Raw genomic sequence first — 91,998 nt, 5'->3', positions numbered from 1 at the left:
TCGACAAAAAAAGCCGCTCGCGACGACCGGAGCATTTTTGTGTCTGGAGCTGAGCTTAGTAGCCGGGGTTCTGAATGAGCACCGGATTATTAGGGTCGTTCAGGTCGGTTTCACGCTTGGGAATGGGCAGCACCAGGCGGTCAAGCGTAATCGGAATTACGGTGCCGTTGGCAGTAACGAGGTTGGTGCCGGTCCGCTTCAGGTCGTGGATGCGGAAGCCTTCGAAGGCCAACTCCAACTGGCGCTCACGCAGGATGGTAGCCAACCCGTTGGCTGGTGTCAAATTGGTCAGGGTAAGCGGAGTGGCACCAGAGCGGGTGCGGATGCGGTTGAGGTCAGCCAGAGCCGTGGGCAGGTCGCCGGCGCGGAAGGCAGCTTCGGCCCGAATCAAGTACATCTCGGCCAGGCGAATGACCGGAATGTTCTGACCAAACGTGGTGTACTTACCAGTCCGCAGGGCAACGTTCGGGGCCGACACCCGGCGGGCACCCGTGCTGTTGTACAGCAGCGGGTCTTTGCCCCGGGCATCGTTCGCTCCATACTGAGCAGCAAATGCTGGCAGCACCAGCACATCGCCACGGCCTACGCCACCAAGGCTGGCATAGTGGGTAGCCAGGCCGCTGTTGCCGGTACCGGCGTTGTTCTGGTCGTTCTGCTGAATCTCCAGCAGCGTCTCGGAACCGTTGCGGCCTCTGAACACCGCTTCCAGCGTAGGAGCCAGCGATTTGCCGCTGGTTTTGATAACCTCATCGGCCTGTATGCCGGCTTTTTTATAGCTTTCCTCGGTGGCCTGTTGCAGGTACACGCGGGCCAGCATGGCCTTCGCGGTGAAACGGGTGGCCCGGTTGCCGTTGGTGGTGGGTAGCAGGGCAATGGCCTTGGTCAGGTCGTCGATAACCTGCTCATAAACCTTTGCCACCGTGGAGCGCGCAATTTTGCGGTCGGCTTCTGCTACCGTACGCACCGGTACCAGGCTGATGGGCACCCCGAGGTCGGTAGCAGCAGTTTTATCGTTGTACTGCTTGCCATATAGACGCACCAGCTCAAAGTACATGGTGCCCCGTACGAAGCGTGCCTCGCCTTCAAATCGGGTCTTCGACACAGGATTTGCTACCACTGGCAGGGCATCAATCACCAGGTTGGCTTGGTTGATGGCCTGGTAGGCTTCGCGCCAAACGGTTTCCGCCGTGCTGTTTTCGGCCCGCGTATTGCGGTTTGCGATGTCACGGAAGTTGCCGAACGTGCCCTGGAAGCGGATGTAAGTATCCACCGCGGCCAGGAGCTCGGGCACCAGAATGAGGTTGGTGCCGTACAGGTTGGAGTTGCCCAGCTGGGCATACAGGCCTACCACGGCGCTGGCCACGTTGGCCTCCGAATTGAGCGCCGTGCCAGCATCAACCGATTGTTGGGGGTCTATATCGAGCTGCTTGTCGCACGAGGTCAGGGCCAGGGCCAGGCCCAGGGTCAAGACAGTCGCCGAACGGGAAAAGATATTTTTCATCGAAGTCGTTGCTAATGCGGATAATTAAAGGCCGAGGTTGATGCCCACCAGAAAGGTTTTGGCAAGGGGCGGCGTGTAGAAGTCGTGGCCGATGAGGAAGTTAGCCTGGCCAAAAGCAGCCGTGTTTACCTCCGGGTCGTAACCATCGTACTTGGTGAAGGTGAACAGGTTCTGTGCCGAAACGTAGACCCGAGCCGACTTCAGGAAGGCCCGCTTGGCCAGGTCCGAGGACAGGTTGTAGCCGAGGGTCACATTCTTCACGCGGAAGAACGAACCGTCGGTTACCCAACGCGACGACTGCGCCGTGCCGTTGCCTCCGTAGAGGCGCAGCTGCGGAACATTGGTCACGTCGCCGGGGTTCCGCCAAGCATTCAGCTGGTCAAGGGTCTGGTTGTCAAAGTAGTCACCGCTGGCCGACTGGTAGATACCGGCGGCGTTGTAGAGGTCGTTGCCCGACACAAACTGGCCGAGCACGCTCAGGTCAACACCTTTGAAGGAGAACGTGTTGGTGATGCCGCCCGTGAAATCCGGGTTGGGGTTTCCCACCACTTGCAGCGCAGCCATAGCTACATTGGAGCTGGTGCCTCCCTCGGCGGTGGCGTAAAGGGCATCGCCATTGGCGGGGTCTACACCAGCAAACTTGCGGCCGTAGAAAATGCCGATGGGCAAGCCTTCGCGCACGCTACCCAGGTACTGGCTCTGGATGGGCGCCGCCAGAGAGGTGATTTTGTTGCGGTTGAACGAGATGTTGAAGTTGGTGCTCCACTTGAAGGCCTTGTCGAAATTGCGCGTATTGAGGCTAATTTCCAGACCGCGGTTATTCAGGGTGCCCACGTTTTCGGTCACGTTGGTGTAGCCGTTGGCGAAAGACAACGGACGGTTCAACAGCAAATCGGTGGTTTTCTTTTCATACACGTCGATTTCACCCGAAATACGGTTGTCGAAGAAGCCATACTCCAAGCCCAGGTCGGCTTGCGCGGTGCTCTCCCAGGTCAGGTCGGGGTTGCCCACCCGGTCGCTGGGCTGGATGCCGGCCTGGTCGGCGTAGGGCAGGGCGTTGAACAGGCCCCGCGACGAGAAGTTGCCGATTTCGGCGTTGCCGGTCAGGCCGTAGCTGGCGCGCAGCTTCAGGAAGTTCAGGATGCGGTTTTCTTTCAGGAAGCTTTCTTCCGTGACAACCCAGCCAATGGAACCAGCCCCGAAATTGCCGTACCGGTTGTTGGCGCCGAAGCGCGAAGAGCCGTCGCGGCGCACGCTACCCGAAACCAGGTATTTGTTGCGGAAAGAGTAGTTGACACGGGCAAACTGCGACAGGAAAGCAAAGCCGTCCTGGAAAGAACCCGCGTCCGTTTTGATGGCCGCACTATTGATTCTGGTGAACTCGGCATTGGGGAAACCCCGGCCTTCAGCCGACGTGCGCTTCGTGTCGGAACGCTGGAAAGAAAACCCGACCAGCGCGTCGAAGTTATGGTCTTCGTTGAAGGTGTAGTTGTAGTTGGCGGTGTTGTTGGTGGTGTAGTTGATTACCTGCGTTTGGTCGCTTGAGCCATAGCCGGTGTCGCCGCCGGTTTGAGTGCCCGCGGCCCGGTAAAAGTCCTCGTTCAGGTTCAGGAAGTCGGCCCCGATTTCGGTGCGTACCGTTAGGTTCTTAATGGGCTGAAACGAGAGGTAGACGTTGCTGAACGAGCGGTACGTGCCGGCGCGGTTCGAGCCCTTTTCCAAGTCAATCAGGTTGTTGTAATACAGCGTGTTGTTGTTCAACTCGCCGGTATCAGGGTCGCGCAGGGGTTGAAGGGGCGGCAGCGCGTTCAGCTGCAGGGGGTTGGTAAAAGCGTTGTCGTTGGGCGTCCGGTCATTCACTGAGCGGGTCAGCGACAGGTTCAGGCCCACTTTCACGCGGTCCGTAATCGAATGGTCGAGGTTGATGCGGCCACTGCCCCGACGGTAGCGGTTGCCCACAATCACGCCGGTCTGGTCGTTGAAAGTCGAGCTCAGGTAGAAGCGGGTTTTGGCATCGCCGCCGCTCACGTTGAAGTCATACTGCTCCACGCGGCCTCTGGTAAGGGCCTCCGAAGCCCAGTCCGTGTCGGAAGTCGAATTGAAATCGATGCCGTTGCCTTCGAATTCTTCTTCGGCATCATAACCTTCGTTCTCGGCCGCTTCGGTAAAGAGCCGCTTGTATTGTTCCGCGTTCAGGAACTTGCGCTTCCGCGTAGGGGTGCTGGTGCCCACGTAGTAGCCCACGTTCACCTTGGTCTGCCCCTGCCGGCCTTTCTTGGTGTTCACCAGAATCACGCCGTTGGAAGCGCGCGAGCCGTAGATGGCCGCCGACGAAGCATCCTTCAGAATGGTGATGGACTCGATGTCGTTCGGGTTCAAATCGGCCAGCGGGTTCAGCGGCTCGGTGTCCGTGCCCGCGTCGGTGGAAGTGGCAGGAATGCCATCAATCACGTACAGCGGCTGGTTGGAAGCCGTAACGGACGAGGAACCGCGTACCCGAATTTGCACGCCGGAGCCGAGTTTGCCCGAGCCCTGATTGATTTGCACGCCCGGCGTACGGCCCTGAATGGCCTGCTCGAAGCTCACCACTGGTACGTTTTCCACGTCCTTGGCGGTGAGTTGGGTTACGGAGCCAGTCAAATCGGCTTTCGTCTGCGTGCCGTAGCCTACTACTACGGCCTCGCTGAGCTGGGTAGCCGAAACGGCCAGTGTTACGTTGATGGTGCTCTGGTTGCCAACGGCAATGGACTGGGTAGTGTAGCCTACCGAGCTGATGACGATGGTTGCATTGGGCTGCACCGTGAGGTTAAAGGCACCGTCGGCGTTGGTGCTCACTCCGTTGGTGGTGCCACGCTCCAGGATGGTGGCGCCGGGCAGCGACCCGCCGTCGGAGCCGCTCACGCGGCCGCTAATGGCCTGCTGTGCCCAGGCGGGCACTGCAAACAGGCATATAGCCAGCAGCGAAAAAAGTTTAAGGTGGGTAAAGAATTTATGTTCCATGAGGAAGGAAAAAGGGTTAGTGAATCGTTAAAAGTGCAGAACTCTTATAGAAAAGCCCTGTTGAAAAACAATGACAACCTTAAAATAACGGAGTGGCCTCCATTTTTTAACACGATGCCAAAGCGAAGGTAATTACACAAGGCTATTTTATTCGTTTAAATTGGTGTATCAGGTTTAATTATTGCTACTAACCGATACCAAGTATCACTTTTATAGTAATATGGCTATCCACACCCGCCGCCATGCCGGCAGTCGTTATTAGCAGCGCCTGCTGTGCGTGCCTACCTTTACCGTGCTAACCTTGCCGCGACCGTAGCCGGCGCCGCTGTTTCGTCATTCGCCTCAATGCCACTCATTCAGTACCTCACTTCTGCCGACGCAATTGCCACTGCGGCTGCCCACTTTGCTACCCTGCCACGCATCGGCATCGACCTGGAGTTCGACGACATGCGCCACCGCTACGGGCGCCACTTAGCCCTGATTCAAATTTTTGATGGCAAGGAGGCGTATCTCATTGACCCGCTGCCACTCCCGGACATGGCCGCCGGCCTGGAACCGCTGTTTGCCGTGCTCCGCGACCCCGCCGTGGCCAAAGTATTTCATTCGTGTAAGTCGGATATCCTCCTCCTGGATGAAGTATTTGGGGTCAATTGCCTCAATATTGTTGACACCAGTGTACAATTTACACTACTTGCCGCAGAAGACAATAACATTTCGCTGGGCCGGCTCATTCAGGCCGAGTTGGGCTTTGAAGTAGACAAGGGCGAGCAAAAGTCGAACTGGCTGAAGCGCCCGCTCACGGAAGCCCAGAAAGAGTACGCCGCCAACGACGTGCTCTACCTCTTCGAGCTCACCGACCGCCTTACCGCCCGCTTGGCCGAGTTGGGCCGCAGCGACTGGGCCGCCCAGGAAAACCTGGCTCTGGAAGCCGTGCGCTACGGCCGCGACGACCCGCGCCCGTGGTCGCGCAACGCCGCCAAATACAAGATTTCGGCCCAGGAAATGCCCATTTTTCGGGAGCTGTACATGCTGCGCGACACCATCGCCCGCCAGCTGGACCGCCCGCCCTACCATGTGGTCAGCAACGACCGCCTGGCCGAGCTCACGCGGCAGCCCATCGAAACGCCCTTGCAGCTGCGCACCGCCAACGGCCTGCACCCCGAACTGAAACGCTCGCCCTACGCCGAGCAGCTGCTGGCCATCGGCACCACCGACCTGGAGCCCGATACGCCACTCGCGCCCGAGCAGCGCAAGTTTCCGTTCCGGCGCCGGCTCAACGGGCCGGCCGCCACGCGGGCCGAAGCGCGCGAAACCCTGTTGAACACGCTCAAGGCCCTGCTCATCACCGACCACGGCAGCACGCTGGCCAACATGGTGCTCAGCAACCGCCTCATTGCCGAAATTATTGAGCAAGGGGCCGAGTCGGCCCTGCGCCCCTGGCAGCAGCAGCTCCTGCGCGAGTCGGCCGAGCGCCACAACGAGGATTACGGACAGATTGCGGAGCCGTTCTAGTCGTCTTCCGGCAGCGCCTGATACACAAACAGAACGTCATGCTGAGCGTAGTCGAAGCATCTCGCATGCTGTAACTAACCCTTTCGATTGAGTTACTACTGCACGCGAGCTGCTTCGACTACGCTCAGCATGACGTTCTGTTTGTGAGAGAGCTTTAGAATTGCGCTTCTTCGGTGCTGCCCACCAGAGCGGCGGTGCTGGTCTGGTTGCTGGTAACTACGTTCTGAACCGCGTCGAAGTAGCCCGTGCCCACAAAAGACTGGTGCTTCACGGCCTGGTAGCCGTCCTTGGCTAGGGCAAATTCCCGCTCCTGCAGCTCCGAGTAGCCAGCCATGCCGCGCTGGCGGTAGGCTTGCGCCAGCTCAAACATGCTGGTGTTGAGGGCATGAAAACCGGCCAGGGTGATGAACTGAAACTTGTAGCCCAAAGCGGCCAGCTCCTCGCGGAAGGTTTCCATCTGCTCCACGCTGAGCTTGGACGCCCAGTTGAACGACGGCGAGCAGTTGTAGGCCAGCAGCTTGCCGGGGAATTGGGCGTGGATGGCTTCGGCAAACTTACGGGCGTCGTCCAGGTCCGGGTGCGAGGTTTCCATCCAAATCAGGTCGGCGTAGGGCGCGTAGGCCAGGCCGCGGGCAATGCCGGCCTCGATGCCGCAGCGGATGCGGTAGAAACCTTCGTTGGTGCGCTCGGCCTCCTGCAGGATGAAGGGCTGGTCGCGCGGGTCCACGTCGGCGGTAAGCAGGTCGGCCGCATCGGCATCGGTGCGGGCCACGATGAGCGTGGGCACGCTCAGCACGTCGGCCGCGAGGCGGGCCGCCACCAGCTTGTTAATAGCCTCCTGCGTGGGTACCAGCACTTTGCCACCCAAGTGGCCGCATTTTTTGGCCGAAGAAAGCTGGTCCTCAAAGTGCACGCCGGCTGCCCCGGCCTCAATCATCATCTTCATCAGCTCGAAGGCGTTAAGGTTGCCGCCGAAACCGGCCTCAGCATCGGCCACGATGGGCGCCAGCCAGTGCACCTTGCCCTCGCCGCTGAGGTGCTGAATCTGGTCGGCTCGCAGCAGCGCGTTGTTGATGCGGCGCACCACGGCGGGCACGCTGTCCACCGGGTACAGGCTTTGGTCGGGGTACATGTGGCCGGCGCCGTTGGCATCGGCCGCCACCTGCCAGCCGCTGAGGTAGATGGCCTGCAAGCCGGCCTGCACTTCCTGTACGGCTTGGTTGCCGGTGAGGGCGCCCAGGCCAGCCACGTACTCCTGCGAGTGCAGCAGCTCCCACAGCCGCTCGGCGCCCTGCCGGGCCAGCGAGTACTCGATGTGGTAAGAGCCTTGCAGCTTCACCACGTCTTCGGGCGAGTACGGGCGCTGAATGCCAATCCAACGGGGGTTGTGGGCCCAATCCAGGGCGATTTCGGCGGAGCGTTGCGTTTGGGTTTTCATGGGAGTAGGGTTGTGTAGGGTTGATGAATGAGCTTGGGTAAGGGCAAAGCGCGGCCAGACGGCCGGTTTGGCCGCTTCTTTTGAAGTCAGGAAAGGGGGATATTATGGGAAAAAGAAGAACGTCATGCCGGGCGCCGCACAGCCGCAGCATCTCTCGCGGGGTAGGTACCCCTATCGTTTAACCAAGCGAGCGGGATGCTCCGGCAAGCTCAACACGACGTTCTTTTTTCCTATGCTGTACCAAGCCGGGTGGACTACGCCAGCTGCTCGTAGGCTGGCACCGTCAGGAATTCGACAAATTCCTCACTCATTACCAGCCGGTTGAAAAGGCGGGCGGCCTCCAGGTAGTGGCCTTGTTCATACGCCTCCTCCCCTACCTGGGCTTTGATTTTTTCCAGCTGACCGGGCACCAGGGAGCGGTACAGCTCGGTGGTGACGGGGCGGCCGTCGGCTAGCGTGGTGCCGGGGGTATGCAGCCACTGCCACACCTGCGCCCGGCTGATTTCGGCCGTGGCGGCGTCTTCCATCAGGTTGTAGATGGGCACGCAGCCGTTGCCGCCCAGCCAAGAGGCCAGGTATTGCACGGCCACGTCGATGTTCAGCTTCAGGCCGTCTTCGGTGATGCTGCCGGCGGGCGCGCGCACCAGGTCGGCGGCCGACACCTGCACGTCGAGGCGCTTGTTTTCGATTTGGTTGGGGCCGGGCATGAGGCGGTTGAAAACCTCCAGCGCCACCGGCACCAGGCCGGGGTGGGCCACCCAGGTACCATCGTGGCCGTTGGTGGCTTCACGGATTTTGTCCTGACGTACCTTATCCAAGGCGGCGTCGTTGGCGGCCGGGTCGTTTTTAATGGGAATCTGGGCGGCCATGCCACCGATGGCGTGGACGCCCCGGCGGTGGCAGGTCTGGATAACCAGCTGCGAATAGGCAGCCATGAACGGCACCGTCATCGTGACCTCGGCGCGGTTGGGCAGCCGGAAATCCGGGTTCAGCCCCAGACGCTTGATGTAGCTGAAAATATAGTCCCAGCGCCCGCAGTTCAGGCCCGCGCTGTGCTCCCGCAGCTCGTACAAAATCTCATTGAGCTCGAAGGCGGCGGGCAGCGTTTCGATGAGCACCGTGGCTTTGATGAGGCATTTGGGCAGCTTCAACGACCATTGGGCAAACCCGAACACGTCGTTCCACAGGCGCGCTTCGAGGTGGCTTTCCAGCTTGGGCAGGTAGAAGTACGGGGCCGAGCCGCGGGCGCACAGCTCGTGGGCGTTGTGGAAATAGTAGAGCCCGAAATCGAGCAGCGACGCGCTGATGGGCTCGCCATCAACCAAAATGTGCTTTTCCAGCAGGTGCCAGCCGCGGGGGCGCACCATGAGCACGGCGGTTTTCTCATTGAGCCGGTACTCTTTGGTGGGCGTGCTCAGCGAGATGGTGCGGCGCACGGCATCGCGCAGGTTAATCTGGCCCTGCACCACGTTGTCCCAGGTGGGCGCGTTGGAATCCTCCAAATCGGCCATGAACACGCTGGCTCCGGAGTTCAGGGCGTTGATAATCATCTTGCGCTCCACCGGGCCGGTGATTTCCACGCGGCGGTCCTGCAGGTCTTCCGGCACGGGTGCTACCGTCCAGTCCTGCTCGCGGATGCGCTTGGTCTCGGGCAGGAAATCGGGCAGCACGCCGGCTGCGAAATCAGCCTGCCGCTCCACCCGGCGGCCCAACAACGCCCGGCGGGTCTGGTCGAAGCGCCGGTGCAGCTCGGCCACGAACGCCAGCGCGGAAGGCGTCAGGATTTCAGCGTATTCCGGGTTGAATGCGCCGATGACTCGCACCCGCTCCGGGGTGAGGTAGGTGGGCACAGGGGCAGGGGCAGTGGCGGTGAAAGGCATAATGGAAAGTATTTAAAGGTGGGATAGGTAAGCAAGGCCACCGCAGGAAAGAGCCCGATGCTTGCGGCCTACACAAACATACGAATGCGAATTTCAATTATTAGCGAATATTCGCTAAATCAATAAATTTTATTACTGCCCGTATCTTTGGACAAGCTGGTGCCCACCTGGGAAAAGGCGCTTTCGCTTACGCTGGAAGCATTTTTGCCCCTGATAAGCTCAGCCACAGCTTCTTAAAAAATATTTCTCCGGATGCTTAACCACGGCCAAGTCGTTCGCCTCATTTTTGGCCTGAAGCTGCGGGAGCTGCGCCAAGAGCGCGGCCTGAGCCCGGCCGAGCTGGCGCGGACCTGCGATGTGTCGGTGAGCTACCTCAATGAGATTGAAAAGGGCAAGAAGTACCCCAAGGCCGACAAGATTCTCAGCCTGAGCCAAGCCCTGGGCGTGCGCTACGACCAGCTGACCTCCCTGGAGCTGCCACGACGCCTGGAACCCATCGCCGAGCTGCTCAACTCCAAGCTGCTGAAGGAATTTCCGCTGGAGATGTATGGCCTGGAACCGGCCCGCCTTGTGGAGCTCATTGCCAATGCCCCGGCCAAGATGAATGCCTTTGTGAGCACCATCTTCGAAATTGCCCGCAACTACGAAATGCGCCAGGAACACCTGTTTCTGGCGGCGCTCCGCTCCTATCAGGAGATGCACGACAATTACTTTGAAGACCTGGAGCAGGACGTGCAGGCCTTTGTGGGCAGCCACCAGCTCAAAACCGCCGCGCCCTTTGACCTGGCCCAGCTGGAGCGCGTGCTCACGCAGGAATACGGCTACACGCTGGACCGCGAAACGCTGGGCCAGCACGCCGTGGCCACCCAGGCACGGTTGCGGTCGGTGTTTCAGCACAAATGCCGCCGGCTGCTCATGCGCCCGGGCCTGAGCCGGGGGCAGCAGGCCTTTGTGCTGGGCCGGGAAGTGGCCTTCAACTACCTAAAGCTGGCCGAGCGGCCCTACGTGAGCAGCAGCACGCAGGTGCGCTCCTTTGACGAAGTGCTGAACAACTTCAAGGCCTCGTACTTTGCCGGGGCCCTGCTGATGGAGGAGGAAAGCCTGTTGCGCGACTTGCGCAAAGTATTCAACGCCAAAAAGTGGCATCCCGACCTGCTGCTGGATTTGCTGACGCAGTACGACGTGAGCCCGGAGATGTTTATGCAGCGCCTGACCACGCTGCTGCCCCGCCATTTTGGGCTGCAGAGCATGTTCTTCCTGCGCTTCGACCAGGCCCAGGCCGAGGCGCCTTACGAGCTGACCAAGGAGCTGCACCTGGCGCGCCTGCACAACCCTCACGGCAACGAGCTACACGAGCACTACTGCCGCCGCTGGGTTAGCCTGCGCCTGCTGGCTGAGGCGCGGGCCCTGCCCCTGCCCGACACCGCCGAGGCGCCCGTGACTGTGGCGGGCGTCCAGAAATCCCGCTACTTTGGCACCGAGGACGAGTATTTGTGCTTCACGCTGGCCCGCGCCGGCACGCCCACCCAACCCGCCCTGAGCGTGACGGTGGGCCTGCGCTGCGACGAGGCCCTGCGCACCCAGGTACGCTTTCTGGCCGACCCGGCCCTACCCTTTCGCATTGTGAACGAAACCTGCGAGCGCTGCCCCATTGTTGACTGCGAATCGCGGGCGGCCGCGCCAGTCGAAATCGAGCGGCAAGCTGAGCGGGAAGCATTTGAGGCCGCGGTGGCCGAATTAGTCCAAGGAAGTTGAGCATGCGTCGAGGTTTTTTGATTGGGGGAATATTGATGGCGCTGGTGCTGGCGGCCGGTAGCTACGCCGCCTGGCGCCTACTGTACCGGCCCAACGTGCGGGCGCTGGCCGAAGGCCCGGCGTACCTCTACATCCGCAGCGGCACCGGCTTCGCGGCCGTGCTCGATTCGCTGCAGAAGCACGAGCTGCTGCTGGAGCCCGGCAGCTTTGCCTGGGTGGCGGAGCAGCAGAAGTACCCAGCGCAGGTAAAAGCCGGGCGGTACCGACTGGACGCCAGCCTGGGGAATCTGGACCTGGTGAAGATGCTGGCGGAAGGCCGGCAGGACACGATTCAGTTCGAGCTGAAGCCGTTTCATTACCTTGACCGGCTGCCGCGCCAGGTGGGCCGCCAGCTGGAAACGGATTCGTTTAAACTGCAGCTGCTGCTGGGCAACAACGTCGGCCTGCAGGGCCGCTACCAGCTCGATACCTGCACCATTCGCACGATGTTTATCCCCGGCCGCTACCGGCTGCTGTGGAACACGGGCGCCGAAGCTTTTCTGGATACCGTGGCCGCCACCCACCGCCGCTTCTGGACCAGCGAGCGACGCCGCCGGGCCGACTCGCTCAAGCTCACGCCCGTGCAGGTGAGCGTGCTGGCCAGCATTGTGCAGCGCGAAACCGCCCAGGCCACCGACAAGCCGCTCATTGCCGCCGTGTACCTCAACCGCCTGCGCAACGGCCAGCCCCTGCAGGCCGACCCCACGCTGCTGTGGCCCCTGCACGGCCTGGGCACCCGCAAGCGCGTGCTGAACGTGGACAAAAAAGTGGACTCGCCCTACAACACGTACCGGCACAAAGGCCTGCCCCCGGGCCCCATCACCACGCCCCTGCCCAGCTCCCTGAACGCGGTGCTGCGCCCAGCCCACAACCAGAACCTGTTTTTCTGCGCCCGGCCAGACGGCAGCGGCTTCTCGGATTTTGCCGAAACCTACGCCGAGCACAAGCGCAATGCCCGCCGCTACCAGCGCCGGCTCGACAGCCTCGGGGTGAAGCGGTAGCCGGTCCCTGGCGGGGGCCTCCAGGCGCTGGTGCTGCGGCGGCCTGGGGTATTTATTGCCTGCCGCACCATGCGGGCAGGCTGCCGCGGTGCTAGCTTTGGGCTGCGTACTTTTGTTTCCCTAATTTCCGCAAAAGCGTCCGTATGCGTCCACTTTTCCTCTTTGTAGTACCTCTCTTCTCTGGATTAACGGCTTCGGCCAGCGGATTTGAGACCGGCCCGCAGGGCGCACGCGTGTTGGGCCTGGGCGGGGCCAGCACGGCCTACATCAACAGCATTGCGGGCCTGAGCACCAACCCCGGCCTGCTGGGCCAATGGGGCGACTCGCTCACCCGCATCAGCATCGGCCACCTGAGCCAGTTTCGGCGCTCATCGTTTATCGGCCAGGACACTTACCGGCGCACCGACCAGGAGCTGACCGTGCAGCCCGGCGGCTACTTCTACGCCACGCATGGCGTGGGCAAGCGCGTGGCCGTGGGCCTGGCCGTGACCATGCCCTACGGCTACCACACCAAGTGGCCCAATAACTGGGAAGGCCGCTCGGTCATTCAGGAAAGCCAGCTTTCCACCTACTTCGTGCAGCCCACGGTGGGCTTTCGGCTGAACGACAACTTCAGCGCCGGCGTGGGCTTTGTGTACGCCTACGGCAAGTACAGCCAGCGCCGCGCGCTGGGCCAATACGACGACCCGGCCGCGCAGTCGAAGTTCAGCAGCAGCGGCCAGGGCTACGGCGTGAACGTGGGCCTGTACGGCCGCACCGGCGAGACCCTCGCCTTTGGCATCAGCTACCGCAGCGGCCTGAACCTGAAAATGAACAACGGCAAGCTGACCACCGTCGGCGTGCCCGAGCGCGACGATGCGCTGTACCCGAGCACGGCCGACTTCAAAACCCAAATCAACCTGCCGAGCACGTTGTCGGTGGGGGTTTCGGACCGCATCACCAAAAACCTGCTGCTCACCTTCGACTTCACCCTCAGCGGCTGGAGTTCCCTGGATTCGCTGAAGCTGGACGTGGCGGCCAGCGGCACGGCCCCGGCCCGCCGTATCAGCACCGCCCGCCGCTACGAAGACGCCCTGGCCTTCCGGGTAGGCGCCGAGTACCAGGCAACCCCCAAGCTCACCGTGCTGGGCGGCCTGCGCTACGCCGATACGCCCGTCCGCGACGAGTTCATCAACCCCGAATTCGTGGATGCCAACACCCTTGGCGCCTCGGCGGGCGCCGTGTACCAGCTGGGCCGCCTGGCACTGGAAGCAGGCTATGCCTTCGATTATGGCCAGCGCCGCACCGCCCGCGCCAATCCCGTTATTGACCGGGTGGCCAACGTGAGCGGCACCTACCGCACCGGCACGCACATGGCGTCGGTGGGCGTGGCAGTGGCTTTTTAACTCAACTCCCTGCTGATTTCGAATTTTGTGATGAATACTTTTTACCTCAATCAGCTGGGCCGCACCGGCTTGGTGGCCGTGGCAACTGCCGTGCTCAACGCCTGCGCCCCGGGCCAGGAAACGCCTACGCCCACTACGAGCGTGGACGTGAGCCGCTACGTGGCAGTGGGCGACAGCTACACGGCCGGGATTAGCGCCGGGGGCCTCACCCGGGCCAGCCAGGAATACTCCTTTCCCAGCCTGCTGGCCCGGCAGTTTAAAGGAGCTTCGCGCGAGGCCGCTTTCACCCAGCCGCTTTTGGAGGCAGGTACGGGCGCCGGCTTTATTGAACTGGTGGACTTCCCGGCTACGGGACTGCCTAAAACGCGCCGGGTGGCGGGGCAAGCCGTGCGGCGCACCATCATTAATCCCGGCACGTGCGCCGGGCCCGATACCGTGCGGCTCCTCACCCGCAACAATCCCAGCAGCAGCCTGCCGCAGAACCTGGGTATTCCGGGCCTGGCCCTCAGCCAGATTGAAACGGCTGGGTTGGGCAATGAGGCTTCGGCCGTGGCCGGAGCCCCGTTCAACTCCTACTTTGAGCGCCTGCTGCCCCCGGCCACCACCCGCACTTATTTGCAGGCGGTGACCGATGTGGCAGCCTCCGCTACGTTCTTCACCTACTTCCAGGGGCTGGACGACCTGCTGCCCTACGTGCGAAGCGGCGGCCAGTGCGGCGGCCGGTACGACAGCACCGCGTTCCGGAACCAGGCCCTGCTGACCATGCGCGCCAATGCCCGCAAAGTGCTGGACCGGCTGGCGGCCGGTGGCCGGCCCGGCATTATTGCCAAACTGCCGGCCCTCACCACGCTGCCCCTGCTGCGGCTGGGCAACGGCACTGCCCTGCTGGCACGCTTCAGCGCAGCGCCCGGCGTTTTCATCACCGTTGGCAACCCATTCCGACCGGCTCAGGTGCGGCCCATTACGAGCCGCGACTACGTGCTGGCGTCCGTGCTCTCCCGCGTGGGCCAGCCTACGGCGGTAGTGGTGGGCAGCACCACCCTAATGCTCCCGTATGGCCTCGATAGCCGCAACCCGCTGCGCGATGCCGATGTGCTCGACGAAACGGAGCTGACCTTTGTGTCCTTCGTGCTCAACGGCTACAACAACGAGCTGGAGACGCTGGCCCGGGACGTCTACAAAATGCCGGTTATCACCCCCGACGGCAATCAGCGGGCGCTGAACCTGGATGTGATTCTGTTCGACCAGGTGGCGGGCCTTATCTCGGTGGGCGGCGTGGTGTATTCTCCCGAGCTGGTGCGGGGCAATTTCTTCTCGCTGGATTACTACACCCTCACGCCCCGCGGAAACGGGCTGATGGCCAATGCCTTCATCACCGCTATCAACAAGGCCTACCGGGCCAATATCCCGGCCGTGGATGTAAACAGCCTGCCCACGGTAGCGCAGTAAGCAGAGCCCGCGCTATTGCAGGCGGTACAGGCGCAGGGCCAGCGTATCGGCGGTGGCGCGCCGGGCGGCGGCCAACGTGCGCTCGAAACCGAGGCCCGTGTATTCGGAGTGCTCCAGGAATAATAGCGGGCTGTGCAGCTGCGGAGCCGGCCACGCGGCCACGGGCAGTTGCCGCCGCAGGGAGTCGAACCGGTGCACGCCGGCCACCCGCCAGTAGCCATCGAGGAGGACGTACTGGTAGCCCTGGCGGCGCAGGCTGGCAAGCTCGCGCTCGTCGTACACCACAGTGAGGCGCTGATTGGCATCGAGGTAAGGCGCCAGGCCCAGGCCCACGGTGCTGGCTACTTTGGTGGCGCCGTGCGCCTGCAGCCAGGCACCTACTTTTGCGTACGGGCTGGGCAAAGGAGCTAACAGCTCACTCTGAATCAGCCTAAGGTTCAGGCCTACAGCTACCAGCACGCCACCAACCAAAGCCCAGCCGGGCACCACGCGCCGCATGCTCAACACAACCAGTGCGGCGAGCGGCGTGTAGGCAAACAGCAGCCCCCGCGGGGCTTTCACCAGCAGCGACATGCCCCCTACCAGGCACACGGCCCACACCAGCAGGTACGGCAGCAGGGCGGTGGGCAGCACCCGCCAGCTGGTGCCCGCCTGCAGGCTGCGCCACACCTGCCAGGCAGCCACCACTAGGCCCGCAAGCAACAACGGCGACTCGTAGCGGAGCAAGTAGCGGAAGTAGTAAAGAAGGTCTAGGTCGAGGGTGAGCTGCCGGCCGGCGGGGTTGGCGGCGGCCGGGACCACCACGCGCACGTAGAACGCCAGCCAGCGGTACCACGGCAGCCCGGCGGCCACGCCCAAGGCGCCCAGCGCCACAAAGGGCACCAGCAGCACCAGCAGCACCCGGCCCCAGGTACCGCGCTGCCGCCACAGGCCATCGGCTTGCCCCAATTCCAGCACCCCCAGAATGGGCACCGCAAACAGGAATTTGTAGTCGAAGCACAACCCCAGCGCCAACCAGCCCGCCACCCGCAGGATAGCCGTTGCACTGGGGCGCTGCAGGCGCTGAAAATGGCTACGCAACAAGCGCGCGAAAACAAGCAAATCCACCGCGTTCATGGTGAAATCGCGGCCAGCGAAGGTGAGCAGCAGCGATGTGCCCGCCAGCGCCGCCAGGGCCGCGGTTTCGGGACCAGCCAGCTGGCTTCGCTGGGAAACCCATCCGCAGAAAAAACCAAGCGCCACCACTCCCATCAACGCGTTGATGGTTTGAAAAACGAGAAAGTCCCGCGTGAAAAGCGCCACCGGGGCGTATAGCAGAAAGAAGCCGGGGCTGCCGTGCTGGAACAGGTTCGCAAAGTCGCCGTGGGCTACCTGCTGTACTATCTGCCAGTTGAGTACGGAGTCGAAGTCGGGTGGGCCGGCTTCGGGGAGGCGCCACAGCCGCAAGCCGGCCACGGCCAGCAGCGCTCCTAGGAGCCAGAGGGAGCGACTCGGGGCTGGCTGTTCGTTATTTGTGGCCGCAAGTGGTTGCATGCAAAAAATCGGCACTGGTTGCCGCGAAGGTCGGGCACGGCCCTGCAACATCGGCACGACCGTTCATCTTATTTCCCAAAATCACCGTTCATGCGTCTCGTTATTCAGCGCGTCAGCCAGGCCCAGGTCACCGTCGATGGCCAGGTTACGGGCCAGATTGGCCCGGGCCTGCTGGCGCTGGCCGGTTTCGCCCCCACCGATACTACCGCCGCGCTCACGTGGATGTGCCGCAAGCTGGTGCAGCTCCGCATTTTTGGGGACGAGAACGGGCAGATGAACCGCAGCGTGTCCGACACCGGCGGCGAAATCCTGGTGGTCAGTCAGTTTACGCTGCTGGCCGATGCCCGCAAGGGCAACCGCCCCAGCTACATTGGAGCCGCGCCTCCACCTGTGGCCGAACCCCTCTACGAGCAATTTGTGGCCCTGGTGGCCGCAGAGCTGGGCAAGCCCGTGCCCACCGGCATTTTCGGCGCCGACATGCAAGTCAGCCTCCTCAACGACGGCCCGGTAACTATTGTGCTGGATTCGCCAGCCTAGCTTTCACATCCCCAGACCATGACCATCGAAGAAGCCCAAAAGACCGTTGACACCTGGATTACGACCACGGGCGTCCGCTATTTCAACGAGCTGACCAACATGGCCATCCTCACCGAAGAAGTGGGCGAAGTGGCCCGGCTCATTTCCCGGCAGTACGGCGAGCAGTCCTTCAAGGAATCAGACAAAGGACGCGAATTGGGTGACGAGCTGGCCGATGTGCTGTTCGTGGTCATCTGCCTCGCCAACCAAACCGGCGTCGACCTGACCGAGGCCCTGACGCGCAACCTCGCCAAAAAGACCCAGCGCGACAGCCAGCGCCATCAAGACAACGAAAAGCTGAAATAATAACGATTAGTGATTAGCGGTTAGTAGTTAATGGTCAGTTTGAGGGTTAACCACTAACCGCTAATCACTAACCGTTATTAATCAGCCGGTCGTGCTGCCAGAGGGGCAGCACCTGGGCGTAGGCGTCGATTTGCAGGCAGAATTCAAAGTCTTTGCTGGCCTCTAGCGAGTTGAGCCGGCGCACGTGCGCTGACTGCAGCAGGTAGTTGGACAGGTCCGCCTTGCCCTGCTGCCAGAGGTGCAGCGCGGCCAGGGCAGCATCGGAGCTGCGCACGTCGAACTCCGACGCTAGCCGCGCCGCCAGGGCACCGCCAAATACCGTGTCTTCCAGACAGAACTGGCCTTTCCAGCCGGCACATACCACCAGCACTTCGCGGCCCTGCGCCCGGACAAAATCGGCCACGGCAGCCAGGTTTAGAAAGGCGCCCACTACCACGGCATCAGCGGCCAGGGAGCGGCGCAGGGCGTGGTACCGTTGGTGGTGCTAATGGCCAGGGCGCGGCCTCGAACCGGCCGCTGAGCATCTAGGAACCCAAACGGCGAGTTGCCTAGGTCGAAGCCGGCGGCGGGCAGCCCGTCGCGCTCGGCCGCCGTCAGGCAGTTGTGCTCCTGGCCATAGGCGGTGCATTCGTCCAGCGTGGCCACCGGAAAAACGTGCGTCACGCCCTCCCCCAGCGCCGTGACAATGGTGCTGGAAGCCCGCAGAATATCCACGATAACGGCCACTTTTCCCCGCAGGTCATACAGATGCAGCAGCTCCGGCGAGAAGCAGATATCTAATTGGGGCACTTTTAAGTGGTTAGTGATTAGTGGTTAGTGGTTAACGACTAGCCGTTAACCACTAACCACTAACCGTTTATACTTCCGCTCCTTTGGTCAGGGGCAGCTTGTTTACCGTAGCAGGCAGGTTTTTCCCGCGAATCTGCACGAAAATCTGGGTGCCGGGCGCGGCAAACTCGGTTTTCACGTAGCCCATGCCAATGCCCTTGCTGAGCGAAGGCGACTGGGTACCGCTGGTTACGTCGCCGATTTTCTGGCCTTCGGCGTCTACCAGCTCGTAGTGGCCCCGCGGAATGCCGGTGCCGTCCATGATGAAAGCGACGAGCTTTTTGTTGACGCCCGCTTCCTTCTGCTTTTTGAGGTTGTCGGCGTTGGTGAAGTCTTTGGTGAACTTCGTAATCCAGCCCAGGCCGGCTTCCAGCGGCGACGTGGTGTCGTCGATGTCGTTGCCGTAGAGGGCGAAGCCCATTTCCAGGCGCAGGGTGTCGCGGGCCCCGAGGCCAATCGGCTTGATGCCGTATTCCTGGCCCGCGGTCATGATTTTGTCCCACACCGCCCCGGCGCTTTCATTCGGGATGTACAGTTCAAAGCCCCCGGCGCCGGTGTAGCCCGTGGCCGAGATAATGACGTTGGGGGCCCCGGCAAACGTGCTCTGCACGAAGGAGTAGTACGGAACGTTGCTCAGGTCCACGTCGGTGAGGGCCTGCAGCGCAGCAGCGGCTTTGGGGCCCTGCACCGCAAACAAGCTGGTGCGGTCCGAAATGTCTTCCATTTCCGCGCCGTCCCGGTTGTGCTGCTGAATCCAGTTCCAGTCCTTCTCGATGTTGGAGGCGTTCACCACCAGCAGGTAGTCTTCATCGGCCAGCTTGTACACCAGCAGGTCGTCCACGATGCCGCCTTCGTGGTTGGGCAGGCAGGAATACTGGGCTTTGCCATCAGCGAGCTTGCTCGCATCGTTGCTGGTTACGCGCTGAATAAGGTCCAGGGCCTGCGGGCCGCGCACCCGAAACTCGCCCATGTGCGACACGTCGAAAATGCCCACCGCGCGCCGCACGGTATGGTGTTCGTCCAAATCGGAGGAATACCGCACGGGCATGTCGTAGCCGGCAAAAGGCACCATTTTAGCACCCAGCTTTCGGTGCGTGTCGTCGAGGGTAACGGTTTTCAGAGAAACGGTCATAAGAGTGACTGAGTGGGAATGTACTTGGTGGTGCAAAGGTGCGGCAAAAAAGAAAAGCCGCCTCAGAGTGAAGCGGCTTTTAATTATAGACTGTCATGCTGAGCTTGTCAAGCATCTCTACTACGCAAGTAATCAGTACTGACTGCTACGAAGCGGTAGAGATGCTTCGACAAGCTCAGCATGACAGTCTACTTACTCGCTACACGCGCACCATCCAGTTGTGGACGTCGGCGCCTTCGCCGGAACGAATGGCTTCTAAGGCTGCTCCCACGCGCTTCGAGAAAGCATTGGGCCCCACCTCGGGCAGCTCGTAGTCGTGGCCTTCGTAGCCGATGGTGGCAATGGGCGCAATGGTAGCGGCCGTGCCTACCCCAAAGGCTTCCTCCAGCTTGCCGGCGGCCAAGGCCTCCATTACCTCGCGGCTGCTCACCTTGCGCTCTTCCACCACAAGGCCCATGTCGCGGGCCAGCTGCAGCACGCTGCGGCGCGTCACGCCATCAAGAATGCTGGTGCTGAGCGCGGGCGTAACCACACGGCCGTCGATTACAAAAATGGCGTTCATCGTGCCCGATTCTTCCACGTACTGGTGCTCCGATGCGTCGGTCCAGATGAGCTGGTTGTAGCCTTCCTGCTGGGCCAGCTTGGTGGGGTACATGGCCGCGCCGTAGTTGCCGGCGTTTTTGGCAAAGCCCGCGCCGCCTTCGGCCGAGCGCACGTACTTCTGCTCGAAGCGCACGCGCAGGGCCTTGTTGTAGTACAGGCCCACGGGGCTCGTAAAAATCATGAAGCGGTAGGACTCCGACGGCCGCACGCCGATGAAGCCATCGGTGGCGAACATAAACGGACGGATATAGAGCGAGCTGCCCGCCGCCGTGGGCACCCAGGCGGTATCCAGGCGCAGCAACTCAATGAGGCCTTGCATAAATAGCTCTTCGGGCATGTGCGGCATGCACATGCGCTCAGCCGAGGCGTTGAGCCGAGCCCAGTTATCCAAAGGGCGAAACAGGGCCACCCCGCCGTCGGCCTGGTGGTAGGCTTTCATGCCTTCAAAAATGGCCTGGCCGTAGTGCAACGCCGAGTTAGCCGGGCTCACTACCATGTCGCCAAACGGCATAATTTGCGCTTCCTGCCATTCGCCGTTGTGGAAATCCACGACAAACATGTGGTCAGAATACACCTTACCAAACTCCAGCTTGGGGTCCAGTTCGGCCAGGCGTGAGGTTGTGGAACGTTGCGTGCGAATGGGAAGAATGTCTATCATAACGGAGCTCTTTGGGAGTACAGATGGGTGGGATTTTCCGAATACGGAGTTTGGGAGTAGTGTGGCTGAAATGGCAAAGACAAGTAGCCGGCTGGCCCCAAATCAGGATTATTTCGGCCCTGACCTGGCACTAACCAGCCCAGTCAAAGCGGAGGCAGTCGGCCTAAAGCCGGGCCTTCCAGGTCACCTCCTCCACGCCCAGCTCGTGCGCCATGTACCGGCTAAGCACAAACAGGTAGTCGGAGAGACGATTTAGATAAACGATAACGAGTTCAGCCACAAAAGATTCCTCGCTCAGGTGAATGACCATGCGCTCGGCCCGGCGGCACACGCACCGTGCTACGTGGGCGTGGCTCACGGCGGGGTGCCCACCCGGCAGAATAAACGCCCGCAGCTCCGGCAGTTCGGCGTTCATGCGGTCCATTTCTTCTTCCAGCAGGGTCACGTCACCCGCGTGCAAGTCGGGCAGTTTCATCTTCGACTTGTCCGGGTCGGCGGCCAGGGCCGACCCCATGGTGAAGAGGCGGTCCTGAATTTCCTTGAGCAGCGGCCGGCGGGTGGCGTTCACGTCCTGGTCGCGCACCAGGCCGATGTAGGAGTTCAGCTCGTCTACCGTGCCGTAGCAGTCAATGCGCAGGCTGCTCTTCGGCACGCGCGTGCCACCAATTAGGGAAGTGAGGCCGGTGTCGCCGGTTTTGGTGTAGATTTTCATGGCTGGTGGTTAGTGATGCGCTGCCGACGCCTCGCGGCGCAATTGGCGGCGGCTCGCAGAGAAATCAATGCTCCGCTACCGCGTGCGAATGAACGTTGTGGTTTATCTCATCGGATTCCACTAGGCCGTCGCGCAGGCGCACAATGCGGTGCGCGTAGCGGGCAATGTCCTCCTCGTGCGTCACCATGATAATGGTGTTGCCTTTGGCATACAGCGCCTCAAACAAATCCATGATTTCGTGGCTGGTCTTGGAATCTAAGGCGCCGGTGGGTTCGTCGGCCAGCAGCACGCTGGGGTTGTTTACCAAGGCCCGGGCAATGGCCACGCGCTGGCGCTGGCCCCCGCTGAGCTCATTGGGCCGGTGCGAGGCGCGGTCGGCCAGGCCCACGGCCCGTAGCGACTCCAGGGCCCGCTCGTTGCGTTCGCGCTTGCTGAGGCCCGCGTAAATGAGCGGCAGGGCCACGTTGTCGAGGGCACTGGCGCGGGGCAGCAGGTTGAAGCTCTGGAAAACGAAGCCGATTTCCTTGTTGCGCACCTCCGCCAGCTGGTTGTCGCTCATGCGGCTCACGTCCTGCCCGTTGAGAATGTATTGGCCCTTGCTTGGTGTGTCCAGACAGCCCACAATGTTCATCAGCGTAGACTTGCCCGAACCCGACGGCCCCATGAAGGCCACGTACTCGCCGCGCGGAATTTTGATACTTACCGAGCGCAGGGCGTGTATTACCTCCGCCCCCATCACGTAGGCTTTGGCAATGTCCGTGGTTTCAATGACGTTGGGATTCATAGCGCTAGGGTCTTATTGCAGAGGTGAGGTGGCCGGAGCCACAGAAAAAGAGTCGGCCTGGGCCGCGCGGGTTGTTTGGCGCGCGGCATATTCAGCAGCTAAATTAGCATATGCCGACGCAGGCAGCCGCTGGCGCAGCTGTGCCCGCGCATCCACTGCGTACTCGATGAGCCCGGCATCGGCGGCGGCTAGTACGTAGGCTCGCAACAGCGCCAGCGACTCAGGGTTTTCGGCCAGGCCCGCCCGTAGCGCTTCGTACGCCGCCGGGTAGTTGCGGCGGCGGGTGTAGAAGCGGCCAGCCACCAGTACGGCCCCTTCGTTGAAAGGCGCCTCACGCACAATGCGCTGGTAGTTTCTAGCAGCAGCCGCGTCATTCTGCTGCTGCTCGGCTTGTTGGGCCAGGCGCAGCCAGCTGTCTCCCACGCGGGCCGAGTTGTTCTTGGCTGAAGGTGAAAGGCCGGTGGCCAGCGCACGCAGGGCCTGCCGCCCCCACTGCCGCTGCCCCGAATCGGCCGCCGCCACGAGCCGAAGCGCGGCCATTCGCGCCGAATCGGGGCGGCCGCTCAGGGCCAGGGCATACACGCGGGCCTCGCGGGCTTGGGTAGCGCCGTTGGTAGCCGCAAATTCCAGTTGGTCGGCCGCGGTGGCATACTGCCCCTGCTGCAGCTGCCACATGCCCAGCAGCTGCTGGTAGTAGGCGGCACTGGCCGTGGTACCGCTGGCCAGCGGTAGCAGCAACTGCCGGGCCATTTGCTCCTCCCCGCGCGCATGGCGCGCCAGGGCCTGCAGAAAAAGCAGCTGCTCGTAGTAGTTCTCGTTTGCCGGCTCGTTGGCCAGCCCCGCCAGCCGCGCCAGCAATGGCACCGTAAGCCGGTCGGGGTGCGTGGTCGAATTGAGCAGCACCACGTGGTAGAGCTGCGCAAAACTGGCATCATCCAACGCCTTTAGCCCCTCGGATATGGCAGGCGTGCTTTCCGACGTGCCCGGATTGCTCAGCAGCTGTAGCAACGTGTAGTTGCTGGCCAGCGCGGGCTCATTGGCCTGGGCAGTGTTCTTGTCGCGAAGCTTTTGGGCTTCCTTCAGCAGGTTCTGATTCAGCAAAAAGCCCAGCTGGTTGGTTTTGCTGGCATAGCTGCCCGGCGCCAGCTCTTCGGTCTTGTCCAGGTAGAAAGCAACGGAATCGGTGAGGGCGGTCTGGGTGAAGAACTGCGCCAAATCGCCGGTGAGCGCCGCGCTTTGGGGTATGGCACGCAGGCCCCGCCGCAGGATGTCCAGTGCTTCAAACAGGTCGTTCGGGTCGCGGTGCAGTGCCGCCAGCCGGAGCGACACTTTCTCGTTTGGGGCTCGCTGCAGGGTGCGGTTCAGGGCATTGATTTCGTTCTGGCGCTGCTGGCGGAAGCGGTAGAGCGCGGCGCGGCCCATCTGGGCGTGCAGGTTGCCTCGGTATAGGACGTCGCCGCTCTCGGCGTAATACCGCTCGGCCAGCAGGGCCAAGCTGAGGTCGTCGGGCTGCGCTTCGCTTTGCTGGCGGGTGAGGTCGCCCAGGTTGTTGTACTGGCCCGCTCGCACTTGGTCGGGCAGAGGTAGGTTTTCGCGCGTCTGGACCATGGCAATGCCGACCACCGCCAGAATGTACACCGTGTAAAACGGCAGCCGCCGCGGCTCAAACACCACCCGGTACACCCGCAGCCGCCGCTGAATAAGCGGCATAAAATTCACGAGAACGTACACAAAAAAACCGATGCCCACCAGCAGCAGCGCCAGCCCGGTAAAGCTGCGCGCTGCGACCAGCAGCGGGGTATTGTCGGTGGCAAAGGCATAAGCCAACGCCCCGGCCGCCCCCATCACCAGGACAGGGTATAGCTGAGCCATGCCCTGAGCGTAGGGAACCCATTGGCCATAGCTCGGCGACCGCAGCCGCAGGCCTACCCCACTGGCAAGCACGGCGGGCAGCAGTAGCACCAGCGGGTCCAGGGTTAGGCCCGGCAATAGCTGTAGAACGCTGCCATTCCACACGTACAGAAACAACACGCCCAGATACAGCAGACTCGCAGCCACAAAAGGCCAGAGCCCAAACCGGCTGGCGGGCTGCTCGGCCTGCGTGTTGAACCACAGCAGGGCCCGGATATTCTCCACGCCCACCCACAGCACGAGCAGGCCAAACAGCAACGCGCCGCCCGGCGTAGCGTAGGCAGCCAGCTGCAGGGCCGTCTCAACGGCCGGCAGCTGGCTTTGCGCAAACAGGAGCCCGCTCACTGCAGCCACCAGCAGACTCATGATCAGGCCACGGCGGGCCAGCGACAGGCGCTCGGCAAAGGCGTGCAGGCCAAAAGCACCGCCGCCCACTACGCCCAGCATCAGGTAGAGAAAGTACCGTTCGCCGGTGCCGAAAATCCCCAGCGACTCCGTATTAAGAGACAGCAGGAAAAAGATAACCGGCACCATGCCCGCCACGAAAGCCGTGCGCGCAAGCGTGCTCACTACGGCAGTCCAGCCGGCCAGCACCACAGCCAGGAGCACCAGCAAGCAAGCGGCGGCGACCGGCGCCGTGAAGGGCCCCACCACATCGTGCGTGAGGGTAGCAACCAAGCCACTGGCCTGAATGGGCAGGCGCACGGGCCCGGCCGCTACGGATTCCAGCGTGAGCGGAATTTCCTGCAGGTGCGGCACCAGGCGAACCGGCAGGGTGGCATCGGCCCCGGTGAAGTAGTGAAACACCACCAGCCCCACCGCCAGCGTGGCCAGCACGGCCAGCCAGCTGGGCCGCCAGGCACGGGCAAAAAGCAGTTTCGTACTCAACTACTCCAGTACTTTGGGCACCCGGAAGTAGTCCGAATCCTTGCGGGGCGCGTTGCGCAGGCCGTCCTGGTGGCTTACGGTGTTGCGAGCGTCGTCGTCGCGCAGCACGTTTACTTCCTGGGAAAGGTGCACCAGCGGCTCCACGCCCGTCGTGTCCACGCCTTCAAGCTGGGCCACAAAATCAAGAATGTTGTTCAAATCACCCAGCATTTGCTGCTCGCGGGTTTCGTCGAATTCGAGGCGGGCCAGATGGGCTAGGCCGCGCAGGGTACCAAGGTCAGTGCTCAAGGGAATGCAGAATAATGGAATACAAATCAGGAATTGACGGACTGCGGCTGTTCCTGTGCGGAAGCATTAGCAGTTGCCGGCGCCCGCCACGTGCTGGGGCCGGGCTTTACGGCGCCTTCGGGCAGGAAGTCTCCGGCCAGCTGGGCCGCCACCCGCGCTTTCAGCGCCGGAATATCGGCCAGAGTCAGGCCGGTGGTTGAAATGGGCGGATGGAAAACGATTTTAAGCCGGTGGTAGCGCACGCGCAGGTCCTTCTCCACATCGGGCATAAACATGTGGTTCAGGGGCATGCACACGGGCACCAGCGGCACCCCGGCTTCGATGGCCAGCTGGAAAGCGCCTTCCAGCAACGGCAGCATCTCAAATCCCGGCCTGGGAGAAATGCGGCCTTCGGCGAAAATGGCAATGCTCTTGCCCTGCGCCAGCCCGCGCCGCGCCGCCACCACGGCCCGGCCCCGGCTCACGGCACTGGCCCGGTCCACCGTGACGTAGACGCGCCCAAAGTTTGGGCCCCACAGCGGCACCTTAGCCAGCGAGGACTTACCCATCATGTTCAGGAACCCGGGAATGTGCTTGAACAGCATCATGATGTCAACGTACGAGCCGTGGTTGGCCACGTATACGCAGGGCCGCGGGGCGGGCTCCCGGCTATGCCGCACTACCTCCACGGGCACGCCCCACATGGCAATGGACATTGTCGACCAGAACCGGTTCAGGGCATGCACTACCCCGCCGCCATCTGGCCGGCGGCTGAAATACCACTGCAGCGGGTATATGAGCACAAAAGGAACCAGGAACCAGAAGACGGCCCAGGTAGTGTAGAGGCGCTGGCCGATGTAACGAAGCAGGTGGCGCATAGCAACAAAGTTAGGCACTGGCCAATGAGGTGCTGGCAGAACTGGTAAGTGGATGCGCAACCGCCGTCCCACGCCAGCCATACTACCCGGCCACAACGCTTTTTCCGCTAGCGGCTTGCAAGGAATTTCTCGGCCTTCAGCAGGCCCGCCACGCTGATGCCGTCGGTAATCCGGTCGTCCATCACCATGCGGATGGCTTCGGCCAGGGGCAGTTTCCACAGGCGTAGGTCTTCGGTTTCTTCCGGCTCCAAGTGGCCCTGGGTAAGGTCTTCAGCCAGGAACACAAAGCCCTCTTCGTCGGTGACGGAATTGGAGGTGTGCAGGCGGGCAATGCGGGTCCAGCGGGCGGCGGTGAGGCCGGTTTCTTCCTTCAGCTCGCGTTGCGCCGATGCCAGGATGTCGTGCTCAATCAAACCCCCGCCCATGGGAATTTCCCAGCTGTACTCGTTCAGGGGGTAGCGGTACTGGCCCACCAGCCAAGTGTTGCCGGCGGCATCAACGGGGACAATGCCCAGGGCCTTGTTTTTCATGCTCACCACGCCGTAGATGCCCGCTCCACCGCCGGGGTTTAAGACCTGGTCTTCGCGCACCGAAATCCAAGAATTGTTGTATTTCACTTCTGTACTCAGGGTTTGCCACGGGTTGTGGGTTTCGTCGAATTGCAGCTCGGAGGCAATAGCCATAAAAATAGTAAAATAGGCAAAATAATGCTGTAAAATTAAGGTTTATTCAGGAAAGCCAAGCTGCTCATTGCAGCCGCTGGCATTGCCCTCGCCGGGCAATTTGCTCCGTTGGCCGCCTAAAATCATTGGTTAATCCAAAAAACATTTCTTTCACCCCCATCCATTTAGTACCTTTGAGGCATAAGTACCCCCGCACGGGCTGGAAATGTGGAAAGGAAGGACCTCTCGTGCGGCGGCGCTCTGATTGACCAGGTGGGGTAGACACCTCTAAATCAGACCCGCCACTTTAAGGCCATCGCACTCGTGCGGTGGCCTTTTTTTGTGCTTCATTGGGCGCTATAGCCCGGTTTGCGGTGGCAGGCACCCCAACCCCACCTCCCCAATCAGCGTACATCAACAGGCAAGCCGACCGTTCACTTTCCGGTCCTTTTGCAGCAACGCAATGGCTAATTCCTCCAAAAAATCCGACGCAGATAAGAAAGAAGAAATTAAAACCGGCGACCCCCTTTTTACGCTGCACCACGCCCAGGCCGAAGCTGAGCTAGCCAAAAACAACGGCGGCCTCGGCCCCACGACGAACGTGTACGTCACTGACCAGGAAGAAGAAAACATCGACGCATCCATTGCGCCGCGTGACAGCCAGGGCTTCACCCGCGGCGAAGAAGAGCCGGGCGTCATCGGCAGCAATGCCGGCGGCCACAAGTAGTATTCAGCCAGCTGCACCCAGCTTGCTTCGTTTGCCCCAACGCCTTCGCCTCAGCTTCTACCGGCTGGCGCGAAGGCGTTGTTTTGTTGTGGGGCAGCGGGCCGCAACGTGCGCCCGTATACTTTTGTGCGGTGCCCTTTTGCCTGTCTATGCTCCTTGCCACCTATACCGGTCATTCCCTCGAAGCCGGCCTTGACGAAGCCGGGCGTGGCTGCCTTGCCGGCCCCGTGTTTGCCGCGGCCGTTATTCTGCCGCTCGATTTCAACCCGCGCTTTCTCAACGATTCCAAGCAGCTCACAGCCAAACGGCGCGAAACGTTGCGCCCCATCATCTGCGCCGAGGCGGTGGCCTGGGCCGTGGGCCAGGCCACGGTGGAGGAAATTGAGCGCCTCAATATTGCGAAGGCCAGTTATCTAGCTATGCACCGGGCGGTGGCAGCTTTGCCCATCGCACCGGCTCACCTACTGGTCGATGGCAATCGGTTTACATCCTTGCTGGGTTTCTCCCACACCTGCATGATTGGGGGCGATGCGCTGTACCGCAACATTGCCGCCGCGTCCATTCTGGCCAAGACTTTTCGCGATGAGCACATGCAGGCGCTGGCGGCTGCGTTTCCGGACTACGGCTGGGAGCGAAACGCGGGCTACCCCACCCCTAAGCACCGCGCTGCCATTCGGGCACAGGGCCCCAGCCCGCACCACCGCATGGGGTTTCGGCTGTTGTAAGCGCACCTATTTTGAAGAGAATTAAGACTTCAGCCTTAGCAAGTCGAGGAACAGACTAAAACCGTCGACGCTGGTGCCGCCTTCGCCAAAGGTATCGAAGCTCAAGGGCTTGATGATGTAACCGCTCACGGCAAGCTGCTGGGCTTTCAGCCGGTCAGACTCCAGGTCGGAAGTCGTCATGATGAAGACGTTCAGATCGGAGAACTCGGGGTCGGCGCGGAGGGTTTCTAGCAATTCCAGGCCGTTCATGCGGGGCATGTTGATGTCGAGCATCACCAAGCTGGGCTTCTGTATTTTGGCTTCGTCGCCCTCGCCACGCAGCATTTTCAGGGCGTCGCGGCCGTTGCGGGCGTGCACCAGGGGCACGTCAATGTTTTGGCGTCGCAGCTCGCGCTGCACGTTCATGACGTCCATCTGGTCGTCTTCCACGAGCAAAATGCTGGGCGTGGGATGGTCGGAGGACATAGGCTTATCTATTTTCAACAACGGGAATATGCCCGCAAAAGCAGCACAAGCGGCTGCTAAGTAGTGAGTGGTACGGCAGAATTGGGCGCTTTGGCTACGGTGGTGCTCAAAGTACTGGCTTTAGCCGTCTGCTTGGGCCAGGTAAAAAGGAACTTAGCCCCCTGACCCTCCGCCGATTTGATACCGATACGCCCGCCCTGGCGCTCCACTATTTTTTTAACGATGGCCAAGCCTACACCCGTGCTTTCCAGGGTGTCGCGCTCGGTCAGGGTTTGGAATATCACGAATATCCGGTCGTGATATTCCGGGTCAATGCCCGGCCCGTCATCAGCCACCGAAAACAGGTAGAATTCCCCGGCATCGTCGCAGCCAATCTCCACGGTGCCGGTGGCGGGGTGGTCGTGGTATTTCAGCGCGTTGCTGATGAGATTGGTGAACACCTGCTGCAGCTGCACTGCGTTGGTGGTGAGCGTGGGCAGGAAAAACGGCAGCTCCACTTTGAAGCCGGCCGGCGGGTTGAGCGAGTCAATTATTTCGCGCAGGAGCGTGCGCACAAACACCGTTTCATCGGCCTGCGAAGTCCGCCCTACCCGGGCCAAGTCCAGGATACCGGAAATGAGCTTCTCCATGCGGTACACCCGCTGGCGCATCAGGGCCAAAAACTCGCGGATGTGGGGCGGCAGGTTGTCCTTGCCCATGTCTTCCTCAATCCAGCGCGACGCACTTTCGATGCCCCGCAGCGGGGCTTTCAGGTCGTGGGACACCACGTAGGCAAACTGGTCCAGCTCCTGGTTGCGGCTTTCGAGCTGGCTGATGTTGGCACCCACCGTCAGGGCCATCGTGTTCAGGGCCGCTGTCAGTTCGCTCACTTCGTCCCGCTGTGTGTCCACTATCTGGCTGCTGTAGTCGCCGTCGGCCATGCGCCGGGCCAGGTCCAGCATGCTGCGTAGGCGCCGGGCAAAAATCCGCACGATGTAGATGGCCCAGAGCAAGCCCAGCACCAGGGCCGTCACGGCCAGTCCGGCCGCCAGCCATTGCGCCCGGAGGATGCTATCGTCGAGGCGCTGGCGCAGCTGGGCACGGGTGCGGGCCTCGCTTTTTTCAAAGGAATCCAGGCGCAGGCGAATGTTGTCCATTACCCGCTTGCCGCTCAGACTTTCCACCAGGCCGCGGTGCTCCATTCCTTCGAGGCCGCTTTGCTGCGCATTGCGCTGGCGAGCGGCTCTTTTTTCGGCCACAAGCAAGTGGCTATAGCCCGACCACTGCTGAAATAACCGGTGGGTCTGGTCAACCAGCTCCACCTGGTGGGGGTTTTCGGCCACCAGGCCCCGCAACTCGGCAAAGCGGCCGATGAGCTGCCGCTCGCCTTCGTAGTAGGGAGCCAGCATTTGCTCGTTGCCAATCAGCAAATAGCCCCGGAAACCCGTTTGCATGTCAATGACATGGCGCAGCAGCGTTACCCCGCGATTGGAAATGCGCTGCGAGTTGTCCACGCGTTGTGCATTTTGCACTACTTGCCCCGCCAGCTGATAAAAGAATACCACCACCACTGAAAACAGTGCGAGTAGCATCACAAACCCGGCAAACAGCTTTGTAGTAAGGTTAATTTTCATGTAATAGCGCCACCGTGCTTTTTTTAGGCCTCCCTACGCAGCTTGGCCCCTATGGTTCGAAGCAGGCTCGCCATCTCATCCGAAATAACCCGCAGCGGCTCTATGCCCGCCATGGCGGCTTCTTCCAGACCGGCCCGCTGCATGTCCATCAGGCGGTTGGCCTCCTTGTGGATAAGCTTGTGCTGCTGGTCGAAGAGCCGGGATTCGGGCAGGTGAGCATAAGGCCCACCGCCCCGCATGCGTTCGGCAATCCACATGCCCAGGCTGCACTGCTCGGGGTCGCGCAGGGGCCCTTCTACGCCGCCGTTGCCAAACAGAAACGAGCGCAGCTTGCTCTTGAAATGCACGTGCTTTATGTGGGCCGACTCAAAGTCGCGCTTCATTTCTTCGTTCGTCATACGCAACGCTACTTCCCCAGAACATTACTTCTGGCCAGCATATTCTTATGCGGTGGTGGTTGAAAACGAACCAGCCGTACCTGCTCACAAAGGTCGCAAATTACGCTCCCATTGTACCGTCCCCGATGGCACGAGCCAGAAATAGGTACTTTCGTGCTTTCGACAACCCAATGGGCGCGGCCGTGTGGCCCCCGCGGCATCCTGGCCGCCCCTTCACCTATCCCCCACCATGACCCAAGACCAGATAAAGGACTTGAAGGGCCGCGCCGAGGCCCTGAGGAGGTATCTTTGACTACGATGCCCGCAAAGAACAAATAGCCGCCGCCGAGGCGCAAACCACCGCCCCCGGCTTCTGGGACGACTCGAAAGCCGCCGAAGCCACGCTACGCGAGGTGAAGGCCATCAAGACCTGGACCGACGACTACGAGGCCGTGCAGCATGCCCTGGCCGATACCGAGGTGCTCTATGACTTCTACAAAGAGGGCGACGTGCCGGAAGCTGAAATGCTGGCCGACTACGACGCCAGCATGAAGAAGGTGGAAGAGCTGGAGTTCAAGCGCATGCTCTCCGATGAGGAAGACCAGCTGTCGGCCATCATCGACATTAACCCCGGTGCCGGGGGCACCGAAAGCCAGGACTGGGCCGAAATGCTCATGCGCATGTACATTATGTGGGCCGAAAGCCACGGCTTTGGCGTGCGCCAAATCAGCTACCAGCCGGGCGAGGGCGCGGGCATCAAGTCCGCGTCGTTGGAAATCGACGGTGATTTTGCCTACGGCTACCTCAAAAGCGAGATTGGCGTGCACCGGCTGGTGCGCATGTCGCCGTTCGACAGCAGTGGCCGGCGCCACACGTCGTTCGCGTCGGTGTTTGCCTACCCGGTCATTGATGACACCATCACCATCGACATCAACCCGGCCGATATCTCCTGGGATACCTTCCGGGCCGGTGGCGCCGGTGGGCAGAACGTGAACAAGGTAGAAACCGCCGTGCGCCTCACTCACGCGCCGTCCGGCATCATCATTGCCGTGCAAATTGAGCGCAGCCAGCTCATGAACAAGGAGCACGCTCTGCGCATGCTCAAGTCGCGCCTCTATCAAATCGAGATGGACAAGCGCCACGCCGAACGCGACAAGGTAGAAGCCACCAAAAAGCGCATCGACTTCGGGTCGCAGATTCGCAACTACGTGCTGCACCCTTACAAGCTCATCAAGGACCTGCGCACGGGCATCGAGCGCACCGACGTGCAGAACGTGCTCGACGGCGACCTGGACGAGTACATCAAGGGCTTCTTGATGCGGAGCTAGGGATTAATACCATAAAAAAGCCCTTCGTACATACGAAGGGCTTTTTTTATGGTATTAATCCCAGCTTAAGGGTTGGCAACGTCCCACTGCACTTCAGCGAAGGGAAGGGGCAATTGCTTGAGCACGCTGGTTTTCTTACCATCGGAAGTCGTCTCGGGAGTAATATCTCCCAAACGGTTCAGACGACGCAGGTCGACCCACCGCTGGCCTTCATAGAAGAGCGAATAGCGGCGGTGGTAGAGAATCTCATTCAGGAGTTTAGCATCCGAATCAGCAATAGTAACAGGGGCTACTTTGTAGAAATTGGCCAAGACATTGATGGCCTCTACTGCCTTAGCCTTGTTGGCAGTGTTGAGGTAAGCTTCGGCAGCAATCAGGATGAGTTCCTCGTTCTTGATAACCGGAATCGGAGCCGTGTTGCTGGCATAGATAGCGGGCTCGAACTCCGAACTCAAACCCGTGGTAGCGCGCAAGTCACGCTTGCGGACTTTGCTTATGCGGGTGTCGGTGGGGCGGATGTCCGTAACAAACGAAGGGTGCGCTACTACTACGGTAGAACCTTTGCTGTTGGGAACCTGGAAGAGGGAATTAAACACATCGGGGTTAGCGCCGCCGTAGTTGAACAAGGGGCCCGCCGTGGGTGCAGCTGTTAGGCTGAAAAAGCTGGCCTGCACAGCTGCCAATGCCTCTGTGTACTTGTTGGTGCGAATCGCCGTCCGGGCAGCCAGTGCACGGTTGAAGCGCAGCATGGTTGCAGGGGTGTTGAAGTTGGCAAAGCCGGAAGGAACCGGAAATGGCAACGTGGTACCCGCTTTCGCGAACTGGGTAGCAGCCAGGTCAAGCTTGTCTTTGATGGCAGCCACCACCTGCGGGTAGGGCAGTATCTTGCCCGGCTTCAGCGGGTCAGACACGTCAACACGCAGGCCGTTCTCGTACTGCAAATCCGACAAAACCAGCATTGCATAAGCTTCGGCCGTGTTGGCGAAGCCCAGGTAAGCATTCCGCTGCTCCTCGGTAATCTGGGGGCTGTTGCCAGCTGCGTCAGCCAGCGTACGGGCAGAGCGACGAGCCGAAGAGTAAGAGCCGAAGTAACCGCTCAAGAAGTTGGCATTGTCGATGGGGGTGATGCCCAACAGCTCGGTCACATAGCGGTTATCCGAAGTTGAAAGCACATAGATTTCCCGGCCTATCACGCCCGGCACTTGGTAGGCCAGCAGGATGCCCTGGCCGGTACCACTACCGTTGGTACGCAGGTCGGAGAAAATACCCGTAGCCAGAAAGTCCAGCTGCGACTTGGTAGGGTTGGCCAGGAAAGCCGACCTATCCGGAAAGTTGGGGTCCGATACATCTTCCAGTTCGAAAAAACTGCAAGAGCCCAAGGAAAGCACCATACCGCCTAGGCATAGGGCTTTGGTTAAGTATTTATACATCTTTATATATGAAATGAAGCGAGGAATGAGATGCCAAGGAAGGATTAAAAATCCAGGGCCAAGTGGAAGAACATACGACGGGCGCTGGGAAAAGCCGCCAAGTCAATGTTACCTCCTACCGGACGGCTACCGAAAGCCGATACTTCGGGGTCATAGCCTCCTTTATAAGGCGTTATGAGGAAGAGATTGTTCCCGGAAACGCCAATTTTAACGCGCTCCAGTGCCCGGCCAAAGGTTTCACCCAGAGCTGCCTTTTGGAACGTGTAATACAGCGACACCTCACGCAGCTTCATGTAGCTGGCGTTTTGAATAAAACCGCCAGTCTCTTGGTTGTAACGGCGCTCACCGAGCGTGGTCAAGGTGCCATCGGGGGCAGTCTGAGGGTCGTTGCTGAAATCCTTCGTTGTACCCCCTTCGTCGTACAGCAACTGGGTAAGCGTGCTGTTGTAACCGCCTTCTTTCACGTGGATGAGGAAAGAGAAGTCGATGTTTTTCATGATGGTGAAGTTGTTGGCAAACGTCATCTGGAACTTCGGCTGCGACTCCTGGTAAGGAGTCAGCTGGCCGTTGACCAGTGGCGCGCCAAACCAACGGGTAGGCGACTCGTTGAGCTTCAACTGATTGCGGCCGAAGAAGTTGCCGAAGCCAGGACCAACAATCTGGGTGCCCACGTCCAACTTGGTTACTTCCGTGCGGTTCAGCCAGAACTGGGTGCGGTTGTTGTAGCGGAAATTTGGACGGTCGATGGCCGTAACGGCCAAGCCCAATTCAATGCCTTTGTTAACCATGTCGCCGATGGGGAAACCGGTCACGCTGGTAGCACCAGTAGAAGGGGCCAAGGGGCGAGTAAGAATGAGGCCTTTCACATTCTTGCGGTAAACCGTAGCCTCCAGGGTGAGGCGGTTGTTAAAGAAGCCCAAGTCCACGCCGCCTTCTAACTCGGTAGCACGCTCAGGAGCCACTTTGTCGTAGCCGATGAGCGTGGAGTTGCGCAGGCCCAGACGGTTGTCAATGCTCACGCTCAACAAGCGGCTGAAGTAGTCACCAAAACCAGCTGCTCCACCGGTTTCGCCATACGCAGCGCGCACTTTGAACTGGCTCACTTTGTCAATCGTCCAGAAATCAAACTTGGCGATGTTCAAGGCCAACGAAGCCTTGGGGAAATAGTACATCTTGTTCTCATCCGAGTTCAAGGTGCTTTTGTCTGCCCGAACACCTAATGCTGCAATCACCTTGTCGTCGAAGTTGGCTTCCTGCTGAACGAAGTAGCCAATGTCGGTTACCCGCGTGAAAGCCTGCCCCAGGGTTTGAATCTTGGCAAGCGCAGGGTTGCGGGTGCCTGGAATCAGGCCTTCGCCCTGGGTGAAAGAGCCATCAAAGTTTTGCGACAACCGCACGAAACCAGCCTGCGATGTCAAACCAACTTTTCCCAGCTGGTGCTGAAGCACGAGAATGGTGTTCAGGTTGGTGTTGAGCTGCCGATTTTTAGAATAGCGAGACGCTCCTGGATTGGCATTGGCGCGCTGGGACTGCAAATCGTCGGGCAGGTAAAGCTCCTGTTCCGTCAGGGTGTAGTCCACACCTCCCTGCACGTTCAACCGCAACGTGGTGAGGTCGTTGCGCAGGAGGTAGTAGTTCAGCGTTCCCGTCTGAATGAAACGGTTGGTCTTTTCATCGTTTACGGCCCGGTCACGGATGGCCAGTGGGCTTTCTCCACCGTACTCGTTGTCGGGATACACGCCGTTCACGGGAAACAGGTTCGCGTAGCTCGGCAGGTACGGCAGCGCGTAGCTCACCGAAGCGTCGTTGTTAGCGTTGTTGGTGAAACCCCGCTGGTTGGACGCATTGGTGTAGTTGGTCTGCGTTCCAATTTCCAGGTTTTTGCTAATGTCTGAATTGATGTTGGCCCGAATGGAGCTGCGGCGGAAACCCAGATTTTTTACAATGCTGCCTTCGTCGGCGTTGGAGCCTGAGATGTAGTAACGAATCTTATCGCTGCCGCCCGAAACGTTGAGGTTCGTATTGCTCAGGAAACCAGTGTTGCCGAATATCTCATCTTCGTAGTCGTAAATCTGCCCGGCAGCCTGTGCGGCATTCAAGCGTGCAATTTCACCGGCCACGGTGCCCGTACCACGCAGGCGGCCAAAGTTGCGGATTTTGTTTTCGGTCCAGTCCTCCTGGCCCAAGCGACGCAGAATGGTCGTCACGCCCACGTCTTGGCGGAAGCCAACCTGGGTACGACCCGTTTTGCCACGCTTGGTGGTAATGATGATAACACCGTTGTTGGCACGCGTACCGTAGATAGCCGCCGCCGAAGAACCCTTCAGTACTTCGATTGACTCAATGTCATCGGGGTTGATGTCCGACATGCGGTTGGTTGCACCGTCCTGACGGCTGCCGCCGGCTGCCGTAAAGGCACTGGCACCACGCCCGGAGTCATAAGAAGAGTTGTTGGCATACACACCATCAATAATGTAGAGAGGCTCTGTGCTGTTCGAAATCGAGGATGGCCCCCGCAGCTGCACCGAAATACCTCCACCTGGCGCACCACTGTTCTGGGTGATAACGGCTCCGGACAACTTGCCATACATGGCAGCGTCTACCGTCGCGGGGCGGGTGTTGCCAACAAGTTCGGCAGCCGAGATGGAAGCCACGTTGTTAGCGGAATTGGAGCGGGCAACGCTCGTGCCCAGGCCGGTTACAACCACTTCGTCCAGGTTACGCGCCTCAACTGCGAGGGAAACGTCGACCGTGGCGGTGGAGGTGATATCGCGCTCCGTGGTTTTGTACCCAATGGAGCTGAACTGAAGGGTAGTGGTGGCAGTTGGCACGGAGAGCGTGAACTGACCATCAGCGTTGGTAGCGGTACCAATCTTAGTGCCTTTGGCGAGTACCGTTACACCGGGTACGCCCGAACCATTGGCACCGTCAGTGACCCTTCCGGATACGGACTTGTCTTGGGCAACCGCCTGCTGCAACAGGCAAGTCATCAGGAAGACGACCATGAAAAAAAAGTGTTTCATGTAAGAATAGAAGTGGTGAGTGAAAAAGTGAAGGTGGGAAAAAAGAAAAAAGTGACTTTAAAGGGTCAATGTAGCGGCAAGGTATTACAAGTTTATTTGTTAATCCAACAATGATGTAAGCGTATTGTACAACTCCTGGGGCAATCTGAATCGAGCAATACCCGTCCTAGACTGCTTGCGCTGTTGAACCAAGACCTCATACTCGCTAGAAAATGCAACTCCTATTTAATGTCGGTTGACGGCCAACACAATGAAAGGAGTGGGCGCCCTATCTCTACAACCTCCTTCGCGCACCCTTCAGCATAGATTATCAGAAACGAAGTCTTCACCAGTCCGGACCTTTTCAATTCTACAGGCCAACTACTTCACTTCAGGTAAAAGCCGCACCAAAGCACTTGTTGCAGCCCAATCGCCATCAAGGATTTCCTGGGAGTAGCTTGCAACTGTATTCCTTGGCAATAATCCCGGAGTGGGCTACCCTTGCCAGGTTCAATGGACAGCGGGTAGTAACGACACAAGGATTGAGCTAACCCGTCGGTAAGACCAACAACCACGGTGCTTCCAAGCATTTGTGACAGGATGCCTTCTTTATTAACAACCAGCCTCCCTTCCCCTACACGCCTTTGTAACCGATTGGCAAGTTGTGGCGCATCCTCCACAACCAGGCACTGGGGTTGCGGCAATGGATTAAAACGCTTTGGATACTTGGCAAACCTTATTTTCAAGCCCCAGCAACATTGACGGTTCTTGGGCTTCAAACAACGGCTTCGAGATGGCCAGGCAGGCAATATCCTGCATTCCCCTAGGTTTATGCAAGCGGGTGGCCACCTAATGGCTAAATATTCCTCGTCACGCCGTCACGGCCCCGCGCATTTAGCAAGCTGAGGCCTAGCAAACTGTTATTCTGCAGTTAAGCATCGCCCATAAAAGCATCAGAGGGTGTAAATTGGACATTCAGAATGTGTAGACTTGCCTGCTTTTTTCGAATTTATTGCGTTTAGGACTACGTAAAATCAACATTTAGCTTACAGTGTGGCCTACGTTCCCTATTTTTGAGAAGTAAAGTCGATACTTCTTTTTTTTTCTTTCACCCATTTTTTTACTCCATGAAAAAAATTCTATTCATGAGCTTAGTGCTCATGTTTACTTTCCTCCAGGGGGCTTTGGCGCAGACAAGGACCATTTCGGGGCGAGTAACCGACCAAAAAACCGGTGATGGCCTACCCGGCGTGACCATCCTGGAAAAGGGTACCACCAACGGGGTATCCAGTAACGCAGATGGCTCGTTTACCCTGACGGTGCCTGCTACCGGGGGGTCATTGGTAATCAGCTCGGTTGGCATGGCCACGCAGGAGCGGCCCATTGGCGCCGAATCGCAGTTCGCTATTGCGTTGGCCCAGGACGCCAAACAACTAAGCGAAGTGGTGGTAACGGCCTTCGGCCGTGAGCAGGAGAAAAAAGCGGTGGGTTTCTCGGTTTCCGAGGTAAAGAACCAGGAGCTGACTCAAGCCCGTGCCACCAACATCTCCAACTCGCTGACGGCCAAAGTTGCCGGCGTGCGCGTGCAGGGTGCCAGCGGCATGGTGGGCGCTTCGTCCAGCATCTTCATTCGCGGCATGACCACGTTCACCGGCAGCAACCAGCCGCTGTTCGTGGTTGACGGTATTCCGATTGACAACGGCGGCGGCGGAAACGCGCTGCAAAACGGTGTGGCCAACTCGAACCGTGCCATCGACATCAACCAAGACGACGTGGAAAGCATTTCGGTGCTGAAAGGTCCGGCTGCTGCCGTGCTCTACGGCTCACGGGCTGCTTCGGGCGCTATCCTGATTACCACCAAGAAAGGCGCTACGCTGGGCACCAAGAAGCAAAGCGTTTCGGTGAGCTCCAACTACAACATCGTGAAGGTGGGCCGCCTGCCCGAATACCAGAACACCTACGGCCAGGGCAACTTGGGGCAGTTCAATCCCCTGAGCAACGGCTCGTGGGGTCCCCTCGTGACGGGCCAGACGGTGAAGAACTTCCGCGGCGAAGACGAAGTGCTGACCATTCAGCCCGACAACGTAAAGGACGTCTTCAAAACCGGCTCCAACTTCCAGAACAACATCGCCCTGTCGGGGGCAACCGAAAAGACTCGCTACTACGCTGCTTATGGCAACCTCAACGAGACGGGCATTCTGGACAACAACGAGCTGCAGCGCAATACGCTTACCTTCAACGGTACCGCTCAGCTCACCGAGAAGCTGCGGTCGGGAGTGAACATGGTGTACACCAACAACCGCTCGCAGCGTACGCCCCAGGGCAACGCCTTGGTGAACCCGTTCTTCCGTACGTACTTCCTGCCCCGCACCTTCGACCTGAAGCGCTACCCCTTTGAACTGCCCAACGGTGGCCAGCAGGGAGCCGCCGTGTTTGGCATTCGTCCCGACAACACATGGTACAGCAACGATGACAACCCTTTGTGGACCATCAAAAACAACACCTACAAAGACCAGATTAACCGCATTGTAGGCAATGCCAGCATTGGTTACGACTTCACGGACTGGCTGTCGGTTGACTACAAAATCGGTACGGACACCTACAACCAAATCATCAAATCGGTGAACGCCCGCGACAGCCGTGGTTCGAACATTGCCGGCGGAGCCGGTGGCGCAGTGGGCAACATTCTCGACCAATCGTTCAGCCGCACTGAGACCAGCTCTTACCTGAACCTGACCTTGAAGCGCAACATCACCGAGGACTTCGGGGTGCGCCTGCTGGTGGGTAACGAAATCAACCAGCGTGCTTCGACTAACATCGGCATCGTGGGCACCGATATTCAGGTGCGTGGCTTCGATAACATCACCAACACCAAAACCTTCCAGCCTTTCGCTACTACCAATAAACGTCGTTTGGTAGGCTTCTACGGTGACTTGCAGCTGTCTTTCCGCGAGTTTGCCTTTTTGGGCCTCACGGGCCGGAATGACTACTCGTCCACCTTCGGCAAGAGCAAGCGCAGCTACTTCTACCCCGGTGTTTCGACCAGCATTGTGCTCAGCGACGCGCTGCCCACGCTGAAGGAAAGCACCTTCATCAACTTGGTGAAACTGCGTGCCGCCGCGGCAACCGTAGGCCGCGAGGCTGATCCGTATTCAACCGACACGTATTTCGCCTCCACCAACACGCCGGCCGACGGCTTCGGCCCCTTCTTGAACTTCCCTTTTCGTGGGCAGTTGGGTCAGTCGCTGGACAACGTAGGCGGCAACGCCAATCTGGGTCCTGAGTTCACGACCAGCTACGAGGTGGGCACGGACTTGCGGTTGTTTGGTGGTCGCGTGGCTTTGGAAGCCACGTACTACGAGCAGAAAAGCAAGGACATCATTTTCGCGGTGCCCGTAGCCGCAGCTTCGGGCTTTACCAATGCTTTCCAGAACATCGGCAGGTCGGAGGCTAAGGGCGTTGAGCTCATGATTAGCACCATTCCGGTCAAGCTGAGCAACTTCACCTACAGCAACTCGTTCAACTTCTCGCGGGTACGCAACAAGGTATTGGAGCTGGCTCCCGGCGTAACTCAAATCACCCTTGGTGGTTTTGTAACGCCTAGCACCCGTTTGATTGCCGGCCAGCCTTACGGCGTCATTTTCGGCAGCGTGTTCCAGCGCGAAAGCGTAGACGACAAAGGACGCCCCCAAGGACGTCTTTTGCTTACGGACAGAGGCCGCGCCGTATTGGCCTCCGATAACCAGATTATAGGCGACCCCAACCCAGATTGGACGGGTGGCCTCACCAACAACTTCACCTTCAAAGGCCTGACCCTGAGTACCTTGCTCGATATTCGTTATGGTGGCGACATCATTTCGCGTAACGTCAGCGACGTTCGCCGCCAGGGTGCGGCTGTTGAGACCGGCAACCGCGATAAGACTTACATCATTGATGGTGTAATTCGCAATCCTGACGGCTCGTTCCGTCCCAACAACGTACAGATTACGGCTGAGAACTATTTCGACGACCTGTATGGTTTTGGCCGTGCTGAGTTTGTGGTGTTTGACGGCTCGTGGGTTCGCCTGCGCGAATTGGCCCTGACGTATGCATTGCCAAAAACGCTGACCGATAGAACTTTCCTGGGTGGTGTAGAGTTGGGCCTGAACGCCCGCAACGTATTCCTCTACGCCCCGAACATCCCGCACATTGACCCCGAAGTAAACGCTCAGGGCCAAAGCAACTCGCAAGGCCTGGAGTTCAACGCCCTGCCCCAGTCGCGCACCTACGGCGGTTCGATTCGGCTCACTTTCTAATTTCTACTTTCTTCTATATCATGAAAGTTCATAACCGGACCACTTCGTTCGCACTGGTAGCAAGCCTGCTTGCCCTGAGCTCGTGCGACAAATTCTTAGATATTAACCAGAACCCTAACGCGGTTCTGGAAGCACCGGCCGCCAACGTTCTGGTAGCTGGCCAGGCGCACCTTGGCTTTCTGATGGGGTCGGACCTGCACCGCTACAGCGCGCTCATCGCCCAGCAGTTTGCCGGGCAGGGCGGCTCGGGCATTCAGACGGCCGAATATGACCGCTACAACATTACGGCCACCGACCTCAACAACGCGTGGCGGGGCGGCATCTACGGTGGGGCCCAGGCCGACCTGCAGAAGCTGATAGACCAGTCTCAAGCTACCAGTCCTGCCTACTCGGGTGTGGCCAAGATTATGCAGGGCTTCTTGTTTTCCGTGACCACGGATGCGTTTGGCGACATTCCATTTACGGAAGCGCTCAAATTCGACCAGAACTTGCAGCCTAAGTACGATGCTTCGGCTGATGTATACACCGGCATTATCGCGCTGATTAATTCGGGCATCGAGGACCTGAAGAAGACTTCGACCTTCAAACCGGCTTCCGACGACCTTATTTACGCCGGCGACTTAGCCAAGTGGGAGAAGTTTGCCAACACGCTGAAGCTGCGCTTGTACCTGCACTCCTTCCCCAAGTTGTCTAAAACGTCCAATGCAAGCTTCGCGGCCGTTTTGGCAGCGGGCCCGGTGATGGCCAGCAATGCAGACAATTTCCAAATGGACTTCCAAGCCGCGGCAAACGCGAACAACCCTATCGACCAGTTCGAGAAGTCGCGCCCCAGCACGTTCTTCCCCAGCGCCACGCTGGTGACGTTGATGAACGCCAAAGCCGACCCTCGTCGCGCCACCTTCCTGACTCCCTTCCCAGCAGGTAGCACTACCTACGTAGGGGCTCAAAACGGAACCGGCGCTGCCGGTGCTCCCAACATTAGCTTTTCGCGCATGGGCACCTACCTGCGAGGCACTCGCACGGGCACGGGCATCAACGACTACAGCGGCGAGGCACCCATCCGGATGCTTACCTTCGCTGAGCATAACTTCATTCTGGCCGAGTACTATGCCCGCACCGGCAACCTGACCCTCGCCCGGACGTCGTTCAACGCTGGCATCACGGCCTCGATGACTTCGGCCAACGTAGCTGCTGCCGACATCACCGCCTACATCGCGGCCCGCCCGGTGTTTACGGCCGGCAACGCCATTCAGCAGATTATTGAAGAGAAGTTCATTGCTAACTTCGGTGTAGCGGTAGAGCCCTGGACGGACTACCGGCGCACGGGCTTCCCGGTGCTGCCGCTGCCCGTGGGTGCCCTGCAGCCCCAGATACTGCGCGTACTCCCCTACCCCGACCTGGAGCGCGTTGCTAACCCCGGCAACACGCCAGCCCGGCCCGACCTGACGGCTCCTACCGTTTTCTGGGACCCCGGCCGCTAGCCGATAATTTCCGGAGGCGGGAAAGCCTGGCTGCCGCCTCCGGATTTTTTTCTCCTTTTTAATTTTCCTGTTTATGAAAAAAAGCTCTTTAAACCTGTTGTTTTTGCTGCTGGCCTTGTTCACCCTGGCCAGCTGCGAAAAAGATGAGCCCAATCTCAATGTTGGTCCCAAAATGAACATTGTGTTCGATGATGCCATCGATAAAACCACTGCCGACTATAAAATAGGCAGCACCCTGACGCTGAAGATTAGCGCCCCGGGCGCCAGCACGGTGAGCATCGTAACGAACTACACCACGGGCACGGTCAGAACTGCCAATCTGGGCACCTTCCCGGTGACCAATGGCGTGGCCACGGTAACCATCCCCGCCAATAGCCTGCGCGCTTCTGCCGACGGGGCTCCCGTGGGTGCTACAGCTACCGCTTCGACGCGTCCGGCCAACACCTACACCCTCACCGTAGACGCCACCGGCAACGGTGTAACCGAGCGGCGTTTCTTTACCGCAGTGCTTGTTCAATAGTTTTCGTTTAGCGTTCCGCTAATCAGCGGATGCTTTCCTTAAGTTTAGCGACTGTCGTTGCATCCGTCTCAAAAGCCTTTCTGACCGCATGGTCAGGAAGGCTTTTTTGTTGTGTCCAATTCCGCTGTGTTGCCGTCAACAATGTGAACACGAAGCCATGCTTGACCCCTACATTTTTTCAGGCGTTAATACTTGCTTATGTATCGTACCAATCCGCAAATTTTTATGCGTAAGCATCTAGTATATATTATATGAAATGTGCATCTAACACTATGCCGTATTACTCGCCTCTTATTCTATTATTCCATTGTGTAAATTGTATTATTTAACTGATTTTTTAACAAAAGATTTAAATTTTAAAGTAACATGAAGTTTTTATTGCCCAGTTTCAAGTCTTTTGCCTTATTTTTGATAACACAATGCTCACATAACTTTTTTATTTTAACCTTTTGTCCATGAAAAAAATCATACTCATGAGTCTGGTGCTCATGTTTACTCTCCTTCAGGGGGCGATGGCACAAACCCGGACCATAACCGGGCGTGTGACCGACCAATCTACGGGCAGTGGCTTACCAGGCGTGACCGTTCTGCTGAAAGGCACCACCAACGGTGTTTCTTCTAACGCTGATGGCGCTTTCAGCCTAACAGTTCCGGAGGCTGGTGGCACGCTGGTGTTCAGCTCGGTAGGCATGACCACGCAAGAGCGGGTTATTGGCTCAAATTCTCAGTTCGCTGTTGCTTTGGCAACCGACACCAAGCAACTGACCGAAGTAGTGGTAACCGGTTACGGTGCTCAACAAGAGCGTCGGGACGTTATCGGCTCCATCGCCTCGGTAAAAGCTTCCGATTTTAAGGACCAGCCCATCATTGGTGTAGACCAGGCCCTACAGGGCCGGGCAGCCGGTGTGCAGGTAACCCAGAGTTCGGGCACGCCGGGCTCGGGCATCAGCGTGCGGGTGCGTGGCGCAGCTTCTATTGGCGCCAGCAATGAGCCTTTGTACGTAGTTGATGGCTTGCCAGTAAACACGGGTAACACTTCGCAGTTGGGTGCTGGCAACCAGGGCACCAACGGCCTGAACGACATTAACCCCAACGACATTGAATCCATCGAAGTCCTGAAGGATGCCGCCTCGGCTGCTATCTACGGCTCGCGGGCTTCAAACGGCGTGGTGCTCATTACCACCAAGCGTGGCAAGGCTGGCAAAGCCCGGATTGATGTAGACTACTATACCGGTGCACAATCGGTGTGGAAGCGCCCCGAAATAATCACCGGCGAGCAGCAAACGCAGCTCTTCCTGGACGCAGTCGCCAACCGCTTTCCAGCTAACGCCAATGGCAATTTTCCCGTTGGCACCAGGGTTTTCCGCACCAACGCCGACGCCGCAGCTTTCATATACAATAACCAGATAGCCTCGCGTGTCACGACCGTCAACGGCATATCTTCCTATAATGACCCAGCAGGCAACTTCATCCGCCCGCTCAGCCAATTCCAGGACCCCAGCACCTCTACTAACACCGACTACGTGAAAGAGGTATTGCGCACGGCTCCCATCAGCAACTACGGTCTTACCTTCTCGGGTGGCACTGATGCAAACCGCTACCGGGTGGCTCTAAACTACTTTGACCAGGAAGGCACCATCGTGGGCTCGGGCTTTGCCCGCGGCAGCGCTCGGGTAACTCTGGACAACAAAGTGACGGACAACGTGCGCATGGGTACTTCCCTGGGCCTGACCCAGAGCGTGAACAACCGTATCAACAACGACAACAGCATCTTCGGGGTATTGACGACGGCTCGCCTGTATGCCCGCGACCTGCCCATCTACCGCCCAGATGGTACTTACTACAAAGACGGCTCCCTGGAGAACCCCGTTGCCGCAGCAAAAGAGCCGTTTATCCGGAGCGCCAATAACCGTCTCATCGGCAGTCAGTTCGCTGAATTCGAATTCATCAAGAACTTGAAGTACCGCGCTACTTTTGGCTTGGATTTCACCTATGGCCGCGATGACCGGTTCTACTCGACCCTAACCAACGCAGGTGCTGCCGTAAGCGGTGAAGCTACTGTAGGCACCTTGCAGGACCTGAACTACAACCACATCAGTGCCTTCTCCTACTCGAAGACTTTTGCTGATGACCATAACGTTAGCGGTCTGCTCGTGGCCGAGTTCCAGCGCGATAAGGAAAGCACCACGTTTGCGCAAGCTACTGGATTCCCCAGCAACGCTATTCGTGAGCTTTCGGCTGGTGCCAACAAAACGAGTGCAACAACCAGTTCGACGGGTAACGCATTGTTTGGCACCCTGGCGAAGGTCGACTACTCGTTTAAAGGCCGCTACCTGCTCGGTGCTTCTATTCGCCGCGACCAGTCATCGCGCTTTGGCAAGGACAACCAGGTAGGCTACTTCCCGGCGGTATCGGCCGGCTGGCGTGTACTGGATGAATCTTTCCTGAAAGACCAGACGGTAATGAGCGAACTGAAGGTGCGCGGTAGCTACGGCGAAACCGGCAACCAGCCCACTGCCAACTTCGGTTCGCGCGGTCTGATTGGCCCCGGTGCCAACTACCTTGACCAAGGCGGTCTGGCCCTCACGCAGCTGGCCAACCCCGACTTGAAGTGGGAGCGCACCCGGCAGGCCAACGCCGGTATTGACTTCGGTTTCCTGCAGAACCGCTTCTATATTTCGGCTGATGTTTACCAGCGCAAGACGGATGACCTGCTACTGAATCAGCGCCTCGGTGCTGATACCGGCTTCACGGGCTACAGTGCCAACATTGGCAACATCGAGAACAAAGGCATCGAATTCGCTCTGACGACGCTGAACTTCCGCAACGAAGGCACCGGCTTCAACTGGGAAACCAACTTCAACATCAGCTTCAACCGCAACAAGGTGACCAAGCTGTCAGACTTGGCCGCTACGGGGCAGGCAGCAGGTTTTGCCAGCCGCCTGATTGTTGGTCAGCCGCTGGGTGCCTTCTATGGCTACCGTGTTGACCGTATCTTCCAGACTCAGGAGGAAATTAACCAGTTGGATACCGAAGCCCAAGCCAAAACCGGTACTACAACTGCTCGCTACCAGTCGGCCCTGACCCGCCCCGGCGACATCAAGTTTAGAGACCTTAACGGTGACGGCCGCATTACCGCCGACGACCAGCAAATCATGGGCAACGCCCAGCCCAAGTACTTTGGTGGCATCACCAACACCTTCCGCTACATGGGCTTCGACCTGAGCGCGTTCCTGCAATACAACGTAGGCAACAAGATTTACAACAACTCGAAGGCCTTCACCCAGGGTATGAGCACCACTTACAGCCAGGACGTAGAAGTGTTGAACCGCTGGACTCCCACCAACACCAACACCAATATTCCCCGTGCTGTGTTCGGGGACCCGAACCAGAACAACCGTACCTCGGACCGCTTCCTGGAAGATGGCTCGTATGCCCGCTTGAAGAGCTTGACCTTGGGCTACACCCTGCCCACAACGCTGGCCACCCGTGCCCACATCCGCACGATTCGCATCTACGCCCAGGCGCAGAACTTAGTGACCTTCACTAACTATTCGGGTCTCGACCCGGAGGTGAGCACCTTTAGCGGCACCAATACCGCGCTGGGTACCGACTTCTTCACTTACCCCCAGGCCCGCACCATCACCGGTGGCGTCACGCTCGGCTTCTAATCTTCTTGACTCTATATAATCATGCAAATAATGAATTTTCGTCAGCTGGCTACTCGTTCGGCCCTGCTTCTGAGCTTGGGTCTGTCGGTAGGAGCATGTGAGAAAGCGGTCAATGTAGAGCCGTTCAACAGTGTAAGCTCAGATACTGGCTTCTCAACTAAGGAGGATGCTGCTGCCGGCTTGCTAGGTACATACGACGCACTTCAGGCCGGTGACTACTACGGCCTGTCGTTTCCATCGATTTCTGATTTGATATCCGGAGACATGCTCCACGTGGGCACTTTTGTTACTACCTACGGGGTAATCGGGCAAAACCAGACCCTGCCCGATAACATCCAAGTGGGCAACACCTGGAACGCCATCTATCGGGCCATCAGCCGGGCTAACTACCTGATTCAGCAAAGCGAGAAAATTACGGACCCTGCTTTTCCGCAAGCAGCAACCATAGCCCAGGCGCGTGGTATTCGCGCCTTAGCTTACATGGACCTGCTGGGCTTGTGGGGCGGCAGCACCCAGGGCTACGGGTTCACCGGTGGCCGTGGGGTGCCGTTGCGCCTGGCTCCCACTACTGCCATTGGCCCAGAGACCCAAGCCATTGCGCGCGCCTCAGAAGTGGAAGTGGCTGCCGCTATTCGGGCAGACCTCGACTTCGCCATCGCCAACCTGCAGCCGGGTTCTGGCAGCAACCGCCTCACCAAATCGTCGGCCCTGGCTCTGCGGGCTCGGTTCGAGTTACGGGAGCGCAAGTATGCCGAAGCACTGTCGTTTGCTAAGCAAGTACCTGCCATTGCAGGCTTTGCAACTTCGGCACCTACCGGCACCACAGCGCCGGATGCTATCTGGCAGCTGTTTTTCTCGAACACGGACCAGAACTCGTACGCTTTCTTTTGGTATCCTGCTCCCGGTGGTCGCAACGAATTTGACCCAGGCACTACCATCGCCGCGGCCCACCCAACTGGTGACCTGCGCCGTCCCATCAACGTTGTAACCGCCACTACGCCTATCACCGTGGCAGGTGCTCCGTTTACCCTGTCTCCCGGCACTACCCAGAAGTATTACCGTACTTCGACCCGCGATGACCGTTTCAACATGATTCGCTATGCCGAGGTAGTACTTACCATTGCGGAGGCAGCTGCTCAGACCGGTGCCTTGGCTGAGGCTACCACCAATCTCAACATGATTCGCACCCGGGCGGGCCTGGCTCCAACCACAGCCACCACTGCTGCAGCCCTCATCACTGATATCCTGCTACAGCGCCGCTTGGAATTTGCTTACGAAGGCCTCTATTGGATAGACTTGCGCCGCACTAACAGAATACAGACGGCTTTGCCGACTTATGCTGAAACGTTCCGGAACCTCTTCCCCATTCCGTTGCGCGAGGTACAGCTCACCAACAATCTGATTGAGCAGAACCCTGGTTACTAGGTTACTGTAGCAATTGATTAAACAAAAAAATCCCCGGCCAGTAGTGGCCGGGGATTTTTTTGTTTAAGGACCTATCCAAAAAATGCCCCCTTGAAGAAGCTCAGCATGACAGTCGGGATACTTTTCGGATAAGTTTTATGTAGCAGTGGTAGGTTCCGATTACAGAATATACTGGCTCAAATCGCGGTTCTTCACCATGTCGTTCAACCGCTCGTTCACCAGCTCGGCGGTGATGAGGATGCGGGCGTTGGGGCCAATTTTGTCGGGCACGTCGTAGAGAATGTCGTTCAGCAGCCGGCTCATGACCGTGTGCAGGCGGCGCGCCCCGATGTTCTCGACCTCCGCGTTTACCTCGGAAGCAATTTCGGCTACGCGCTCCAGGGCGGCATCGTCGAAGGTGAGCTCTACTTCCTCGGCTTTGAGTAGGGCTTCATATTGCTTGGTGAGGGCGTTTTTGGGGTCTTTGAGAATGCGGAAAAAGTCTTCCTTGGTGAGGCTCTGCAGCTCCACGCGAATAGGAAAGCGCCCCTGCAGTTCCGGAATCAGGTCCGAGGGCTTGCTAACGTGGAACGCGCCGGCGGCAATAAACAGGATGTGGTCGGTGTTGACGATGCCGTACTTGGTGCTCACGGCCGAGCCCTCCACGATGGGCAGCAGGTCGCGCTGCACGCCCTGCCGGCTCACGTCGGGACCGCCGCCACCGCTTTTGCTGCCGCTGCTGGCCACTTTGTCTATTTCATCGATGAAGATGATGCCGGCGTTTTCGGCCTGGCGAATGGCCTCGTCCTTCACCTCGTCCATGTCGATGAGCTTGGCCGCTTCCTCGTCGAGCAGGAGCTTGCGGGCTTCGGCCACGGTCACTTTTCGCTTGCGGGTTTTCTTGGGCATCATGTTGCCCAGCATGTCCTGCAGGCCCGAAAGCGTGCTTTCGTCCATGCCGGGAGGTGCGCCCATCAGGCCCACGCTGGGGCCCGCCTGCGCCACCTGAATCTCAATTTTGCGGTCTTCCAGCTCGCCGTTCTTAATCTTCTGGCGGAACCGCTCGCGGGTGCGCTCGTTGAGCTCGGAGTCGGATTGCGGCACGTCGTCGGTGCCGCCGCTGCCGAAACCCACGCCCGGCTTGGCGCCCGCGGGCCGGGGCATGGCCGGAATCAGGGCATCCAGAATCAACTCTTCCACGGCATCGGCGGCCTGGGTTTTCACGGCTTCCTGGCGGCGGGCCTTCACGCGGCTCACGCTTTGCTCGGCCAGGTCGCGCACCATGCTTTCCACGTCGCGGCCCACGTAGCCCACTTCCGTGAATTTGCTGGCTTCTACTTTCACAAACGGGGCATCGGCCAGGTGCGCCAGGCGGCGGGCTATTTCAGTTTTGCCCACGCCGGTGGCCCCAATCATGAGAATATTGTTCGGCACAATCTCGGCCTGCATGTCCAGGGAGGCGTGCAGGCGGCGCCAGCGGTTGCGTAGCGCAATGGCCACGTGCCGCTTGGCCTCGTGCTGGCCAATGATGTATTTATCGAGTTCGGCCACGATTTGGGCCGGGGTAAGGAAATCCTGATTGAGCATGGGGAAAGTAGGGGTGTCTACATTAAATGGAACGTCATGCTGAGCTTGCCGAAGCATCTCTACCGCCATTAGCAATCCAATCGGATGGGTTTAGTGGCGCGGTAGAGATGCTTCGGCAAGCTCGGCATGACGTTCCTGAATTGTAGCTTACGGTTAAATTACTCTTTCTTCTTAAACAACGAATCCAGGTTGCGGGCCAGGGTGAAGTATTCGCTGGAGCCCGCGGCCTGCAGCGTGGCGTGGGTATAATCGATTTGGAAGCCCGCAAGTTTCAGCATGACGCCAAAGCTGAGGCCCGCGCCGCCGCCAGTATTTTCCAGGCGCAGCTCGCGGCGCTGCAGGTGGTTATAGCCGGCGCGCAGCTGCAGCCCCTTGCCCAGCACCAGCGCGGCGCTCACCGTGAAGTGTCGGGCCAGGTTGTCGCCAAAGCTTCGGCCGGGCTGTTTCCGGGTCGTGTCGGCATTCAGAGGGGTGCGCTGGTTGGGGTCGAGGTACTGAATGTCCCACTGCTGCAGATGGTGCGCGGTGAGCGAAAAGCGCAGCGGCATGTGCTCGGGCTTGATGGTGGCGCCCAACTGCACGTCCAGCGGCAAGGGGCCGCGCCTGGTGCCAGGATAGGGCGAGAACTGGAACCCCGCGTTTTTCACGGCCAAGCCCGCCGTAAAGTCCTGCGTGGGGTGCTTGTACACCACGCCCACGTCAGCCACGCCCGCGAAGGAACGGTTGCCGGCAATGCTGGAAACCGCCAGCTTGGTGGTGGCGCCAAACGTGTAGTTGCCGGTGGTGTAGGAGTCCGATACGCCCACCGTGTACTCGTTCACGCCAAACGTACCCAGGCTGTTGCCAGCCGCGTCGTAGCTCTCCAGGCTGCCGTAGTTGAGGTAGGTGATGCCCACGCCGAAGCGCCCGTACTTCTGAGTATTGAACACGTAGGCCGCGGTACTTTGCTTGATGTCGGCTACGTAGGCCACATAGCTCAGCGCCAGGCGGCCGTCCATGTCCGCGTTCAGCAGGGCCGGATTGGCGAAGAGCATGGTAGGGTCGTCGTTGCGGTTCGACACGTTGTGGCCGCCCAAGGCCGCTTGCTGCGCCCCCGCCGGCAGGTCCAGGAACGGAAACACCTTGCCCCCACCCAGCTGCTGCGCGGCAGCCGGCTTCCAGCCGACTATTCCCAACAACAGGCAAAAACCGGCCAGCCGGCAAGCGAAAACGTGCTTCATATGGCTAAGTTAAGCGGCAAGTAGCCCTTGCAAAGGCACCAAACGGTCACGAAGAAGCAGAAAGTACTTCGGAACGGGGATTAATGCGCTCGGAGCGACCAATTGGGTTTTTTATTGCACCTCCACGCTGGGACCAACCACGGGCACGGGCTCGTCGCGCACGGGCAGCTTTTGCGGGTGCGGCACCAGCTCATCGAGCAGGGCCACGCGCAGCACATCGTCCACGCGGTCGGCGTAGTGAATGGTGAGACCTTTGAGGTAATCTTCCTGGATTTCCTCAATGTCCTTGCGGTTCTTGGGGCACAGAATGATGTCCTTCATGCCGGCGCGGCGGGCCGCCAGCAGCTTCTCCTTGATACCGCCCACCGGCAGCACCTTGCCCCGCAGCGTGATTTCACCGGTCATGGCCAGGCGCGGGCGCACCCGGCGTTGCGTGAAGGCCGAAGCCATGCTGGTGAAGATGGCGATGCCCGCACTGGGTCCGTCTTTGGGCACGGCGCCCTCGGGGAAGTGAATGTGCAGGTCGTACTGCTCAAACAGGCGGTAATCGATGCCAATTTCATCGGCCCGGCTGCGCAGGTAGGATAGCGCCGTAATGGCCGATTCCTTCATCACATCGCCCAGCTGGCCGCTCAGCGTGAGCTTGCCCCGGCCGCGGCTCAGCAGGCTTTCCACGAAGAGAATGTCGCCGCCCACGCTGGTCCAAGCCAGGCCCGTGACCACGCCGGCGGTGTCGTTGTCCTGGTACTGGTCGCGGTCGAAAATGGCGGCGCCGAGGATTTTGCGGATTTCGGCGGGCTCCATCACAGCAGGCAGCGGCTCCTTGCCGGCCTTGCGGCGGGCCAGGTTACGCGTCACGGCGGCCAGCTTGCGCTCTAGGCCGCGCACGCCGCTTTCCCGAGTGTAGTCGTCGGCCACGCGGTGCAGGGCGGCGTCGGTTATTTTCACTTCGGCTTCGTCCAGGCCGTGGTCCTTCAGCTGCTTGGGCCAGAGGTGCTTGCGCGCAATCTGCACCTTCTCTTCCTGGGTGTAGCCGGTCAGGTCGATGATTTCCATCCGGTCGCGCAGGGCGGGCTGAATGGTGTCGAGCGAGTTGGCTGTGGCAATGAACAGGACCTTGCTCAAGTCGTATTCCACCTCCAGGTAGTTGTCGGTGAAGGTAGCGTTCTGCTCCGGGTCCAGTACTTCGAGCAGGGCCGAGCTGGGGTCGCCGCGGAAGTCGCTGCTCACCTTGTCAATCTCGTCAAGAATAATGACCGGGTTCGACGAGCCGGCCTTCTTAATCTGCGCAATGATGCGGCCGGGCATGGCGCCCACGTAGGTTTTGCGGTGGCCACGAATCTCGGCTTCGTCACGCACGCCACCCAGGCTCATCCGGATGTATTTGCGGCCCATAGCGGCCGCAATGCTACGCCCCAGCGAAGTCTTGCCCACGCCGGGAGGCCCGTAGAGGCACAGAATGGGCGCCTTCAGGTCCTGCTTCAGCTTGAGCACGGCGATGTACTCCAGAATCCGCTCCTTCACTTTTTCGAGGCCGAAGTGGTCGGCGTCGAGGATTTTTTTGGTTTGCTTGAGGTTGAATTTATCCTTGGTGTACTCGCCCCAGGGCAGGTCGAGCAGGAACTCCACGTAGTTCATGCTCACCGAGTAGTCGGGCGCCATGGGGTTGGTCCGGGCCAGCTTTTCCATTTCTTTCTTGAAATGAAGCGCGACGTTCTCGGGCCACTTTTTGGTTTCGGCGCGGGCGCGCAGGCGGTTCACGTCCTCGTCCGGGCCGTCCTGCCCCAGCTCGTCCTGCAGGGTTTTGAGCTGCTGGCGCAGGAAGTACTCGCGTTGCTGCGCATCGATGCCGGTGTGGGTTTTCGAGCGAATGTCCTGCTTGATTTCCAGTAGCTCGGCCTGACTCAGCAGGGCCTCCAGCAGCTGGCGGGCTTGCTGCTCGGGGTCGGCCAACTCCAGCAGTTTCTGCCTGGCGGGCAGGTCAAGCTGCACGTTGGAGGACAGGAAATGCGTAAGAAAGGCCGGCGACTGGATGCCGTCGAGCATGGCCCGCGCCTCCATGGGGATTTCGGGGGTGAGCTCCAGCACCTTGGTGGCCGCCTCGCGCAGGGCCTGCAACAAGCCAAATTCGCCTGGAATTTCCACGTTCAGGGCCACTTCGGCAAAGTAGCTCACCCGCGCCGTGAGCTGGGGCGTGAAGGTCAGCTGCTCTTCGATGGTGAAGCGCACCTGCCCCTGCAGGATAATGGTGACCTGGCCATCGGGCTGCTCCAACAGCTTCAGAATGCGGGCCAGCGTGCCCACGGGGTGCAGCTCGTCGGTGGTGGGCTCGGCGTCATCGGGGCTTTTTTGGGCCACTACGCCCAGCAGCTTATCGGCCGCGTAGGCCTTGCGCACCAGCTTAATGCTCTTTTTGCGCGTAACCGTAACCGGCAGCACCACCCCCGGAAACAGCACGGTGTTGCGCACCGGCAGCAGGGGCAGCGTAGGCGGCGCGTCGTCGCCACGCAGCAGGTGGTCGGGGTCGGCGGCCATTATCGCAATGGCTTCGGGTTGGGAATTATTGTCGTGAAACGCCCGAATTGGGGACGTTAGGAAAGGAAGAACAGATGCCAGACGCATGGGCGGGGATAAAGCCAAAAACAACAGCCGCAGGTGCCAGATTGGCAGCCCGGTGCTCCGAGAAAGAGGACACACAAGATACGGTCCCCGGGCGCCTTCGGGTCTCAAGGGCCGTGCCAGGAGGGGTCATCCGCCAAAGCGGCGCACCTGCGGGCACGGTTCTGCTCGGTAGCAGTGCGTAAATCGCTAAATTGTTGGCAACTTGCGTGAATTATATATTTTCATTACTCTTCCAATGTTCCTTTTATTGCGTCGGTGCCAATTTCTTTTCCTGCTACTCGCGGGAATGGCCGCCGCTCCCCAGGCCCAGGCGCAACGCCGGACCCCTAAAAGCACCCGGCCAGCCGCTTCCCCCTCTACCGATACCACCAGCGGCGGGGCCTCGGCCGCCCCGGCTAGCCGCCAGCCCGCCACGCAGCCAGCCGCTGGCAAAGCCGGCGCCCCGGCCATAGCCCCCGGCACTTACCGCACGGCGGCCCTCACCAGCCGCAACAGCCGCAAGCTGCGCCTGCGCCCCGACGGCACCCCGGATTTTGCCAACATCAACCGCTACCCTTATTATGAGAACAAGAAGGCCTTGCGGGCGCTGGCCAGAGCCGAAAAGCGCCGCGACTACCGCACGGCCCGTGCGCTACTCGAAGGCTACGTGGCCGAGTTTGGCCCCACCAACTTCGCCCGCAACACCGACATGCTCTGGCGCTTGGGCCAGCTGCTGGAGCGCGACAACCAGCAGGCCAAAGCCCTGGCATACTACCGCCTCGCCCTCAAGCACCAGCGTACCGACATCACCAAAATTCAGCTGTACTACGACTCGCTGGAGAAGAAAAACCAGGTCCTGTACGTGCCCCTGAAAACGTACTATGCCCTAGTGGAGTACCGCAAGAACATCAGCACGTTTCGCCCGCCCAAAGGTGTGTACACGAGCATGGGCGACGCCATCAACAGCAAGATGCCGGACTACGGGCCGGCACTGGGCGGCAACGACTCCACGATGCTTTTCAGCAGCAAGCGCAAACGGCGCGGCATTACCGAGGTCATCGACGAGGACCTGTACACCTCGCACCGCGAAGGCATCAGCTGGACCGATGCCGAACCGCTGCCCAAGCCCATCAACTCGCCCAACAACGAAGGCTCGGCCTGCCTGAGCAAAGACGGCCGCACCATCTTCTTCGCCCGCTGCGAGTGCGCCACCTGCAGCGGCAACTGCGACCTGTTTACGGCCACCAAGGGCAAAGACGGCAAGTGGAGTGCCCCCAAGAGCCTGGGCAAGGAGGTGAACTCGCCGGCCTGGGACTCGCAGCCCACCCTTTCCCAAAACGAGGACACGCTCTACTTTGCCTCCGACCGCCTGGGTGGTTTCGGGCTGTCGGATATCTATTTCACGCACAAGCTGAAAAACGGCCAGTGGAGTCCCGCCGAGAACGCCGGCCCAGTGGTAAACACCCGCGAGAGCGAAGTGAGCCCCTTTTACCATCCGCTCTACCACGTGTTGTACTTCAGCTCGCGGGGCCAGTTGCTGAACTTCGGCGACTTTGACATCTACAAAACCTACCGGGTGCGCGGCCATTGGCAGGAGCCCAAAAACATTGGCCCATTGGTAAACGGCAAGGGTTCTGAATACTACTTTACCATCGACCGCGACAGCAAAAACCTCTACTACGCCCGCTCCGAAGCTACGGACCTCAACAACCTCGACCTCTACTCCTTCCCGCTGCCCATGGAGGCCCAGCCCCTGGCCACCACCCACGTCGAAGGGACCTTGCTGGACTCGGTGTCCAGCCAGCCGCTCAAGGGCATCGTGAGCATCATGGACCTGGACAACGGCGTCGAGGTAGCCAGCAAGTTTATCCGGCCCGACGGCACGTTTGACTTTGAGCTGATTGAGGGCTCGCACTACGCCATGCTCATCCAGAGCACCGATTTTTTCAGCGTGGAAAAGCAGTTTTTGTTGAAGGGCGACACCGTGATGGCGCTGCTCACGAACAGCATCGATTACAAGCTGCCGCTAATTTTCAAGAACATTGAGTTTCAGCAGGGCAAGTCGGCCATCCTTCCCTCCATGTACTCCACGCTTGACCGCATTGCCATCTTCCTGGTCGACCACCCCACGTTCCGGCTCAACGTTGGCGGCCACACCGACACCAGCGGCGACCCCGACGTGAACGAGCAGCTTTCGCAAAACCGCGCCGAGGAAATCCGCAAATACATCGAGCGCAAAGGCAACATCAAGCCCGACCGCATCGAAAGCCTGGGCTACGGCTCTTCCCGCCCCCTCAAAGACGAGCTGACCGACGCCGACGCCCGGGTGAACCGCCGCGTCGAATTCCGCCTCCTCAAGCCCGAAGGCGACAAGCCCGCCGACGGCGGTGGAGAATGGAAGTAGGCAGCAGTGCCGAGTACCTCGCGGCGCCCGTCTTGGTCGGCAACCGCAACAATTAACCCCGCAAACCCGAAGCGCACATTCCCTTTCGAAGGCATCTAGGCCGTGTCATTGTGATAATCAGCAGCATCCCCGATTTTCGTTTGCAGCACGACGAAGCATTGGGCTTGCTGCGCCTGGAATGGATTACTGTCGTGGGCACAGATTCGCTTCGGTCCAGTGCCACGCAACTGCTGGAACTGGCCCGTCAGCTGAGCGTGCGCGTCTTGCTACTCGACATGAACACCGTGCCCAACATATCGGTGGCCGACGAGCTGTGGCTGGGCACCCACTGGATGCCCGGCATCGTGCAACTGCCGCTGCAGCATTTGGTGCTGGCCATCGACAGCAGCCGCGTCCACAACCAGCTGGCTATCGATGCGCTGCACGATTTGGTGCAGCCCGCCATTCGGTTTGAGTCGCACTATTTTTCTGATGCGGACTCGGCCATGCACTGGCTCGCTGACGCCACGGGCCGGCTGCCGGGGCTAAAGGCCGAATGGGAAGCCCGGTAGCCCCAGCGCCCTACTCCACCGCCAGCACCTGTACCGCCTTGCCATTGAACACGGCCTGCTCGCCCGCCTGCAGCCCCTTGAGAGCCACCGCCACCGGCGCGGCGGGTGATACCGCAAACACCTCCGGCCCCTCCCCCGCCAGCTTGCCGGCGCTCACACTGATGTAGAACCGGCCCATACTGGTGGTCACCAGCGCGCCGGGCCGCACCGTGTCGCAGGAGGCCTCGGGGTTGATGCGGACCAGCTCGGCTTGCAGCTGCTGGGCCTGCTGCATGTGGGCCGCGTTGCGGTCGCGCTCGGCGTTGGCCATTTCGCGGCCGGTCTCGTACTTGTCGCCCGCGCTGCTCTTGGTTTCGGAGGATGACGACTCCTGGGCGGCCCGCATGGCCGTGCGGGCGGCGTTGATGCGCTGCTCAATGAAAGTGTGGCAGAGGGCGTGGAGGGCAGGTTTGGTCATCTAATATTTTTGCGCTTTTCGGTCAAATGTATTTCGCTTTCAAGTTTCAGCGTCTGGTCTTCAAATTCTCTTTTTAAATAATCGACTTGTGTCTTTAGGGATTCAATACTTTTAGAGTTAGCATTTGTGTTCAACGTATTCATCACAAATGTCCCCAGGCTTATCATTGATGCGACTAGTATACCCGTTATCTGCATCCATCTTAACAAATTTGCGTTCGCTTTTTCTCTGCCTTCGTCCAGAATGGCTTTTTGAATTAGCGCTTGCGCGCCGTCGGGTGTGCAGGTAATCTTGAATGGCCTTGTGTCTCTATTCACATTAACGAAGCCTCTACCTTTTAGATAAGTATGCGGCTTGCATCACGTCGCTTTCACTTAAACGAAGTAAATCTGATAATTCACGAATATTGGGAGCTTCACTGATGCGTGGGACATTGTAAGTCCTCTCCAAAACGCAGTGCTGATTTCTATACAGCTTTGGCACGAAATATTTCATTATAAGGCGCTTTTGTTTTTAAGAGCTTCCGCCACCTTACGGTCGTTCCCCAACCTCGGCACCTTGTTCTGCCCGCCCAGCTTGCCCAGGCTTTTCATGTAGCGCTGAAAGGTCCCAACGGGCAGCGGCGTGAGTTGCAGCGGCACGAGGATATTGCCGCGCCGTAAGTCGTCGTAGTAGCTATTTCGATGGCGTAGCGCCGTATCCAAAGCCCCTGCAAAAGCGGCTACATCACGCGGAGGCCGCGCAAACTCCACCAGCCACTCGTGGCGCGAGGGCGTGGCGGGGTCGTCGCCCACCAGCGGCGCTACGGTGAATTCGGTGACTTCGACTTCGGAAAATTGGGCCATGGCGGCGCGCAGGGCCTGCTCTACTTCCTCGCCAATGACATGCTCGCCAAAGGCCGAGAGGAAGTGCTTGATGCGGCCCGTAACCACCACGCGGTGCGGCGCCAAGCTCACAAACCGCACCGTGTCGCCGATGGAATACCCCCACAGGCCGGCGTTGGAGGTGAGCACCACGGCGTACTGCTTGTCCAGCTCCACGTCGGCGATGGTGAGGCGGGGCGCGTCGGGCTCGAAGAACCGCTCGGCGGGCACGAACTCGAAGAAGATGCCGCTGTTCAGGAGCAGCAGTAGGCCGGGGTTGCCGGGCTCGTCCTGAAAGGCCAGAAAGCCTTCGGAGGCGGGAAACAGCTCGATGCTGTCCACTGGCCGGCCGATGCTTTCGAAGAGCTTGGCGCGGTAGGGCTCAAAGTTGACGCCGCCGTAGACGAACAGGTTGAAATCGGGAAAAATGTCCTTGACGGGCCGGCCGGTGCGGGCCGTGAGGCGGTCAAAATACATCTGCACCCACGGCGGAATGCCCGATATGAGCGTCATCTTCTCTCCCAGCGTCTCGTCCACGATGCGCTCCAGCTTGGTTTCCCAGTCTTCGATGACGTTGGTGGCGTGGCTGGGCAGCTGGTTGCGGCGCAGGTAGGCCGGCACGTGGTGGTTGGCAATGCCCGAGAGCCGGCCCGTGCGAATGCCGTGGTGCATTTCCAGCTCCGGCGAGCCGGACAGGAAGATGAGTTTACCATCGAGAAACTGGCTGCGGCCAGTGCGGTGGACGTAGTGCAGCAACGCATCCTTGGCCCCGTTGATGTGGTTGGGGATGCTGGCACGCGTGATGGGAATGTACTTGGTGCCGGACGTGGTGCCGCTGGTTTTGGCCAGATACAGCGGGTGGCCGGGCCAGAGCACGTCAGCCTCACCGGCCTGCGTGCGGTCAAAATAAGGCTTTAGTGCTTCGTAGTCGCGCACGGGCACTTGGCGGGTCAGGTCCGTGGGCGTCTGCACGCGGCCCAGGTCGTGCGCCTGGCCAAAGGCGGTGCCAGCAGCAGTAGCGGCGAGCTGGCGAAGCAGCTCCTGCTGGGTGGCTACGGGGCGCTGCTGCCAGCGTTGGTAGCGCCGGGCAATGTACCGGGCCAGCGGGCGGCTCAGCGCTGATTTCAATCCCATAATTCAGATAAAGACGCCATTGAAAGGGGTGCGAAGGTACGTTCGCTGAGTTCGCCGGGGTGCTGGCCCGGCAACCCCACTAACTTGCCGCCGTTAGCACGGTTTCAATACCTCATCTCTTACCCAACCCATTACCCAAACACCATGGCAGACCACAAAGGAACCGCCGCCTGGACCGGCGACATCAAAGGCAGCGGCACGCTCAGCACCGAAAGCGGCGCGCTCAATGCCCCGTATTCCGTTGGCAGCCGCTTCGAAGGCAAGCAGGGCACCAACCCCGAAGAACTCATCGGCGCGGCCCACGCCGGCTGCTACACCATGTACCTGACCAGCGTGCTCACCAAGCACGGCCACCAGGTTGAAAGCATCACCACGTCGTCGACTGTGACGATGAATCCCAACAACGGCCACCCCGTCATCGAGCGCATCCACGTGAGCACCGAAGGCCGCGTGAGCGGCGGCAACATCACCGCCGAAGACTTCCAGAAGCACGCCGAAGACGCCAAGGCCAACTGCCCGGTATCCAAAGCCCTGAGCGCCGTACCCGAAATGACGCTCGACGCGAAGTTTGTGGGGTAGTTTTTGTCCGAAAAAAGCTAGAGCAACGTCATGCTGAGCTTGCCGAAGCCTCTCTGCCGCGCAACCAATTAATTTGAGTGGCACGGCAGAGAGCTTCGGCAAGCTCAGCATGACGTTCTGCTTTCATTATAGACTACAAAAATCTAGACCCTAAATTTGCCCCATGCCCACTGGTACCACCCGCATCCGCCTTCGCCCCGCCAACACCTCCCGCATTCCCTTTTGGGGGCAGCTAGCCATCGGCGGCTTTTGGCTGTCCTACGTGCTGTTCTCCATGTGGGGCGACAGCAATGCCAACGACTACCACTTCCTGCACTGGGTATTCCTGGTGTTCACTTTTGTCTACATTGGCTACATCCTGGTGCACAACGCGCCCATTTTCGGCACCCAGAGCTACCTTGAGTTCACGCCGGGCTACATTGTGCACAAAGCCGGCCTCTTCCGCGCCAAACAGGTATTTGCCGCCGAGAAAATAGCTGCCCTGGAGCTCCGCCCCATGATGCTGCGCGTGCAGCAAAAAGACGGCGAAGTCTACGCTCTCAACTTGCGGGAAGTAAAAGGGAAATTGCGCAAAAAGCGCTTCCGGGAGCAGGTACGGGAGTTTGCCAGCAACCACGGCGTGCAGCTGGTGGAAACCAGCAGCCCCACCGCTACCGCCTAGAGCGGTTCTCGTGACATAAGGGGTAGACACCCAAAATGTTGCGTCTCTACCTCAGTATTATTTCGCGAACTTCTTCCGCAGCTCGTCCACTTGGTCGCGGAATTTTTTGTCCGAATCAACCAAGTCCGATACCGTTTGCACCGAGTGCATCACCGTGGTATGGTCGCGCCCCCCGAAATGGAAACCAATGGTTTTCAGGGTGTGGGCGGTGTGGTGCTTGGCAAAGTACATGGCTACCTGCCGGGCCGTCACCACTTCTTTTTTGCGGGTTTTGTCCTTCAGCAGCTCTACCGAGATGTTGAAATAGGCGGCCACGGTCTTCTGAATGAAGTCCAGGTTCACTTCGGCTTCCACCTCTTCAATGATGTGGCGCAGGGCCTGCTTCACCATTTCCAAGTCAATGTCGCGGCGCGAAAGGCTGCTCTGGGCTACCAGCGAGGCAATTACGCCTTCCAGCTCGCGCACGTTGGTGTGCACCGAGTTGGCGAGGTAGTCCACCACGTGGTCCGGTGGAATATCGATGCCGTCCTGCTCCATCTTGTTGCGGATGATGGCCACCCGCGTCTCAAAGTCGGGGCTTTGCACGTCGGCCGTCAGGCCCCACTTAAAGCGGTTCAGCAGCCGGTCTTCCAGGCCTTGCAGGTCTTTGGGCGGCCGGTCGGAGGTCATCACAATCTGCTTGCCGGACTGGTGCAAGTGGTTGAAAATGTGGAAGAACATCTCCTGCGTCTTGCCCTTGTTGGCCAGGAACTGCACGTCGTCCAGAATCAGGGCATCGACCTGCAGGTAGAAATTGGCGAAGTCCTGCACCTGCGCGCGCTGCACGCTGTCGATGAACTGGTTGGTGAATTTCTCCGCCGACACATAGAGCACAAATCGCTCGGGCGCCGTGGCCTTGATGTGGTTGCCGATGGCCTGCACGAGGTGCGTTTTGCCCAGGCCCACGCCGCCGTACACCATCAGCGGGTTGAAGCTGGTGGTGCCGGGCTTGTTGGCCACGGCCAGGCCCGCCGAGCGGGCCAAGCGGTTGCAGTCGCCCTCAATGTAGTTATCGAACGTGTACGAGCCGTTGAGCTGCGACGGCACGAGGTTGCCGTCCACGGGTTTGGCCGTGTCGAAGGGGTTGCGGGGCGGCGCCAGCGTGTCGGCGTTGCTCGCGCTGTTGCTGAAGTTATTGCCGCGCGGCGTGGTACGCACCGCGCCTGACGATACGTAGCGCGCCGAGGCGGCCCGGCCACTGCCGGCCAGCGGGTTGCCCATGGGCGCGGGCGATGGGCTTTGGGGGGCATCGCGCGGGTCGGGCGCGGCGGCTTTGCGGGGCGGCGGCAGGTGCAGGGCCCGGGGCGGGGTATGGTCGTTGCCTTGGTCCACCACCACGCTGTATTCGAGGCGGCCATCGGCGCCCAACTCCTTGTAGAGCGCCCGGCGCAGCTCGTCCACGTAGTGTTCCTCCAGCCAGTCGTAGAAATAAGCACTGGGCACCTGAATGGTCAGGACGTTGCTTTTGAGTTCAACCGGGACAATAGGCTGGAACCAGGTCTTGAAACTCTGCTCCCCGATTTCCGCCGAGATGCTGCGCAAACAGCCAGCCCAAACCGTACGAAAATCTTTGAGCATGAGTGCAGTTAGACAACAGCCGGGTGCGAACCGGGGACAAAAAATGCAATAAAACTGAACCGCGCGAAAGCAGGCCAATTTTTTAGAGGGGCACAAAATTGTGGAAAACTCTGCACTTAAAAAAGCCGAAATCCCCTTGCTTTTGTCGTGCTTTTAACAGGCAGCCGTAACCGGTACCACAGAGGCACTTGCCAATCCGCCACGTTTGGTTTTCGGCGAAAATTCATAATCCAGCCTTCCCAGATTTATACCCGACCAGCCCACCTGGTTGATGAGCGTGGAGCGGCCGTCGGGGCTGGCAATGGGTTCGGGCGCGTCCATGAACGTGTGCGTGTGGCCGCCCAGTATCAGGTCGATGCCGGAAACTTGGGCGGCTAGCTTACAGTCATCCACCTTGGCGCTCTGGTACTTGTAGCCGAGGTGCGAGAGGCAGATGACCAGGTCGCACTTTTCGGGGCCGCGCAGCTGGGCGGCCGTCTCTTTGGCCTTGGCTACGGGGTCGAGGTAGACGGTAGCGCCGAAGTTCTTGTCGGCAACCAGCCCGGCCAGCTCAATGCCCAGGCCAAATACGCCGATGCGGATGCCCTGCTTCTCAAACACCTTGTAGGGCGCAATCTTGCCCGCCATGGGGGTTTTGGAGAAATCGTAGTTTGCTACCAGAAACGGGAAGGTGGCGTTGGGCAACTGGCGCTGCAGGCCTTCCAGGCCGTTGTCGAAATCGTGGTTGCCGAGGGTGCTGGCATCGTAGCTCATCTGGCTCATGAGCTTGTACTCCAGTTCGCCCCCAAAGAAGTTGAAATAGGGCGTGCCTTGGAAAATATCACCCGAATCCAGGAGCAGCACGTTGGCTTCTTTGCTGCGAATGTCTTTGATGAGGGCCGCGCGCCGCGCCATGCCGCCCAGCCCGGCCCACTGCCCGCCGTTGTCGGGAAAGGGCTCGATGCGGGAGTGCATGTCGTTGGTGTGCAGAATGGTCAGCTTGACCGGACCCTTAGCGGCAGTAGCGGCTTCGGCCGAAGGGGCCAGGCCACCCAGCACGGTGAGGCCGGCGGTGCCCAGCAGGGATTGACGGAGAAAATCGCGGCGAGTAGTCATCGGATATATAGGATATTGTCCAGTTTTTTTACTGCTTTACACGGCCTTCCACCTTGGCGGTCACGGCCTTACCCTCCTTAGTGAGGGCGCGAATGTGGTCGGCAATGGCGGTGCGAAGCAGCACGTTGGTGGGGCGGGGCGTGAGGGTTTTGAAAAACACCATGTTGTCGCCGCCGTCGGCCAAGTAGTCGGAAATGGCAATGGCCCAGGTTCTGTCCTGGTTGATGTCGAACGGCTGGTCGCCGATGCGGATGTCCTTGGGCAGGCCGTCGAAGGTAACGGCGTAGGTAGCGCCGGATACCGCCATTTTGACTTTGGCTGCGAACTCGAACAGCTGCTGCACCACGGGGCCGGGCGCGTCGAGCACCACCAGCTCGTTTTCGAACGGCATGAGCTCAAACACGGAACCCAGCGTGACGGGGCCGGCCGCCAAACCCGCGCGCAGGCCGCCGTTGGTCATCACGCCCAGCGGCACGGGCTGGCCCAGCGCCTGGCTGGCCCGGGCCCGCTGCAAATCGGCCACGAAGTTGGACAGCGGCGACTCGCCGGGCGCCTTAACCAGCGCTACCGGCGCGGTGCCCAGCACTTCCTGCATCTGGCTGGTCACTTTGTCGTGGTACGGCGCAATGATGGCGGCCACGGCGGGGTCTTCGGGCTGTGTTTTGCCAACCGGCTGGCTGGTGACGGGTGCAAAACTGGCCTTGGGCACATAGGCGGCGCGCTGGCAGGAGCCCAGCAACGTAAGCAAACCAAGAACGGGAACGCGAAAGCAAGAAAGGCGCATTTTTTAGCTAAGTGACGAGTTGCAAAGGTAGTTGGTTTGCGGGGCCGGCGCAGGATGATTGGGCCAACAAATCTGCTGCCCAACGCCGCTCCGATATTATGAAGTCCCGCTCGCGGAAAAAGCAGAAGCGCCGGTTGGGACCAGCTAGAAAAGGTTAAAGCGCAGCACTGCTGAGGACGTGGTGATAAGCGCTTTGTATAAACGGCTGTACCTGAAGATGCCGCTGTGTTCTGCCCGCAGCTAGCCAAGCGCCTCCTTAAACGATGAAGAAGGTGGTAGAATGATGGACTGCCATTTCGCAGCTGTCGGAGCGAAATCTATTTTGCTGGTAACGCTAAGATTGGGGTTTTGGCTCGCCCTACAATCCTTTGCGGCGCGGCCTTTGAGGCGGGCGCGGTATCTTTCGGCCCATTCCCGGTTTCGCCTTCTCACGAGCGCGCCTGCCGTAAATGCTGCTTCGATGAGCCCCCTTCCTATGTCTGATACCCCCGTGGCTACGCCTGTTTCCTTCGCTGAATTTCCGGCCGTGACCACGGCCGAGTGGCAGGCCCGCCTGGCCCGCGACCTGAAGGGGCAGGACCCGGCCACCCTGCGCTGGCACCTGCCCGACGGCTTCAACGTGGAGCCTTTTTACCACCGCGAAGCCCTGGCGGCCCTGGGCACGCTGCCCACTCCCCTGCCCCACCCGCAGGTACCCTGGCTGAACGTGCCCACCCTGACGGTGGAGGCCGGCGATGGCCGCAACCAGATTGACCTGGCCGCCGCCGCCCTGCGCAACGGCGCCGACGGCATTCATTTCGTGCTGCCCGACGCCCCGACCTTTGCCGTGCACTACCTGGCCGAACAGCTCCCCCTGGCCCGCACCTACGTGGGCTACACCGTGACGGCCGGCGCCGCCGACCTGCTGAGCCAGCTCGTGGATGCAGCCCCCGGCACGGCACTGCGCGGGTTTATGCGTTTCCGGTCAGCAGGCGGGCCTGAAGGGGCAGCTACGGCAGACCACCGCGACGAATTGCGCCGCTGTGTGAGCCTGACCACGGGCATGCCCGACTTTCGGGCCCTGGCGGTTAACGCGGCCTTTTTTGGCGACCGGGGCGCTACTGCTACCCAACAAATTGCCTTTGCGCTGAACGCCGCCGCTGCCTTGCTGGCCGATGTGCCCAGTGAGGAAATCAGCGCGGCGCAGGTGGCCGGGGCCCTGCACGTGCACGTGGCCGTTGGCCCCAGCTACTTCCTCGAAATAGCCAAGCTGCGGGCGCTGCGGCGGCTGTGGGCCACGCTGCTGCACGGCTTTGGGCTGCCTGAGGCACTGAACGGGCAGCTGCGCATCCACGCCGCCACTTCTTCCTGGACGCAAACCACCCTCGACTCGCACACCAACCTGCTGCGCCACACCACGGAGGCCATGAGCGCCGTGCTAGGCGGGGCCGATTCCTTGTCGGTGGCGCCGTTTGACAGCCTGTACGCGGAGCCCAACGACTTTTCGGGCCGCTTGGCGCGCAACCTCTCCGTGCTGCTGCGCGAAGAATCAGGGCTGGGCCAGGTGCAGGACCCGGCCGCCGGCTCCTACTACCTCGAAACGCTTACGGACCAGCTGGCCCGCGAGGCCTGGGTGCATTTCCAACGCATGGAAGCCGCCGGGGGCCTGCCCCAAGTGCGCGGCCTGATGCAAGAAGAAATCAAGGAGGCGGCCACCGAAACGTTCCGGCGCATTGCCAGTGGCCAGCAGGTGGTGGTGGGCACCAACCGCTTCCAGAACCGGGGCGAGCAGTTTAGCTTCCACCCCAAAAAGCTGCTGCGCTCGGCGTCGTTTGACGTGACGCGCGCTACGTACCCCACCGAGGTGTTGCGCCTGGCCACAGCCCTGCACTTTGAGCGCCGGGAAAGGAAGAGCAAACGCGCGGCCGTGGTGCTGCTGGGCACGAACACCAACCAGATTATCCTGGAGTCGTTCCTGAACACACTGCTGCCCCACGAGCGGCCCGAAATGGCGGCCAGCCACCCCAAAGGCACAGTCTCCTTGCTGTATTCGTCGCCCGAAGAAGCCACCCTGATGTATGCCACTCCGGAGCAGTTCCAGCGGTTTGCGCGCTTCATCTACCAGATTCCGACCGAGAAGCAGCTGTTCATTCCGCCCACGTTGCTCAGCTCTGACATGCCCACGCTGCAAGAGGCCGTCCGGGTCTTTGGCTTCCAGGAAATGAAGGTGCAGGGCTACACCACTGAACAAGTCCTGGACCGCCTGCAAGGGCGCTAAACTGCTCATTAGTTGTTTATTGTCCGTGGTCAACACCTGTTGATGGCTGATACACCAAAACAACCTAATACCGGACAACTATCAACTGACAACTACCCCGAAATGAAGCCCGACTTTTCCACGATTCCCTACGACGCGGCTCCCATACCCGGCGCTGCCGCGGCCGAAACAGCTGCTTCGCTCACCCCCGAAGGCATTGCGGTGAAGCCCGTGTACACGGCGGCCGATGTGGCCGGCCTCGACCACTTGGGTTTTGGGGCGGGGCAGGCGCCGTACCTGCGCGGGCCGTATGCCTCGATGTACGTGCAGAACCCGTGGACCGTCCGGCAGTACGCGGGCTTTTCGACGGCCGAGGCCAGCAATGCCTTTTACCGCCGCAACCTGGCCGGTGGGCAGAAAGGGCTGAGCGTGGCCTTTGACCTGGCCACGCACCGCGGCTACGATTCGGACCACCCCCGCGTGCAGGGCGACGTGGGCAAGGCCGGCGTGGCCATCGACTCGGTGGAGGACATGAAAATTCTCTTCGACCAGATTCCGCTTGACCAGATGTCGGTGAGCATGACCATGAACGGGGCCGTGCTGCCGATATTGGCCTTCTACATTGTGGCCGCCGAGGAGCAGGGCGTGAGCCCGGACAAGTTGGCCGGCACCATTCAGAACGACATTCTGAAGGAGTTCATGGTGCGCAACACCTACATCTACCCGCCCGCGCCGAGCATGCGCATCATCGCCGATATTTTCAGCTACACGGCGGCCCTCATGCCCAAGTTCAACTCGATTTCCATCTCGGGCTACCACATGCAGGAAGCCGGCGCCACCGCCGACCTGGAGCTGGCCTACACCCTGGCCGACGGCCTGGAATACGTGCGCGCCGGCCTGGCGGCGGGCATGAAGATTGACGAGTTTGCGCCGCGCCTGAGCTTCTTCTGGGCCATTGGCATGAACCACTTCATGGAGATTGCCAAGCTGCGCGCCGGCCGCATGCTGTGGGCCAAGCTCATCAAGGCGTTCAACCCCACCAACCCCAAAAGCCTGGCCCTGCGCACGCACTGCCAGACGTCGGGCTACTCCCTCACCGAGCAGGACCCTTACAACAACGTGGCCCGCACCGCCATTGAGGCGCTGGCCGCCGTGCTTGGCGGCACCCAAAGCCTGCACACCAACGCCCTGGACGAGGCCATTGCCCTGCCCACCGACTTTTCGGCCCGCATTGCCCGCAACACCCAGCTCTACCTGCAGCACGAAACCGACGTGACCAAAGTAGTAGACCCCTGGGGCGGCTCCTATTACGTGGAAACCCTCACCCACGAACTGGCCGACAAGGCTTGGGCGCTCATTCAGGAAGTAGAGGAGCTGGGCGGCATGGCCAAGGCCATCGAAACCGGCCTGCCCAAGCTGCGCATCGAGGAAGCCGCCGCCCGCAAGCAGGCCCGCATCGACGCGGGCCGCGAAATCATCGTGGGCGTAAACAAGTACCAGACCACCGAAAAAACCGAGGTCGAAGTACTTGATATCGACAACGACGCGGTGCGCGAAAGCCAGATTGCCCGGTTGAAAGACATCCGCGTCACGCGGGATAACGTGGCCGTGAAAGTGGCGCTGGCGGCTATCACCGAAGCGGCCGCTGGCCGCCTCGGTGAGTTAAAAGTTAAGAGTGATGAGTTGAGAGCTGAAATAACGGAAGCATCGGCCGAATCAACCCTTAACTCTCAACTCTTAACTCTTAACTCAAATAACTTATTAGCCCTGGCCGTGACCGCCGCCCGTGCTCGCGCCACCCTCGGCGAAATATCCGACGCCCTCGAAGCCCAGTACGGCCGGCACCAGGCCACCACGCGTACGGTATCGGGTGTGTACTCGCAGGAAATGCACCACAACGAAGCCTTCGCCGCCGCCCGCGCTGCGGCCGAAGATTTTGCGGCCCGCGAAGGCCGCCGCCCCCGCATGCTGGTGGCCAAAATGGGCCAGGACGGCCACGACCGCGGTGCCAAAATCATCGCCACCAGCTTCGCCGACGTGGGCTTCGATGTGGACATTGCCCCCCTCTTTCAGACGCCCGCCGAAGTAGCCCGCCAAGCCGCAGACAACGACGTGCACGTGGTGGGCGTGAGCAGCCTCGCCGCCGGCCACAAAACCCTGCTCCCCCTGCTGCTCACGGAGCTAAAGGAGCTTGGCCGCGAGGATATTCTGGTAATAGCCGGCGGCGTGATTCCAGCCCAGGACTACCAGTATCTCTACGATGCCGGCGTGGCCGGCGTGTACGGTCCGGGCACGGTAATCGCCACGGCCGCGCAGGAGATTCTGGGGAAGCTGGGGGACTAGTTGCCTTGTTTGTATCTGCACCTAAATTAGAATAGCATGGCACTTCCTGTCAATCTGGACCAACTCCTTACTGGGCACGTTGTCGAGTCAGAACGGTTGGAGTTTAAGCAAAGCTGGAATCCAGAAAAGGTCATTCACTCCATTTGTGCTTTTGCGAATGACCTTAATAACTGGGGTGGCGGCTACCTCATCATTGGCATAGCTGAAGATGAAGGGCGTCCTGTATTGCCGCCCGCCGGCTTGCAGCCAGAGCAAGCCGATACAATACAGAAAAAGCTTCTGGAGTTATGTAATCAATTAGTCCCAAATTATTTTCCAGTTGTTGAGCCCGAAGAATATCAAGGCAAGCTTGTATTAGTTATTTGGGCACCCGGTGGTGATAACAGACCCTACCGGGCACCGGTGAGCTTAGGCAAAGACCATCAGGGCCAAAAGGACTATTATGTCCGTCACTTTTCTAGCACGGTGAGAGCCAAGGATATTGACCGGCAACAGTTGCTAGACCTCACAGCTAAGGTGCCGTTTGATGACCGCATCAACCGAAATGCTGAGTTAAGCGACCTAAATCTTCGCTTGATTACGGAACACTTGCGTGAAATCAATAGCAAACTAGCCGATGAAGCGGCTACGATGCCATTCGATGAGTTGTGCCGTCAAATGCGCATTGCCAGTGGTCCACCAGAATATTTCAAGCCGCTAAACATTGGATTGCTCATGTTCAATGAGCATCCTGAAAGATTCTTTCCCGGCGCGACTATCGAAGTTATTATTTACGCTGGCGAAACCGGAAGAAGCTTCACCGAGAAACATTTTACAGGACCTTTGCCGCGACAGCTACGGGAAGCATTGGCATTCTTGCGAAGCCAGGTATTGAAGCAGGAAGTACGGAAACTCCCTGACCAAGCAGAAGCCCAACGCTTCGTTAATTATCCTTTTTCCGCACTGGAAGAAGCATTAGCCAATGCCGTTTACCACCGGAGCTATGAGTTGCCCAACGCCATTGAGGTCAGCGTGCGACTGACAAGGATTGAGATTCTCAGTTTTCCCGGCGCCCTGCCGCCCGTCACGTCAGAGCAGCTACGTAGTGGCGCGCGCATTGTAGCGCGCGATTACCGAAACCGCCGGGTAGGCGACTTTCTCAAAGAATTGCATCTAACGGAAGCCAGAGCTACTGGCCTGCCAGAAATTCGCACGGCCATGCATGCAAATGGCTCACCACCGCCCTCTTTTGAAATGGATGCCGACCGGTTATCCTTTCTTACAACGCTCCCAATACACCCCGCCTACAACCCCAGCAGCGCAGCAGAGGCAACACGAGAGGCCAAGTTGAAACGACTGCTTCAAGACCCACCTGCCGAACAATAATTCACCCCATTATCGACCTGATTATGCCCCTATTCACCGAAATCAACCGCTTCAAAGCCGACCTCGACGTCCTGCGTCCCCTGGCCCCCGAACAGGAGCAGCGGGTGCTGCAAAAGTTTCGGCTCGAATGGAATTACAACTCCAATGCCATTGAGGGCAACTCCCTCACGCTTGGCGAAACCCGCTCGCTGCTGCTGCACGGCCTTACGGCAGCCGGCAAGCCCATGCGCGACCACCTCGACATCAAAGGCCACAACGAGGCCGTGCTCTGGCTCGAAGATTTTGTACGCGACGAGCGGCCCCTGACCGAGCAGTTCATCCGGGGTATGCACGAGGTGCTGCTGGGCGAAGCCTACTACACCCCCGCCCAAACTGCTACCGGCGTGCCTACCCGCAAAATGATTGTGCCCGGCCAGTACAAGCAACAGCCCAACAACGTGCTTACCGCCACCGGCGAAATGTTCTATTTCGCTAGCCCCGAAGACACCCCCGCCCAAATGCGGGACCTCGTGGACTGGTATCGGACCGAAGAAACCGCCCCCACGATGCACCCCGTGGCCCTGGCCGCCGAGTTTCACTACCGCTTCGTCCGCATCCACCCCTTTGATGACGGCAACGGCCGCATGTCGCGCCTGCTGATGAACCTGATTCTGCTGCGCCACGGCTACCCGATGACCGTCATCAAAGCCGCCGACCGCAATCCCTACCTTGCCGCTCTCTCCGCCGCCGATGCCGGCGACCCCGAACCCTTCCTCCGCTTTATCATCGAAAACGTGGAAGCGGGTTTGCGCCTTATGATTCGCGCGGCCCAAGGCGAATCCATTGATGAGCCGGATGATTTAGACAAGAAGCTCGCGTTACTGAAGAAACAAGTGTTAAGCCGAGAGGATACGATAACAACCATATGGGGTCTAGAAGCACAGTCACAGATTTATGATGAGATACTTAGCTTCTGGCTAAAAGATTTATCGGACCAATTACAACGTTTTGACGATTTATTCATTAGAAATGAAATTGCTTTCTTATACAGGTTTTCAGAGGATGACAATTCAACGTTTCACAGCTCTAATAAAACCCTGGAAAAAGCTCAAGAATTCGCTGATAATGCATTTAGTGAACAGAAAGAGCTTATCGCGTGGGCTGCATTTAGATTCCTATGGTATGGCTTCAGAATGCTATCAAACACATTTGATAAAGGCATGATGCTGAATTTCAGCTTTAAATCTCACCAGTTTATTGTTACATTCAATATATATGACTTAATGGGAGATAATAATGAAGACGATGAACCAGTTCATATCTTCACTTCTGTCTACAAGGCAGAATACAACCACGACCGCATCAAAGAAATCAACTATCAACTCGCCAATAAAGTCTACGATTTCATCGCCGCCAAAGTAGTAGAGGCCGACACTCCCCCCGCCTAACCCCAGGCCCGCCCCACCCGGCGGGCCTTTTGCGTGCCCGCAGTTTCACCCCACCCCTGCCGTAGCGGCTTGCACCAACAGAAACTGAGTAAGCTACTTCCTGATTTTCAGGCCGTCATCAGGCGTCTAGGCAGTGGCGGGGCCGGCTGAAACGGAAGCTACCCAAGCAATCGGCAGCACCCTAAACTCTATCATCCACACCCACTCATTCCGGGCCCAGGCCATTGGGTAGATGGACTCAAACAGGCCCTGAAACGCTGCAATGGGGCTGCTGTACCACCGGAATGCTCCCGACGAGCCGGCAATCGGCTCCACGCCGCCCCATTCCGGCGGACCCGGTAGTGGCCGGGCCTGGATGCCTTCCGCCAGCGCATCGGCTGTTGTGAGACTGCGTACTTGCTCAGCCAGCACGCTGCGTAATTCCAGCCGAATCAAGAGGTTTTCCTGCACGCTCAACTGCGTACCGGCCGCGCCGAAGGGCAGCGGCACCGAGGGCAGCAGCGCGGGTGGCAGGGCGTGGCAGTCCTCAAACAGCGCGCCCTGCGCGGATAGTTCCACAAACCGGTACCGGTCCGGTTCCTGCTGCAGGGGCGAGTTGGGGGGCAGGCGGCGGCGGGTTACGGTTTTGTGGCCGGCCTGCACCGCTGCCAGCATGGCTGGGTTGAATGAAATGCTGCGCATGCGGCCAAGGTAGCAAGCCCATGCGGTTGGGCGGCGCGTACTGCTACCTGGGCAGCCTTTGCGTTTGTGGTCACGCCTTAGTACACCACCTCTGGGCGACACAGAGCTACCCAAGTGTCTCCATGCCGCCCTTTCAGAAGTACTATGTGGCTACTCCAGCTGGCTTAATGCTTCGTCGTTGCCTTGCTGCACGGCCAGGCCGCACGCGGTGTAGCCGCGCGCATCGGCGATGTTCTTGTCGGCTCCGGCTTCCAGCAACAGTTGCACCATGTTGTTGCGGCCAAACTGAATGGCAAACATGAGGGCCGTGCCACCGGTGCTATTTTGCAGGTCGAGGTTGGCCCCGTGCTGCAAAAGGAGCCGGGCAATTTCGACATATCCCTTAAAGCTCACGCCCATCAGGGCCGAGTTACCGCTTGCGTCCTGGATATTGGGGTCGGCGCCGGCTTCCAGCAGAAATCGGGCGGCTTCCTGGTGGTCACCGTAGGCCACCAGCGTGAGAACTGAGAAGCCTTTGTCGGTGGTCACGTTCACGTCGAGGCCGGTAGCCAGCAACTCTTTAAGGGCGGGTACGTCGCCGCGCCGGGCAGCATCAAACAGGTCTTCGGGACGAGAGGAAGTAAAATCCATGGGTAATAATTGGTAATTCAGAACGGGTAACGACGCGGCACCGCAGCAGGGAATGGACAACGCGCCATCTCCCCATGCGCGCCGGGCCACGCCATTTCCCTGTCTTATACCAAATACGCCGCTTCAGGTTTTTGGGTCGTCCTCAAAACCACAGCATAACCAGCAGCGCCAGCACGGCCAGCAGCCCGCCCACGGAAGCAGTGTTCACCACCAGCTCAGGCGAGCGGCCGGGCCACACGCCCACGGCGGCCACCAGCGCCACCACCAGTGGCAAAAGCGCAAACACCCCGTAAATGGTGGCCCCATACGGCTCAAACGGCGCCGGGCCATCGGGCGAAGCCGGGGAGCTGACGCGACGCACCACCCCCAGCAAAGGCGTTTTCCACACGGTAATGCGCTGGTCTTCGCGCACGCGGTGCCCGATGCTGCTGGGCAGCCGGAACGCGGTGTGCTCGGTGTGCACACGGTAGGCCAGCTGGGGGTTGCTCAGGGACGAGGACACCGACACCGGAAACCGGGTGCGCACGGTTTCGTTGGCGTATTCGTGTTGCGGCAGCGCCCAATCCAGGCCCAGCAGGAGGCAGCAGGCCAGCAAGGCTGCATTGAGGCGGCGGGCCACCCGGGCGTAGCCGAGCAGCTTCGAGCCGGCGTGCTGCCGCGGCGGGTGGGCAGCGAGCGGCTCCTGGGCCAGCAGCAGGTCGTAGGCCAGGCGGCGACGGGGATTACCCAGAATGTCGAACCCGGCTTCTACATCGGCCAGGCGGGCTTTCATCACCCTATCCACCACGGCCAGCCGCTTGAAGCGGACCCGCTGCCGCGCATAGGCCTCCTCAATCTGCACCGCCGTAGCCGTGGTGCCCACTCCCAAAACCCAGTAGTAATTCTGCATAGCCCAAGCGCCGGTGAGACCCGAAAATACAGAGCGGGCGCGACTTAAAAAACGCCATGGCCGCCGGGCCAGCGCTGGCTGTTTTAGCCACGCGGCGCGCCCCAGGTAGCGCGCGGCTCTCGGGGCAAGTTGGGGCGCTCCCCGAAGCATAAAAAAGGGAATGAACCGCCACGCAGCCACTCATTCCCTTTCCTATTCATGCAGCAAAACCGCTGGCTTGCCTGCTGCTAGAGCAGCCTTACGCCTGCTTCGGCCATTTCCTCGCGCACGGCATCAGACCACAAACTCACTTGCACTTCGCCGATGTGGGCTTTGCGCAGCAAAAACATGCACACCCGCGACTGCCCAATGCCGCCGCCGATGCTCTGGGGTAGCTGGTCGCTCAGCAACAGGTGGTGAAACCGCAGGGCTGCGCGCTCGGGGCAGCCGCGCATTTCCAACTGCCGGGCCAAGGCCACCCTATCCACCCGAATGCCCATAGACGACACCTCAAATGAGGTTTCCAGCACTGGGTTCCAGAGCAGAATGTCGCCGTTCAGGCCGCGGTGGCCGTCTTCGTTCACGGTGCTCCAGTCGTCGTAGTCGGGGGCGCGGCCGTCGTGGATTTCGCCGTGGCTCAGCTCGCCGCCAACGCCCATCAGGAACACCGCGCCGTATTCGCGGGCGGCTTCGTGCTCGCGTTGCTTGGGCGTGAGGTCGGGGTAGCGCAGCAGCAGGTCTTCGGCGTGCACAAAGGCGATGCTTGGGGGCAGTACCGGCGCAATGCCAAACTCCTCGCTCACCCGCTGCTCGGTCGTCAGCAGGGCCGCGTAGATGGTTTCAACGGTGGCTTTCAGGAAAGCCACCGTGCGCTGCTCAGGCAACATGTGCTTTTCCCAGTCCCACTGGTCCACGTAGATGGAGTGGATGGGGCTGTAATCCTCGTCGGGGCGCAGGGCGCGCATGTCGGTCAGCAGGCCGCGGCCGGCGGGGATACCCAGCTCGCGCAGGCGCAGGCGCTTCCACTTGGCCAGCGAGTGCACCACCACGGCCCGCTGCTCGTCCAGGGCCTTAATGGGGAAGCCCACGGGCCGCTCCACCCCGTTCAAATCGTCGTTGATGCCGGTGCCTTCGAGCACCACCAGCGGGGCCGATACTTTCACGAGGTGCAGCTGCCGGGCTAGCTCCCGGGCAAAGGTTTCCTTCACGAACGTCAGGGCTACTTCGGTTTCGAGCAGGTCGGCCGCGGCGGGCCAGGCGGTGGGGATTGCAGTGGTTTTCATACGTAAAGAAATTGGGGTTGAAAGTTGAAAATGATGATGACGTGGTGCTGGCAGCGGCTGGGTTTGGGCAATAAGGAGCCACCTCCTGGTGGGGAGTTTTTTTTAATTTCCAGACTAGTGCCTCAGGGGCTGGGAAGGGCCAAAAAAAAAGCCTTCCGAATTACGAAAGGCTTTTCAAATTGAAAAATTGTTCTTGGATTTCTTCTTCGGAACAATAGCCTCCCTGTCTCGGAATAAATTATTATTATTCGAGTTATTGAAAAGGATATTGTTGTTGAACAAGGACATACGGGGCGCTTCTTGTGATAAGCGAAAGCAAATTAGGAATAATTAATTCTATTCGCAAGCATTAATTATTGTTGGCGATAAATAATTAGTGTTTCTGCTTTAAAATAGCTCTTCTGGTCTGTTGCAGGAATAAAAACGCAACATTCAAACCCACCCTACCCAATGGCCTTCTGCACCCACCGCTTGAGGCCGGGCACACGCGCCAGGCGCACGGCTGCGTTCACCAGCCACGGCTTGGTGCTCAGGAAGCGCATGAGGCGGTAGCTTTTGGCCAGCTTGCGGCCAATCTTCTCGGCCACTTGCTCGTCATAAGCCGCCATTTGGGCGGCGCCGAAATCCTGCTTCGCGAAGCAAGCCGTGGCCTGTACCGCCGCCAGCATCCCGCTCTGAATGGCCGTATCAATGCCGTGGCCCTGCAAGGGGTCAATCAGCGAGGCGGCGTCGCCACACAGCAAAAACCGCTCGCCGCTGATGGACCGCACCCGGCCCCCGCCCAGCGGCAGCCCAAACCCCACAATGGGCCCCAGCTGCCGCGCCTCGGCAAAGCGGCCGGCCAGCGCCGGGTGCGTGGCCAGCAGCCGCACCATGGTTTCCTTGAGGTCTACTTTGTGCGCGGCCACCACTTCGGCCAGCATACCCAGGCCCACGTTGTAGCGGCCCTGCCCCACCGGAAACAGCCAGCAGTAGCCCGCCAGGTAGTCGCGGGTGAGAAAAAACTCGGTGGTGCCGCTTTCGGCCCCCGCAATGTTTTCATAATAGGCCCGCACGCCCACGCAGTGGTGCGCCCGCGCCAGCCGGGGCTCGGGCAGCAGCTTGCGGCCCACCACGGAGTTGGCACCGTCGCAGCCGATAACGAGCCCACAGGTGATTGCGGGGCCGTGAGTGGGTTGCAGCTGCACGTGGTCGGGGGCCATGTGCAGGCCTTTCAGGCTGGTGTTTTCTAGGATAGTGGTGGCTGGGGCGTGCGTTCGCACCAACTCCAGCAAGGCATTATCGAAGAATTCGCGCGGAGAGTTGAAGCTGGGCAGCTTCCATTCCAGCTCCAGGCTGTCGCCGTTGGGCGCCACAAGACGGGACCGGCGCACGGCGTCGCGCGGCTCCAGTTGCCACAGGGCAGCGGCAAAGGCGGGGTCAAGCTGGCGCAGGGCTTTGAGGGCGTGGCCGGGGATGGCGTCGCCGCACACCTTGTCGCGGGGAAACCGGGCTTTGTCGAGCAGGGCCACGCGCAGGCCGCTCCGGCGCAGGCCCAACGCGCAGGCCGCGCCCGCCGGGCCCGCCCCGATAATGGCAACGTCGTAATCAAAGGGAGAAGAAGCAGACACGGCGACAAAGGTAGCGGCCGGCGCGGCCAGCCCTAACGCAACAGCATCCACCTGGGGTCGCCCGGTTATTTCTGAAAACAAACAGATGAAACCGCGTAGTAGTATCTGAATGCGTGCCGTAGGCAGAACCAAGCGGCCCGTAGCTAAACCCTGGTGCACTTTGATGGGTAAACGCAGACTCTGCCCTTGCGTACACCGTAGCATTTCGCCACCGGCACGCGCCTTCCCTGCCGGACACCCCTTATTTTTCCCTTGTGAGCACAGTTCCCTCTTCCCTCATTCCGGCCGACGACGAAGCCCGCCTGCGCGCACTCGAGCGCTACCAGCTACTGGATGCGCGCAGCGAAAAGGTGCTGGACGACGTGGTAGCGGCCGCCGCCCGGCTGTTTCACGTGTCCAACGCCATGCTGTCCGTTGTGGAAGGCGATACGGTCCTGTTGAAAGCCCCCTACAACCTGCCCGTGGACATTGAGCGCATTCCCCGCGGGCAAAGCCTGTGCTCGGCCACCATTCTGCAGGACGAGACGGCCGTGTTTGAAGACCTGAACCAAGCCAGCGCCCCCAGCGTCGACATTTCGTTGCTCCAGCAGTTAGGGCTGGGCTTTTACGCCGGCCACAACCTGCGCACCCCCGACGGCCACAACATCGGCTCGCTGTGCCTCTACGACGGGCCGCCCCGGCAGTTTTCGCCCGCCGAACGCGGCTTGCTGGGCATCCTGGCCGGCCTCACGATGCGTCTGCTGGAACTGCGCCGCGTGCTGGGCGCACACGCCGGCACCACCGCCGTGCTCTGGGACTTTGTGTACCGCGCCATCGGCGAGCAGCTGGCCCGCCTCCTGGAGCTGGCCGAACGGGTGGGCCCCAAGGGCACCTCCGTGCAACTCACGCCGCGGCGGCCCAGGAAGCCACCGCCATTGTGGGCATCATCGACCAGTTTGTGGCGGCTACTTTGCGGCGCACCTGAGCCGCGGCATCCAGAGGCGCGTACTTTTGCGGCGTTTCCGTGTTTGTAGCAGTATGATTGAGAATAAAAAGGTGAAAACGCTGGCCCTGCTTGGCGCCACGGGCTCTATTGGCACCCAGGCGCTGGAAGTGGTGCGGCAGCAGCCGGGCCGGTTCCGGGTGGCGGTGCTCAGCGCCCAGCGGCAGTGGGAGCTGCTGGCACAACAGGCCCTGGAGTTCCGGCCGGCCGTGGTGGTTATCGGCGACGAGGGCTTTTACCAGCCGCTGAAAGCTGCGTTGGCCCACCAGCCCGAAACCCAAGTACTGGCTGGCACCGCCGCACTGGCCGAAGTGGTCACCCGTCCCGAAATCGACATTGTGCTCACGGCCTTGGTGGGCTACGCCGGGCTGCTGCCCACGGTGGCGGCCATTCGAGCCGGCAAGGACATTGCCCTGGCCAACAAAGAAACCTTGGTGGTAGCTGGCGAGCTCATCACGGGCCTGGTACGCAAGCACGGCGTGCGCCTGCTGCCCGTCGATTCCGAGCATTCGGCCATTTTCCAGTGCTTGGTGGGCGAAGAATCCAACCCCATTGAGAAAATCATCCTCACGGCTTCGGGCGGGCCGTTTCGGGGCCACACGGCCCAGCAAATGGAGTCCGTGACCAAGGCGCAGGCCCTGAAACACCCCAACTGGGACATGGGCGCCAAAATCACCATCGACTCGGCTTCGCTCATGAACAAGGGCCTGGAGGTGATTGAGGCCAAGTGGCTGTTCGGCCTCACCAACGAGCAGATTGACGTGGTGGTACATCCCCAAAGCATCGTGCACTCGCTGGTGCAGTTCGAAGACGGCTCCCTGAAGGCCCAGCTGGGTCTGCCCGACATGAAGCTGCCCATTCAGTACGCGCTGGGCTACCCGCAGCGGCTGGCCAACACGTTCCCGCGCTTTTCTTTCCTCGACTACCCTACCCTCACTTTTGAGGCACCCGACCGCGCGGCGTTCCCCAACCTGGAACTGGCCTTTGGGGCCATGCGCCGGGGCGGCAACGCGCCCTGCGTGCTCAACGCGGCCAACGAAGTAGCCGTGGCCGCTTTTTTGCGGGAGCAAGTGGGCTTTCGGCAAATGTCGGACCTGGTGGCAGAGTGCCTGACACGGGTTTCGTACCTTGCGGAGCCGTTGCTGGACGACTTGGTCGCCACCGATGCTGAAACGCGTCGCGTTGCTGAAACACTCTTGTGAGATTCAATGTCTATTTGCTCGGCGCCGTCATGCAGAGCGCAGCGAAGCATCTTGCCCGCTTCGTTGCAACGGCGTTGATTACCGGCGGCGGGCAAGATGCTTCGCTGCGCTCTGCATGACGTTCTGTTAAAAAATCCTCCCTTACCAGTTATTCTCCTTGGAAATTCTCACCATGATTGGCCAGCTCCTGCTGGCCCTGTCGCTACTTGTTGGCTTGCACGAATTCGGTCACTTTGCCTTCGCCAAGCTTTTTAAAATTCGGGTCGATAAGTTTTACATCTTCTTCGACTTTCTGTTTCCCATGCCGAGCGTGGCCAATTTCGCGCTGGTAAAGAAAAAAATCGGCGAGACGGAATACGGCATCGGCTGGTTTCCGCTGGGCGGCTACGTGCAGATACACGGCATGATAGACGAAACCCAGGACGCGGCTTCGCTCGCGGCCGAGCCGCAGCCCGATGAGTTCCGCGGCAAGCCGGCTTGGCAGCGCCTGCTGGTCATGCTGGGCGGCATCATCATGAACGTCATCACGGGCATCGTGATTTTTGCGGCGATGACCTTCCACTACGGCGACGTGTTTTTGCCGGCCTCGGAGGCGCGCTACGGCGTTCTGCCCAACGGCCTGGGCCGCGAAATCGGCTTCCGCACCGGCGACAAGATTGTGAAAATCAACGGCCGGCCGTTCACCGAGTTCGACGACGTGTACAAGCCCGACGTAATTATGGGCTCCAACTCGTTCTACACCGTGGAGCGCGGCGGGCAGCTGGTGGACATCAACATCCCCGCCAATTTCCTGGACAAATTTGCCAAGCAAAGCGCGGACAGCCTGTTGGTGCGCCCCCGCGAAACCTTCGCCGTGGAGCGAGTGGTAGCCGGTGGGGCCGCCGCCAAAGGCGGCCTGAAGGCCGGCGACAAGATTACCACCGTGGGCGGGCAACCCGTGCAGTTTTTCGACGAACTACAGTCCGCCCTGCTCGCCAACAAGGGCAAAACCGCTCCCGTGGTGGTGGAGCGCAACGGCCAGACCCTATCCCTGCCCATTGCCGTGAGCGAGTCGGGCCGCATCGGGTTCGAGCGCAAGTCGACCCTGAAGCTGGGCACCCGCAGCTATTCGCTGGCCGAGTCCATTCCGCAGGGCGTGAGCAAGGCCTTTGGCGTGATTGGCCTGCAGGCCCGGGCTTTTGCCAAAATGGGCCGGGGCGAAATCTCGGCCTCCGAGAGCCTGGGCGGCCCCGTGGAAATTGCCCAGCAATTCGGCGGGACCTGGGACTGGCAGCACTTCTGGGGCTTGGCGGCCGGCCTGAGCATGGTGCTGGCCTTTATGAACCTGCTGCCCATTCCGGCCCTCGACGGCGGCCACGTGGTGTTTTTGCTCTACGAAATGATTGCGCGCCGCAAGCCTTCGGATCGCATCATGGAAGGTGCGCAGCGAGTTGGCACGTTTCTTATTCTGAGCCTGATGGCCTACGTGCTTATCATCAAGCAGGTGATGAAAGCGTTTTAGGGCCCACTTGACCCTTTAACGCAGGTACTCCTCATGAAAACCCGGTTCGCAACGCGCTGCCTGACGGCCCTGGTGGCCCTCATTCTGTTGGCCACTTCGGCGGCGTGGGCACTGCACGCCTACCATTCCAGCCTGATGGAGCTCCGCTACAACGCCAGCAAAAAGCAGCTGGAAGTAGCAATAAAGGTGTTCACGGATGACTTTGAGAAAGCCATTTCGCAGGGCCAGCCCGCGCCGGTGAGCCTGAGCGAGCCCGGCCCGCGGCCCCTGGCCCTGACCACCGCCTACCTGCAGCGCACCCTCCGGTTCAGCACTGCGGCCGGCGCGCCCCTGCCCTTGCAAGTGCTGGGCCTGCAAAACGAAAAGGACGGCTACTGGCTCTACTGCAAAGTGCCGCTGCCGGGCCCCGTGCCCGGCGTGCAGCTGCGGCAAGCCATGCTGCTCGAGCTCTTTGGCGACCAGATGAACATCGTGAACGTGGAGGCCGGTGACCGGAAGCAGAGCGCCTTATTCCGCGTTGGCCACGAACAGGAGCTGGTTACCTGGTAATCATAAGTTGCCGCAATCCGGCGCTTTGCGTCCGCGTAGCGACTTTGACAAAAAACGCCCGAAGCAGGAGATGCTTCGGGCGTTTTTCTTTTTGCGAGGGCGGCGGGCACTTTGCTCCTGCCGTTTAGGGCGTCACGGCCCGGCGCAAGAACTGGCAAAACGGGACCATGGCGCGGAATACTTCCAGTACGTGGGCCCGGAAATCTGCATGGCTTAGCACGTCTGAATCCGTCATGTGGTGGGTGGCGGTGAAGCTTTTGTGCCTGAGCAGCTCAATTTCCGGGTGCTCAATGGGATAATTAGCAGGCGACTTCTTGAGCTTCTCGCCGCCCATTCCATCAAAATAGCGCTGAAAATCGGGGGCGGCCAGCAGGGCTTTCAGCTCGTCGGCGTTGTAGTCAATTTCCTGCCGGATGGCTGCCAGCTGGCTTTTGTCGGGTTGGTGGAGGCCGCCGGCGATGAGGGTGTTGCCGTTGGGGCCCAGTTGCAGGTAGTAGCCGGGGGCATCCACTTCTTTGCCCGCGCTGGCCGTGAAATATACCGAAAAGTGCGTCTTGTAAGGGTCTTTGTTTTTGCTGAAGCGCACGTCGCGGTAAATGCGGAAGATGCTGGTGCGGCCGTCGGGCCCGGCCAGCACGGGGTCGAGCTGGGCGAGCTCGCGGGCCCAGAATTCCGCGTCTTCCACAAACTGCGCGCGCAGCTGGTCATAGGTGGCTTTGCGCTCCTGGAACCACGGCCGCTCGTTGTGTTTAGCGAGGCTCGTGAGGAAAGTAAAGAGAGATTTGAGCTGCATAGAAAACAGGGAAGAAGGAGAAGTAAACCCAGTGCGCACGCGGTGGCGCGGCAACGGCCGCCAGTAGCAGGGCGTTGGTAAATACGCCGCCTCGCGAGGCACCGCTTGCCCTGCTACGGGAAGCGCAGGAAAAGCCGTTGGTGTACCAATAGAACCAGAGAAAAGTACGTTTGTCGGCTGCGGTGCAAAGGTAATCTGCCTGGCGAGCGTGGTCTTTGCCGGGACAACAGGAACTGGTGACCCGGCCATGGAAATTTGAGAAGCTCCGCGAAATATAAAGACTTGAATGTCGTTGTAAGCGCCTATTCAAAAGGCCTTGTCATGCTGAGCCTGCGAAGCATCCTATCAGGGTAGAACCGGTCGTTTTGCGGAGATACTATGCTTCCTGCGTCAGCATGACAGAGCCTCTTGGGATAGGCTTCAAGTCTATCTCTCATCATTCCGGTTATTCCTTATGTGGCGTCGTTTGTCGGGCTGCGTGTTGTTGCTGCTGCCGCTTTATCAACTTCTGGCCCAGGGCTGCACTTCCCAGGAGGACCGCGCCAGCGCCGGCGACTTGCCAACCCAAACGGCCTTCTGGCAGCAGCAGCTGAAGTTTTCCCGGGTGCGGGTGGCGCTGGCAGGCACCGGCACCTACTGCGAAGCGCCTGCATGCACAGGACCTCGACCCGCAGCGCCTGGAAATACTGCTTCGTCTCATCAAAACTAACCAGGAGTTGGAAGTGTGAGCCCGCAACCGGGGCGCCGGCTCATTTGAGCTGCTGGACCGCTACCCGCTGGCGGCCACCTCCGGCCGGCTGGGTCCCAAGCGCCGCGCCGGCGACCGCCAGGTACCGGAAGGCTTCTACGAAATTGACCGCTTCAACCCCCAAAGCGACTACCTCCTTTCGCTGGGCCTCAACTACCCCAACGCCGCCGACCGCGCCCAAGGCGAGCCCAACCCGGGTGGCGACATTTTCATCCACGGCGGCGAAGTCACGGTTGGTTGCCTGCCCATCACGGATGCCGGCATCGAGGAAGTGTACCTGCTGGCCGTAACGGCCCGCGCGGCGGGTCAGGCCATGATTCCGGTGCACATTTTCCCGTTTCCCCTCACAGAAGCCGAGCTGACCAAGCGCCCGGCCAGCCCCCACCAGGCGTTTTGGCGCGGGCTGATGCCGGGGTATTCGTATTTCGAAAAACACCACCAGCCGGCCGAGCTGGCACTGCTGGCCGTGGCCGGGAAGTAGAGCGAAGCAGCACTTGCCGCCGCTAAACCACCGGGGGGCCCGGGCCCGGACGCGAAGCCCCGCTTCGCGCTACTGGCTAACTTGCCGCCGTGCCGCGTCCCGTTCTGCTTTTACTGGTCCTGATTGCCTTGTTCAACGTAAGCCGCGTGCTGCGCGAACCCGGGCTCACGGGCGACCGGCCCATGGACTTCCGCACTTGCTATGTGGGCCAGGCCGTGCTGCGCCAGGGGCAAAACCCCTACGACGACGCCACGCTGAAGCGCGGCTGGCAGCGCATTGTGGCCGCCGAGCAGCTTGTGAGCCGCACCGAGCCGGGCCTGCCCAACCTCCCATTTCTTTACCCGCCGTGGGCGGTGGCGCTGTTTGGGCTCACGGTGGGCCAGCTAGCCTATGCGCTGGCCTGGCCGCTGTGGGGCGCCCTGGCCATGGTGTGCCTGCTGGCCGCCGCACGTTGGTGGCCGGCCCTGTCGGAATCCAATGAGGAGCTTATCATACCCTGGTGGCATTTTCTGGTCTTCGCCTTCGCCCTGAAAGGCACCGTGCCGGCGTTGCTCACGGGGCAGCCCACGTTCCTGGCCCTGGCCTTGGGCGTGGGCGCACTTGCCGTGGCCCAACTAAATGGGAGCCACGCCCGCCCCTCCCCCAGCACGCTTCCTGTTGGGTTGCAAGCCGCAAGCCAGTCCAGGCCGGCTGCCGCCGATAGAAGCTGGCGGCCCGTAGTGGCAGGCGCACTGCTTGGGTTGGCCGCCTTCAAGGTGACGCTGTTGTTGCCTTTTGCGGCGTGGTTTATCTGGAAAAAGCAATGGCGGAGCCTAGTCGTGGCCACGGTGGTGGTGGCCCTGCTGAGTGCGGTGGCGTGGCAGTGGGCGGCGGCTCCTGCAGAGCTGCTGCCCACCTACCGGCACCTTCTGGCGCAGGTGCGCGCCCAGTCCTTCGACCCCGCCGACCCCGACTACCCGCTCACCCAGGGCATGACCCTGCGGCTGGAGCTGGGCAACGTGCTGGAGTGGCTGCGGCCCGGCAGCAGCGCGTGGCACGTGGTGCTGCACAGCCTGCTGTGGCTGGGGGCCGGCCTGCGCATGGCGTGGCTGCACCGGCAGGGCAAGCAGGTGGTTGGGTGGTGGCTGTTTCTCGTTATCAGCACGCTCACGCTGCTCACCACCTACCATCTTTATTACGATGCCGTGCTGCTGCTGCCGCTGCTGGCCTTTGCGGCGCGGCTGCCCGGCTGGCCGCGCCTGCTGCTCCTTGTGCTGCTGCTGCCCCTGCTGCTGCCCCTCAATGGCCTCGCGCAGGCGCTGGGCAACCCGGTGGCGCTGCAGTGGGTCTACTTTCTGATGCCCCTCTCGCTGCTGGGGGTGCTGGGGCTGTTGCTGGCCTGGCCGGTGAGCCGGGCGGGCCGCCAAAACGACCTGCGCACGAGCCGGCACGATTTTTTCGTTTAGCCCCATCATCACTTGCTTTTTGCTCTTATGAAACGTCTTTTTCTTCTAATCCTGCCCTTGTTTGCGGCGGTGGCCGCCCAGGCCCAGCGGCCTACCGACATCTGGTATTTTGGCCAGCAGGCCGGCCTCACCTTCGCCGAAGGCAACACGCCCAAGCCCCTGAACGATGGCAAAATGAGCACCTACGAGGGCTGCGCCGTGGCCACCAGCGCCAAAGGCGAGCTGCTGTTTTACACCAACGGCCAAACCGTGTGGAACCGCGAGCACCGCGTGATGCCCAACGGCGTGAAGCTGATGGGCAGCGGCAGCAGCACCCAATCGGCCCTCATCGTGCCCGACCCCGGCTCGGGCAACATCTTTTACATTTTTACGGTGGCGCCCGAGGGCACGCCCAATGGCCTGCGCTACTCCATCGTGGACATGACCCGCGATAACGGCCTCGGCGACCTGCCCCGCGTGAACCTGCTGCTCATTCAGCCGGTGGCCGAAAAGCTGGCCGCGGTGCGCCACGCCAATGGCCGCGACACTTGGATAGTGGCCCACCGCTGGAACTCCAACGCCTTCGTTTCCTACCTCGTCACGGCCGATGGTGTGTCGGCCAAGCCGCTGCTGAGCAATGTGGGCAGCATGAACGCCGGCCCCGGCCGCAACGCCATTGGCGCCCTGAAATTTTCGCCCGATGGCCGCAAGCTCGCGGCGGCCCTTTGGCGTGAAACCAACAAATTTGAAGTGTATGATTTTGACCGCACCACCGGCAAGGTGAGCAACCCCAGCAGCTTTGGGCCTTTTGCCGAGGCTTACGGCGTGGAGTTTTCGCCCGACGGCAGCAAGCTCTACGGCACCTGCAACGGCGTGGGCGGCGGCCAAACCGAAATCTGGCAGTTTGACTTAAAAACCAAAGACAAACTGCTGGTGGGCAAGTCGGCCAACCGCAAGATTGGTGCCCTGCAGCGCGGTCCCGACGGCCGTATCTACGTGGCCCGCGAAGACAACCCCAACCTCGGCGTCATCCAGAAACCCAACCTGCTGGGCAAAGAATGCCTATACATTGACGAAGGACTGAAGCTGGGCGGGCGCCGCAGCAAGCTGGGCCTGCCGGCCTTCGTGGTCATACCGTAGCCGGCAGCCGGGGTTTGCCGTTCTTTTGAAAAGCCCCGGAAACAAACCGTCATGCCTCGGCTGCGCTCGGCATGACGTTCTACTGACGTGAAGTCCTATCGTCAGGATGCCCTATCTGGATACACGCTTAGTTCTGCCCGCCAATCTTGAACCGCAGAAAACCCAGCCCCAGTGAATAGTAGGGAGCCTTTTCGCTGAAATAGCCCGTCACGTCCCGCGAGCTGATTCCGGCTTCCCAGATGGGCGTGACCAGGGTGATGCCCAGGGGCACCCCGGTTCCGTAGCCCGCGCCGCCGCTCACGCCGGTGCTCAGCCGCAGCCAGCCCGTTGGCTTAAAGTCGAGGCCCAGGCCCACAAAGGGGGCAGTAAGGTTGCCCGAGACCTTATTTAGCGGCGCAGTGAAGTCCACGCCGGCTTCGAACAGGCTGCTAAGGCGGAAGCCCACTCCCAGCCGGAGCTTGGCTGGCAGCGAAGCACTGCGCTTCTGCTGGGCCTGGTACTCGAAGATGTTTTGCTCATCGGTATCGAACTGCTTGAGCACTTCCTTGAGCACGTCGTAGGTATCGATGCCGGTGGCGGAGGTGGGCTGCAGCTGCTGGTTGGTGGCCGTTACCACGTTGCTCGTCCACGTCATCGTACCCACGTCGGTGAGGGAGGCGCTGAGCTGCAAAAACTTGCCGATTTCGGCCGACAGGCCCAGGTCGGCCCCGTGCCCGCTGCCCACGGGGCTCAGCACGGACCCGTTTTTGTAGTTAAAATCGGGGCTGTTGACCAGGGCGCCGTAATCGGCTGAAAAGACGGGCGCCAGGGACGAGTACGCCGTCAGCTCCCTTCCCTCGGCCCGAATATCGGCAATACCAATGCCGTGAATGTAGCGGTAGCCCACGCCTGCCGAGAGCTTAAAGCCGGGCTTATCCAGCACGCGCAAGCCGTAGGCAATATTGTATTCGCTGGTCCAGGCCATTTGAATGGCCGTGCCGTCCAGGAATTCGGACAGCGGCGGCGGCGGCAGCGCGGCGGCCCCGGTGGTGGGGTAATAGGGCTGCAGGCTGGCCGCCGACTTGCCATTAACGACCACATCGGCCGCGTTGCGGTTCAGGGCCAGGTGCGCGCTGATGCGCTGGCGGTTGCTGACGGCAATGCTGCCCAGGCCGTTGGGCAGGCTGACGGCCAAGCCCAGCGTGGTGGCGTCCACGTTGAGGTTGAACGCGTCGTCGTCGGCCAGGCCATTCTGCAGCGCGGCTTTGTCGGCGGGGGTAATGCTTTCGGTGCGCTCGAAGATGATGCGCTCGAAAAAAGACTTGCTGAGCGAGCGGGACGCCACCCCCACGCCCACCTCGCCAATGGTGAACGAGACCTTGGCCTGCCCGTTGCGGCCCAGATTGGCCGGGTTCACCCCAATGGCCTGGTAGCCTTCGGCGAAGCTGTTCACGACCCCGCCCCGGCCCGTGGCCGAGAAATTGCTCAACTCGTTTTGGGCGCGCACGGCCGCGGGCAAAGCCAGCAGAGCGGCCAAATGCAGGAGACGAAGGGTTTTCATAAGGCGCGGCAAGGGAGTGGAAAGCGGTGGCTGCGCCTTCCTATCGGTTAGCTTGCCGGTTGAATTCGAAAATTAAGCCGGCCACCGGCAACTTTGCGCACCCGCCCCGCTCGTGCTTCACCCCTATGCCCCCCAAACGCCTTTCCGCCGCTGAGTACACCGCCGGCATCCTGGCCGGCACCCGCACGGTGCTGGGCCGCGCCATCACCCTGGTCGAAAGCACCCTGCCCGCCGACCAGGCCCTGGCCCAGGAAGTGCTGCAAACCGTGCTGCCGCACGCCGGCCGCAGCCTGCGCGTGGGCATCACAGGCGTGCCCGGCGTGGGCAAAAGCACGTTTATTGAAGCGCTGGGCCGATATGTAGTCGAAACCCTGGGCAAGAAGCTGGCCGTGCTGGCCGTGGACCCCAGCAGCCAGCGCGGGGGCGGCAGCATTCTGGGCGACAAAACCCGCATGCCGTGGCTGTCGGCGCACGCCGCCGCCTATATTCGGCCCTCCCCCGCGGCCGGCAGCCTGGGCGGCGTGGCCCGCGCCACCCGCGAAGCCCTTCTCCTGTGCGAAGCGGCGGGCCACGACGTGATATTTGTGGAAACCGTGGGCGTGGGCCAGTCCGAAACCACCGTGCACGGCATGGTCGACTTTTTCCTGCTGTTGATGCTGGCCGGTGCCGGCGACGAGCTGCAGGGCCTCAAGCGCGGCATTATGGAAATGGCCGATGCGCTGTGCATCACCAAGGCCGACCAAGGCAACGAGCAGGCCGCCCGCCGCGCTCGCCTCGATTATCAGAGCGCGCTGCACCTGTTTCCGCCCGCGCCGTCGGGCCAGGTGCAGCCGGTGCTGCTCACATCGGCCGTGAACGGCACCGGCGTGGCCGAGGTGTGGCAAGTTATTGAGGACTATGCCGCGGCCACGCAGCAAAACGGCTATTTCCCGCTGCGGCGCCAGCAGCAACAGCTGAAGTGGCTGCACGAGAGCATTGTGCAGGAGCTGGAAACCCAGTTTTATGCCGACGGCGCCGTGCGCAACCGTCTGCCCGCCGTGCAGCAAGCCGTAGCCGCCGGCCAGCTCACCCCGTTTGCGGCGGCCACGGAGCTACTGCGCTTGCCGGGCGGGCTACAAGGCCCATCGTAATATACACGAATACTTCCGCACTCACAAGGTTTCCGGGGCGTGGACCTCTACCTTTAGCGGCGTATTTTTTCAATTATTCTTTCCAATGCCCGCCTTCACGCTTTCGCGCTTTCCCCAGTTGGCCCTGCTCGGCCTACTATCCTTCACCAGCCTTAGTGCCAGTGCCCAAGCCGATGCCGTGCGCCGCTGGCAGCACCTGGACCTGAAAGCCGACGGCGTGCCCGGCATCAGCGCCGACCGCGCGTACCGGGAGTTGCTGGCCAACCGCAAGCCGATGACTGTGCTGGTGGCCGTGCTCGACTCGGGCATTGACTCCACGCACCAAGACCTGAAGGCCGTGCTGTGGCGCAAGCCCGGCGAGATAGCCGGCAACGGCCTGGACGACGACCAGAACGGCTACGTGGACGACGTGCGCGGCTGGAACTTCCTGGGTGGCAAAGACGGGCAGAACATTGCCGTGGAAACCCTGGAGCAGACCCGCATCTACGGCCAGTACAAGCCGCTGTTTGAGGGCAAAAAGCGCAAGTCGCTATCGGCAGCCGACCAGGCTAGGTTTGATGTGTACGAACAGGCCAAGGCTTCCTATTTGAAAGACCTGGCCAACGAAAACAAACAGCTTTCGATGCTGACGAAGGCCTACGCCAGCAACACGGCCTCCTTTGGGCAGATGATGCAGGCGCTGAACACAACCCGCCTCGATACGGCCCTGCTGCGGCAGGCGGCCCGCTCCCGGCCCGATGTGCCCAGCGCCGGGTCGTTGTATGCCTTCCTGAGCCGCAACCGCTTTGCCAGCACCGACGAGGCGCTGAAGGGCCTCGCCGAGGCCGTTACGCACTCCCGCGACCGGGTGGAAAAAAGCCTGAACCCGTCCTACAATCCGCGCCCGCTGGTGGGCGACGACGTGGCCAACCTCACCGAAACTGGCTACGGCAATCCCGACTCGCAGGGACCCAATGCCAGCCACGGCACGCACTGCGCGGGCATTATTGCGGGTGTGCGCGGCAACCAGCTCGGTGCCGACGGCGTGGCCGGCGCGGTGCGCATCATGAGCGTGCGCTCGACGCCCAGCGGCGATGAGCGCGACAAGGACGTGGCCAACGCCATTCGCTACGCCGTGGACAACGGGGCCCAGATTATCAGCATGAGCTTTGGCAAGGACTTCTCGCCCGATAAGGCCGTAGTGGACGCGGCCATGCAGTACGCCGACCAAAAAGGCGTGCTGCTGGTGCACGCCGCCGGCAACAGCAGCAACGACAACGACACCGGTCTGAATTACCCTTCGGCCCACTACCTAAACGGCCAGGACATTCCCAACCAGATTACGGTGGGCGCCAGCAGCCGCCTCAACACCCCGGAGCTGGCGGCCAAATTTTCAAACTACGGCAAGCAAACTGTGGACGTGTTTGCGCCCGGCGTCGACATTTATTCCTCCACGCCCGCCAATACTTACTCCACGTTCAGCGGCACCAGCATGGCCGCGCCCGTGGTGGCCGGCGTGGCGGCAGTACTAAAATCCTACTTTCCGCAGCTTACGGCGCTGCAAATCAAGCAAATAATTCTACAGTCAGCGGTGCCGTACCACACCAAGGTGAACAAGCCCGGCACCCAGAAGCTGGTGGACTTTGCCACCCTTTCCAAAAGCGGCGGCATCGTGAACCTCTACGAAGCTGTGAAGCTGGCCGACCAGCAGACGGCCGCCGTGAGGTAGCGCGAAGCACCGCTGCGCGCACGCTACGGCGCTACCCGCGCCGGGGCCGCAGCGCGAGGTAGTCGAGGTAGTACAGCACCTTCACCGACACATTGTTGTTGTGGGCGGTGTTGATGGTGTTGCTCAGGTTGTCGAAGTACAGCGGGGTGGCGGCGTTGGCTTCGAAGGACCTGGCCGCAGCGTTTTTCCACACCACGCTCACCTGGGAGCCGGGCGCAAACCACCACGAGTACACAGCGTCCAAGTTGAAGGCATTGAATGTGTTGTCGCGGTTGCGCTGGTATTCCACGGGGCTTTCCACACCGTCGGGGCGCAGGCGCGAGAAGTCGCGGTAGTGCACGTTGCTCACGTAGTGCCGCACGCGGATGTTGAACGACATGCGGTTGGTGAAGGTGTAGATGCCGGTGGCCGTGTTGGTAACGGTGGCCACGTTGCGGCGCCCGAGCAGCACGTCGCCGCCCCGGCCGCCGAAGTCGGCGAGCAGGGCCGCATCGGCGGGCTGGCGGCCGTCGAGGCCGCCGGCGTAACCCACCTGGTTGCGAATCAGCTCGTAGCTGGCCGCGTACACGAAACTGAGGTGGTCGCTGGCCCGGTAGCGCGGGCTCAAACTCAGATACAGCGTGTTGCGGTTGGTGCGGTCCCCGTCGGCCGCGAAAAAGCGGGCGGCGTACCGCACGTCGTACGCGAATTTCTTGCGGTAGTCCGACGACAGGAAACCGTTGATGCGGGCATTGGCGGGCTTGCGCACGTAGTAGCGGCCCAGTGGCGCGCGGCGCGGGTCGAAATAGTCGCGGGCGAGCGGCAAGGCCTGCAAATCGATGCCGGTGGTCAGGAAACTTTTGGTGAACGTGGTGTTGCCGCCCAGGTACAGGCCCGCTTCCTGGTAGCGCGTGGGCGTTTGCAGCAGTGAGTAGCTGATGCTGCCGTAGGTGCGCAGTCTGTTCACCTTCCAGAAGGGCTTGTAAATGTTATAGCTAGCGCTGAGGGACTGCGAAATGCTGTTGTTGCTGAAGAGCAGGCCTAGGTCGTTGGGGTTGTAGGTGCTCGACTCGATGCCGTGGTCGACGCTCCAAGTGAATTGGCCGCTGATTTTGCCAAAGTTCAGGTAGTACTTGTAGCCGTTCTGGTCCGCGATGTCGCGCTCCGAGTTGAAGTCCTTGCCGCGCCGGTGGGAGTACACTACCTGCCCGTCGAGGGCGTATTTGTTGGCTTTGTTGGCGAAGCGAAACAGACCGCCGGTCACGTTGGCGTCGTAGGTTTGGCCGGCGCGCGTCACGTTGGTGTTGATGAGGCTGACGTAAGAGTTGTTCTTCAGGCTTTGGTCGAGCACCGCAATGCTGTAGTTGCTGAAGGGCTGGGTGAGCACCTCGCGCCGGGCGCCAGTGGTGCTGTCCTGCAGCACGGCATACACGTTATTGCTCAGGGCATTAAAAATACCCACACCCAGGCCTTTGCTGGTGCGGCCCGATATTTTGGTGGCGTTCAGCAGGGGCGTCACGCCGGGGTTTTCGGCCACGAATTCGCCTTGGCGCCGGCTACCATCGGCCTCTCTGGCTCCCGGCCGCAGCTGGCCATTGACCTGGCCAAACCCAACGGGCGTGGCGCCCACGCGGCGCGAGTAAAACAGGCCGCCTTTGTTAAACAGCTCGGTGCCTTCGGTAAAAAACTGCCGGTTCTCGCTGAACTGCACCTCAAACGGCGAAAGATTAAGCACCTGATTGTCGCTGAGCACCTGCCCGAAATCCGGCACCAGCGTGGCATCCAGCGTGAAGCTCTCGTTGATGCCCCACTTCACGTCGGCCCCGCCGTTGAAGCTGGTGCTGGCGTTGCGCTTGCCCTGCTCGTTGTAAGGGTAGTGGTTGACGTAGCTGGAGATGTAGGGCGTGAGCGAGAGGCGCAGCGGCGGCTTGAGGTCCTTGAGGCCCGTGAGCTCGCCCCACTGGTTCACAAAGCCCGAGACCTGGGGCTTCACCTCGTTCCAAAAAAACTTCTGGCGCGTGCTGCGGCGCTGCCGCCCAAAGTTCAGGCCCCACACCTGCTCGGGCGCTTTGCTGAACCGAATGGCCGAAAACGGGATGCGCAGCTCGGCCACCCAGTCGTTGCCGCGCAGGGTGGTGCGCGAGTCCCACACGGCGTTCCAGTCGCCGTCTTCGCCGTTGGCCGGCGACTGGCGCGCGTCGACCTGCACGCCGCCCGGCGTCACAATGAACTGGTAGCCGTTGAGGTGGTCGTTGTAGGTATCGAAATACACCCCAAACCAGTCGGAATTACCGATGTTGTCGCGGGCGGTGAGCTCGCGCAGAATGGAGTCCTGCGAAACGTCATGCATGATAGCGCCCACGTAAATAGCGTCGTCGTCGTACAGCACGCGCACTTCGGTGGGAAACTTTTCCGGGCGGCCCGGCGTGGGCTCCAGCTCGTAGAACCGCGTAGCCACGGGCGCTGACTGCCACACCGCTTCGTCAAGCACGCCATCGAGCTTCACCCCGGAGCTGATGCGCACGGCCTGCAGCTGCCGCTTGGGCGCGGGTTGGGCCGCGCCGGCATCTTCTTTACCAGCCGGCTGGCTTTGGCCAAACACCCCACCAGCACACAGGCTAAACCAACAAACCAATAAAAAACGCCACATTATAATCAATACTAAACCCTATAAATAACAGATTACGGGGATGTCCATAGATGGGCGCAAAGGTCCGAAGGTTGCGTGCAGTGACCTAACTTCCTGAGCAGAAAAATGGCCCAGCCGCCAAAGGCCGGCCCCCTTGCGAAGAGCCGGCCTTGCTGTAACCAGAGGCGGGGAGGGTCCCGCTATTCCTGCACTGAAATATTCAGGTTGTGGCGCTGGCCGTCGTCGTGGCCCACCAGCTTGCGGTATTTAGTGGCGAGCTCCTCCGACTGGCGCTGGCCGTTCACCGTCATGCCCGAGGCGTTGAGCTGCAGTTGAAACCCTTTGTCGCCCGGGCCAATCAGGCCGTCTTTGCGCAGCTCGCTGCGCAGGGCTTCCGTGTCCATGGCGGGGGGCCTGGGGTGGGCGGGGGCGGCGCGGGCGCCTGCACGTCCATGGGCGG

General features: G+C 60.4%; 68 protein-coding genes and 2 pseudogenes. 34 read left to right on the top strand and 36 right to left on the bottom strand.

Features of this window, described 5'->3' with window-relative positions; translation table 11 throughout:
• Positions 1 to 55 precede the first annotated feature (55 nt).
• Together BEN47_RS02560 and BEN47_RS02555 are read right to left on the bottom strand one after the other, a co-directional pair.
• On the bottom strand, positions 56 to 1,501 hold the full coding sequence (locus BEN47_RS02560) for a RagB/SusD family nutrient uptake outer membrane protein (protein ID WP_070724746.1): 1,446 nt from the start codon (positions 1,499 to 1,501) through the stop codon (positions 56 to 58).
• A gap of 24 nt (positions 1,502 to 1,525) precedes the next feature.
• The gene (locus tag BEN47_RS02555) at positions 1,526 to 4,501 is read right to left on the bottom strand and encodes a SusC/RagA family TonB-linked outer membrane protein (protein ID WP_070724743.1); all 2,976 of its coding nucleotides are present in this window, start codon (positions 4,499 to 4,501) and stop codon (positions 1,526 to 1,528) included.
• A 345-nt stretch (positions 4,502 to 4,846) separates the two neighbouring features.
• Here BEN47_RS02555 and BEN47_RS02550 point away from each other — a divergent pair, with 345 nt between their 5' ends.
• Entirely contained in the window at positions 4,847 to 6,013 is a 1,167-nt protein-coding gene (locus BEN47_RS02550; RefSeq protein ID WP_070724742.1) for a ribonuclease D, read from the top strand.
• Positions 6,014 to 6,167: 154 nt separating this feature from the next.
• On the opposite strand, the gene aceA is transcribed toward BEN47_RS02550, so the two are convergent.
• Both aceA and aceB read right to left on the bottom strand, forming a co-directional pair.
• Positions 6,168 to 7,451, bottom strand: coding sequence for an isocitrate lyase (gene aceA / locus BEN47_RS02545; RefSeq protein ID WP_070724738.1), 1,284 nt, complete (start codon positions 7,449 to 7,451; stop codon positions 6,168 to 6,170).
• Positions 7,452 to 7,705: 254 nt separating this feature from the next.
• Positions 7,706 to 9,331, bottom strand: a complete 1,626-nt coding sequence (aceB, locus tag BEN47_RS02540) for a malate synthase A (RefSeq protein WP_083322044.1) — start codon at positions 9,329 to 9,331, stop codon at positions 7,706 to 7,708.
• A 252-nt stretch (positions 9,332 to 9,583) separates the two neighbouring features.
• Between aceB and BEN47_RS02535 the strand changes: the two genes are divergently transcribed.
• The 4 genes from BEN47_RS02535 (at position 9,584) to BEN47_RS02520 (ending at position 14,960) form a co-directional block, all read left to right on the top strand.
• Positions 9,584 to 11,086: a helix-turn-helix domain-containing protein gene (locus BEN47_RS02535; protein ID WP_070724735.1), complete on the top strand. Its 1,503-nt coding sequence runs from the start codon at positions 9,584 to 9,586 to the stop codon at positions 11,084 to 11,086.
• A 2-nt stretch (positions 11,087 to 11,088) separates the two neighbouring features.
• A complete protein-coding gene (gene mltG / locus BEN47_RS02530) occupies positions 11,089 to 12,126 on the top strand; it encodes an endolytic transglycosylase MltG (protein WP_070724734.1) in 1,038 nt (345 codons plus the stop codon).
• Positions 12,127 to 12,269: 143 nt separating this feature from the next.
• Positions 12,270 to 13,511 (top strand): OmpP1/FadL family transporter, encoded by a 1,242-nt coding sequence (locus BEN47_RS02525; protein ID WP_083322043.1) that lies wholly within the window; start codon positions 12,270 to 12,272, stop codon positions 13,509 to 13,511.
• Positions 13,512 to 13,541: 30 nt separating this feature from the next.
• On the top strand, positions 13,542 to 14,960 hold the full coding sequence (locus tag BEN47_RS02520) for a hypothetical protein (RefSeq protein ID WP_070724731.1): 1,419 nt from the start codon (positions 13,542 to 13,544) through the stop codon (positions 14,958 to 14,960).
• Between the two features lie 12 nt (positions 14,961 to 14,972).
• On the opposite strand, the gene BEN47_RS02515 is transcribed toward BEN47_RS02520, so the two are convergent.
• Positions 14,973 to 16,493, bottom strand: a complete 1,521-nt coding sequence (locus BEN47_RS02515; RefSeq protein WP_125921460.1) for a hypothetical protein — start codon at positions 16,491 to 16,493, stop codon at positions 14,973 to 14,975.
• A 90-nt stretch (positions 16,494 to 16,583) separates the two neighbouring features.
• Between BEN47_RS02515 and dtd the strand changes: the two genes are divergently transcribed.
• Both dtd and BEN47_RS02505 read left to right on the top strand, forming a co-directional pair.
• Positions 16,584 to 17,030 (top strand): D-aminoacyl-tRNA deacylase, encoded by a 447-nt coding sequence (dtd, locus tag BEN47_RS02510; protein ID WP_070724725.1) that lies wholly within the window; start codon positions 16,584 to 16,586, stop codon positions 17,028 to 17,030.
• Between the two features lie 18 nt (positions 17,031 to 17,048).
• Positions 17,049 to 17,375, top strand: a complete 327-nt coding sequence (locus BEN47_RS02505; RefSeq protein WP_070724723.1) for a nucleotide pyrophosphohydrolase — start codon at positions 17,049 to 17,051, stop codon at positions 17,373 to 17,375.
• Positions 17,376 to 17,442: 67 nt separating this feature from the next.
• Here the strand turns inward: BEN47_RS02505 and BEN47_RS02500 are convergent.
• The 9 genes and pseudogenes from BEN47_RS02500 to BEN47_RS02460 form a co-directional block, all read right to left on the bottom strand.
• Positions 17,443 to 18,089: pseudogene (locus BEN47_RS02500) on the bottom strand (2-phosphosulfolactate phosphatase).
• 142 nt (positions 18,090 to 18,231) lie between these two features.
• A complete protein-coding gene (gcvT, locus tag BEN47_RS02495; protein WP_193427124.1) occupies positions 18,232 to 19,335 on the bottom strand; it encodes a glycine cleavage system aminomethyltransferase GcvT in 1,104 nt (367 codons plus the stop codon).
• Between the two features lie 199 nt (positions 19,336 to 19,534).
• Entirely contained in the window at positions 19,535 to 20,596 is a 1,062-nt protein-coding gene (locus tag BEN47_RS02490; protein ID WP_070724722.1) for a branched-chain amino acid aminotransferase, read from the bottom strand.
• A 163-nt stretch (positions 20,597 to 20,759) separates the two neighbouring features.
• On the bottom strand, positions 20,760 to 21,308 hold the full coding sequence (locus BEN47_RS02485) for a cob(I)yrinic acid a,c-diamide adenosyltransferase (RefSeq protein ID WP_070724720.1): 549 nt from the start codon (positions 21,306 to 21,308) through the stop codon (positions 20,760 to 20,762).
• Positions 21,309 to 21,372: 64 nt separating this feature from the next.
• A complete protein-coding gene (locus tag BEN47_RS02480) occupies positions 21,373 to 22,092 on the bottom strand; it encodes an ABC transporter ATP-binding protein (RefSeq protein WP_070724719.1) in 720 nt (239 codons plus the stop codon).
• Between the two features lie 12 nt (positions 22,093 to 22,104).
• Positions 22,105 to 24,891, bottom strand: a complete 2,787-nt coding sequence (locus tag BEN47_RS02475; protein ID WP_070724717.1) for a tetratricopeptide repeat protein — start codon at positions 24,889 to 24,891, stop codon at positions 22,105 to 22,107.
• On the bottom strand, positions 24,892 to 25,179 hold the full coding sequence (gatC, locus tag BEN47_RS02470; RefSeq protein WP_070724715.1) for an Asp-tRNA(Asn)/Glu-tRNA(Gln) amidotransferase subunit GatC: 288 nt from the start codon (positions 25,177 to 25,179) through the stop codon (positions 24,892 to 24,894). It abuts the gene before it with no gap.
• Positions 25,180 to 25,205: 26 nt separating this feature from the next.
• The gene (locus BEN47_RS02465) at positions 25,206 to 26,036 is read right to left on the bottom strand and encodes a lysophospholipid acyltransferase family protein (protein ID WP_070724713.1); all 831 of its coding nucleotides are present in this window, start codon (positions 26,034 to 26,036) and stop codon (positions 25,206 to 25,208) included.
• 107 nt (positions 26,037 to 26,143) lie between these two features.
• A complete protein-coding gene (locus BEN47_RS02460) occupies positions 26,144 to 26,719 on the bottom strand; it encodes an NUDIX domain-containing protein (RefSeq protein ID WP_070724710.1) in 576 nt (191 codons plus the stop codon).
• Between the two features lie 442 nt (positions 26,720 to 27,161).
• On the opposite strand from BEN47_RS02460, the gene BEN47_RS02455 reads away from it, so the two are divergent.
• Positions 27,162 to 27,425: a hypothetical protein gene (locus BEN47_RS02455; protein ID WP_070724709.1), complete on the top strand. Its 264-nt coding sequence runs from the start codon at positions 27,162 to 27,164 to the stop codon at positions 27,423 to 27,425.
• Positions 27,426 to 27,574: 149 nt separating this feature from the next.
• Positions 27,575 to 28,150, top strand: a complete 576-nt coding sequence (gene rnhB, locus BEN47_RS02450; RefSeq protein WP_070724707.1) for a ribonuclease HII — start codon at positions 27,575 to 27,577, stop codon at positions 28,148 to 28,150.
• A 21-nt stretch (positions 28,151 to 28,171) separates the two neighbouring features.
• Here the strand turns inward: rnhB and BEN47_RS02445 are convergent, their stop codons facing one another.
• From BEN47_RS02445 to BEN47_RS02435, 3 genes are read right to left on the bottom strand one after another with little or no spacing between them, the layout of a single operon-like run.
• The gene (locus BEN47_RS02445) at positions 28,172 to 28,615 is read right to left on the bottom strand and encodes a response regulator (RefSeq protein WP_070724705.1); all 444 of its coding nucleotides are present in this window, start codon (positions 28,613 to 28,615) and stop codon (positions 28,172 to 28,174) included.
• Between the two features lie 56 nt (positions 28,616 to 28,671).
• Positions 28,672 to 30,228, bottom strand: a complete 1,557-nt coding sequence (locus tag BEN47_RS02440) for a sensor histidine kinase (RefSeq protein WP_070724702.1) — start codon at positions 30,226 to 30,228, stop codon at positions 28,672 to 28,674.
• Positions 30,229 to 30,251: 23 nt separating this feature from the next.
• A complete protein-coding gene (locus BEN47_RS02435; protein ID WP_070724699.1) occupies positions 30,252 to 30,626 on the bottom strand; it encodes a CZB domain-containing protein in 375 nt (124 codons plus the stop codon).
• 229 nt (positions 30,627 to 30,855) lie between these two features.
• On the opposite strand from BEN47_RS02435, the gene prfB reads away from it, so the two are divergent.
• Positions 30,856 to 31,933 (top strand): peptide chain release factor 2 gene (gene prfB / locus BEN47_RS02430; RefSeq protein WP_125921458.1). Its coding sequence is split into 2 segments (ribosomal slippage): positions 30,856 to 30,915 and positions 30,917 to 31,933, totalling 1,077 coding nucleotides; the frame shifts between segments, so codons are not numbered across the junction.
• 65 nt (positions 31,934 to 31,998) lie between these two features.
• Here the strand turns inward: prfB and BEN47_RS02425 are convergent.
• Together BEN47_RS02425 and BEN47_RS02420 are read right to left on the bottom strand one after the other, a co-directional pair.
• Positions 31,999 to 33,324, bottom strand: a complete 1,326-nt coding sequence (locus BEN47_RS02425) for a RagB/SusD family nutrient uptake outer membrane protein (RefSeq protein ID WP_070724695.1) — start codon at positions 33,322 to 33,324, stop codon at positions 31,999 to 32,001.
• An 83-nt stretch (positions 33,325 to 33,407) separates the two neighbouring features.
• Complete coding sequence (locus BEN47_RS02420; RefSeq protein ID WP_070724693.1) at positions 33,408 to 36,386, bottom strand: SusC/RagA family TonB-linked outer membrane protein; 2,979 nt, start codon at positions 36,384 to 36,386, stop codon at positions 33,408 to 33,410.
• Between the two features lie 1,106 nt (positions 36,387 to 37,492).
• Here BEN47_RS02420 and BEN47_RS02415 point away from each other — a divergent pair.
• The 5 genes from BEN47_RS02415 (at position 37,493) to BEN47_RS02395 (ending at position 47,757) form a co-directional block, all read left to right on the top strand.
• Positions 37,493 to 40,660, top strand: a complete 3,168-nt coding sequence (locus BEN47_RS02415; protein ID WP_070724690.1) for a SusC/RagA family TonB-linked outer membrane protein — start codon at positions 37,493 to 37,495, stop codon at positions 40,658 to 40,660.
• A gap of 20 nt (positions 40,661 to 40,680) precedes the next feature.
• The gene (locus tag BEN47_RS02410) at positions 40,681 to 42,141 is read left to right on the top strand and encodes a SusD/RagB family nutrient-binding outer membrane lipoprotein (RefSeq protein WP_070724689.1); all 1,461 of its coding nucleotides are present in this window, start codon (positions 40,681 to 40,683) and stop codon (positions 42,139 to 42,141) included.
• A gap of 73 nt (positions 42,142 to 42,214) precedes the next feature.
• Entirely contained in the window at positions 42,215 to 42,661 is a 447-nt protein-coding gene (locus BEN47_RS02405) for a hypothetical protein (RefSeq protein WP_070724687.1), read from the top strand.
• Positions 42,662 to 43,116: 455 nt separating this feature from the next.
• Complete coding sequence (locus BEN47_RS02400) at positions 43,117 to 46,332, top strand: SusC/RagA family TonB-linked outer membrane protein (protein WP_070724685.1); 3,216 nt, start codon at positions 43,117 to 43,119, stop codon at positions 46,330 to 46,332.
• 249 nt (positions 46,333 to 46,581) lie between these two features.
• Positions 46,582 to 47,757 carry a RagB/SusD family nutrient uptake outer membrane protein gene (locus BEN47_RS02395; protein WP_158010807.1) on the top strand — a complete coding sequence of 392 codons (1,176 nt, stop codon included), beginning with the start codon at positions 46,582 to 46,584 and terminating at the stop codon, positions 47,755 to 47,757.
• Positions 47,758 to 47,916: 159 nt separating this feature from the next.
• Here BEN47_RS02395 and hslU read toward each other — a convergent pair whose 3' ends face one another.
• From hslU to lon, 3 genes are all read right to left on the bottom strand, one after another.
• Entirely contained in the window at positions 47,917 to 49,323 is a 1,407-nt protein-coding gene (gene hslU / locus BEN47_RS02390; protein WP_070724681.1) for an ATP-dependent protease ATPase subunit HslU, read from the bottom strand.
• 158 nt (positions 49,324 to 49,481) lie between these two features.
• Positions 49,482 to 50,543, bottom strand: coding sequence for a type IX secretion system protein PorQ (gene porQ / locus BEN47_RS02385; RefSeq protein WP_070724679.1), 1,062 nt, complete (start codon positions 50,541 to 50,543; stop codon positions 49,482 to 49,484).
• A 111-nt stretch (positions 50,544 to 50,654) separates the two neighbouring features.
• On the bottom strand, positions 50,655 to 53,078 hold the full coding sequence (lon, locus tag BEN47_RS02380) for an endopeptidase La (RefSeq protein ID WP_094122992.1): 2,424 nt from the start codon (positions 53,076 to 53,078) through the stop codon (positions 50,655 to 50,657).
• Positions 53,079 to 53,451: 373 nt separating this feature from the next.
• Here lon and BEN47_RS02375 point away from each other — a divergent pair, with 373 nt between their 5' ends.
• Entirely contained in the window at positions 53,452 to 55,548 is a 2,097-nt protein-coding gene (locus tag BEN47_RS02375; RefSeq protein ID WP_083322039.1) for an OmpA family protein, read from the top strand.
• 110 nt (positions 55,549 to 55,658) lie between these two features.
• Positions 55,659 to 56,099: a hypothetical protein gene (locus BEN47_RS02370; protein WP_070724675.1), complete on the top strand. Its 441-nt coding sequence runs from the start codon at positions 55,659 to 55,661 to the stop codon at positions 56,097 to 56,099.
• 10 nt (positions 56,100 to 56,109) lie between these two features.
• Here the strand turns inward: BEN47_RS02370 and BEN47_RS02365 are convergent, their stop codons facing one another.
• On the bottom strand, positions 56,110 to 56,556 hold the full coding sequence (locus BEN47_RS02365) for a 3-oxoacyl-ACP synthase (RefSeq protein WP_070724672.1): 447 nt from the start codon (positions 56,554 to 56,556) through the stop codon (positions 56,110 to 56,112).
• Positions 56,557 to 57,050: 494 nt separating this feature from the next.
• Positions 57,051 to 58,553: a GH3 family acyl-acid amido synthetase gene (locus BEN47_RS02355; protein WP_070724668.1), complete on the bottom strand. Its 1,503-nt coding sequence runs from the start codon at positions 58,551 to 58,553 to the stop codon at positions 57,051 to 57,053.
• A 144-nt stretch (positions 58,554 to 58,697) separates the two neighbouring features.
• On the opposite strand from BEN47_RS02355, the gene BEN47_RS02350 reads away from it, so the two are divergent.
• Both BEN47_RS02350 and BEN47_RS02345 read left to right on the top strand, forming a co-directional pair.
• Positions 58,698 to 59,132: an OsmC family peroxiredoxin gene (locus BEN47_RS02350; protein ID WP_070724665.1), complete on the top strand. Its 435-nt coding sequence runs from the start codon at positions 58,698 to 58,700 to the stop codon at positions 59,130 to 59,132.
• Positions 59,133 to 59,295: 163 nt separating this feature from the next.
• Positions 59,296 to 59,793, top strand: coding sequence for a hypothetical protein (locus BEN47_RS02345; RefSeq protein WP_070724663.1), 498 nt, complete (start codon positions 59,296 to 59,298; stop codon positions 59,791 to 59,793).
• A 57-nt stretch (positions 59,794 to 59,850) separates the two neighbouring features.
• Here BEN47_RS02345 and dnaA read toward each other — a convergent pair whose 3' ends face one another.
• The 3 genes from dnaA to BEN47_RS02330 form a co-directional block, all read right to left on the bottom strand.
• Positions 59,851 to 61,410 (bottom strand): chromosomal replication initiator protein DnaA, encoded by a 1,560-nt coding sequence (gene dnaA / locus BEN47_RS02340; protein WP_083322038.1) that lies wholly within the window; start codon positions 61,408 to 61,410, stop codon positions 59,851 to 59,853.
• A 153-nt stretch (positions 61,411 to 61,563) separates the two neighbouring features.
• Positions 61,564 to 62,505 carry a bifunctional metallophosphatase/5'-nucleotidase gene (locus BEN47_RS02335; RefSeq protein WP_070724662.1) on the bottom strand — a complete coding sequence of 314 codons (942 nt, stop codon included), beginning with the start codon at positions 62,503 to 62,505 and terminating at the stop codon, positions 61,564 to 61,566.
• Between the two features lie 28 nt (positions 62,506 to 62,533).
• The gene (locus BEN47_RS02330; protein WP_158010805.1) at positions 62,534 to 63,253 is read right to left on the bottom strand and encodes a 5'-nucleotidase C-terminal domain-containing protein; all 720 of its coding nucleotides are present in this window, start codon (positions 63,251 to 63,253) and stop codon (positions 62,534 to 62,536) included.
• A gap of 511 nt (positions 63,254 to 63,764) precedes the next feature.
• On the opposite strand from BEN47_RS02330, the gene BEN47_RS02325 reads away from it, so the two are divergent.
• The 4 genes from BEN47_RS02325 (at position 63,765) to BEN47_RS02310 (ending at position 70,660) form a co-directional block, all read left to right on the top strand.
• Entirely contained in the window at positions 63,765 to 65,546 is a 1,782-nt protein-coding gene (locus tag BEN47_RS02325; RefSeq protein ID WP_070724658.1) for a methylmalonyl-CoA mutase family protein, read from the top strand.
• Positions 65,547 to 65,648: 102 nt separating this feature from the next.
• Positions 65,649 to 67,868 carry a methylmalonyl-CoA mutase gene (gene scpA, locus BEN47_RS02320; protein WP_070724656.1) on the top strand — a complete coding sequence of 740 codons (2,220 nt, stop codon included), beginning with the start codon at positions 65,649 to 65,651 and terminating at the stop codon, positions 67,866 to 67,868.
• A gap of 36 nt (positions 67,869 to 67,904) precedes the next feature.
• A complete protein-coding gene (locus BEN47_RS02315) occupies positions 67,905 to 69,233 on the top strand; it encodes an RNA/DNA-binding domain-containing protein (RefSeq protein ID WP_070724654.1) in 1,329 nt (442 codons plus the stop codon).
• 23 nt (positions 69,234 to 69,256) lie between these two features.
• Complete coding sequence (locus tag BEN47_RS02310; RefSeq protein ID WP_070724652.1) at positions 69,257 to 70,660, top strand: Fic family protein; 1,404 nt, start codon at positions 69,257 to 69,259, stop codon at positions 70,658 to 70,660.
• 126 nt (positions 70,661 to 70,786) lie between these two features.
• On the opposite strand, the gene BEN47_RS02305 is transcribed toward BEN47_RS02310, so the two are convergent.
• From BEN47_RS02305 to BEN47_RS02285, 5 genes are all read right to left on the bottom strand, one after another.
• Complete coding sequence (locus BEN47_RS02305; protein ID WP_070724650.1) at positions 70,787 to 71,341, bottom strand: hypothetical protein; 555 nt, start codon at positions 71,339 to 71,341, stop codon at positions 70,787 to 70,789.
• Positions 71,342 to 71,491: 150 nt separating this feature from the next.
• Positions 71,492 to 71,971, bottom strand: coding sequence for an ankyrin repeat domain-containing protein (locus tag BEN47_RS02300; RefSeq protein WP_070724648.1), 480 nt, complete (start codon positions 71,969 to 71,971; stop codon positions 71,492 to 71,494).
• 142 nt (positions 71,972 to 72,113) lie between these two features.
• Positions 72,114 to 72,860, bottom strand: a complete 747-nt coding sequence (locus BEN47_RS02295) for a J domain-containing protein (RefSeq protein ID WP_070724646.1) — start codon at positions 72,858 to 72,860, stop codon at positions 72,114 to 72,116.
• A 227-nt stretch (positions 72,861 to 73,087) separates the two neighbouring features.
• Positions 73,088 to 74,122, bottom strand: a complete 1,035-nt coding sequence (gene asnA / locus BEN47_RS02290; protein WP_070724644.1) for an aspartate--ammonia ligase — start codon at positions 74,120 to 74,122, stop codon at positions 73,088 to 73,090.
• A 443-nt stretch (positions 74,123 to 74,565) separates the two neighbouring features.
• Positions 74,566 to 75,732, bottom strand: coding sequence for an NAD(P)/FAD-dependent oxidoreductase (locus BEN47_RS02285; protein ID WP_158010803.1), 1,167 nt, complete (start codon positions 75,730 to 75,732; stop codon positions 74,566 to 74,568).
• A 254-nt stretch (positions 75,733 to 75,986) separates the two neighbouring features.
• On the opposite strand from BEN47_RS02285, the gene BEN47_RS02280 reads away from it, so the two are divergent.
• The 4 genes from BEN47_RS02280 to BEN47_RS02265 all read left to right on the top strand — a co-directional run bounded on the left by BEN47_RS02280 (position 75,987) and on the right by BEN47_RS02265 (position 79,966).
• On the top strand, positions 75,987 to 76,745 hold the full coding sequence (locus BEN47_RS02280) for a GAF domain-containing protein (protein WP_070724639.1): 759 nt from the start codon (positions 75,987 to 75,989) through the stop codon (positions 76,743 to 76,745).
• Positions 76,746 to 76,749: 4 nt separating this feature from the next.
• Positions 76,750 to 77,916 (top strand): 1-deoxy-D-xylulose-5-phosphate reductoisomerase, encoded by a 1,167-nt coding sequence (locus BEN47_RS02275; RefSeq protein ID WP_070724637.1) that lies wholly within the window; start codon positions 76,750 to 76,752, stop codon positions 77,914 to 77,916.
• 157 nt (positions 77,917 to 78,073) lie between these two features.
• Positions 78,074 to 79,417: an RIP metalloprotease RseP gene (gene rseP, locus BEN47_RS02270; protein ID WP_070724635.1), complete on the top strand. Its 1,344-nt coding sequence runs from the start codon at positions 78,074 to 78,076 to the stop codon at positions 79,415 to 79,417.
• Between the two features lie 33 nt (positions 79,418 to 79,450).
• Positions 79,451 to 79,966, top strand: coding sequence for a DUF6702 family protein (locus BEN47_RS02265; RefSeq protein WP_070724632.1), 516 nt, complete (start codon positions 79,451 to 79,453; stop codon positions 79,964 to 79,966).
• Between the two features lie 124 nt (positions 79,967 to 80,090).
• On the opposite strand, the gene BEN47_RS02260 is transcribed toward BEN47_RS02265, so the two are convergent.
• Positions 80,091 to 80,759, bottom strand: a complete 669-nt coding sequence (locus BEN47_RS02260) for a DUF2461 domain-containing protein (RefSeq protein ID WP_070724629.1) — start codon at positions 80,757 to 80,759, stop codon at positions 80,091 to 80,093.
• Between the two features lie 454 nt (positions 80,760 to 81,213).
• On the opposite strand from BEN47_RS02260, the gene BEN47_RS20760 reads away from it, so the two are divergent.
• The 5 genes and pseudogenes from BEN47_RS20760 (at position 81,214) to BEN47_RS02245 (ending at position 84,552) form a co-directional block, all read left to right on the top strand.
• Positions 81,214 to 81,468: a hypothetical protein gene (locus BEN47_RS20760; RefSeq protein WP_125921457.1), complete on the top strand. Its 255-nt coding sequence runs from the start codon at positions 81,214 to 81,216 to the stop codon at positions 81,466 to 81,468.
• 49 nt (positions 81,469 to 81,517) lie between these two features.
• A pseudogene (locus BEN47_RS22790) lies at positions 81,518 to 81,778 on the top strand (L,D-transpeptidase family protein); the annotation flags it as partial.
• Complete coding sequence (locus BEN47_RS20755) at positions 81,779 to 81,988, top strand: hypothetical protein (RefSeq protein ID WP_125921456.1); 210 nt, start codon at positions 81,779 to 81,781, stop codon at positions 81,986 to 81,988.
• An 89-nt stretch (positions 81,989 to 82,077) separates the two neighbouring features.
• Positions 82,078 to 83,433 carry a glycosyltransferase family 87 protein gene (locus tag BEN47_RS02250; RefSeq protein ID WP_125921455.1) on the top strand — a complete coding sequence of 452 codons (1,356 nt, stop codon included), beginning with the start codon at positions 82,078 to 82,080 and terminating at the stop codon, positions 83,431 to 83,433.
• 27 nt (positions 83,434 to 83,460) lie between these two features.
• Entirely contained in the window at positions 83,461 to 84,552 is a 1,092-nt protein-coding gene (locus tag BEN47_RS02245) for a hypothetical protein (protein WP_070724622.1), read from the top strand.
• A gap of 127 nt (positions 84,553 to 84,679) precedes the next feature.
• Here the strand turns inward: BEN47_RS02245 and BEN47_RS02240 are convergent, their stop codons facing one another.
• Positions 84,680 to 86,092, bottom strand: a complete 1,413-nt coding sequence (locus BEN47_RS02240; RefSeq protein WP_070724620.1) for a DUF5723 family protein — start codon at positions 86,090 to 86,092, stop codon at positions 84,680 to 84,682.
• Between the two features lie 125 nt (positions 86,093 to 86,217).
• On the opposite strand from BEN47_RS02240, the gene meaB reads away from it, so the two are divergent.
• Positions 86,218 to 87,222 (top strand): methylmalonyl Co-A mutase-associated GTPase MeaB, encoded by a 1,005-nt coding sequence (gene meaB / locus BEN47_RS02235; protein ID WP_070724752.1) that lies wholly within the window; start codon positions 86,218 to 86,220, stop codon positions 87,220 to 87,222.
• 85 nt (positions 87,223 to 87,307) lie between these two features.
• Positions 87,308 to 88,930: a S8 family serine peptidase gene (locus BEN47_RS02230; protein ID WP_083322033.1), complete on the top strand. Its 1,623-nt coding sequence runs from the start codon at positions 87,308 to 87,310 to the stop codon at positions 88,928 to 88,930.
• Between the two features lie 31 nt (positions 88,931 to 88,961).
• Here the strand turns inward: BEN47_RS02230 and BEN47_RS02225 are convergent, their stop codons facing one another.
• Complete coding sequence (locus BEN47_RS02225) at positions 88,962 to 91,544, bottom strand: DUF5916 domain-containing protein (protein WP_204378264.1); 2,583 nt, start codon at positions 91,542 to 91,544, stop codon at positions 88,962 to 88,964.
• 194 nt (positions 91,545 to 91,738) lie between these two features.
• Positions 91,739 to 91,998: hypothetical protein (locus BEN47_RS02220; protein WP_204378263.1), on the bottom strand; the 260-nt coding region annotated here is incomplete at its 5' end.

The organism is Hymenobacter lapidarius, from assembly GCF_001816145.1.
Taxonomy (GTDB): Bacteria; Bacteroidota; Bacteroidia; order Cytophagales; family Hymenobacteraceae; genus Hymenobacter; species Hymenobacter lapidarius.
The sequence above is the reverse complement of the archived record's forward strand: the minus strand, read 5'-3'. Positions and strand labels throughout refer to the sequence as shown.

What these genes read in the sequence shown, in the direction of transcription:
- BEN47_RS02560 (WP_070724746.1), bottom strand. Translation starts at nt 1,501, where the DNA reads ATGAAAAATATCTTTTCCCGTTCGGCGACTGTCTTGACCCTGGGCCTG.
- BEN47_RS02555 (WP_070724743.1), bottom strand. Translation starts at nt 4,501, where the DNA reads ATGGAACATAAATTCTTTACCCACCTTAAACTTTTTTCGCTGCTGGCT.
- BEN47_RS02550 (WP_070724742.1), top strand. Translation starts at nt 4,847, where the DNA reads ATGCCACTCATTCAGTACCTCACTTCTGCCGACGCAATTGCCACTGCG.
- aceA (WP_070724738.1), bottom strand. Translation starts at nt 7,451, where the DNA reads ATGAAAACCCAAACGCAACGCTCCGCCGAAATCGCCCTGGATTGGGCC.
- aceB (WP_083322044.1), bottom strand. Translation starts at nt 9,331, where the DNA reads ATGCCTTTCACCGCCACTGCCCCTGCCCCTGTGCCCACCTACCTCACC.
- BEN47_RS02535 (WP_070724735.1), top strand. Translation starts at nt 9,584, where the DNA reads ATGCTTAACCACGGCCAAGTCGTTCGCCTCATTTTTGGCCTGAAGCTG.
- mltG (WP_070724734.1), top strand. Translation starts at nt 11,089, where the DNA reads ATGCGTCGAGGTTTTTTGATTGGGGGAATATTGATGGCGCTGGTGCTG.
- BEN47_RS02525 (WP_083322043.1), top strand. Translation starts at nt 12,270, where the DNA reads ATGCGTCCACTTTTCCTCTTTGTAGTACCTCTCTTCTCTGGATTAACG.
- BEN47_RS02520 (WP_070724731.1), top strand. Translation starts at nt 13,542, where the DNA reads ATGAATACTTTTTACCTCAATCAGCTGGGCCGCACCGGCTTGGTGGCC.
- BEN47_RS02515 (WP_125921460.1), bottom strand. Translation starts at nt 16,493, where the DNA reads ATGCAACCACTTGCGGCCACAAATAACGAACAGCCAGCCCCGAGTCGC.
- dtd (WP_070724725.1), top strand. Translation starts at nt 16,584, where the DNA reads ATGCGTCTCGTTATTCAGCGCGTCAGCCAGGCCCAGGTCACCGTCGAT.
- BEN47_RS02505 (WP_070724723.1), top strand. Translation starts at nt 17,049, where the DNA reads ATGACCATCGAAGAAGCCCAAAAGACCGTTGACACCTGGATTACGACC.
- gcvT (WP_193427124.1), bottom strand. Translation starts at nt 19,335, where the DNA reads ATGACCGTTTCTCTGAAAACCGTTACCCTCGACGACACGCACCGAAAG.
- BEN47_RS02490 (WP_070724722.1), bottom strand. Translation starts at nt 20,596, where the DNA reads ATGATAGACATTCTTCCCATTCGCACGCAACGTTCCACAACCTCACGC.
- BEN47_RS02485 (WP_070724720.1), bottom strand. Translation starts at nt 21,308, where the DNA reads ATGAAAATCTACACCAAAACCGGCGACACCGGCCTCACTTCCCTAATT.
- BEN47_RS02480 (WP_070724719.1), bottom strand. Translation starts at nt 22,092, where the DNA reads ATGAATCCCAACGTCATTGAAACCACGGACATTGCCAAAGCCTACGTG.
- BEN47_RS02465 (WP_070724713.1), bottom strand. Translation starts at nt 26,036, where the DNA reads ATGCGCCACCTGCTTCGTTACATCGGCCAGCGCCTCTACACTACCTGG.
- BEN47_RS02460 (WP_070724710.1), bottom strand. Translation starts at nt 26,719, where the DNA reads ATGGCTATTGCCTCCGAGCTGCAATTCGACGAAACCCACAACCCGTGG.
- BEN47_RS02455 (WP_070724709.1), top strand. Translation starts at nt 27,162, where the DNA reads ATGGCTAATTCCTCCAAAAAATCCGACGCAGATAAGAAAGAAGAAATT.
- rnhB (WP_070724707.1), top strand. Translation starts at nt 27,575, where the DNA reads ATGCTCCTTGCCACCTATACCGGTCATTCCCTCGAAGCCGGCCTTGAC.
- BEN47_RS02445 (WP_070724705.1), bottom strand. Translation starts at nt 28,615, where the DNA reads ATGTCCTCCGACCATCCCACGCCCAGCATTTTGCTCGTGGAAGACGAC.
- BEN47_RS02440 (WP_070724702.1), bottom strand. Translation starts at nt 30,228, where the DNA reads ATGAAAATTAACCTTACTACAAAGCTGTTTGCCGGGTTTGTGATGCTA.
- BEN47_RS02435 (WP_070724699.1), bottom strand. Translation starts at nt 30,626, where the DNA reads ATGACGAACGAAGAAATGAAGCGCGACTTTGAGTCGGCCCACATAAAG.
- BEN47_RS02425 (WP_070724695.1), bottom strand. Translation starts at nt 33,324, where the DNA reads ATGGTGCTTTCCTTGGGCTCTTGCAGTTTTTTCGAACTGGAAGATGTA.
- BEN47_RS02420 (WP_070724693.1), bottom strand. Translation starts at nt 36,386, where the DNA reads ATGAAACACTTTTTTTTCATGGTCGTCTTCCTGATGACTTGCCTGTTG.
- BEN47_RS02415 (WP_070724690.1), top strand. Translation starts at nt 37,493, where the DNA reads ATGAAAAAAATTCTATTCATGAGCTTAGTGCTCATGTTTACTTTCCTC.
- BEN47_RS02410 (WP_070724689.1), top strand. Translation starts at nt 40,681, where the DNA reads ATGAAAGTTCATAACCGGACCACTTCGTTCGCACTGGTAGCAAGCCTG.
- BEN47_RS02405 (WP_070724687.1), top strand. Translation starts at nt 42,215, where the DNA reads ATGAAAAAAAGCTCTTTAAACCTGTTGTTTTTGCTGCTGGCCTTGTTC.
- BEN47_RS02400 (WP_070724685.1), top strand. Translation starts at nt 43,117, where the DNA reads ATGAAAAAAATCATACTCATGAGTCTGGTGCTCATGTTTACTCTCCTT.
- hslU (WP_070724681.1), bottom strand. Translation starts at nt 49,323, where the DNA reads ATGCTCAATCAGGATTTCCTTACCCCGGCCCAAATCGTGGCCGAACTC.
- porQ (WP_070724679.1), bottom strand. Translation starts at nt 50,543, where the DNA reads ATGAAGCACGTTTTCGCTTGCCGGCTGGCCGGTTTTTGCCTGTTGTTG.
- lon (WP_094122992.1), bottom strand. Translation starts at nt 53,078, where the DNA reads ATGGCCGCCGACCCCGACCACCTGCTGCGTGGCGACGACGCGCCGCCT.
- BEN47_RS02375 (WP_083322039.1), top strand. Translation starts at nt 53,452, where the DNA reads ATGGCCGCCGCTCCCCAGGCCCAGGCGCAACGCCGGACCCCTAAAAGC.
- BEN47_RS02365 (WP_070724672.1), bottom strand. Translation starts at nt 56,556, where the DNA reads ATGACCAAACCTGCCCTCCACGCCCTCTGCCACACTTTCATTGAGCAG.
- BEN47_RS02355 (WP_070724668.1), bottom strand. Translation starts at nt 58,553, where the DNA reads ATGGGATTGAAATCAGCGCTGAGCCGCCCGCTGGCCCGGTACATTGCC.
- BEN47_RS02350 (WP_070724665.1), top strand. Translation starts at nt 58,698, where the DNA reads ATGGCAGACCACAAAGGAACCGCCGCCTGGACCGGCGACATCAAAGGC.
- BEN47_RS02345 (WP_070724663.1), top strand. Translation starts at nt 59,296, where the DNA reads ATGCCCACTGGTACCACCCGCATCCGCCTTCGCCCCGCCAACACCTCC.
- dnaA (WP_083322038.1), bottom strand. Translation starts at nt 61,410, where the DNA reads ATGCTCAAAGATTTTCGTACGGTTTGGGCTGGCTGTTTGCGCAGCATC.
- BEN47_RS02335 (WP_070724662.1), bottom strand. Translation starts at nt 62,505, where the DNA reads ATGACTACTCGCCGCGATTTTCTCCGTCAATCCCTGCTGGGCACCGCC.
- BEN47_RS02325 (WP_070724658.1), top strand. Translation starts at nt 63,765, where the DNA reads ATGTCTGATACCCCCGTGGCTACGCCTGTTTCCTTCGCTGAATTTCCG.
- scpA (WP_070724656.1), top strand. Translation starts at nt 65,649, where the DNA reads ATGAAGCCCGACTTTTCCACGATTCCCTACGACGCGGCTCCCATACCC.
- BEN47_RS02315 (WP_070724654.1), top strand. Translation starts at nt 67,905, where the DNA reads ATGGCACTTCCTGTCAATCTGGACCAACTCCTTACTGGGCACGTTGTC.
- BEN47_RS02310 (WP_070724652.1), top strand. Translation starts at nt 69,257, where the DNA reads ATGCCCCTATTCACCGAAATCAACCGCTTCAAAGCCGACCTCGACGTC.
- BEN47_RS02305 (WP_070724650.1), bottom strand. Translation starts at nt 71,341, where the DNA reads ATGCGCAGCATTTCATTCAACCCAGCCATGCTGGCAGCGGTGCAGGCC.
- BEN47_RS02300 (WP_070724648.1), bottom strand. Translation starts at nt 71,971, where the DNA reads ATGGATTTTACTTCCTCTCGTCCCGAAGACCTGTTTGATGCTGCCCGG.
- BEN47_RS02295 (WP_070724646.1), bottom strand. Translation starts at nt 72,860, where the DNA reads ATGCAGAATTACTACTGGGTTTTGGGAGTGGGCACCACGGCTACGGCG.
- asnA (WP_070724644.1), bottom strand. Translation starts at nt 74,122, where the DNA reads ATGAAAACCACTGCAATCCCCACCGCCTGGCCCGCCGCGGCCGACCTG.
- BEN47_RS02275 (WP_070724637.1), top strand. Translation starts at nt 76,750, where the DNA reads ATGATTGAGAATAAAAAGGTGAAAACGCTGGCCCTGCTTGGCGCCACG.
- BEN47_RS02265 (WP_070724632.1), top strand. Translation starts at nt 79,451, where the DNA reads ATGAAAACCCGGTTCGCAACGCGCTGCCTGACGGCCCTGGTGGCCCTC.
- BEN47_RS02260 (WP_070724629.1), bottom strand. Translation starts at nt 80,759, where the DNA reads ATGCAGCTCAAATCTCTCTTTACTTTCCTCACGAGCCTCGCTAAACAC.
- BEN47_RS20760 (WP_125921457.1), top strand. Translation starts at nt 81,214, where the DNA reads ATGTGGCGTCGTTTGTCGGGCTGCGTGTTGTTGCTGCTGCCGCTTTAT.
- BEN47_RS02245 (WP_070724622.1), top strand. Translation starts at nt 83,461, where the DNA reads ATGAAACGTCTTTTTCTTCTAATCCTGCCCTTGTTTGCGGCGGTGGCC.
- BEN47_RS02240 (WP_070724620.1), bottom strand. Translation starts at nt 86,092, where the DNA reads ATGAAAACCCTTCGTCTCCTGCATTTGGCCGCTCTGCTGGCTTTGCCC.
- meaB (WP_070724752.1), top strand. Translation starts at nt 86,218, where the DNA reads ATGCCCCCCAAACGCCTTTCCGCCGCTGAGTACACCGCCGGCATCCTG.
- BEN47_RS02230 (WP_083322033.1), top strand. Translation starts at nt 87,308, where the DNA reads ATGCCCGCCTTCACGCTTTCGCGCTTTCCCCAGTTGGCCCTGCTCGGC.